Annotated in this window: 97 protein-coding genes (2 of these 97 only partly in view); 35 read left to right on the top strand and 62 right to left on the bottom strand. The window is 69.5% G+C overall.

Annotated features, from left to right (window positions below; translation table 11 throughout):
• The 3 genes from CYFUS_RS43205 to CYFUS_RS43195 all read right to left on the bottom strand — a co-directional run.
• A protein-coding gene (locus CYFUS_RS43205) for a DUF4215 domain-containing protein (protein WP_095990533.1) crosses the window boundary here: on the bottom strand, window positions 1-1,021 show its 5' portion. 647 nt of this gene lie to the left of the window's left edge; the window shows 1,021 of its 1,668 coding nt (coding positions 1-1,021); the start codon lies at window positions 1,019-1,021; its stop codon lies beyond the left edge, outside the window.
• A gap of 87 nt (window positions 1,022-1,108) precedes the next feature.
• Window positions 1,109-2,842: a serine/threonine-protein kinase gene (locus tag CYFUS_RS43200; protein ID WP_095992568.1), complete on the bottom strand. Its 1,734-nt coding sequence runs from the start codon at window positions 2,840-2,842 to the stop codon at window positions 1,109-1,111.
• Between the two features lie 60 nt (window positions 2,843-2,902).
• Window positions 2,903-4,342 (bottom strand): glycosyl hydrolase family 18 protein, encoded by a 1,440-nt coding sequence (locus CYFUS_RS43195; protein WP_095990532.1) that lies wholly within the window; start codon window positions 4,340-4,342, stop codon window positions 2,903-2,905.
• Between the two features lie 234 nt (window positions 4,343-4,576).
• Here CYFUS_RS43195 and CYFUS_RS43190 point away from each other — a divergent pair, with 234 nt between their 5' ends.
• The 3 genes from CYFUS_RS43190 to CYFUS_RS43180 all read left to right on the top strand — a co-directional run bounded on the left by CYFUS_RS43190 (window position 4,577) and on the right by CYFUS_RS43180 (window position 7,122).
• The gene (locus CYFUS_RS43190) at window positions 4,577-5,923 is read left to right on the top strand and encodes a porin (protein WP_095990531.1); all 1,347 of its coding nucleotides are present in this window, start codon (window positions 4,577-4,579) and stop codon (window positions 5,921-5,923) included.
• Between the two features lie 88 nt (window positions 5,924-6,011).
• Entirely contained in the window at window positions 6,012-6,515 is a 504-nt protein-coding gene (locus tag CYFUS_RS43185) for a YkgJ family cysteine cluster protein (protein ID WP_095990530.1), read from the top strand.
• A gap of 142 nt (window positions 6,516-6,657) precedes the next feature.
• Entirely contained in the window at window positions 6,658-7,122 is a 465-nt protein-coding gene (locus CYFUS_RS43180) for a hypothetical protein (RefSeq protein WP_157758983.1), read from the top strand.
• 34 nt (window positions 7,123-7,156) lie between these two features.
• Here the strand turns inward: CYFUS_RS43180 and CYFUS_RS43175 are convergent, their stop codons facing one another.
• Window positions 7,157-8,704, bottom strand: coding sequence for a carbohydrate-binding protein (locus CYFUS_RS43175; RefSeq protein ID WP_095990528.1), 1,548 nt, complete (start codon window positions 8,702-8,704; stop codon window positions 7,157-7,159).
• Window positions 8,705-9,092: 388 nt separating this feature from the next.
• Here CYFUS_RS43175 and CYFUS_RS51360 point away from each other — a divergent pair, with 388 nt between their 5' ends.
• Both CYFUS_RS51360 and CYFUS_RS43165 read left to right on the top strand, forming a co-directional pair.
• Window positions 9,093-11,078, top strand: a complete 1,986-nt coding sequence (locus CYFUS_RS51360; protein ID WP_157758982.1) for a hypothetical protein — start codon at window positions 9,093-9,095, stop codon at window positions 11,076-11,078.
• Between the two features lie 56 nt (window positions 11,079-11,134).
• Window positions 11,135-12,292, top strand: a complete 1,158-nt coding sequence (locus tag CYFUS_RS43165; protein WP_095990527.1) for an LOG family protein — start codon at window positions 11,135-11,137, stop codon at window positions 12,290-12,292.
• A 23-nt stretch (window positions 12,293-12,315) separates the two neighbouring features.
• Here CYFUS_RS43165 and CYFUS_RS43160 read toward each other — a convergent pair whose 3' ends face one another.
• The 3 genes from CYFUS_RS43160 to CYFUS_RS43150 all read right to left on the bottom strand — a co-directional run bounded on the left by CYFUS_RS43160 (window position 12,316) and on the right by CYFUS_RS43150 (window position 16,015).
• Window positions 12,316-13,632 (bottom strand): tetratricopeptide repeat protein, encoded by a 1,317-nt coding sequence (locus CYFUS_RS43160; protein WP_095990526.1) that lies wholly within the window; start codon window positions 13,630-13,632, stop codon window positions 12,316-12,318.
• A 32-nt stretch (window positions 13,633-13,664) separates the two neighbouring features.
• Window positions 13,665-15,416 carry a hypothetical protein gene (locus CYFUS_RS43155; protein WP_095990525.1) on the bottom strand — a complete coding sequence of 584 codons (1,752 nt, stop codon included), beginning with the start codon at window positions 15,414-15,416 and terminating at the stop codon, window positions 13,665-13,667.
• Between the two features lie 104 nt (window positions 15,417-15,520).
• Entirely contained in the window at window positions 15,521-16,015 is a 495-nt protein-coding gene (locus CYFUS_RS43150) for a PilZ domain-containing protein (protein ID WP_095990524.1), read from the bottom strand.
• 180 nt (window positions 16,016-16,195) lie between these two features.
• Between CYFUS_RS43150 and CYFUS_RS43145 the strand changes: the two genes are divergently transcribed.
• The 3 genes from CYFUS_RS43145 (at window position 16,196) to CYFUS_RS43135 (ending at window position 20,589) form a co-directional block, all read left to right on the top strand.
• Window positions 16,196-16,390: a ferredoxin gene (locus CYFUS_RS43145; RefSeq protein ID WP_095990523.1), complete on the top strand. Its 195-nt coding sequence runs from the start codon at window positions 16,196-16,198 to the stop codon at window positions 16,388-16,390.
• Window positions 16,391-16,446: 56 nt separating this feature from the next.
• Window positions 16,447-17,694: a cytochrome P450 gene (locus tag CYFUS_RS43140; protein WP_095990522.1), complete on the top strand. Its 1,248-nt coding sequence runs from the start codon at window positions 16,447-16,449 to the stop codon at window positions 17,692-17,694.
• 216 nt (window positions 17,695-17,910) lie between these two features.
• Window positions 17,911-20,589, top strand: a complete 2,679-nt coding sequence (locus CYFUS_RS43135; RefSeq protein ID WP_095990521.1) for a hypothetical protein — start codon at window positions 17,911-17,913, stop codon at window positions 20,587-20,589.
• A 14-nt stretch (window positions 20,590-20,603) separates the two neighbouring features.
• On the opposite strand, the gene CYFUS_RS43130 is transcribed toward CYFUS_RS43135, so the two are convergent.
• A complete protein-coding gene (locus CYFUS_RS43130) occupies window positions 20,604-22,304 on the bottom strand; it encodes a serine/threonine-protein kinase (protein WP_095992567.1) in 1,701 nt (566 codons plus the stop codon).
• A 561-nt stretch (window positions 22,305-22,865) separates the two neighbouring features.
• On the opposite strand from CYFUS_RS43130, the gene CYFUS_RS43125 reads away from it, so the two are divergent.
• The gene (locus CYFUS_RS43125) at window positions 22,866-24,638 is read left to right on the top strand and encodes a DUF4215 domain-containing protein (protein WP_095990520.1); all 1,773 of its coding nucleotides are present in this window, start codon (window positions 22,866-22,868) and stop codon (window positions 24,636-24,638) included.
• Window positions 24,639-24,729: 91 nt separating this feature from the next.
• Here CYFUS_RS43125 and CYFUS_RS43120 read toward each other — a convergent pair whose 3' ends face one another.
• Entirely contained in the window at window positions 24,730-27,039 is a 2,310-nt protein-coding gene (locus CYFUS_RS43120; protein WP_095990519.1) for a YfhO family protein, read from the bottom strand.
• A 24-nt stretch (window positions 27,040-27,063) separates the two neighbouring features.
• Window positions 27,064-27,888, bottom strand: a complete 825-nt coding sequence (locus CYFUS_RS43115) for a metallophosphoesterase family protein (RefSeq protein WP_095990518.1) — start codon at window positions 27,886-27,888, stop codon at window positions 27,064-27,066.
• A 234-nt stretch (window positions 27,889-28,122) separates the two neighbouring features.
• Here CYFUS_RS43115 and CYFUS_RS54185 point away from each other — a divergent pair, with 234 nt between their 5' ends.
• Both CYFUS_RS54185 and CYFUS_RS43105 read left to right on the top strand, forming a co-directional pair.
• Entirely contained in the window at window positions 28,123-31,299 is a 3,177-nt protein-coding gene (locus CYFUS_RS54185; protein WP_269770180.1) for an AAA domain-containing protein, read from the top strand.
• A gap of 33 nt (window positions 31,300-31,332) precedes the next feature.
• Window positions 31,333-31,554, top strand: a complete 222-nt coding sequence (locus CYFUS_RS43105) for an MbtH family protein (RefSeq protein ID WP_095990516.1) — start codon at window positions 31,333-31,335, stop codon at window positions 31,552-31,554.
• 6 nt (window positions 31,555-31,560) lie between these two features.
• Here CYFUS_RS43105 and CYFUS_RS43100 read toward each other — a convergent pair whose 3' ends face one another.
• Window positions 31,561-31,932, bottom strand: coding sequence for a response regulator (locus CYFUS_RS43100; protein ID WP_157758981.1), 372 nt, complete (start codon window positions 31,930-31,932; stop codon window positions 31,561-31,563).
• 125 nt (window positions 31,933-32,057) lie between these two features.
• On the opposite strand from CYFUS_RS43100, the gene CYFUS_RS43095 reads away from it, so the two are divergent.
• A complete protein-coding gene (locus CYFUS_RS43095; RefSeq protein ID WP_095990514.1) occupies window positions 32,058-32,429 on the top strand; it encodes a helix-turn-helix transcriptional regulator in 372 nt (123 codons plus the stop codon).
• A 14-nt stretch (window positions 32,430-32,443) separates the two neighbouring features.
• Here the strand turns inward: CYFUS_RS43095 and CYFUS_RS43090 are convergent, their stop codons facing one another.
• Both CYFUS_RS43090 and CYFUS_RS43085 read right to left on the bottom strand, forming a co-directional pair.
• Window positions 32,444-33,628: a DUF790 family protein gene (locus CYFUS_RS43090; RefSeq protein WP_095990513.1), complete on the bottom strand. Its 1,185-nt coding sequence runs from the start codon at window positions 33,626-33,628 to the stop codon at window positions 32,444-32,446.
• A complete protein-coding gene (locus CYFUS_RS43085) occupies window positions 33,622-35,007 on the bottom strand; it encodes a DEAD/DEAH box helicase (protein WP_095990512.1) in 1,386 nt (461 codons plus the stop codon). Before CYFUS_RS43085 ends, CYFUS_RS43090 begins: the two co-directional genes overlap by 7 nt.
• 268 nt (window positions 35,008-35,275) lie before the next feature.
• On the opposite strand from CYFUS_RS43085, the gene CYFUS_RS43080 reads away from it, so the two are divergent.
• On the top strand, window positions 35,276-35,683 hold the full coding sequence (locus tag CYFUS_RS43080; RefSeq protein WP_095990511.1) for a response regulator: 408 nt from the start codon (window positions 35,276-35,278) through the stop codon (window positions 35,681-35,683).
• 352 nt (window positions 35,684-36,035) lie between these two features.
• Here the strand turns inward: CYFUS_RS43080 and CYFUS_RS43075 are convergent, their stop codons facing one another.
• The 15 genes from CYFUS_RS43075 to CYFUS_RS43005 all read right to left on the bottom strand — a co-directional run bounded on the left by CYFUS_RS43075 (window position 36,036) and on the right by CYFUS_RS43005 (window position 50,987).
• On the bottom strand, window positions 36,036-37,004 hold the full coding sequence (locus CYFUS_RS43075; protein WP_095990510.1) for a YheT family hydrolase: 969 nt from the start codon (window positions 37,002-37,004) through the stop codon (window positions 36,036-36,038).
• A 13-nt stretch (window positions 37,005-37,017) separates the two neighbouring features.
• Window positions 37,018-37,308: a YkgJ family cysteine cluster protein gene (locus CYFUS_RS43070; protein WP_020917748.1), complete on the bottom strand. Its 291-nt coding sequence runs from the start codon at window positions 37,306-37,308 to the stop codon at window positions 37,018-37,020.
• 91 nt (window positions 37,309-37,399) lie between these two features.
• Complete coding sequence (locus CYFUS_RS43065) at window positions 37,400-37,834, bottom strand: cytochrome C oxidase subunit IV family protein (RefSeq protein WP_095990509.1); 435 nt, start codon at window positions 37,832-37,834, stop codon at window positions 37,400-37,402.
• 15 nt (window positions 37,835-37,849) lie between these two features.
• On the bottom strand, window positions 37,850-38,530 hold the full coding sequence (locus CYFUS_RS43060; protein WP_095990508.1) for a cytochrome c oxidase subunit 3 family protein: 681 nt from the start codon (window positions 38,528-38,530) through the stop codon (window positions 37,850-37,852).
• Entirely contained in the window at window positions 38,520-40,196 is a 1,677-nt protein-coding gene (locus CYFUS_RS43055) for a cbb3-type cytochrome c oxidase subunit I (protein ID WP_095990507.1), read from the bottom strand. Before CYFUS_RS43055 ends, CYFUS_RS43060 begins: the two co-directional genes overlap by 11 nt.
• On the bottom strand, window positions 40,177-41,229 hold the full coding sequence (gene coxB / locus CYFUS_RS43050) for a cytochrome c oxidase subunit II (RefSeq protein ID WP_095990506.1): 1,053 nt from the start codon (window positions 41,227-41,229) through the stop codon (window positions 40,177-40,179). The genes CYFUS_RS43055 and coxB overlap by 20 nt, the downstream gene beginning before the upstream one ends.
• Window positions 41,226-42,095 carry an SCO family protein gene (locus CYFUS_RS43045; protein WP_095990505.1) on the bottom strand — a complete coding sequence of 290 codons (870 nt, stop codon included), beginning with the start codon at window positions 42,093-42,095 and terminating at the stop codon, window positions 41,226-41,228. The genes coxB and CYFUS_RS43045 overlap by 4 nt, the downstream gene beginning before the upstream one ends.
• Before the next feature lie 27 nt (window positions 42,096-42,122).
• Entirely contained in the window at window positions 42,123-42,608 is a 486-nt protein-coding gene (locus CYFUS_RS43040; protein WP_095990504.1) for a hypothetical protein, read from the bottom strand.
• Entirely contained in the window at window positions 42,605-43,816 is a 1,212-nt protein-coding gene (locus CYFUS_RS43035; RefSeq protein WP_095990503.1) for a hypothetical protein, read from the bottom strand. Before CYFUS_RS43035 ends, CYFUS_RS43040 begins: the two co-directional genes overlap by 4 nt.
• The gene (locus CYFUS_RS43030) at window positions 43,813-44,376 is read right to left on the bottom strand and encodes a c-type cytochrome (RefSeq protein WP_095990502.1); all 564 of its coding nucleotides are present in this window, start codon (window positions 44,374-44,376) and stop codon (window positions 43,813-43,815) included. The genes CYFUS_RS43035 and CYFUS_RS43030 overlap by 4 nt, the downstream gene beginning before the upstream one ends.
• Window positions 44,373-44,924 (bottom strand): DUF3341 domain-containing protein, encoded by a 552-nt coding sequence (locus CYFUS_RS43025; RefSeq protein WP_095990501.1) that lies wholly within the window; start codon window positions 44,922-44,924, stop codon window positions 44,373-44,375. Before CYFUS_RS43025 ends, CYFUS_RS43030 begins: the two co-directional genes overlap by 4 nt.
• A gap of 2 nt (window positions 44,925-44,926) precedes the next feature.
• Window positions 44,927-46,372: an NrfD/PsrC family molybdoenzyme membrane anchor subunit gene (gene nrfD / locus CYFUS_RS43020; protein WP_095990500.1), complete on the bottom strand. Its 1,446-nt coding sequence runs from the start codon at window positions 46,370-46,372 to the stop codon at window positions 44,927-44,929.
• Between the two features lie 3 nt (window positions 46,373-46,375).
• On the bottom strand, window positions 46,376-49,546 hold the full coding sequence (locus CYFUS_RS43015) for a TAT-variant-translocated molybdopterin oxidoreductase (protein ID WP_095990499.1): 3,171 nt from the start codon (window positions 49,544-49,546) through the stop codon (window positions 46,376-46,378).
• A gap of 23 nt (window positions 49,547-49,569) precedes the next feature.
• Window positions 49,570-50,232, bottom strand: a complete 663-nt coding sequence (locus CYFUS_RS43010) for a cytochrome c3 family protein (protein ID WP_095990498.1) — start codon at window positions 50,230-50,232, stop codon at window positions 49,570-49,572.
• A gap of 398 nt (window positions 50,233-50,630) precedes the next feature.
• The gene (locus CYFUS_RS43005; RefSeq protein ID WP_095990497.1) at window positions 50,631-50,987 is read right to left on the bottom strand and encodes an HNH endonuclease; all 357 of its coding nucleotides are present in this window, start codon (window positions 50,985-50,987) and stop codon (window positions 50,631-50,633) included.
• 81 nt (window positions 50,988-51,068) lie between these two features.
• On the opposite strand from CYFUS_RS43005, the gene CYFUS_RS43000 reads away from it, so the two are divergent.
• Window positions 51,069-51,872: an SDR family oxidoreductase gene (locus CYFUS_RS43000; protein ID WP_095990496.1), complete on the top strand. Its 804-nt coding sequence runs from the start codon at window positions 51,069-51,071 to the stop codon at window positions 51,870-51,872.
• Window positions 51,873-51,890: 18 nt separating this feature from the next.
• Here the strand turns inward: CYFUS_RS43000 and CYFUS_RS42995 are convergent, their stop codons facing one another.
• Window positions 51,891-52,382 (bottom strand): NADAR family protein, encoded by a 492-nt coding sequence (locus tag CYFUS_RS42995; protein ID WP_232537132.1) that lies wholly within the window; start codon window positions 52,380-52,382, stop codon window positions 51,891-51,893.
• A gap of 80 nt (window positions 52,383-52,462) precedes the next feature.
• Window positions 52,463-52,975, bottom strand: a complete 513-nt coding sequence (locus CYFUS_RS42990; RefSeq protein WP_095990494.1) for a GreA/GreB family elongation factor — start codon at window positions 52,973-52,975, stop codon at window positions 52,463-52,465.
• A 256-nt stretch (window positions 52,976-53,231) separates the two neighbouring features.
• Between CYFUS_RS42990 and CYFUS_RS42985 the strand changes: the two genes are divergently transcribed.
• The 3 genes from CYFUS_RS42985 to CYFUS_RS42975 all read left to right on the top strand — a co-directional run bounded on the left by CYFUS_RS42985 (window position 53,232) and on the right by CYFUS_RS42975 (window position 56,059).
• Complete coding sequence (locus CYFUS_RS42985; RefSeq protein ID WP_095990493.1) at window positions 53,232-53,885, top strand: type 1 glutamine amidotransferase domain-containing protein; 654 nt, start codon at window positions 53,232-53,234, stop codon at window positions 53,883-53,885.
• A 123-nt stretch (window positions 53,886-54,008) separates the two neighbouring features.
• Complete coding sequence (locus CYFUS_RS42980) at window positions 54,009-55,499, top strand: anthranilate synthase component I family protein (protein ID WP_095990492.1); 1,491 nt, start codon at window positions 54,009-54,011, stop codon at window positions 55,497-55,499.
• Window positions 55,496-56,059 (top strand): anthranilate synthase component II, encoded by a 564-nt coding sequence (locus CYFUS_RS42975; protein WP_095990491.1) that lies wholly within the window; start codon window positions 55,496-55,498, stop codon window positions 56,057-56,059. Before CYFUS_RS42980 ends, CYFUS_RS42975 begins: the two co-directional genes overlap by 4 nt.
• 5 nt (window positions 56,060-56,064) lie before the next feature.
• Here CYFUS_RS42975 and CYFUS_RS42970 read toward each other — a convergent pair whose 3' ends face one another.
• The 11 genes from CYFUS_RS42970 to CYFUS_RS42925 form a co-directional block, all read right to left on the bottom strand.
• Window positions 56,065-58,248, bottom strand: coding sequence for a spermidine synthase (locus CYFUS_RS42970; protein ID WP_095990490.1), 2,184 nt, complete (start codon window positions 58,246-58,248; stop codon window positions 56,065-56,067).
• 82 nt (window positions 58,249-58,330) lie between these two features.
• Window positions 58,331-58,498, bottom strand: coding sequence for a hypothetical protein (locus CYFUS_RS51355; RefSeq protein WP_002622900.1), 168 nt, complete (start codon window positions 58,496-58,498; stop codon window positions 58,331-58,333).
• A gap of 46 nt (window positions 58,499-58,544) precedes the next feature.
• Window positions 58,545-59,312 (bottom strand): type 1 glutamine amidotransferase domain-containing protein, encoded by a 768-nt coding sequence (locus tag CYFUS_RS42965; protein ID WP_095990489.1) that lies wholly within the window; start codon window positions 59,310-59,312, stop codon window positions 58,545-58,547.
• 54 nt (window positions 59,313-59,366) lie between these two features.
• Window positions 59,367-60,677, bottom strand: coding sequence for an HTTM domain-containing protein (locus tag CYFUS_RS42960; protein WP_157758980.1), 1,311 nt, complete (start codon window positions 60,675-60,677; stop codon window positions 59,367-59,369).
• 13 nt (window positions 60,678-60,690) lie between these two features.
• Complete coding sequence (locus CYFUS_RS42955; RefSeq protein ID WP_095990487.1) at window positions 60,691-61,791, bottom strand: imelysin family protein; 1,101 nt, start codon at window positions 61,789-61,791, stop codon at window positions 60,691-60,693.
• Window positions 61,788-63,164 carry a di-heme oxidoredictase family protein gene (locus CYFUS_RS42950; RefSeq protein WP_095990486.1) on the bottom strand — a complete coding sequence of 459 codons (1,377 nt, stop codon included), beginning with the start codon at window positions 63,162-63,164 and terminating at the stop codon, window positions 61,788-61,790. The genes CYFUS_RS42955 and CYFUS_RS42950 overlap by 4 nt, the downstream gene beginning before the upstream one ends.
• 6 nt (window positions 63,165-63,170) lie before the next feature.
• Complete coding sequence (locus tag CYFUS_RS42945; RefSeq protein WP_095990485.1) at window positions 63,171-64,292, bottom strand: imelysin family protein; 1,122 nt, start codon at window positions 64,290-64,292, stop codon at window positions 63,171-63,173.
• A 99-nt stretch (window positions 64,293-64,391) separates the two neighbouring features.
• Complete coding sequence (locus CYFUS_RS42940) at window positions 64,392-65,810, bottom strand: di-heme oxidoredictase family protein (RefSeq protein WP_095990484.1); 1,419 nt, start codon at window positions 65,808-65,810, stop codon at window positions 64,392-64,394.
• Window positions 65,807-67,231, bottom strand: coding sequence for an RCC1 domain-containing protein (locus CYFUS_RS42935; protein ID WP_095990483.1), 1,425 nt, complete (start codon window positions 67,229-67,231; stop codon window positions 65,807-65,809). Before CYFUS_RS42935 ends, CYFUS_RS42940 begins: the two co-directional genes overlap by 4 nt.
• Complete coding sequence (locus CYFUS_RS42930; protein WP_157758979.1) at window positions 67,228-68,718, bottom strand: RCC1 domain-containing protein; 1,491 nt, start codon at window positions 68,716-68,718, stop codon at window positions 67,228-67,230. The genes CYFUS_RS42935 and CYFUS_RS42930 overlap by 4 nt, the downstream gene beginning before the upstream one ends.
• A 66-nt stretch (window positions 68,719-68,784) precedes the next feature.
• Window positions 68,785-69,384, bottom strand: a complete 600-nt coding sequence (locus CYFUS_RS42925) for a histidine phosphatase family protein (protein ID WP_095990481.1) — start codon at window positions 69,382-69,384, stop codon at window positions 68,785-68,787.
• Between the two features lie 177 nt (window positions 69,385-69,561).
• Here CYFUS_RS42925 and CYFUS_RS42920 point away from each other — a divergent pair, with 177 nt between their 5' ends.
• On the top strand, window positions 69,562-72,030 hold the full coding sequence (locus tag CYFUS_RS42920; protein WP_269770179.1) for an efflux RND transporter permease subunit: 2,469 nt from the start codon (window positions 69,562-69,564) through the stop codon (window positions 72,028-72,030).
• Between the two features lie 6 nt (window positions 72,031-72,036).
• Here the strand turns inward: CYFUS_RS42920 and trpA are convergent, their stop codons facing one another.
• The 6 genes from trpA to CYFUS_RS42890 are packed head-to-tail and all read right to left on the bottom strand — an operon-like array spanning window position 72,037 to window position 76,651.
• Window positions 72,037-72,828, bottom strand: coding sequence for a tryptophan synthase subunit alpha (gene trpA / locus CYFUS_RS42915; protein ID WP_095990480.1), 792 nt, complete (start codon window positions 72,826-72,828; stop codon window positions 72,037-72,039).
• Window positions 72,825-74,033, bottom strand: a complete 1,209-nt coding sequence (trpB, locus tag CYFUS_RS42910) for a tryptophan synthase subunit beta (protein WP_095990479.1) — start codon at window positions 74,031-74,033, stop codon at window positions 72,825-72,827. Before trpB ends, trpA begins: the two co-directional genes overlap by 4 nt.
• 11 nt (window positions 74,034-74,044) lie before the next feature.
• A complete protein-coding gene (locus CYFUS_RS42905) occupies window positions 74,045-74,680 on the bottom strand; it encodes a phosphoribosylanthranilate isomerase (RefSeq protein ID WP_095990478.1) in 636 nt (211 codons plus the stop codon).
• A complete protein-coding gene (locus tag CYFUS_RS42900) occupies window positions 74,677-75,474 on the bottom strand; it encodes an indole-3-glycerol phosphate synthase TrpC (protein WP_095990477.1) in 798 nt (265 codons plus the stop codon). Before CYFUS_RS42900 ends, CYFUS_RS42905 begins: the two co-directional genes overlap by 4 nt.
• A complete protein-coding gene (gene trpD, locus CYFUS_RS42895; RefSeq protein WP_095990476.1) occupies window positions 75,471-76,487 on the bottom strand; it encodes an anthranilate phosphoribosyltransferase in 1,017 nt (338 codons plus the stop codon). Before trpD ends, CYFUS_RS42900 begins: the two co-directional genes overlap by 4 nt.
• 2 nt (window positions 76,488-76,489) lie before the next feature.
• Window positions 76,490-76,651, bottom strand: coding sequence for a hypothetical protein (locus tag CYFUS_RS42890; protein WP_232537131.1), 162 nt, complete (start codon window positions 76,649-76,651; stop codon window positions 76,490-76,492).
• A 201-nt stretch (window positions 76,652-76,852) separates the two neighbouring features.
• Between CYFUS_RS42890 and CYFUS_RS42885 the strand changes: the two genes are divergently transcribed.
• The 6 genes from CYFUS_RS42885 (at window position 76,853) to CYFUS_RS42860 (ending at window position 83,850) form a co-directional block, all read left to right on the top strand.
• Window positions 76,853-78,109, top strand: a complete 1,257-nt coding sequence (locus CYFUS_RS42885; protein ID WP_095990475.1) for an NAD(P)/FAD-dependent oxidoreductase — start codon at window positions 76,853-76,855, stop codon at window positions 78,107-78,109.
• Entirely contained in the window at window positions 78,106-78,744 is a 639-nt protein-coding gene (locus CYFUS_RS42880; protein WP_095990474.1) for a CPBP family intramembrane glutamic endopeptidase, read from the top strand. The genes CYFUS_RS42885 and CYFUS_RS42880 overlap by 4 nt, the downstream gene beginning before the upstream one ends.
• A gap of 31 nt (window positions 78,745-78,775) precedes the next feature.
• Window positions 78,776-79,171 (top strand): VOC family protein, encoded by a 396-nt coding sequence (locus tag CYFUS_RS42875; protein ID WP_095990473.1) that lies wholly within the window; start codon window positions 78,776-78,778, stop codon window positions 79,169-79,171.
• Between the two features lie 65 nt (window positions 79,172-79,236).
• Window positions 79,237-80,955: a dipeptidyl-peptidase 3 family protein gene (locus CYFUS_RS42870; RefSeq protein WP_095990472.1), complete on the top strand. Its 1,719-nt coding sequence runs from the start codon at window positions 79,237-79,239 to the stop codon at window positions 80,953-80,955.
• 204 nt (window positions 80,956-81,159) lie between these two features.
• Complete coding sequence (locus tag CYFUS_RS42865) at window positions 81,160-82,596, top strand: AHH domain-containing protein (RefSeq protein WP_157758978.1); 1,437 nt, start codon at window positions 81,160-81,162, stop codon at window positions 82,594-82,596.
• Window positions 82,597-82,605: 9 nt separating this feature from the next.
• The gene (locus CYFUS_RS42860) at window positions 82,606-83,850 is read left to right on the top strand and encodes an imm11 family protein (RefSeq protein WP_095990470.1); all 1,245 of its coding nucleotides are present in this window, start codon (window positions 82,606-82,608) and stop codon (window positions 83,848-83,850) included.
• Window positions 83,851-83,867: 17 nt separating this feature from the next.
• On the opposite strand, the gene CYFUS_RS42855 is transcribed toward CYFUS_RS42860, so the two are convergent.
• The gene (locus CYFUS_RS42855) at window positions 83,868-84,350 is read right to left on the bottom strand and encodes a DUF6714 family protein (RefSeq protein WP_095990469.1); all 483 of its coding nucleotides are present in this window, start codon (window positions 84,348-84,350) and stop codon (window positions 83,868-83,870) included.
• A 334-nt stretch (window positions 84,351-84,684) separates the two neighbouring features.
• On the opposite strand from CYFUS_RS42855, the gene CYFUS_RS42850 reads away from it, so the two are divergent.
• Genes CYFUS_RS42850 through CYFUS_RS42840 form a run of 3 tightly spaced genes read left to right on the top strand, consistent with a single transcriptional unit; the run spans window position 84,685 to window position 87,102 of the window.
• Entirely contained in the window at window positions 84,685-85,434 is a 750-nt protein-coding gene (locus tag CYFUS_RS42850; RefSeq protein WP_095990468.1) for a fatty acid desaturase, read from the top strand.
• 34 nt (window positions 85,435-85,468) lie between these two features.
• Window positions 85,469-86,479, top strand: a complete 1,011-nt coding sequence (gene msrP, locus CYFUS_RS42845; RefSeq protein WP_095990467.1) for a protein-methionine-sulfoxide reductase catalytic subunit MsrP — start codon at window positions 85,469-85,471, stop codon at window positions 86,477-86,479.
• Between the two features lie 5 nt (window positions 86,480-86,484).
• Window positions 86,485-87,102, top strand: a complete 618-nt coding sequence (locus tag CYFUS_RS42840) for a sulfite oxidase heme-binding subunit YedZ (RefSeq protein ID WP_095990466.1) — start codon at window positions 86,485-86,487, stop codon at window positions 87,100-87,102.
• 10 nt (window positions 87,103-87,112) lie between these two features.
• On the opposite strand, the gene CYFUS_RS42835 is transcribed toward CYFUS_RS42840, so the two are convergent.
• The 4 genes from CYFUS_RS42835 to CYFUS_RS42820 form a co-directional block, all read right to left on the bottom strand.
• Window positions 87,113-87,733, bottom strand: coding sequence for a response regulator (locus tag CYFUS_RS42835; protein WP_232537130.1), 621 nt, complete (start codon window positions 87,731-87,733; stop codon window positions 87,113-87,115).
• A gap of 120 nt (window positions 87,734-87,853) precedes the next feature.
• Window positions 87,854-89,092, bottom strand: coding sequence for a hypothetical protein (locus tag CYFUS_RS42830; RefSeq protein WP_095990465.1), 1,239 nt, complete (start codon window positions 89,090-89,092; stop codon window positions 87,854-87,856).
• A complete protein-coding gene (locus CYFUS_RS42825) occupies window positions 89,089-91,629 on the bottom strand; it encodes a TonB-dependent receptor domain-containing protein (protein WP_095990464.1) in 2,541 nt (846 codons plus the stop codon). Before CYFUS_RS42825 ends, CYFUS_RS42830 begins: the two co-directional genes overlap by 4 nt.
• 2 nt (window positions 91,630-91,631) lie before the next feature.
• Window positions 91,632-93,239, bottom strand: a complete 1,608-nt coding sequence (locus CYFUS_RS42820) for a serine/threonine protein kinase (RefSeq protein ID WP_095990463.1) — start codon at window positions 93,237-93,239, stop codon at window positions 91,632-91,634.
• A 261-nt stretch (window positions 93,240-93,500) separates the two neighbouring features.
• On the opposite strand from CYFUS_RS42820, the gene CYFUS_RS42815 reads away from it, so the two are divergent.
• Window positions 93,501-94,769, top strand: a complete 1,269-nt coding sequence (locus CYFUS_RS42815; RefSeq protein WP_232537129.1) for an ammonium transporter — start codon at window positions 93,501-93,503, stop codon at window positions 94,767-94,769.
• 31 nt (window positions 94,770-94,800) lie between these two features.
• Window positions 94,801-95,673 (top strand): cobalamin-binding protein, encoded by an 873-nt coding sequence (locus CYFUS_RS42810; RefSeq protein ID WP_095990462.1) that lies wholly within the window; start codon window positions 94,801-94,803, stop codon window positions 95,671-95,673.
• Here the strand turns inward: CYFUS_RS42810 and CYFUS_RS42805 are convergent.
• A complete protein-coding gene (locus CYFUS_RS42805) occupies window positions 95,670-96,035 on the bottom strand; it encodes a response regulator (RefSeq protein ID WP_198316334.1) in 366 nt (121 codons plus the stop codon). The two genes, CYFUS_RS42810 and CYFUS_RS42805, sit on opposite strands and share 4 nt — an antisense overlap.
• Window positions 96,036-96,180: 145 nt before the next feature.
• Between CYFUS_RS42805 and CYFUS_RS42800 the strand changes: the two genes are divergently transcribed.
• Window positions 96,181-97,917 carry a BamA/TamA family outer membrane protein gene (locus CYFUS_RS42800; RefSeq protein WP_095990461.1) on the top strand — a complete coding sequence of 579 codons (1,737 nt, stop codon included), beginning with the start codon at window positions 96,181-96,183 and terminating at the stop codon, window positions 97,915-97,917.
• Here CYFUS_RS42800 and CYFUS_RS42795 read toward each other — a convergent pair.
• The 6 genes from CYFUS_RS42795 to CYFUS_RS42775 form a co-directional block, all read right to left on the bottom strand.
• Window positions 97,914-98,333, bottom strand: coding sequence for a hypothetical protein (locus CYFUS_RS42795; RefSeq protein WP_095990460.1), 420 nt, complete (start codon window positions 98,331-98,333; stop codon window positions 97,914-97,916). The two genes, CYFUS_RS42800 and CYFUS_RS42795, sit on opposite strands and share 4 nt — an antisense overlap.
• Window positions 98,330-98,887: a hypothetical protein gene (locus tag CYFUS_RS42790; protein WP_095990459.1), complete on the bottom strand. Its 558-nt coding sequence runs from the start codon at window positions 98,885-98,887 to the stop codon at window positions 98,330-98,332. The genes CYFUS_RS42795 and CYFUS_RS42790 overlap by 4 nt, the downstream gene beginning before the upstream one ends.
• Window positions 98,884-99,459: a DUF4166 domain-containing protein gene (locus CYFUS_RS42785; RefSeq protein ID WP_095990458.1), complete on the bottom strand. Its 576-nt coding sequence runs from the start codon at window positions 99,457-99,459 to the stop codon at window positions 98,884-98,886. The genes CYFUS_RS42790 and CYFUS_RS42785 overlap by 4 nt, the downstream gene beginning before the upstream one ends.
• Window positions 99,456-99,581 (bottom strand): hypothetical protein, encoded by a 126-nt coding sequence (locus tag CYFUS_RS54180; RefSeq protein WP_269770178.1) that lies wholly within the window; start codon window positions 99,579-99,581, stop codon window positions 99,456-99,458. Before CYFUS_RS54180 ends, CYFUS_RS42785 begins: the two co-directional genes overlap by 4 nt.
• A gap of 195 nt (window positions 99,582-99,776) precedes the next feature.
• Window positions 99,777-101,594: a methyl-accepting chemotaxis protein gene (locus CYFUS_RS42780; protein ID WP_095990457.1), complete on the bottom strand. Its 1,818-nt coding sequence runs from the start codon at window positions 101,592-101,594 to the stop codon at window positions 99,777-99,779.
• Window positions 101,595-101,785: 191 nt separating this feature from the next.
• On the bottom strand, window positions 101,786-102,553 hold the full coding sequence (locus tag CYFUS_RS42775; protein ID WP_095990456.1) for a UPF0489 family protein: 768 nt from the start codon (window positions 102,551-102,553) through the stop codon (window positions 101,786-101,788).
• A gap of 48 nt (window positions 102,554-102,601) precedes the next feature.
• Between CYFUS_RS42775 and CYFUS_RS42770 the strand changes: the two genes are divergently transcribed.
• On the top strand, window positions 102,602-104,845 hold the full coding sequence (locus CYFUS_RS42770; protein WP_420042664.1) for a DPP IV N-terminal domain-containing protein: 2,244 nt from the start codon (window positions 102,602-102,604) through the stop codon (window positions 104,843-104,845).
• A gap of 105 nt (window positions 104,846-104,950) precedes the next feature.
• On the opposite strand, the gene CYFUS_RS42765 is transcribed toward CYFUS_RS42770, so the two are convergent.
• The 3 genes from CYFUS_RS42765 to CYFUS_RS42755 all read right to left on the bottom strand — a co-directional run bounded on the left by CYFUS_RS42765 (window position 104,951) and on the right by CYFUS_RS42755 (window position 109,400).
• Window positions 104,951-105,157 carry a cold-shock protein gene (locus CYFUS_RS42765; protein ID WP_095990455.1) on the bottom strand — a complete coding sequence of 69 codons (207 nt, stop codon included), beginning with the start codon at window positions 105,155-105,157 and terminating at the stop codon, window positions 104,951-104,953.
• A gap of 150 nt (window positions 105,158-105,307) precedes the next feature.
• On the bottom strand, window positions 105,308-106,531 hold the full coding sequence (gene odhB, locus CYFUS_RS42760) for a 2-oxoglutarate dehydrogenase complex dihydrolipoyllysine-residue succinyltransferase (protein ID WP_095990454.1): 1,224 nt from the start codon (window positions 106,529-106,531) through the stop codon (window positions 105,308-105,310).
• On the bottom strand, window positions 106,521-109,400 hold the full coding sequence (locus tag CYFUS_RS42755) for a 2-oxoglutarate dehydrogenase E1 component (protein ID WP_095990453.1): 2,880 nt from the start codon (window positions 109,398-109,400) through the stop codon (window positions 106,521-106,523). The genes odhB and CYFUS_RS42755 overlap by 11 nt, the downstream gene beginning before the upstream one ends.
• Window positions 109,401-109,648: 248 nt before the next feature.
• Here CYFUS_RS42755 and fabI point away from each other — a divergent pair, with 248 nt between their 5' ends.
• The 4 genes from fabI to CYFUS_RS42735 form a co-directional block, all read left to right on the top strand.
• Window positions 109,649-110,467 carry an enoyl-ACP reductase FabI gene (gene fabI / locus CYFUS_RS42750; protein ID WP_095990452.1) on the top strand — a complete coding sequence of 273 codons (819 nt, stop codon included), beginning with the start codon at window positions 109,649-109,651 and terminating at the stop codon, window positions 110,465-110,467.
• Between the two features lie 167 nt (window positions 110,468-110,634).
• Complete coding sequence (locus CYFUS_RS42745) at window positions 110,635-111,012, top strand: response regulator (RefSeq protein WP_002622982.1); 378 nt, start codon at window positions 110,635-110,637, stop codon at window positions 111,010-111,012.
• Between the two features lie 10 nt (window positions 111,013-111,022).
• Entirely contained in the window at window positions 111,023-111,880 is an 858-nt protein-coding gene (locus CYFUS_RS42740; protein ID WP_095990451.1) for a response regulator, read from the top strand.
• Window positions 111,877-112,394 carry the 5' end (the start) of a CheR family methyltransferase gene (locus CYFUS_RS42735; protein WP_095990450.1) on the top strand. It continues 697 nt past the right edge of the window, so only the first 518 of its 1,215 coding nucleotides appear in the window; it begins with the start codon at window positions 111,877-111,879; the stop codon falls past the right edge of the window. Before CYFUS_RS42740 ends, CYFUS_RS42735 begins: the two co-directional genes overlap by 4 nt.

Here is a 112,394-nt window from a genome sequence, read left to right as displayed (position 1 = left end):
TCGTCAGGTTCACACCCTCGACGTCCCGGTACCATTGATCGAACGCCGCCCGGCCGTGGGTGGTGGTGCTGGCCACCCCCTCCTTCGCGTACACGGGCTTGCCGTCCGCGGACAGGGGCGAATAGAGCGGCCCACAGATGCCGAGCTCCGCGCCATTGGAGTTCTCGAAGTCGACGTGGCCCTTGGGGTTCGTCAGATCATTGCCGCGGAAGTCGCGGTAGACGACGGGAATGGACACCATCTCGGGCGTGGCCGAATCGACGGACTGGCAGCTGAAGCCCGGCTCGAGCGTGCACGTGGGCGAGCAGCCGTCGTTGGCGCGCGTGTTGCCGTCATCGCACTGCTCCTTCGGATCATTGGGCAACAGGACGCCATCCCCGCAGGTGCTCGCGCAGGTGCCGCCGGAGCAGCGGGGCTCGGTGGTGCACAGGGGCGAGCAGCCATCGCCCAGGTTGTTGTTGCCGTCGTCGCACTGCTCCGTGCCCTCGACGACGCGATCCCCGCAGACCGTGCGGACGCAGGGCTCGCCGGCCGCCGGGCACTTGTAGCCGGGCTCCAGCCGGCAGGTCGCGCCGCAGCCATCGCCGGGGAGGGCGTTGCCGTCCTCGCACTCCTCGTCCCCGGCGATGATGCGATCGCCACAGGTGGCGGCGAAGCAGCGATCCCCCTGCGCGGTGCAGCTCCAACCCTCTTCCACCAGGCAGCGGGTGTCACAGCCGTCACCCGCGGTGGTGTTGCCATCGTCACAGGTCTCGGTGTTGTCCCGGGTGCCATTGCCACAGGTCGTGCGGATACAGGCCTGGCCCGGCGTGTCGCACGCCCAGCCCTCCTCGACCGCGCGACAGCTCGCGGCGCAGCCGTCGCCGTCCACCGTGTTGCCATCGTCGCAGGACTCCGCCGACTGGCGTGTCCCGTCTCCACATTCGCCCCCTCCTCCACAGCCGGAGGCCAGCATCGACACGAGAACAGAGACGAGCACGAGGCCCGTGAATCGCACTCCACCAGGAAGGTCACTCCGCATGGAGACGGATGCTGGAAGTGGGGCAGTGGCGTGTCAACGCATCCGTACTTCCGGCGTGGAGGGTACGCCTTCGGAGCACATGAGAAGTCAGAGCTCGATGTCGTGTTGTTTGCAGTATTTCCGGACGAGGGCCTTCTGCGACTCGGGCACCCGGCTCCATTGGGCGCGGGCGTTGTTGAGGTCGCCTTGCTGGCAATGGGCGCGCGTGAGCAGGGAGAAGGACGCTCCCGTGACCTTCGTGCGCTGGCTGAGTCGGGCGAGCCGGATGGCCTCGGTGGACTGGTTCGCCTTCAACGCCTGTTCCGCCTGCTCCATCATCTCTCGCACACCGGCGGGCAGGACCTCGGGGGCCTGGGGCCGGGTCACGGGACGAGAGGTGGGCTGGGGGGCGGTGGCCGAGGCGGCGGGCTCGGTGGTTTCGGGGGGAGGCGTGTCCTGGGTGGGTGGAGTCTGCTGAGCGGGCGGAGTCTGCTGAGCGGGCTCAGGCGCGGGAGGCGGGGGGGCGGTGGTGGTGGCGACTGCCGGAGGAGGGGGCTGCGTCACGGGAGTGGAGGCGGGAGGTGTTCCACGCGACAGGAACGCCACGACGCCCCCGGCTCCCACGAGCAGCGCGAGGACGGCGCCGATGAGGGCGGTCCGCGAGGACTTCGCGGGCGCCGCGCTACCCGGGAGCGAGGGCGCGGGCCCCACCATCGAGGGGGGCGGTGCCTCCATCATCGAGGGGGGTGCCTCCATCGCCGAGGGAGGCGCCGCCTGCACCGCCCCGGGGCGAACGGTCGCGACCGCCTCCTGGGCGGAGGGCGCCTTGCGCCCGGCCACGGTCGCGGGCACGGCGGCGATGGAGGCCGCGGATGGTCCACCCCGGTCCCCTCCCGCGCTCACGGGCACCGGGGGCGTCTCCTGGCTGGCGGGCTGGGGCTCGGGCCGCGCCGAGGAGGCGCTGGGGGCCGCGCCGGTCAGCTCCTCGATGAAGGCCGCGATGCTGGGCTGACGGTCGGCGGGTTGCTTCGACAGGGCCTTGTCCACCGCGGCGCAGACGGACGCGGGCAGGTGCGGACAGATGGCGGCGAGGGGGTCCACCGGCTCGTTCACGATGCGGTAGAGGATGCCCACCACGGACTCGTCGGCGAAGGGCGACTTGCCGGAGAGCATCTCGTAGACGATGACGCCGAGCGCGAAGAGGTCCGAGCGCGCGTCCACCTTGGTGTTCTGGCCCCTGGCCTGCTCGGGGGACATGTACCGGGGGGTGCCCATGAGCACGTCGTCCTGCGTGCGCACGGTCTGGGCCGTGACGAGCTTGGAGATGCCGAAGTCGAGCAGCTTCACCTGGTAGCCGGCGACATCCCAGGACTCGGTGGGCACGAGGAACACGTTGCCGGGCTTCAGGTCGCGATGGATGACGCCCGCCTGGTGGGCCGCGTGGAGCGCCGAGCCCATCTGCCGCGCGACGAACAGGGCCTCGGGCAGCGGCAGGGGACCTCGCTTGAGCCGCCGGGACAGGGTCTCGCCGCTCAGGTACTCCAGCACCAGGAAGGGGGCCCCGCCCTCGCCCTCGGGCCCGTGGAAGTCGAGCACCCCGACGATGTTGGGGTGCCCGAGCCGCGAGGTGATCTCCGCTTCGCGGCGGAAGCGCGCGTACTGGTCGGCCGTCACCTCCTCGTCACTGAGGAGGACCTTCACCGCCACCTGTTTGCCGGGCAGCCGCAGGTGCCGGGCGAGGAAGACCTTGCCCATGCCTCCGGTGCCCAGCAGGGACACGATTTCGTAGGTGTCGCGAAGGATGCTGCCAATGCGGATGTCGTCCGGGGCGGAGGTGCTCATGATGTTCCGCGCGGACCATATCACCCGGAAGTCCTTCTTTCCGGGTGACTCATGCGCCGCTCAGCAGTTGCCGATCAGCTCCCAGACGCCCCAGTCGCTCTGGGTGGGGACCTCGTTCTGGGTCCACCACTTGGCGCGCCACAGCTTGCCGCCCGAGGTGGCCTGGTCCCCCTTCACGTAGACCTGGGTCGCGCTCCACGCGGCCACTCCGGCGCAGGAGCCGCCGTTGCCGCTGGTGACGGTGATGGAGACGGCCGCCGAGGTGGTGGTCGCGCCGCCATCGTCGGTGGCCACGGCCGTCAGCGTGTAGCTGCCCGCCGCCACGTTGAGCCAGGCGAGGCTGTAGGGCGCGGAGGTGAACGTGCCCAGCTTCTGGCTGCCCGCGTAGAACTCCACCTTCGTGACGCGGCCGTTGGAGTCCGAGGCATTGGCGCTCACGGTGATGGTGCTGCCGGGCGTGAAGGTCGTGCCGTTGGCGGGGGAGGTGAGGTTCACGGACGGCGCCGGGTTGGTGGTGCCGCCACCGACGACCTGGGAGATGGCGTTGAGCAGCGACGTCGTGCTCGAGGTGGTGTCCTGGGAGATCTCCCAGATCATGATGCCGCCGCCGCGCTGCAGCGCGAGCTGGGCCTTGCTCTTGATGGTGGGGATGCCGTTGTAATAGATGCCGTTGACCACGTCCTTGTTGGGGGCCTGGGGGTCCATGGCGACGAGCTGCGCGTAGGTGTAGGCCCCGTTGCCCGAGTCCTTGCCGTAGAAGGGCACGCCCAGCACCGCCTTGCTCGCGGGCAGACCGCGGCCGAGCCAGTAATTCATCGACTGGAGGGCGACGTCATACGACGAGTGGGGATAGCCCGCGTCGTAGGCCATGATGTTCAGGAAGTCCACGTCGGCGAAGGACGAGGTGGGGATGCCGTCGCCGCCCGTGGCGAGCACCGCGGCGGTGAGGATCTTGCCCCGCGCGTGCAGCGCCGTGCCCAACTGGTTCATCAGCGCGCCGAAGTTCTGGGACGAGGCGCCGGGGTCCGGCCACTCCCAGTCGATGTCCACGCCATCCAGTCCGGCCTGATCCACGAAGGTCAGCACGTTGTTGACGAAGGTGGTGCGCGCCGAGGCGTTGGCGGCCAGCTGCTCGAAGGGCGAGTCATTGCCATCCATCCAGCCGCCCACCGCCACCTGCACCTTGACGCCCTTGGCGTGTGCCGCCTGCACCAGCGAGCGCAGCCGCGCATCCCCGCTGCTCAGCCCCGTCAGCCCGCCCTGCGCCGTGGGCAACAGGAAGGAGTAGTTGATGTGGGTGAGCTTGTCGTACTGGATGGCGTTGACGTCCCCCTGCCATGTGGGGAAGTAGCCGACGACCCGGGTGGAGAGTGCTCTCGCCTCCTGGGTCCCCATGGGCTCGTCCAGCACCTCCGCGGGATCGGGCTGTCCCGTGCAGGCCACCAGGGTGGTGAGAAGGGCTCCGACCGCCAGACTTCTGAGTTCGAATGGTTTGTGCAAGACCGCTCCTTCGAGAACAGCCTGAAAGAGGGATAAACCTCGTATTTCGGGTCAAGGAATCGGAGGCGGGTGATCGTTTTCGTGACGTCTGGGTGACACTTGAGACACGCCGCCGTGACCCTGTGACACTTTCGCGACGGGCTCCGCCCTTTGTTGTCGGGGTGCATACGGATTGGGTACGGGGTGCGCCACACGCGAGCCCGGGGTCCTCCCGCCCGCGTGTCGAGCCCCGCCATGCACCTCACTGCTTCTTCCCGATCCGTCCTCCTCGCGCTGCTGCCTGGTGCCACGCTGTTCCTGTCTCCGCTGGCCCATGCCCAGCAGACGGGGAGCCCCGAGACTCCCGCGGCTTCCGGCGCGCCGGCCGCGAACACCGAGCCGCCCACGAACACCGAGCCGGCCGCTCCCAGCGCTCCGCCCGCCGCCGTGACGCCGCCTCCCGAGGCCCCCAAGAAGGAGACCCCCTGGTACGAGAAGATCCGCCTCCGGGGCTACACGCAGTTCCGCTACAACCGGCTGCCGAGCTTCCGCGTCAACGAGGATCTCATCAACGACCAGGGTGACCGGTTCCTGGGCAAGAACAACGGCTTTGGCATCCGGCGGGCGCGGCTCATCATCTACGGTGACGTGCACGAGCGGGTGTCCATCTACCTGCAGCCCGACTTCGCCTCGGTCATCTCGGATCAGTTCAACGTGGCCATCCTGCGCGACTGGTACGCCGACATCTTCCTGGACCCGGCCAAGGAGTTCCGGTTGCGCGTGGGCCAGTCGAAGGTGCCGTATGGCTTCGAGAACCTCCAGTCGAGCCAGAACCGTCTGGCCTTCGACCGCAACGACGCCATCAACAGCGCGGTCAAGGACGAGCGCGACCTGGGCATCTTCTTCTATTGGGCGCCGAGCGAGATCCGCAAGCGCTTCAAGGATCTGGTCGACAACAACCTGAAGGGCTCGGGCGACTACGGCGTGGTGGGCCTGGGTGTCTACAACGGGCAGACGGCCAACCGGCCCGAGCGCAATGACAACCTGCATGTCGTGGGCCGCGTGACCTGGCCCTTCCTCTTCGGCAAGCAGTTCGTCGAGGTCGGCGCGGGAGGCTATTACGGCCGCTTCAACGTCACCGTCTCGCCGAGCACGGGGGCGCCGTACGCGCTGGCCAACGGGGAGAACGACCTCGTGGACGCCCGCGCGAACGTGAGCCTGGTCATCTACCCGCAGCCGATTGGCTTCATGGCCGAGTACAACGTGGGCCGCGGGCCCTCCACGGGCGGTTTCGGGGACTTCACCATCGACAGCCGCCCGCTGCGCGGTGGCTACGCGCAGCTCATGTACAAGCTGGACAACGTGCTCGGCGTGTCGCTCATCCCCTACGTGCGTGGCACGCTCTACGAGGGTGGCAAGAAGTTCGAGACGAACGCCCCCCGCTACGACGTGCGCGAGCTGGAGATGGGCGTGGAGTGGCAGATCCTCAAGGCGCTCGAGGTGACGGCGGCGTATCTGGTCTCGGATCGCACCTCGTCCCGCGCGCCCTACGTCCAGCAGCGCGGCGACGTGACGCGCATCCAGCTCCAGGTCAACTACTGACCCGGGTGGTGGGCGTGCAGGGGCCCCGGAATCGTCGCAAGATGCGCTGCGCGCGCAGGCTCACCGCGGCGCGATGCCTGGAGGCCCCATGTCCTCGTCCGACCTGTGCCGTCGCTGTGGCTTGTGCTGCGACGGCAACCTCTTCAGCCACGTGCCCCTCGAACACGCCGAGGTGGACGCGGCCCGGCGCCACGGGCTCGAGGTGGTACGGCTCACCGGGGGCGCGCCCGCCCTTCGTCAATGCTGTCCGGCCCTCCACGCGCGCCAGTGCTCCGTCTACGGGGCCCGCCCGGAAGGCTGCCGCCGCTATGGCTGCCGGTTGCTCGGCGCGCTGACCCGCCAGACGGTTTCCCTCGAGGAGGCGCTCGCGGTGGTGGAGCGGGCACACGCCCTGCTCGCGGAGGTGGAGCGGGGGCTGGAGCCCGAACCGGACCGGTTCTCGTCGGTGCTGGAGCGCGCGCGCTTCGCCTCCTGGGGGGGCGCGGACGGGTCCTCGTCCAGCACGAACGCCGCGCGGGAGCGGGCCGAGGCCTTCCTGGATGAGCACTTCCACGGGGGCCCGAGGCGTTTCGAGTCTTTCGCCGGGGGGTGAGGCGCTCACACCACCCCGCGTCATGGTACGCTGCGTCATCATGATGCACTACCGCCCCCCCCCTGGTGCCATGGAACGGAGCGTCTCTGGCGTCGAGCAGCCGCCTCCGGGGACCATGGCTGGCGGGTACCATTTTCCCCGCATGGGTTCGCCAACCTCCATCCTCATGGACGATTCGCTCTGGCCCCTGCTGCGGGTGACGTTCCCGCGGGTGATCACGAACGCGCAGAACGAGGAGCTGTTCGCGCGCACCCTGTCCTATCTGCGGCGGGGAGAGCGGTTCGTCTCCCTGGTGGACATCCGCCAGCTCCAATCCCTCACCTTCGAGCAGCGCGAGCAGCAGTGGCTGTTCCTGCGTCAGCAGACCGTCCTGATGCGCCAGTGGTCGATGGGAATCGTGGCGCTCATCAACTCACCGACCCTGGCGCTGATGGCGAGGGTCATCGTCCACCGCATCAAGCCTTCCGTCGTGCCGTACTCCATCCAGGCCTCGTGGCCGTCAGCGGTGTCGTGGGCGGCGGATCGGCTGAACAACAACGGTCTGAGCGAGCACGCCCAGCGGGTACGGCTACGCCTCGGCTCGTCTCCGGAGGGGAACGCGAGGTGATTGCCCACCTGCGCCCTCCCCTTCGGAAAGGGGCTCAGGGCGTGCGGGTGATGCGCAGCCAGTTGAGGTTCCATCCCCCCGTCGGGGCATAGATTCCGACGTTGTAGGTTCCCGCGGTCACGTTGACCGTATGCGAGAGGGTGGTCCAGTTCTGCCAGCCGCCCGTCGACGGAATGTTCAGCGAGCCCAGGACGGTGGCGCCCGCGTTGAGGTCCAGGGAGAGGCTTCCTCCGCCGGACAGGCTGGAGACGCGGTACTCGACGGTGTACGTGCCGGAGACCGGGAACTGGATGTTGTTGTAGGCCAGCCAGTCCGCCGTGTCGATCGCGCCCACGTTCGAGCCCCCGCCCGAATCCGTGGTCGCCTCGGTGATGATCCCGAGCATGGCGCTGTAGGACTCCGCCTGGATGAGCTGGGAGCTCGCCGCGCCCGAGGCTTCCACGATGATGGACGTCGCCACGTCATTCCAGCCGTCATCCACGAGCGAGGCATCGTCCGCCGTCTTGGTGAGGCTGGCGCCGGTGAAGTTGTCATCGGCGTACAGGGTGACCTTGTAGCCGTTGGCGACCTTGAGCGAGGTGATGTCGTTGTCGCGCACGCCCCAGGCCTTCAAGGTGGCGAGGTTGTAGCGGCCCACGGGCAGCGCCGCCGCGTAGCCGCCATGGTTGATGTCCTGGTACAGGGTGGTGGCGTTGGGTCCCGGGGACGCGTAGGTGAAGGGGAAGCTGCGCTGCGCCTGGACGAACTGGGTCTCCCACTCGGTGGGCCAGCCGAAGGCGGAGGTGGCGAGGGTCTTCAGGTTCACGCCCGCCGCGCCGCTCCAGAAGTGGATGAACTCGCCCCAGTTCAGAGAGCGCGCGTAGTCGTTTCCGTTCTTCGGGTAGTACTGGGCCAGCAGGGAGAAGTAACGGTTGAGCACCGTGGCTCCGCCGTAGTTCTTGTAGATGGGATAGAACCAATCCCTGAACCAGTGGGTGTTGCTCCGGGGGAAGCCGTCCGTCGTGTTCAGCATCAGGTTGTACCAGCGATTGGCATCACTGGTCCGGCCCAGTCCCACGTAGACGTCATAGACGAAGATCTCCGCCCACTTGCTGTCCCCCCACAGGCCGAAGGCGGGGGAGTTGTGGACGCCCTTGGAGGCACCTTCCACGATGTGTGCGACCTCGTGGGTGACGATGTCCAGGTCATTGCCCGTCCCGCTCGTCCAGGCGGTGGAGGACGAGGAGCCCACGTCGATGACGTTACGGCTGTCATGGCTGGTGTCGAAGTACGTGGACGGATGGCCCCCGCTGTACTTCGCCGTGTGGAAGATGGCGTAGAGCTGCGCGTCCGTGCCGAACTGCCCGTAGGTCCTCCGGGTGTACCTCCACACGTCGCCGACGAAGCCGTTGGGCCAGGTGATCGATCGGTTCACGGCCGAGTCGAAATACACGGCCACGTCCTTGTCTTGATAGACCCGCGAGACCGTCTGGTTGTGCTCGAACCAGTGCTCCGTCCAGGTGGCGGGCGCGTTCTGCGCCCACGTCGGCGCGGAAGAGAGCAACGGCAGGGCGAAGGCGAGGGCGGGTCCGAGAGTTTTCATGGGTCGATCGCGGCTTGGGGGTTTGTCCTGGAAAACCTGATATTCTCCAACCTAATGGCTGTCAAGGCAGGAATCACGGGGAGGCTCTGGGTTTTCGCCGATTGTCAAGATGGCGCGCAAAGGAACAGCGTCACTGAATCCGGGGTGGGGGCGTTCACGATTCCCCTGAATGGAGTATCCTCACCGGGCCTGCCTTCGTACCCACGGTGAGGCCACTGGCCAGCTTGCTCTTCGAGAGATGCTTCGAGCGCCTCGTGTTTGAGTTTCCGTCTCGAATGGATGAAGACAAGCGCGCCTTCCCGCTCGTGGTCTCACGGGTCAGGCCTCGGCATCGAAACATGACACACCCTGTCAATTTCTCTCCGGCTGCCGAGAAATTTGGAGACAAATGATGCGCTGGACCCTGTTGTCAGCGTGGTTGACGTTGTGTCTGGTGGTTTCGCCGGGTTGCGGCATCCACGATGACGCAGTGCGAGAGGACGCGGGGGTCGTCGAGGACGCGGGCGTCGTCAGGGACGCGGGCGTTATCGAGGACGCGGGCGTCGTCGGGGACGCGGGCGTTGTCGAGGACGCGGGCGTCGTCAGGGACGCGGGCGTCGTCGCGGATTCCGGCTCCCAGGAGGACTTGGAACTCCTGGATGCGGGAGCCACCGAGGACGCCGGCACCGTGGTGGACGCCGGACGGCTCCCGCCGCCTCCGATGATCACGCGCCTCCTCGCCACTCCGTTGCAAATCGAGAGGGGGCAGAGCGTGGTGTTGGAGTGGGAGGTCACGGACGCGATGGAGGTGCGGATTGAACCGGGCCTCGGCGTCGTGACGGGCTCCTCGCTCTTGGTGTGGCCCGCCGCGACGACGACCTATCGGCTGACGGCCCTGGGTGAGGGGGGAAGCGCCACGGCGACGGTGACGGTGAGGGTGACCGAGCCGGCCTGGGCTTCCATGAGCTGGGGGCACGAGCTGCCGGACGGGTACGACTCGGACGTCTACCGGTGGTTGGATTCCAAGGGCGAGCAGCGGACGGCGGTGCTCACCCGCAACGACGCCAGGGATCCCGGTGGAACCCATGGCGGCATGCTGCGGCAGTTCCGCTACGGCTCGGGGGCGAAGGCGCGGGTCGCCACCGGCACGGGCGCCAGCAGCGGACCCGCGAAATACAATGGATGGGGTTACGTGGTGAGCCACTATGGGAGCGGCAACTCCCTGGTGGCCCGTTCCGCGGACGTCACGGGCCAGTACCGTCAGGTCTTCATGGGCCGGCATCACGCCCTCCACGAGTTCTCCTGGAACCTGCTCTTCAACGACGGCAGCGCGCAGAACCCCAAATGGGTTCCCATCAAGACCACGGTGCAGTGGTTCTTCGCCACGGGACACGACCATCCGGTCTATGCCATCACCTTCGACAGCAGCGCGGCGCTCCCGCAGGGGTTGAGCACCCAGCCGGATTCCCGTACCCCTTACGGGGACATCGCCTGGGATGGGGATGGCACCCTGGCCACGGTGGATGGCGTGAAGTGGGGAGACAAGTATCAGTTCTACTCCCGGGACGAGCCCTTCACGTCCGCGAGCAGGTGGGATTACAAGACGCCCAACGTGGTGCCCTATGCCTCGACGTATTCCCGAAGCGCCGACGCGGAGATGGGCATCGTGCAAACCCTTTCCTGGGTGCAACACAACACGGGCGGGACCTGGCTCAACAACAACTGGGGCAAGGACTCCGAGAACCAGATCGATGGTGATACGTCAGACAACTGGGTGATGCCGCCCAACTGGAACTGGCCCTACCAGCTCTGCCAATACGAGATGAAGCTCAACCAGACGACGACCAGCAAGCGTGTCGCCTGGGGGTTGATGTCCGGTTCCGTGGGACGCGCCACCTACTGGGGGTATGGCTATGAGAAGCAGTGGTCGAGCCTGCCCTACCACAGCTACTCCGTCTTCATGGTGCTCGGGCGGCCCAGTGAGGGGTCGGTCCAGGCGTGGATCTCCGAAGTGGAACGCGCGCTCAAGGCGCAGCCGTCCGCGAGCCGCGGTCAGGTGGTGGCGAATGGGCCGGGTGGAGTGGCCCGCTCCGACAGCGAGAAGTACGCCGTGGCCGGCTACAACGGCGTCTACGGCGTCCACGAGTTCAAGGCGGACACGGATGGAAGCTTCTCCGTGAGTCTGAACGCCGCGGGCGGTGCGCTGCACAACCCCATCTTCCTCATCCGCGACATGTACGCGCCGCTCTCGCGCCTCACGTTGGATGGCGTCGCCCTGAGGGCGGACGTGGACTACTTCGCGTCCTATGACGACGCCACGAAGCGGGTGTGGATCACCCTCAACCGGGAGTGGAGTGGAGGCCACACCCTGAGCAATCTCCCCAGCGGTCCGTGACGGGGTAGGGGACGCTCCGGCATGCTCCCCGGCGCTTGCGTCCCCTGGAGGTCCCGTTGGTCGAGATCGAGAGCGTCGTGGCATTCGAGCAGCACCTGACGGCTGGCAAGAGCCTCGCCAACGTCATCATCCAGGGGCTGGATCTGTCGGACCAGGGCCGCGCGTTGTTGAGCGCGGACCTGACCGGCACCGTCTTCCTGGGCTGTCTGCTCGACAAGGACACCCTGACGGCGGTGGGCTCGCGGGGTGCCATGATCTTCCCGCCCTTCTCGGGGCTGCCCTACTTCCCCTACCGGCCACAGCTCTACACTCCGGAGGAGCTGTACGCGGGCTTCGATCCGTCGCGCCCGGAGAGCTACGCGGACACGCCGGATGCGCGCATCTACGCCCACTGGCAATCGAGGGGCGGCGCCCATCCCCCGTCGATGCTGGATGCGCTGGCGCAGCGGCTCCATGATCAGGCCATCACCGACGCGTTGGAGGAGGCGCTCGTCCACGAGGGCAATCCCCGCCGGGTGGTGGCCATCATGGGCGGACACTCCATGCGCCGGGGACAGCCCGACTACCGCGCGGTGGCGGAGCTGGCGCGCGAGCTGGCGCGCCAGGGCTTCTTCCTGGTGAGCGGAGGCGGTCCGGGCGCCATGGAAGCCACGCACCTGGGCGCCTGGTTCTCCGGACGGAGCGACGCGGAGTTGGACGCCGCGCTCGAGGTGCTCGCTCGCGCGCCGGCCTACACCCACCGCGAGTGGCTCTCCCGAGCCTTCGAGGTGCGCGCCACCTGGCCGCTCCGGGAGGCGGATCTCCTCCGGGCCGACAGCCTGGGCATTCCCACCTGGCTCTATGGCCATGAGCCCCCCAACCCCTTCGCCACGCGCGTCGCCAAGTACTTCGCCAACAGCGTGCGGGAAGAGGGGCTGCTCACCATCGCGCGCGGGGGCGTCATCTACTCACCCGGCAGCGCGGGCACCATCCAGGAGATCTTCCAGGACGCCTGTCAGAACCACTACAACACCGTGGGTGTCATCAGCCCGATGATCTTCCTGGGCCGTGAGTTCTGGACGCGCACCCGGCCCGTCTACCCCCTGCTGGCGCAGCTCGCCGAGGGGCATGAGTACGCGCGCTACCTGATGCTCACCGACTCCCAGGAGGACATCGTCCGGGCGCTCCTGGACTTCGCGCGGGAGCTCGATGCCCGCTCCTCCACGCCAGGTTGAGGCTTCGCCCGTGGGGGCCGGGCTCAATTCCGGCGCGCCGCCGCTTCCTGGAGGTTGGACTCCAGCTTCCGGGCCTGCGCGACCATGGGGTCCGCCGGAGGGGCCTCGCGCTGGATGCGGCGCACCAGCTCGAGCGCGCGCTCCGGGTGGCCGAGCTTCGTGTGGGCGAGCGCCAGGTTGTAGTGGACGAGCCACTCTCCCGGCGGCACCAGCGTGAGCGCCTTCTCCAGCAGCGGGAGGGCCTCGGCGTTCTTGTCCCGTGCCTTCATCTGCAGGAGCAGCCCCGCGAGGTTGGCCAGGGGCTTCCACTGGCTCGGGGCGAGCGCGATGGCCTCGCGGTAGGCCTGCTCGGCGTCCTGCTCGAGCGGCACCGCGTCGAAGAGGTTGCCCAGGTGGAACCACGCCTGCCAGTTCTTCGGATCGCGCCGCAGCAGCTCGCGCGCCGCGGACTCGCTCTTCTCGAAGTCCTTCGCCTGGAGCGCCAGGTGGGCCAGGTTGAGCCAGCCCTGCGCGTGATCCGGCACGAGCCGCAGCTCGCGCTCCACGTAGGCGATGGCGCTCGGGGTGTCCGAGAGCATCATCGCCGTCGCGAGCGCCTTCTCCAGCAGCGCGGGATGGTCTCCACAGGCCGCGAGTGCCTGATCCAGCACCTCACGCGCGGGCTTGTACTCCCCGGCCGCGAAGCGCACGTCGGCGAGCGTGGCCCAGGCATCCAGCGAGCGCGGGGCCAGTGCCGTGGCCCGCTCGAGCGCCCGGACGGCGTTCGCGTACTGGCCCGCCTGTTTGTAGGCGATGCCCAGCGCGGAGAAGGCGTCGGGGTTGCGCGGCTCGAGCTCGGTGGCCTGGAGGAGCGGCGCGAGCGCCTCGGCGGGGCGGCCCGACACGGCGAGCACCCGCCCGTAGTTGTACTGGCACAGGAAGACCGAGGGTGACAGGGCCACGGCCTCGCGCAGATGGTCCAGCGCCATCTCCACGTCGCCTTGGGCCTCGTGCACCAGTCCCAGCAGGGCCCAGGCGAGGCCCAGGTTCGGCCCCAGACGCATGGCCGCGGTGGCGTGGACGCGCGCGCTGTCGAGCTGCCCGGTGAGCAGGCTGATGCGCGCGAGGCCCAGGTAGACATCGGCGAGGCACGGGTTGCGCTCCATCACCTGCTCGAAGCGCTCGGCCGCGTCCTTCAAGTCTCCCGCGGCCAGGCGCGCCTCCGCCTGCCGCAACTGGGTCCTCGTCCCGGCGGCGGTGCCCGCGAGCTCCTCGTGCTCGCGGAACAGCCGCTTCGCCTCCTCGTAGTTGCCCGCCCTCAGGTGCTCGTACCCGCGTTGCTGGAGGTCGCTTGGGGTCATGGGGCGGGATGTTCCCTCTGAATGAGGCTGGATCAGAAGCCGAAGAAGTCGGCGACCTTGTCCTTCGCGTCGTTCACGGCGTTCTTGGCGCCGTCCACGACGGTCTTCGCGTCATCCAGGCCGAGCTTGCCGTCGCCGTTGGCATCCGCCACCTTGACGGCCGTGTTCTTGGCCATGTTGCCGATCTGCTTGACGTCGACCTCCACGGTGCCGGAGGCGCCCGCGCCGAGGCCCACCGCCGCGCCCAGACCGCCGCCAATCTTGAGCTTGCCGTCCTCGTAGCCGATGACGCCGGTGGCCTTGGCCTCGGCGCCCGCGCTCGCGTACGCGTCCACCTTCACGGAGAAGGGGCCCGCGGAGGCCTTGATCTCGGCCTCGGCCTTGGCGACGGCGGAGGCGCCCGCGCTGCCCTCGGCGATGGCCGTGGGCGGGTTGCGCGTGACCTTGACCGTGCCCTGGGCCTCGGCGGACACCTCGGCGGAGGCGCGCACCTTGCCCTCGACGGCGGCGTTCACGTCCACGCCCGCCACCTTCACGCTCTTCGTCGCCGCCTTGCCGGTGGCGGACGCCTCGACCGAGGCGCTCGCGCCAACGCGCCCCGTGGCCTCCAGGCCATTGAGGTTGAGCTTGGCGTTGCCATCCACGCCCGCCTTGGCCTCCGCCTTGGCGCCGGCGGTGTAGGACGCCTCGCCGTACTTGCCCTTCGTCTCGCCCTTCGTCTCGGCGTAGACGCCCGCCTTGGCCTCGCGCTTGTAGGAGGCGTTCAGGCCATCGGTGCCGACGCTGAAGCTCTCGGAGCCCGAGGTGCCCACGCGCGAGCCCACGAAGGAGTTGGGATCCGTCGAGCTGTTGTTCTCGGTGACGTGGTTGAACTCGTTCTTCCACTCCTTCTTGGCGCCCGCCTGGGCCAGCAGATCACCCCCCTGCTGCACCTTGCTCAGCCGGTCATTCTGGGAGAAGCCGTCGTCCGCGGTGCTCGGGCGGATCTGCCGCTCGCGGGTGACGTTGCGCTCCGTGTTGAAGGGGGTGTTCTTCTGCTCCGTCGTCCGGCCCAGGGAGAACGTCCCGCCCGTGAACGAGTTGTTGTCCTGCACCGTGCGCTCGGTGCCACCGGTGCGCGTGGTGGAGCGCGTGGTGGTGGTGTTGCCGGACGTGGTGGCGGTCGAGGTGCCCTGGGTCCAGGCGCGGTTGCCGCGCGAGTCGGTGGTGAACGAGCTGGACGTCGTCTCGGAGCGCTCGCCCCGGGTCACCTGACGGCTCTCGGCGCGCGTGTCCCGCTGGTTGCCGCGGGAGTCGACGGTCGTCGTGCGCGACCGGGTCTGCTTCACGTCGCCGCGCTCGAAGGACGACTCGCGCTGGTGGGAGGACTGCGTGCGGCCGAACATGTCGGTGCGCGCCGAGTACGTGTTCTTGGTCTCCCGGCCGCCCGTGGTCGAGTTCGTGGTGAACTTGAGCCGCGTGTCGCCGAACCGGCTCTGGGAGGTGGTGAGCTCCTGGGTCCGGGTGGTCTGCCCGCGCGTGTTCGACTGCGAGCGCGTCACCGAGCCGTCCCGGTTGGTGGCGATCGTCGCCCTGGGCGAGCGGGCCAGGCGCCGCATGTCGTTGTGCGCGCCCGAGCTGAACCGGGAGGCGTTGCGCTCCTGCGACTCGAAGCTGTCCCGGGACTGCCGCGCCGTGGTCGGGTTCGGCCGCGGCTCGGTCCTGGGCGCCGGGGGCGCGGAGGGGGCCGTCGACGTGGAGCGGGAGGTCCGAGTGGTCCGGGTGTTTCCGTTGTCGATGCGCACCGCGGCACTCTCCTTTGAGAAGCGTTTTCTAAGTTATCGGGAACTCTCACGCGTTGTTGCGTGGGGGGTGCGCTTTTTCCCGAAACCTGGGAGAAGTGAGCCGCTCAGGCGCGGATGTAGCCGAGCGCCAGATCGAAGATCATCATCTCCAGCCGCTCGCGATCCTCCTCGCTCACGTCCTCGAAGGAGAAGGAGACGCGCCGGGGATCCTTCTCGCCGGGCGCCCGGGCGACGATCCGCGCGCGCCCCACCACCGGCGCCTCGTTCTCTCCTGGCAGCCACAGCACGAACCCCCCCCTGCCTCCCTCGTCCGGCGGCTGGGTGAGCGTGCAGGAGAAGCCCCCCGAGGACAGATCCAGGGTGCGGCTGCGCAGGGCCGCCTCGCGGAAGCACACGTCCACGGGCAGGCCCTTGGGGACCCGGAAGGTGCGCCGGGCGCTGATGCCCTTCACCGCCGTCTGTCCCTGCGCCTTGAGGAGCGTGCGCGCCAGTTGCTCCCGGTCTTCCAGGTAGCGCGTGTACTCCTCACTCGTGAGGAGCTTGCGGCGCGCGCGCTCGTGCAGGTTGCGGAAGTTCGCCAGCCAGGCGGAAAAGTCCATGAACCCATTGTACCCGGGTCTTCACGTCGCGCCTCTCCAGGTCCCGGTTTTCCCTTGAAAAGGCCCCTCACCGGGCGGGGAACAAGTGGCGTTTTCCCGGGTTTTATGGGTTGATAGGATAATCAATCAAAGCTTCCGGGGCTCCCCTGTCCTCGTCCCGGGGAGCACGAGGAGATGCGCATGAAGATCGTGGTGGATTGGGATCGCTGTGAGGCCAACGGGGTGTGCGTGCGCGCGGCGCCGACGTCCTTCTCATTGGATGAGAAGGATCAGCTGCACGTGCTGGCGGAGACGGTGACCCCCGAGCGGCGCGCCCAGGTGGAGCAGGCCGTGCGCGAGTGCCCGAAGCAGGCGCTGTCGCTCGTCGAGGACTGAGGCCCGGCGCTCCGTCCGCAACCCCATCCGTACCCAGGTGTTTCAGGAGGCAGTCCATGTCGCTCGAGGCAACGAAGCAGAGCTCCCCCGCCGTGTTGTTCAACCCCCAGGCCCCCGGCTACGACGCCAATCCCTACCCCATGCTCGACGAGCTGCGCACGAAGACGCCGCTCGTCTATTGGGAGCAGGGCCGCGGCTGGCTGCTGTCCCGGTATGAGGACGCCATCGAGGTGCTGCGCGACGCCAGGCGCTTCTCCCCCAACCGGGACGAGTGGGAGTTCGCCTCGGTGCTGGGCAGCGCGGCGATGATCCCCGAGCTGGTGGAGCTGAGCAAGACGGGGCTGTTCGCGCTCTCCGGCGCGGACCATGCCCGGGTACGCAAGCTCGTCAGTCCGGCGCTCACCCCGCGCGCCATCGAGCGGCTGCGGCCGGAGGTGCAGGCGCTCATCGACGAGGTGCTCGACGAGGCGGCGGTCAAGGGGACCATCAACGTGGTCAGCGACATCTCGGACCGCATCCCCGCCCGGGTGATTGGCTCCATGCTGAAGATTCCCAAGGGGCGCGAGACGTTGTTCCAGCGCTTCACGGAGGCGTCGATCAAGAACTTCCTGCCTGGCCTGCTGCGCCCGGAGGAGGTCGAGGCGCTGCGCGCCGACATCCGCGAGGGCATCGCCCTGGTGCGAGAGACGATCGAGGACCGGCGCAAGAATCCCCTGCCGGACGACATCCTCACCACGCTCATCCAGACGGAGGAGCAGGGGGATCGGCTGAGCACCAGTGAGCTGCTGTCGCTGGTGGCCGCGCTCATCGTGGGCGGCTTCGAGACGACGGTGCACCTCATCGGCTTCACGACGTACAACGTGCTGCAGCGGCCCGAGCTGCGCGCCCAGCTCAAGACCGAGCCGGACCTGCTCAAGAACGTCATCGAGGAGGTGCTGCGCTTCGACAACTTCGGGAAGATCGGCGTCGCGCGCTACGCGCTCGAGGACGTGGAGCTGAGCGGGCAGACCATCAAGAAGGGGCAGATGGTGCTCATCATGCTCAACAGCGCGCTGCGCGACGAGGCCGCCTTCCCCAAGGCCGATACCTTCGACGTGCGCCGCAACACGAACGCGAGCATCGCCTTCGGCCACGGCGTGCACTACTGCCTCGGCGCGAACCTGGCGCGGCTGGAGGTGCAGCTCGCCGTGGGCACGCTCCTGCGGCGCTACCCGGACATGCAGTTGGTGCGCCCTCCCACGTTCGCTCCCCATCCGGTCATCCGCAGGATGGAGACGCTCGAGGTCCAGCTGCGCGCGCAGTAACAGGGGCATCCCGCCCGTGCTCCCTGGTGTCTGTTGTCACCAGCAGGTGATGACTGCTGTCACCAGCAGGTGATGACTGTTGTCACCAGGGGGCATGTGCGCACGGGGTTCGCGCGCTCGGGTGATCGCGCGAGGTGGGGCGGGGGTCTTTGGCACGCCAGACGCAACAGGAGATACTCTGGAAGTCTCCATCTCCTGGTTGAAGAGGCCTGACCCATGTCCATGAACGTCCGAACGCCTCCCTCGCCCAACTACCCCACGACGCCCACCGCCTCGTCGTCCTCGACGGCGGCCCCCCCGTCCTCGGCCAGTGCCCAGCTGACCGCGCTGGCGGTGGCGATGGAGACGCTCAAGACGGCGCTGGGGGCCCTGCCTCCGGCCGGGGGACAAGGCCCGGCGGTGCCGCAGGGGCCGGCGGGAGAGGCCCAGGCCGGCGTGTCGAGCTTCGCGCCCACGTCCGCTCCGGGCAACGTGTCGGCCGCCTCGGGCGTGCGAGGGGCTTCGGCTCCGGGTGGAGCGGACGCTGGGCTCGCGGCGACTCCGATGGGCAAGGCCCAGGGGGCCCTCGCCCAGGAGCAGCAGCGGCTGCAGAGCGAGAAGTACAACTTCCCTCCCCACATCAAGGAGGGGGCCGTTGAACACAACCAGAAGCTGGACGAGAAGAACGCCAAGGTCCAGGAGAAGCTGACCAAGCTGGACGCGGACATCGCCGCGGAGCGCGCGGGCGGAGGGGACAGCAAGAAGCTCAAGAAGATGGAGGAGGAGCGCACGAAGGTCGCGGGCGAGCTCAAGCCCCCGTTCGACCCGGCGAAGATCACCTCCGAGATCGACGCGGTGATGAACGATCCCGAGATTCCCGAGAAGGATCGCAAGGGGAAGCTGGACGACATCCGCAAGAAGTACGACCTGCCGGAGCACGGCGGCTCGATGTCCATGGACACGATGACCCGCCATCTGTCCGAGAAGACCAAGGAGAGCAAGGACCGTGTGGGGAAGCTCCAGGACTCCCACATGAAGCAGCTCGATGGGCAGATCAAGCAGGCCAAGGAGACCTACGGAAAGGACAGTCCCCAGGTCAAGGCGCTGGAGGAGCAGAAGAAGGGCGCCGATGGCCTCTACGGCCAGCAGAAGGACATGTTGGGTGCCCAGAGCGACATGCTCTGGAACTCCTTCCGCAAGGTCGGCTTCTTCGAGAAGGTCGGCAACTTCTTCAAGGGCATCGGCAATGCGATCGCGGCGCCCTTCAAGGCCATCGGCAACGTGGTCAAGGGCGTCGCCGAGGGCGTCGGCAAGCTGTTCAAGGGCGACATCGGCGGGGCCTTCAGTTCCGCGTTCGGGGGCGTCAAGAAGGGCATCGGCAACCTGGTGGATGGGGCCAAGGCGACCGTGTCCAACCTCGGCAACCTGGTCTCCTTCGTGAGCCCCAAGCTGGGAGAGAAGATCAACGGGTTCACCACCGGTCTGGTCGATGGCGTGGGCAACCTGGCCAAGGGCGCCTTCGACACCGTGACGTCCATTCCCCAGGGGCTCGCCAACGGCGCCGGGAAGCTGCTCAAGGGCGACGTGGCCGGGGCCTTCGGCGAGGTGGGCAAGGGCGTGAAGAACGCCGCGGAGACGGGCTTCAAGACGGTCAATGACGGTCTGCCCCTCATCGCCACCGCGGCGGCCTTCGTGCCGGGCCTCCAGCCCATCGCCATCCCCCTCGCCGTCGCCTCCTCGGTGAAGGGCGCGGTGGAGGCGGGTCAGCGCGGGGATACCTTGGGCGTCGTGGCCTCGCTGGCGGGCGGTGTGGCGGGTGGCGCGGGCGCCATGGCGGCCCGAGGCGCCTCGGGCGCGGCCACGGCGGGAAGCGCGGCGGCTCGAAGCGCGCCGGCGGCGAGTGGTGGGGCGGCGGCGGCGGGAGGCGCGGCGGCCCGAAGCGCACCGGCGGCGGGTGGTGCGGCCGCGGCAAGCGGCTCGGCGGCGGCGGGAGGCGCGGCGGCCCGAAGCGCACCGGCGGCGGGCAGCACGGCAACGGCGGGCAGCACGGCGGCAACGGGTGGTGCCTCGGCCAACCGCTGGAACAACGTGGCGCTCGGCGCGGAGCTCGTGGAGGCGGGTGCCAACACGGCGAAGGGCATCCAGGAGGGCGACTATTTCGGAGCCGTCGGCTCGGCGGCGGGCGGCGTGTCCAAGGGCGCGACGGCCATGGGGGATCGGCGCAAGGCCCGGGCGGATGCGGCCCCACAGGGCAGCGCCGCGCAGAATCAGGCCAATGCCTCGGCCAACCGCTGGAACAACGTGGCGCTCGGCGCGGACATGGTGGGGGCCGGTGCCAACACGGCCAAGAGCCTCCAGGAGGGTGACTACTTCGGGGCGGCGGGCGCGGCGGCGGGCGGCGTGTCCAAGGGCGCGACGGCCATGGGGGATCGGCGCAAGGCCCGGGCGGACGCGGCTCCGCAGGGCAGCGCCGCCCAGAACCAGGCCAATGCCTCGGCCAACCGCTGGAACAACGTGGCGCTGGGCGCGGACCTCGCGGGGGCGGGTGCCAACACGGCCAAGAGCCTCCAGGAGGGGGACTACTTCGGGGCGGCGGGCGCGGCGGCGGGCGGCGTGTCCAAGGGCGCGACGGCCATGGGGGATCGGCGCAAGGCCCGGGCGGACGCGGCTCCGCAGGGCGGCGTCGCCCAGAACCAGGCCAATGCCTCGGCCAACCGCTGGAACAACGTGGCGCTGGGCGCGGACCTCGTGGGGGCGGGTGCCAACACGGCCAAGGGCCTCCAGGAGGGTGACTACTTCGGGGCGGCGAGCGCGGCGGCGGGCGGAGTGTCCAAGGGCGCGTCGGCCTTCAAGAAGACGGACGCCACCACGACTCCGGCCACGACCACGCCTCCGAACAATCCGACGAAGACGTAGCCCGCGGACTCCCGTCAGCGCTCGCCGGTGCGCCTGCCGGTGGGGTTCGTGAGCACCCCTCCCGGCATGTTGTCTCCCGACAGGACCGCCGTGGGCTCCTCGCTCTTCGCGAAGAGGGTGCCCTCCCTCTCGGTGCCCCGATCCGACGGCTCCCCCGGAAGCAGCTCGCGCTTGCGCGCCATGGCCTCCTGGACCAGCCGGGCCAGTGCCTCCTGTCCTTGCGGATAGGGGGCGAAGGGCCCGGTCAGCTCACACAGCTGCTCGCGCAACCTCAGCCCCCGGGGCGTGCGCCGCGCCACCTTCCAATCGAGCAGCCCCATGATGGCGGCGTCCAACGCGGGGGGGATGTCCGGGCGGTAGCCCGAGGGGGGCAGGAGGAAGACGGGCGGCTCGCTGCGCATCGTGTCGGAGGCATCCTCCCCCGCGAAGACGCGCCGGCCCGTGAGGGCCTCGTGCAGCGACAGGCCGAGCGCGAAGAGATCCGCGCGCCCATCGAAGGACTCCCCCCGGGCCTGCTCCGGGGCCAGGTAGCCCAGCTTGCCGCGGACGCGATCCGCCCGGGTGAGGCGCACATGGATGGCCGCGCGGGCCACGCCGAAGTCCCCCAGCTTCACCTCGCCGATGCGCGACAGCAGGATGTTGGGCGGATTCACGTCCCGGTGCACGAGGTTGAGCGGGGTGCCATCGCTCGCGGTGCGCCGGTGCACGTAGTCGAGCGCCTGGCCCATCTCCGCCCCGATGAGGGCCACCGCGGCGGGCGGCAGGGGGCCGCACAGCTTGAGCAGCTCGCGCAGGGACACCCCTTCGACGTACTCCATGGCCATGAAGTAGGTGTCCTCGAAGCGGCCCACGTCGAGCACCTGGACGATGTTGGGATGGTTGAGCAGCGACACCAGCTCCGCCTCGCGCCGGAACAACGTCACGAAGTCCTTGTCCTCGGCATAGGCCGGGAGGATGCGCTTGATGGCCACCACCTTCTCGAAGCCGCCTTCCGGGCTGTAGGTGGCGCGGAACACCTCCGCCATGCCGCCCACGCCCAGGCGCTCGTGCAGGAAGTACTTGCCCAGCAGATCCTTCGCGCGGATGGCGCGCAGGGCCTCCTCGGCCTTGCGCATGAGGTGGCTGGCCACGAGCGCCGCCATCCACCCGGTGATGAAGTAGTAGGCGGCGCGCTGCCCCATGAGCGCGGGCGTGAACATCAGCGGAATGGGCTCGCTCATCCGGGGCAGGGCGACGAAGAAGTAGAGCGACAGCATCTCCGCGGCCACCAGCCCGCCCGCGAAGAGCGCCAGCTTGAGGTTGGAGCGCAACGCCGCGAGCACGATGATGGCGCTCCACAGCACCGCCGACGGGTTGGACAGGGCCTGCTCGGCGTCCGCGAAGACGATGTCGAAGATGAAGAGGGCGCCGACGGCGGAGTTCTCCAGGCAGACGTTGAACCAGCAGATGGCCGGATGGAACCAGCCCCGCCTCAGCACCCGGTAGAGCAGCGCGTAGTAGCCGGAGTAGCCCGCGCACATGACCACGACGCACATGGCCCGCGGCCAGCCGAGCAGATTGCCGAGTCCCAGCCCCGAGAGCAGGAAGACCAGGCACACCATGCTGTTGAATTGCGCCACGGAGGTTTCCCGGGCGGCGGCATCCGTCCGGAAGTGCTCGGCCAGCAGCTTGCTGCCGAGTGGCGCGACGTGTCCTGAGCGGTTGGAGGAGAGCATGGACCGCCCCATTGTCTTGCAGCACGCGCGCCAAGGCGAATCCCCGGCCCCACTTCCGCGGTCATGGGCGGCTGCCTACCCTGGACGCGGAGGGCCGGAACGTAGCGCGCCCCCACGGAGAGGGCCTTCCGTGCGCCGTGGGACACGCTCCGAGTGAAGTGGGGGCCCGCCCTGTTCTGGTGCTCCAGGAGGTTTGCCCACTCGGATGGGGGGACCTCGGTGTCGGACAGCGCCGCCAGGAGTACGTACGGGTCGAACGTGATGCGCGGCTCGGCGGCACTCCATCGGCTTTCGCATGTTTTGATAAAATAAAGTGGTGAGAGTCTTCCCGAACAGCGAGGCGACAGCAGGGGGGAGGCCATGGCGGGCGCCACCATGAACGACAAACAGTTGGGAGTGACTCGCCTGCACGTCTGAACGACATTCACCGTGAGCGCAGGAAGCCTGCCGAATCCCAACGGTAGGGCTGTTTTCTTCCTTTGAGCATGGAAGGTCACCAGCCGTCAGCAAACAATGTACAATTGGCTTGTTGAACCTCCCTCTTCATGCTCGGTCTACCCCATGATGAATACTCCAATTCGATCGCGATTCGTGGGCCTCGCCCTCGCCTCGCTCGTGTTGTCTCTCACGGCTTGTCCCGGTGTTGTCGTGGATCCCTCGGATCCGGATGCTGGCACGCCGCCCACGAACTGTGACGGTGGCTCTTCTTGCCCCATCGACCCGGGCCCCGGTGGCCGGTGTGGAGATGGGCGGAAGACGGGCAACGAGGTTTGCGATGATGGCAATACGGCGAGCAACGACGGTTGTGCCTCCAACTGCGGAGCTGTCGAGCCGGGCTATGCATGCGAAAACCCGGGTACTGCCTGTGTTTGGGTGGGGCTCTGTGGCGATGGCAAGGTCGAGGAACTCGAGGTGTGTGATGATGGGAACAGCTCGGCAGGCGATGGCTGTAGCGCCGATTGCAGGACGGTGGAGGCGGGCTGGAACTGCCCGCTGAGTGGCGGGCGCTGCCAGGCCGCCAAATGCGGTGATCTCATCATCGCCGGTGACGAGGAGTGCGAGGACGGAAACACCACCGAAAAAGATGGGTGCAACAAGGTCTGCCGCCTGGAGGACGGGTACAAGTGTGACACCATCGGCAAGCCCTGCACGCCGACCGTCTGTGGCGACAAGATTCGCGAGGGCACCGAGCAGTGTGATGATGGCAACAACGACATGGGTGATGGGTGCTCGCCGCTGTGCGTGCGTGAGCCCGACTGCGATCGTGAGGGCGTCTGCAAGGCGGTATGTGGTGATGGTGTGATCCTCCCTGGTTCGGGCGAGGCGTGCGACGACGGCAACACCCGCTCCAACGATGGTTGCTCGGCGGAGTGCAAGCTCGAGCCGGGCTTCATCTGCACTGTCATCAAGAGCACCCCGCCAAACAAGGTGGAGATTCCCTTCGTCTTCCGTGACTTCCGTGGCTGGAATCATGCGGCCAATGCCTCGCTCGGGCTGCCGAAGGGCCATGAGGACTTCGAGAATGTAAATGGCGACGACAAGGGAATCGTGGGGCCCCTGTACAGCTTGCTGGGAAGCGATGGCAAACCCGTGTACGCGAGGTCAGGGCCCGTTGGTACCACCCATGGCAAGGAGGCGTTCGATCAGTGGTATCGGGACCAGCCCAAGGAAAAAAATATCAACAAGACGGTGGTCAAGGTCCTCTCCCTGCCCAGGCAGTCGGGTGGCACCTACGAACTCGACGACGGCGATTTCTTCGAACTCGATGGCCTGGGTTGGGTGGCGCTCGGTTCTAACTACGAGCGCACGACCAACAACCACAACTTCAGCTTCACGAGCGAGGCGCGCTACTGGTTCGAGTACAAGGAGACCGAGGTGCTCTCCTTCCGTGGTGACGACGATGTGTTCGTGTACATCAATGGTCGTCTGGCGCTCGACCTGGGCGGTGTGCATGGCCCGCAGTCTGGCTCCATCACCCTGAAGGACGTCGCGGGCGTGAACCAGCTCAACCTGAAGAAGGGCCGCATCTATGAGGCGGTGGTGTTCCAGGCCGAGCGCCACACCACGGGCTCCAATTACAAGCTCACGCTCTCCAACTTCGAGACGACGAGCACCAATTGCGAGGCCACCTGTGGCAACGGCGTCGTCGACAAGGGCGAGGAGTGCGATGACAAGATCTTCGCCGGTGGCTACAACCAGTGCGCCCGTGGGTGCGTCTGGGGTCCCCGCTGCGGCGACAAGATCGTCCAGAAGGACCAGGGCGAGTCGTGCGACGATGGCAACAAGACGAGCGGCGACGGCTGCAGCGCCACCTGCAAGATCGAGCTCAACTAGTCCACTGAGTCCGTGAGCGAGGCCGCTCGGGAGCGCTGACTCCCGGGCGGCTTCGTCGTTTCAGGGGGGCTCAAGGGCCGGGTGGCCCCGTCTATCCCGCCGCCTCGCTCGTGCGCCGGGAGAGGACCAGGAGGGCCGCGAGCACCAGGGCCGCCGCGACACTCGCCTGGATTCCCGAGGACAGGCCGGGGTCGGTGAACTCGAAGTCGACCTGGTGGGTCCCCTCGGGCACCTCGATGCCCATGAGCGCGCCATCGACGGTCAGCACGGGCGCCTCGTCCCCATCCACCGTGGCGGTCCACCCCGGATAGCTCGTGGTCGCGAAGACGAGGAAGGTGCCTCCCGCGCCCGCCACCACCCGTGCCCGCGCGTTCCGGGGGCCGAGCTCCACCGCGTCCACCTGGGCGGGCGCGTAGGTCCTCGACGTCCCTCCCTCCACGGCGACGTTCTCGAGCCCGTCGACGCTTCCCGTGCTCAGCGCCCTGAGGGCCTCGCTCTGGTCCGGCACGGCGGTGGTGCGCGAGGCCGTACGCAGGCGGGGAGGACACCCGCTCAGCCGCTTCACGTCGAGCCGGTCCGGCCCCTGGAGGACGCTCACCAGACCCTCGCCGGGATTGGACTGGGGCGCGGACGAGGTCATCCACAAGCACGCCCCATACAGCCGCCCCACCAGCTCGGGGCGGGCGGCGAGCACGTCCATGAAGGCCCGGTAGCGCCACAGCTCCACCGCGCCGTAGCTCGTCACCTCCTCCAGGCCGAAGACACCGGCCAGGTTGCTCTTGAGCGTCGCCAGCTCGTAGTGGCGCAGGTTGATGAGTCCCTCGAGCGAGCGGCTCGGCGGGGCGTTGGCCTTGAGCGGCTTGTCCTGGCGGAACAGCCGTGTGGGCGGCGAGCCCACTTCCTCGCGCAGCCGTCCGATGAGCTCCGGCTCGCGGTAGAGCGAGGTGGGGCCCACGAACACCGTCACCCGCGCCGTCCAGAGCAGATCCCCCGCCACCAGCAGGAGCAGGGTCGCGGGCAGCGCGCGGTGGGTGGGGTGGCGCGACGCCAGCGCCGCGAGCGCGAGCATGCCGAGCATGAAGCACAGCGAGGTGCCCATGGCGCGGGCCGCGAGCCCGGCGATGACCTCATGGTGCGAGCCGTCCCCGGTGGCCAGCCCCAGCAGGCCGGTGGCCCAGGTCACGGCGGTGGAGGGCAGGGCCCAGGTGAACCCGAGCATGGCCACGAGCAGCAGGGCCCCCACGCCGAGTCCGGCCAGCCGGCGCCGCGAGACTCCGGCGAGCACGGCCCGCGCCCCGGACGCGGCGAGCCCCGCGCACCCGAGCGCCACCAGGACGACGTACTTCTCCGGGTAGCGGAAGAAGCTCAGTGGGGGCGAGGCGAGCAGGAAGGACAGCGGGGACTTCTGGCCCAGGGCGAGCAGCACGCCCACCGCGCACAGGGTGAGCGCGAAGCCGGAGAAGCGCTCGCGCCGCGTGCCCAGCACGGCGAGCACGAGCACGGTGATGCCCAGGTAGACGCTCAGCGCGAAGGGCACGGTGCTGGGCCCGCGGATCATTCCCCAGGCCCAGAACTGGGGCTGCCCCAGGTACTCCCCGAAAGGGTAGGGGAAGGCGAACTCGAGCAGTCGCGGCGGAGGCAGGTTCCAGCTCGCCAGGTAGGTGGGGGCGTCGGTGCCCCGCGTCGACTCCGTCAGCAGCCAGAGCGTGGGGAACACCTGGACTCCGGCGAGCAGCAGGCCGAGCGCGCCGGCTCCCGAGAGCGCCACCAGTTGAGGCCGGCGCTCGGTGAACCAGGCGACGTGCGCCGCGGACGCGAGGGCCGAGTAGAGCGCGGACTGGGGATCTCCCGAGAGGAGCTGGAGGGCGATGAGCACCGCGAGCACCGCGAGCTTGCGCAGGGGCACGAGTCCGGACTGGAGCGCGACGAGCACCCAGGGCATCCAGGCCAGTCCGAGCAGCAGCGGGCCGGCGTTGCACAGGCCGGCGACGTAGCCGGACAGGCCGAAGGCGAGCGCGCCGGTGAGGGCGGCGGGGCGCTCGAAGCCCTTGCCCCGGAGGAAGGTGTACAGCCCGAGCTGACCCACGAAGTGGTGGAGCACGAGCAGCAGCGCGTAGGCGGTGGGGAAGGAGAGGACGGCGAAGAGGAGGTTGGGCGGGTAGAGCACGCCCGAGTGGATGTCCGCGAGGAAGGGCAATCCGCCCTGGTGGAAGGGGTTCCACTGAGGCACCACCCCGAGCCGCCAGTGCGTGGCCTGCATGGGCCAGTAGTAGTGCAGCACGTCGCGGAAGAAGAACGCCCGGCCTGGCAGCAACCCCTCGCCGAAGAGGGCCAGGGACGCGAGCAGCAACACGCCGGGAGCGGAGAAGCGGGCCAGGGCCCGGGGCGGAAGGAAGGCCATCGCCAGCCGGGTATAGCACCCCCGTCAGGGCGGAGTGCCGGGGAGGATCTCCCGGAGGCAGCGCGAGATGTCGCCGCGCCACGTCCACTGCTGCGGATAGCCGAGCGATACCTCCTCGAAGCGCACGCCATCGCGCCACAGGGTGGCGGGCATGTGCAGGTGGCCGGTGACGACCACCTCGGCGCGAAAGCGCGTGTGCCAGTCCTCCGTCTTCTTCGTGCCGCACCACAGGGAGAAGCGGGGGATGCGCGGCAGGCGCACGTGCTCGTAGCGCAGCGGGAAGTGGTTGATGAGCACCGTGGCGCAGTCGCCCGGCAGCGCCTCCAGGCGGGCGCGGGTGTGCTCCACGCGCGCGGCGCACCAGGCGGCGCGTGAGGGGTAGGGGTCCGGGTGGAGCAGGGCCTCGTCGGTGCACAGCACGTTGGAGTCCATGGCCCACTGCACGGCGCCTTCCTCGGAGACATAGTCCGGCCGGAACGAGTAGTCGTAGAGCAGGAAGAGCGGCGCCAGGATGCGGGGCGGCCCCTCTCCCGGCCAGCGCGGGTAGGGATCCTCCGGGGTGAGCACGCCGTGGGCGCGGCACAGCGCCACCAGTTGCTGGTAGCGCGCCTCGCCTCGGGGGGCGGAAGGCTCGCGCGACACCGTCCACAGCTCGTGGTTGCCGGGCACCCACACCACCTGGCGGAAGCGCGCCGTCAGCGTGCGCCAGGCGAAGTCGAGCTCCTCCAACCGCTCTCCCACGTCGCCCGCGACGATGAGCCAGTCCTCGGGATGGGGGGCGAGCGACTCGAGCGCCCGGCGGTTGTGCTCGTGGCGGAGATGGAGATCACTGAGGGCGTAGAGCTTCATGGGGGGCCGTACCCTCCACTGTAACGGACGCTCCGGCCCGAGGTCCGTTTCTCGTGGGGGGGTGGAAGCAACCAGCCATGCGCCGGGAAGGACGGGCGAGGTGGCTTTTCCTTCGTGCTTCCTCCAGGCAGCATGAGGTCCCTTCTCGTCCGGCCCGCAATGATGGGGAAAGAGTCCGCACAGACATCGTCGGCCCGCGCTCCGGCGGCCGCTGCCGAATCCGGCGATCTCGTCGTGCGCTCGGTGTTGCCGGAGGAGCTGCTGTCCGCCCTGGAGAGCGAGCGCGCGCAGTACCGGTGGGTGATGCTCAAGGGCGCCGTGGACGTGCGGCTGGAGGACGAGTCGATGCTCGGCCTGACGCCCCTGCCCGCGGCGGACCCGAGCTGGAGCGGCGGTCAGCTCATCGGCTTCCTCCCGGACGAGCGCCGCTTCGTGGGGGAGATCGTCCACCTGGATCCGACCACGGGGCGCGTCTTCCTCTCCACGCGCTCGCTGGGCCACATCAAGCCCGAGGTGCTCTCCGCGGAGCGTTGGGCCTTCCAGCCCTATGACTTCTCCGAGGCGCTGCTGGCCGCCTCGAAGGCCTACGACGCGCGGGGCCCCCGGGTGCGCGAGGCCCTGGACCGGGTGCGTGGCCTCATTCCGGACGATGGCACCGGCCCCAGCCAGGGCCCCGAGCACCTGTGGGACAAGCCCTGGGCCCTGCTCTGGGGCCCCCCAGGGACGGGCAAGACGGAGACGATGGCGCGGCTGCTCGCCCGGGCCGTCCAGGACAACCCCGGCGAGCGCATCCTCGCGGTGGCGCCCACCAACCGCGCCGCCGATACGCTCGCGCTGCGCGTGGCGCGCATGCTGTCCAAGGCCGGGGCCCTGCACGCGCCGGACACCACCTGCCGCGTCTTCCGCGGGGGCCTGGGCGTGGGCCAGGAGCTGACCCGGGCCTTTCCCGCCGTGCTCCATGACTCGAGCTACCAGAAGCACGCGGCGCGCATCGCGCACATGGAGGAGCGCGTGCGCGAGGAGTACCTCCAGGGGGCCTCGTCCTCGCGCCTGGCGGTGGTGAAGGCGGAGCTGCGCAAGGTGCGCGACGGGCTCACCGACGAGACGCTCTTCGTCGCGCGCGAGGGCTATGCCACCCTCATGGTGCTCACCGTGCACCGGGCGCTGCGGCTCGTCTCCGAGCTGGAGGGCGCCGAGCGCTTCGATCGGCTGGTGGTGGACGAGGCGGGCATGGTGTCGCGCGCGGCGGTGGGGCTGCTCGCGCCGCTGGCGCGCAAGGTGCTGCTGGGGGGAGACCCGAAGCAGATTGGCCCGGTGAGCCGGGCGCTGGAGGGGGTGGAGCGGCCGGTGCAGACGTGGATGCGCAGCTCGCCCCTGTCGCACCTGGAGGACGCGCGCGCGGCGGCGGAGCTGCCCCACGTGCTGCTGTTGCGCACGCAGCACCGCATGCACCCACAGATTGGCGCGGTGGTGAGCCACTTCAGCTACGCGGGGATGCTGGAGGATGGCGAGGGGCCGCGCACCCGGGAGCCCAAGAAGGTGGAGAGCTTTCCGGCGGCGCGCGCGTGCTGGGTGGTGCTGGACGAGGCCACGCGGGATGTGCGCCGGGTGTGCCACGAGCGCGGGGACTCGGGGCATGGCTACCGGCGGCCCTTCTCGGCGGAGCTGGTGATGACGCTGGCCGCGCCGGCGCTCAAGGCGGGCCTCAAGGTGCTGGCGGTGACGCCCTACCGGGCGCAGGCGGCGCTCTTGCGCGCGATGGCCGAGGAGAAGGGCTGGCACGAGTCGCGCTTCCAGGCGTCCACCATCCACCGGCAGCAGGGTACCGAGTACGACGTGGTGGTGGTGGACACGGTGGCGGCCGGGCGCCCCTTCGCCCCGAGCGAGCTCACGCCCATGCTCAACGTGGCGGCGAGCCGCGCGCGCGAGTACCTCTTCGTCCTGTCCTCGCGCGCCGAGTCCGAGGCGGCCATTCCCGCGCAGCTCCTGGAGCTGCTCACCCCGGTGGCGCCGCGCCTGGAGCCGCGCTTCGCGCTGCAGCCCCTGCTGGTGATGCCGGGCGTGCGTGCGCGCGAGGCGCGGAGGCCCGAGGCGCTGGGCCAGGAGATCGACTCGCTCAAGGAGATGGGGCCCCTGTTCACCCAGGAGCAGGTGTCGCTCTTCGAGCGGCGCTTCGACGAGGGGCACCACCTGGTGCGGGGCGTGGCGGGCAGCGGCAAGACGTACGTGCTGGCGCACTGGGTGGCGCGCTACCTCGCCGAGCACCCCGAGGCGCGCGTGCTGGTGTCCTTCTTCAACAAGGCGCTCACCCCGCTGCTCACGCGGCTGGTGGACGCGGCGCTGCGGCGGCGGCTCGGGCGGCGCGCCTCGTTCATGCTCCACCGCGTGACGCTCATGCACATGACGGGCACGGGCGGCTATGCCCCGGAGAGCTTCGACGCCGTGTTCGTGGACGAGGCGCAGGACCTGAGCGCCAGGGAACTCGCCCACCTCTACGGGCTCGCCCGTCCCTTCTCCCGCGAGGGCGGGCCTCCGCTCAAGGCCTTCCTGCTCTTCGCGGACGACTCGCAGAACGTCTACGGCCACAGCCCCGTGGAGGCCCTGCGCCAGGAGTTGCCGGACGGGCTCGACTTCACCGGTCGGGTGCGCGTGCTGCGCGAGACGTTCCGCTCCACGCGCCAGGTGTCCGAGCTGGCCTTCAACGTGGTGTTGGATCCGCTCGGGCTGCACCGGGTGGGCAACCCCGGCATGCGCGAGTTCATGCGCGCCAGCGAGCTGCGCGAGCAGGGCCTGCTGGAGGAGCCGGTGGCGGGGGTGGACGGCCTGTACCGGCTGCAGAGCAGCGAGCGCGAGGGGCTGGTGCCGGTGGTGCGTGCCTTCGACTCGCCCCAGGCGGAGGAGGCGTGGCTGGTGCGCGAGGTGAAGCGGCTGCAGGCCCACGAGGGCGTGCGGCCCGCGGACGTGCTGGTGGTGGCGCCGGTGCGGCCCGCGCGGCTGGCCGAGGCGCTCGAGCGCGAGGGCCTCAAGGCGGTGGCCTTCGGAGGCCGGGGCGGCGAGGACGTGGCGGGCTTCAGCGTGGGGAAGGTGGACTACCTCCGGGTGACGACGGCCTTCTCCTGCAAGGGGCACGAGAGCCCCGTGGTGTTCTTCTGTGGCGTGGACGCGCTGGACGACATGGCGTGGATGGAGGGGCGGCCGGGACGTCAGGAGCGGGAGCTGGAGCGCACGCGCCGTGCCCTCTTCTACGTGGGGGCCACCCGTGCCATGGTCCGCCAGTACGTGACGGGCCTTGGCGGCGCGCGCTTCACCCGCGTGGCCCTGGCGTATGCGCGGGCCCTTTCCCGTGAGTCCCGTCTTCCGACTCCAGAGGTTGTGCCCACCTCTTCACGGCGGGGCCCACGTGGCCATTGACCCCCGCTGGTCCGGCGGGGTGGAATGGGCCGCATGAGCGACGCCGAAGACACCACCGTTTACAAGGTCGTGGTCAACCACGAGGAGCAGTACTCCATCTGGCCCGCGGACCGCGAGCTTCCCCTGGGCTGGAAGGATGCCGGCAAGCAGGGGCAGAAGGCCGAGTGCCTCGAGTACATCAAGGAGGTGTGGACGGACATGCGCCCCTTGAGCCTGCGCCAGAAGATGGAAGAGGCGGCCAAGAACAAGTCCTGAGACGGCTCACTTCGGCGCGCCGCCCGAGCCCGACAGCAGGAAGGCCCGCAGGCGCTCCGGAGGACAGGGCTTGAGCAGGATGGTGATGCCGGGCGGGATGATGTCGCGTCCCGGCAACTGCGTGGTGTGCAGACCGCAGAGCACTCCAGGCGTGCGGCTCCTCAGGGCCGCGATCAATGACAACCCATCCATACCGGGCAGGATGTACGCGGCGATGACGACCGAGGGCGGCTCCTCCTCCGCCATGCGCAGCGCCTCCTCCGCGCTCGTCGCCGAGCGCTTGGTGCCGGGCACGTCCCGCAGGAGCCGGCGCAGCGCGGAGAGCTGGAGCGGATCCTCGTCGACGAAGAGATAGGAGGGCGTGGCGTCCGCGGTCATCCAGGACCTCCCGGGCTGGGTATGTAACGTGATGGGTCCTCGGACGGACATACTACCCCAGTCGTCCTGGGAAACCAACCTCCCGAGTCATATTGCCACCGGTGAACCACTCGGGTCCCGGGACAATGGCAAAAAAGCTGGCAACCAGGCTGGGAGAGTGCGCGCGCGCAGCCCGGCAGCGCCTCAACCTCACACAGGAAGACGTGGCGGAGCGAGTCGGCATCGCCACGGAGGTGTACGGGCGCCTGGAGCGGGGAAACATGCTTCCGAGCGTCCCCACCTTCCGCAAGCTGTGTGCCGTGCTGTCGCTGTCCGCCGACGAGGCCCTGGGGTTGTCCACCGAGGGTCCCACCTCCTGGACGCCTCCCGCGCCGCCCCCCGAGGCCAATGAGCCTGCGGAGCTGCGCCGCCTGATGCGGCGTGCCCGCCAGTTGGATCGCAACTCGCTGCGCGTGCTGAGCCTGGTGGCCGCGCACCTGGGGCAGAAGAACGGGTAGGCAGCAGCGTCGTCTCACGGGGAGAGCCTCGCGCGCAGTCTCTTCGCCGATGGAAAACCATGGAAGAGCACCACCTGTGGGTGTGCCTCCAGTGTCTCGCGCTCCTGGGTGCCCTTGGCGAGCGCTCGGTCTACTCCCAGCAACAATCCCTCATCTGGCCGTGAGCGCAACTCCTCCAACCTCCGTGCCAGCGGGCCCGCGTGCCAGGCATGGAAGAGCTCCAGCGCCACCTCGCGCCGCGTCTGGCGGTGGCGGAAGGTGACATCCGGTACACACAGTCCCGTGGCTCCCACGTTGCGGGGCAGGGGCAGCAGATCCAGCTCCCACTCCGCGTCCTCGAAGCCCTCGGCGAGCGATGCCACCTCCGGGGGAATATGTCCGAGCGCGGACCCATGAGGTGACACGAGGGGATCCTTCTCGTCGAGCACGAGCGTCACCCGGCGCCGGGGCGTTTCGAGGGCGGCGGTGAGCTGCCAGCGGGCGAGCACCGGCACCACCGACAGGAAGTTCGCCAGCTGCAGTCCGTACTTCTTCTGCAGCGACAGCATGGCGCCCGGGCCCTCCACCTCCAGCACCCAGTCCTCGCCCTCGCGCCGCACCTCGGCCACGAGCCGGCAGAACTTGAGCCAGCGCAGCACCTTGCGCACCCGGAGCAGCTCCGGTGCCCGCGCTCGCAGCGTCAGCCGCCGCGCGTCGAACAGCGGGCCCTGGGCGAGCGCGAGGTTGTAGCGATCCAACAGCTCCGCGGGGTCGAGCGCCTCCCAGTCCAGGAGGGCGCGGTGACCTGGGAGGTCGGCATAGAGGGCCTCGCGCAGCTCGGAGAGGGGCTGGGGCAGCAGCGCGGCGAGCCGCTCCTCGTAGTGCTCCACGGAGGCGCCAGCGGGCAGGGCGAGCCGCACCCGGGCCGCTTCCCGGAAGGTCACGGCGCGTGCCTCCATGGCCCCCTCGGCGGGCTCGTCGAAGCGCATCCGGTCCACCAGCAGCTTCACGAGCCCCCGCGCCACCTTGGGGCGCGCATGGGCGCCGGCCCGCAGCGCCAGGGTCTCCTCCACCTCGTCGCGCGACTGGCTTCGTCCCGCCTCCACGCTGGCGATGAGCTCGCCCGCGAGCGCGAGCAGCGCCGGGTCGTCGCGCCGGACGAAGGTGGGCCGCAGCTTCGCGTCGCGCGTGCGGAAGAGGAGCAGCTCGCGCGTCAGCATGCCTCGCCCCCTTCCTCCTGGTAGGCGCGGTGCTGGCGCCGCCGCTCGCTGATGGAGGACTCGGCCGTCTGCGCCGAGCAGACTTCGTAGAGGAGGGCGCGCTTGCCGGGGCGCTGGCGCAGGATGCGGCCCAGGCGCTGCACGTGCTCGCGCACGCTGCCACTGCCGCTGAGCACCACGCCCACGCGCGCCTCCGGGACGTCCACGCCCTCGTTGAGCACGCGCGAGGTGAGCAGCACGGGCAGCTCCCCGCTGGCGAACGCGGCGAGCAACGCCTTGCGCTCGGGCACGGGCGTGTGGTGCGTGAGCGCGGGGAGCAGGAGCCGCCGCGCCAGCGTGTACACGGTCTCGTTGTCGTCGGTGAAGACGAGCGTGCGATCCTCGCGGTGCTCGAGCAGCACGCGCCAGAGCACGTCCAGCTTCGCGCTGGAGGTGAGCGCGATGCGGCGCTGCTCGCGGTAGGCCCGGTAGGCGGCGCGGCCCTCCTCGGTGCGCTGGCTCTCCGCGAGGAAGCGCGCCCAGCCCTCGGGCACGTCGAAGCGGATGCCGCGCTGGCGGATGAAGCCGAGGTAGAGCTTGCGCGCCTCGTCATGCCGCGTCTGCTCCTCGGGCGTGAGGGGCACTTCGATGCGGCGCACCTCGTAGGGGGCGAGGAAGCGCCCCTGCAGCTCGCGGATGTCGGTGCGGTGTACCAGTGGCCCGAGCAGCTCCTCGCACACGCGCTCGCCCCCGTCGGTGCGCTCCAGGGTGGCGGTGAGGCCCAGCCGGTAGGGCGCGAGCGAGCCCTCGGCGATGAAGCGGTAGCTTGGCGCGGGCAGGTGGTGGCACTCGTCGCACACGAGCAGCCCGAAGCGGTTGCCGTGGAACTCCGTCTGCATCGCCGCGGAGTCGTACGTCGTCACCGTGAGGGGTTGCCGATCACTCACCCCTCCGCCCAGCATGCCCACCGCCTGGCCCAGGTGCCGCGACAGCACCCCCTGCCACTGCGTCATCAAATCCAACGTGGGGACGACCACCAGCGTGGGCCGCTTCACCTGGACGATGGCGAGCACCGCCAGCAGCGTCTTGCCCGCCCCGGTGGGCAGCTCCACCAGTCCGCGCCCTCCGGCCTTCAGCCACGCCTCCAGCGCGGCCTTCTGGTGGGGAAACGGCTCTACCGGGGCCGTCAGGTCCACCTCCAGCGGCTCGAAGCGCCGGGCCCGGTCCTCGTACGCCTCGCCCAGCTCGCGCAGCCGCAGCACCACCTGCCGGTAGTGCCGCGCCTCGCTCCGGTACACGCCCGTGCGCGCATCCCGTTGGAAGAGGGCGCGCAGGGCGCCATCGTCGGGCAGGGTGGGCGCCACCAGGGTGCCGCAGTCGAAGTGGAGTTCGGTCGCCATCGGCAGAGGGGGGGAGTTCGGAGTAACCCGATTCACGAACCCACGCCAGCATAGGACCTTCCAAGTCGCCCCGATCCGCGGGTGCTGGCAGCTCGGAAAGCGCGGCCGCTCGCTCCCCTGGCGGACTGGTGTAGGGTGGAGTGGCCTCGAAGCCCACGTGGGCCCGTTCGCCGGGCGAGGAGGGGAGTGTACAGCGGTGGTCCACGGGAGAACGAAGGCGTCGAGAGTCTCCTCTTCATGCCCGGAAGCCTCTAGCCTGCACGCCTTCATGCGCCGCCTCGTCATCCTCAGCCCCCATCGGCCCTCCCGGGAGTTGCTGTCTCGCCTCCTGGCGGAGCCTGACCTGCGGGTGATTGCCCTGTCGGACGCGGACGAGGTGCTGGACACCCTCGCCGAGGAGGAGCCGGCCCTGGTGGTGGTGGACGCGCGCCGGCCGGACGAGGACCATCCGCTGATGCTGGGCCTGCTCAAGCGGCGCTACCCGCGTCAGCCCCTCATCACCCTGGTGCCCGGGCGCCTGCGGGTCTTCGACGGCAGCGAGGAGCGCGTGCGCGACGTGCGGGACGGCTCGGCCGAGGGACTCCATGTCCTGCTCGGGGAGTTACAACGCGCCACGCGCGACCTGCTCGCCCAGCACCTGCTGCGGGTCCTCCGTCCTCCCACCGGCGAGGCCTGAGCCCGCCGCCCGGGACGAGACGGGGAGAAGGCCGTGCTCCGAAGAGGGAAGAAGTCTTCCCACCCGAGGGCCAACGCGTTCCCTCGTCCCCGAGGCCGTGGCGCCAACCCCCTGGAAAGTCGAGGGCGTGCCCGCCGCGTGGGGCTCGGCACGGCGGCTGCTAAGGCTTCCTGTCGCGAGCGGGGGGACGGTGCCGCGCGGGCAGGGGGAGGCGGCACCGGGAGGGGGAGCTCGTGACGGGAGGGCCAGGAAGGGGGGAACGGGCCGTCTCGGGGGGGAAGAAGGGGGGCGGGAGGGGGGCGGGAGGGGGGCCCGAGGGGGAGCCCGACCGGTGGGGGCCGGTCGGGCTGCTTCATTTTCGCGCGGACAGGAAGGCCAGCACCTGGGCTTCACCCCAGAAGCGGGGGGTGAGGGCGCCGCCGGCGACGAAGCCGACGTGGCCGCCCTGGGCGGTCACCACGCGGTGCAGGTGGGGGTTGCCGGACACGTCCCTGGGAATCGTCGAGGCGGGGATGATGGGGTCATCCTCGGCGCTCAAGAGCAGGGTGGGGCGGCGGATGGCGTGGAGCAGGGGGCCGGAGGAGGACACCTCGTAGTAGTGGGCCGCGTCGCGGAAGCCATGCAGCGGCGCGGTGACGGCGTCGTCGAAGGCGCGCAGGGTGCGGGCGCGCTCCAGGGCCTCGCCGTCGAAGGCGCCGGGGAACAGGCGCAGCTTCTCGCGGGCCTTCTGCTTGAGGGTGCGCAGGAAGCGGTCGCGGTAGAGCTTCTGGAAGGGCCCGGGCCCGTCGATCGCCTTCGAGCAGATGCTCAAGTCATAGGGCGCGCTCACGGCGGCGGCGGCATCCACGGGCGCTTCGTCCCCGGTGTCCTCGAGCAGTCGCAGCAGCACGTTGGCGCCGAGCGAGAAGCCCACCGCGTAGAGCGGGCCGGTGTGGCGCTGGCGCAGGTGCCGCATCACCGACAGCGCGTCCTCGATGTCACCCGAGTGGTAGGATCGCGCGAGCCGGTTGGTCTCCCCGCCGCAGGAGCGGAAGTTGAGGGCGGTGGCGCCCCAGCCGAGCGCCTGGGCGCCGGTGAGGGTGACGTTCATGTAGCCCGAGCGCGAGGAGCCCTCGAGCCCATGCAGGGCCACGAGGTGGGGGGCGCCCGGGGGCCCGTCGAAGGAGTCGAGGTTGACGAAGTCCCCGTCGGGCAGCTCCCAGCGCTCGCGCTTGAGGGGCGGGGCGTGCGTGGGGCGCACGAGCGAGGCGTAGATGGTCTGCGCGTGGGGGGACGCGAGGAAGCGCGCGGGAGCGAAGGGCTCGGTGGGTTGGAAGGACACGGACGGGCAGATATCACCCGCGGCGGGCGTGACGCATCGAGTAACAACCGCGCTGTCGCACGTCGTCGGCCTCGGCCGTCAGCTCGAAGAGGGCGAGGTATTTGTGCACGCGCTCCTCGAGCGTGGGGGCCTCGATGAGGCGGCACACCGCGTCGGGCTGGTAGTCGCGGCACACCTGGGGGCGCCGCTCGTAGACGGTGCACAGGTTGTCGGCGCCGAGGTGCGGGCAGCGCAGGCCCAGGGGCTTGTCGAGCGCGGCGATGTCGGGCGCCACGCAGCAGGCGCCACAGCGGGTGCAGTCCATGAAGGGGAGAGGATAACCCCGGACGAAGAAAAACGCGGCGCCGGGGACGGGGTCCACGGCGCCGCGTTCGATGAAGACGGTGGGCGGGCGGCTAGTGCGAGCGCCGCTCGGGGGCCTCGTTCGTGCCCGTGGTGTTGTAGGGCATGGACTGGCCCGTCTCCACCGGCCAGGCGATCGGCGTGCCGCTGGCGGCCAGCGTGGGCCGGAAGCGCGTGCCGATGTCGAACAGGGTGAAGAGCAGCATCAGCACCACGAACACCATGGACGTGATGAACACGATCCGGTTGGCGCCCTGGTGATCCGCCAGGTGCATGAAGTACAGCGCCACGAGCGCGCCCTTCACCGAGGCGATGACGAGCGCGAGCGCCAGGCCCCAGTTCGGCAGGTGCATGCGGCCGGTGAGCACGGTGACGACGGTGAGCACCATCAGAGCCGCCCAGATGATGGCGTACTTCGTCGCGCCACCGTGGTGCTCCTCCTGCATGTTCTGCGCTTCCTTGGATGATTCATTGGCCATCGCGGACATGAGCTGAGGCCTCCCTTAGATGAGGTACAGCATGGGGAAGAGGAAGATCCACACCAGGTCGACGAGGTGCCAGTACATGCTGCCCAGCTCGACGGCGGTGTAGTTCCGGGCGCTGAACTCGTTGCGGTTCGCCTTGAGCCCCACCCACGTCAGCACGATCATTCCGATGATGACGTGGAAGCCGTGCAGGCCCGTCGAGAGGAAGTAGATGGTGAAGTACATCGGCACGCCGGGCACCTGCAGTGACGGCTCCGTGTCCGTGAAGTACGGCCCGGGCAGCTGCCCCACGTGGATCTTGTGCGAGTACTCGAAGTACTTGATGACGAGGAAGCCGAGCGCCATGAGGATGGTGAGGATGAACATCACCACCACCTGCCGGTTCTTCGCCTCCTTGGCGTAGTGCACCGCCATGGCGGCGGTGAACGACGAGGTGATGAGCACCAGCGTGTTGACGGTGCCCAGCACGAGGTTCAGGTGACGGCTGGCCGCCGCGAACCCCTCGGGGAACATGAAGCGGTAGTTCGCGTAGCACACGAACAGACCGGCGAAGAGCAGGATTTCCGTGGCGAGGAACAGCCACATGCCCAGCCGCGCCGCGTGCTGCTGCACGTCGAGCGAGGCGAAGTGGGCGGCGACGGTCGGCACGGGGGGCACCCCGGGCGCGTGGTGCGCCGGGGCGGCGGAACTAGACTGCATCGGGCACCTCGGCCTTCTCGCGGTCCACGTAGAAGTGGGGCTCGTCCGTGTAGACGGGCTGCGGACCGATGAAGTTGTGGGTGGGGGGAGGGGACTCGGTCAGCCACTCGTAGCCGCGGCTGTTCCACGGGTTGGAGGAGGCCTTCTCACCGTACACCAGCGAGTAGGTGAGGTAGATGGCCGTGATGAGGAAGCCGAACGCCAGCAGCGTCGCGCCCGTGGTGGAGGCCACGTTGAGCGTCTGGAAGCGCTCCGGGTACTCGTAGTAGCGCCGCGGCATGCCCGCGTTCCCCAGGAGGAACTGGGGGATGAACGTGGCGTTGAAGCCCAGGATGATGAGCGCCGCGGACACCAGGCCCCACCCCTCGTGGTACGTCTTCCCGAACATCTTCGGGAACCAGTAGTGGAGCGCCGCCATGAAGGCCATGATGGTCGCGCCCACCATGATGAAGTGGAAGTGCGCCACCACGAAGTAGGTGTCGTGCCAGGGCACGTCCAGCGACGCCGTGGCGAACGCCACGCCCGTCATGCCGCCGAACACGGTGAAGTAGAGGAAGCCGCAGAAGTAGGCGAAGGGCGTCTTGAAGTCGACCGCGCCCTTGTAGACGGTGCCCACCCAGTTGAAGACCTTGATGGCGGTGAACACGCCCACCAGCATCGTCAGCACCGCGAACACGCCCGCGTTGAACGTGGACTGGCCCGACACGAACATGTGGTGGCCCCAGGCGAAGAAGCCCACGAAGGCGATGCCCAGCGACGAGAATGCCACCGCGCGGTAGCCGAAGATGTTCTTGCGGCTGAACGCGGCGACCACCTCGCTCATCACGCCGAAGGCCGGCAGCACCATGATGTACACGGCCGGGTGCGAGTAGAACCAGAACAGGTGCTGGAAGAGCACCGGGTCTCCGCCGCGCGCCGGATCGAAGATGCCGAACTGGAAGAGCTGCTCACCCACCACCAGGAGCAGCACGAGGCCGAGCACCGGCGTCGCCAGCACCTGGATGCACGCGGTGGCGTACATGGCCCACACGAACAGCGGCATGCGGAACCAGGTGATGCCCGGGGCGCGCATGGTGTGCGTGGTGACGATGAAGTTGAGGCCCGTGGCGATGGAGCTGAAGCCGATGATGAACGCGCCGAACAGGATGGGCGCCACCGTCGTCGTCGTGTGCGTGCTGTAGGGCGTGTAGAACGTCCAGCCCGTGTCCATGCCGCCGTTGAGCATGCCCCAGATGGCGATGGCCGCGCCGGACAGCAGCAGGTAGAGCGACAGCAGGTTGAGCCGCGGGAAGGCCACGTCCTTGGCGCCCAGCATCAAGGGCAGCATGAAGTTGCCGAAGGCGCCGGGGATGGCCGGAATCATGAACAGGAAGATCATCACCACGCCGTGCATGGTGAAGGCGCGGTTGTACGTCATCGCGTCGACGATGGTCGGCCCCGGCGTCAACAGCTCCAGGCGGACCACCAGGGCGTAGATGCCGCCCACGAGGAAGAAGAGCAGGACCCAGATGAGGTACATCACCCCGATGCGCTTGTGGTCGAGCGTCAGCAGCCACGACTTCACCGTGGTGCCATCGACGAGGTAGCTCGGGTGGTGATCGTGATGCTCACCCGGCGCGGGCACGGCGCCCGGCTCGGCTGCGATGCTACTGCTGGATGGGCTCATAGACAGGTCCTTGAGAAGCGCCGGTGGTGCGGATGTCCGGAGTGCGCAAAGTCTTGATGTATTCGACGATCGCCGCGGTCTGCGGCCCCGTCAGCTTGCCCTGGAAGGTGGGCATGGCGTTGGCGTAGCCCGTCACCAGGTGGGCTCCCGGGTCCATCATGGACTGGGTGATGTACGCCTCGTCCGCGCGGATGGCGCTGCCGTCCTGCAGCGTCTCCTGCCGCCCGTACAGCCCCAGGAACGTCGGTCCGATGTGCGGCTCGCCATTGACGGTGTGGCACTTGAAGCACCCCACCTCGGCGGCCACCTTCTGGCCCTGCTCGGCCATGCGCGCCGGCTGCGGCGCCAGGCTCAGGTCCGCCAGCGCGTCCTGGCGGTTGGCCAGGTCGCCGCGGCGCTGCTCCTTCAGCCACGCGTCCCACTCCTCGGGCGAGAGAACCACGACCTCGCCGAGCATCTTCGAGTGCGACAGGCCGCAGTACTCCGTGCAGAGGATCTGGTACGTGCCGGGCTTGGTGGCCTCGAACCAGGTCTGCGTGTAGCGCCCCGGCACCGCGTCCATCTTGATGCGGAAGGCCGGCACGAAGAAGGAGTGGAGGACGTCACGCGAGGTGATGAGCAGACGCACCGGACGGTTGGCCGGCACGTGCAGCACGTTCACCCCGTTGGGGCCCTCCGGGTAGGCGAACTTCCACATCCACTGCTTGCCCATGACGTAGACGTCCATCGCGTCCTTGGGCGGCGTGGTGACGAAGACGAAGTCCCGGAAGCCGATGACGAACCAGGTGAGGAAGAAGATGAGCGGCAGCGAGACGAAGAGGAACTCCGTCTTCACCGACGGGATGACGTACTCCGTCAGCTGCTCCGGCGTGCGGCGCCGGTAGCGGAAGAAGAAGTAGAGCGCCGCCGTGCCCACCGCGAGCGAACTGAGCATCGTCACGGTGACGACGAAGATGTGGAGATTGTCCACACGCTCCGCGAAGGTCGAGGCCTGCTCCGGCAGGAACAGGATGTTGTTCAGCAACTCGTTCATGCTGCTGTGCCTTTCTTCAGCTCACGCCTCCAGTAGTAGGCGAGCATGCTCGCGAGCGCGCCGAACACCATGAGCGCGCCTATCCGGAGGAATCCAAAGATGTAGAAGCCGTACCGCCGGGTGGCGGTGTCATACTTGAAGCAGGTCAGGACGATGCGATCAAAACTGGTGCCGACCCGGCCTCCCGCGGCCTCGAGCAGGGCGAGCTTCATGTCCTTGGGCTGGAAGGACGTGCCGTAGAGGTAGCGCGAGATGGCGCCCTCGGGGGTGAGCACCATCACCACGGCCGGGTGCACATACTGCCGCGTCGACGCGTCATAGGTGTACTTGTATCCCACCGCGTCCGCGAGCTGCTGGATGTTCTCCTGGGTACCCGTGAGGAAGTGCCACGGGGCCGTCTCCGGCAGACCCATGGACTGCAGGTGGCGCCGGCGCCGCTCGAGGCTCTGCGCGGGCGTGTCCTGCGGATCGATGCTCACCGTCACCGCCTCGTAGTCCTTGCCCAGCACCAGGCCCAGCTCGCGCATGGTGCGGATCTGCTCGTTGATGATGAGGTTACAGAGCAGCGGGCAGTTGTAATACACGAGCGTGAGCAGCACCGGGCGCGTGCGCGGCAACACGTCGCGCAGTTGCACCGGCTTGCCCGACGAGTCGGTGAACGCCGTCTCCAGCGCCGCCAGCTCGCCCAGGTGCTCCTGCACGTCCACGCCTTTGAGTTGCGGCGGAGCGTCGGACTGCGCATCAATGATGCTCTGGGGCGTGCGGCCACCGCCCGGCAGCGCGGACACGGGGGCCGCGACGCCGAGCGCCAGGACGAGCGCCGCCATGGCGGCGCTCAGGGGCATGGACGAAGAGGGGGTGTACATCGTGCTTCTTCCTCTACTGCCGCGACACTACGGCTGGGGAGCCGGCGTGGGCTGCGGCTCGGGGGTGGGCGCGGGCGCCGCGGGCTGCTGGCGCGCGGCCGCCTGCTGGGCGATGACCTGGTCCATCGCCTGGTTCAACGGGGTGCGGGACACCACGTTACGATCTTCCGCGTAGCCCTTGTCCAGCGCCTCCTGCTGGGAGCGGATCTTCTCCTCGGCGTGCGTGTCCTGCTGGAACAGGCGCTGGTTGACGATGCCGATCTCGTACGCCGTGCGGTGATCCTTGTCCGGGGTGATGAGCGCCGGGATGGGCGCGGCACCCTCGGGGGCGAACTCGTTCGTGGTCGCCACCTGCAGGCGCCAGGCCCAGATTCCGCCCACGATGAAGATGATGATGGAACCGATTCCCACCTGGAGCACCTTGCCGGTGAGGATGTGATCCTCCTCGGACGACACGCCATGCGCACCGTGGATGACGCGCGACTCGACCTCCACCTGGCTCTTGTTGCTCATGGCTGCACGTACCTCAGCGACTCGGAGATGTAGGGGTCCTTCACCGGCACCGTATACCGGCCGCGGGTCTGCCACAGGGCTCCCGCCACCGCGATTCCACCCACGCCGACGAAGGCGGTGATGAGCGTCCAGTGGAACGAGGGGCCCTGGGGCGAGAGGGCCGGCCAGATGAGCCAGTACATGTCCACGGCGTGCATGACCAGGATGTAGACGGCGACGACGGACAGGCGGCGGGGCTGGAGCTTCAGCTTGCGCGATAGCAGCGTGAAGAAGGGCAGCAGGAACTGGCCGAAGAGCAGCGAGAGCGACACGGGCAGCCACGGCCCCGTGATGCGCAGCCGGTACCAGCCCGCCTCTTCCGGCAGGTTGGCGGCCCAGATGAGGAAGAACTGGGAGAAGGCGATGTAGGCCCAGAACGCCGTGAAGGCGAACATGAGCTTGCCCAGGTTGTGGTAGTGCGCCGTCGTCACCAGCGACCCGTATCCGTCCTTGCCCTGCGCGTTCACCGTGGCGATCGTCACCACGCAGAACGCGCTCAGGAAGCTGCCGCAGAAGTAATAGACGCCGAAGATGGTGGACTGCCAGAGCGGCGTGAGCGTCATCAGCCAGTCGAAAGCAGCGAAAGTAATCGTCAGCGCAAGGAAGGGGAGCGAGCCCGGGGCGAACCGGCGCTGCTTGGCCGTCAACTCGAGCTCACCCGACGTGTCCTGCTGCACGCTCCAGCCACGCAGCCGCGAGGACACGAAGATCCACGTGAAGAAGTAGATGGCCTGGCGGATGTAGAAGAAGGTGAGGTTGAGGTAGGGGTGCTTGTGGTGCAGGTGGTGCAGCTCCACCTCGGTGAACTTCACGCCCTCGGTGCCGGGAAACACCCAGTTGGGCGCGTCCACCCAGGGGAAGAGGTACTTGACCCCGGCGAGGATGGGCAGCACGAGCACGGCGAAGAAGATCACGCTCGAGCCCATGGTCTCCATCGTGCGGCGCAGCACGGTGATCCACTTGACCTTGGCGGTGTGGAAGATGGCCACCATGATGATGGAGGCCACCGCGATGCCCAGCCAGTAGCTGAAGCCGAACAGGTAGCTGAACATCGCCTTCTGGGGGTCGAGCACGAAGCCGACGATGGTCAGCACGAGGCCGAGCACGCCCAGCGCTCCGGCCACCGTCATCGCCTTCGAGCCGCCCGTGAAACGATCCACGGCAATCATCGGTTCTCCTGCGGAAGGGGCTGCTGGCCGCCGGCCTTGGGGGCGCGAGCCGTCTGCAGCGCGCGAACGTAGGCCACCACGGCCCAACGCTCCTGGATGTTGAGTTCGCCCGAGAAGGACGGCATCACGCCGTAGCCCTCGGTGATGGCGGCGTAGAAATGGCCGTCCGGCTTGTTGGCGATCTCCTGGAGGGACGGGGGCAGGCGCAGCGCCATGTTCTCGGCGACCACGCTGTTGCCGTCGCCGAGCCGGCCGTGGCACTGGGCGCAGACGATGTTGTACTTCTTGTGGCCCTCTTCCAGCACGGCCCGGTCGAGCTTGAGCGGGTTGGCGCTGACGAACTCGCCATTGACCCGGCCCGTGGTCAGGCCGGGGTCACCCACCAGGCGCTCGCGCGGAATGGTGCCCTCGGGAGGCGTGCGCATGGCCTTGCCATCCGCCCAGAACTCGTTCGTCTCGTAGTACTCGTACTTGGCCTGTGCCTCCATGCGCTGGAGGAACTCGGAGGGCACGTTACAGGCGGCCAGGGCGAGCCCGGCCAGGGGGATGAGCCGCCTCATTCCTTCTCTCCCGTCACCACGGTCACCTGGGTGGCGCCCAGGGACTTGAGCTGATCCATGATCGCATCCGCCTGGAGCGTCGCGAACTGCGGCACGCTCAGCCAGTAGCCGTGCGTGGTGGCGCTGCGGAACGCCTCGTGCTCGTAAGCCGGGTGATACGGCTGCGGCAGCCGGGCGAGCCCCAGGACTCCGAAGAAGATGCCGAAGGCCGCCAGGAGCACCGTCAACTCGAAGGTGATGGGCACGTAGGCGGGCAGGCTGAAGAGGGGACGACCACCCACGTTGAGCGGGTAGTCGTAGCCGTTCATGTACGCCATGAAGGCGATGGCGGTGGCGGTGCCGGTGAGGCCCGCGCACAGCGCGATGAAGGGCACGCGCGAGGGGGGCAGACCCAGCGCCTCGGAGCCGCCATGCAGCGGGTAGGGCGAGTAGGTGTCCATCCCCTCATAGCCCTTCTCCCGCATCTGCCGGGTGGCATCCACCAGGGCCTCGGGAGTGGCGAACTCGGCGAGGACCAGGGTTTCCAGGACCTTGGTTTCGGCGGACATGGTCAGTGCGCTCCGTGGGTGAGGGTCCCGGCGGCGCCCGTCTCGGCGCCATGCGCGGCGTGGTGGGCGGCGTGCTTGAGCTCGAGCTGGAGCTCCTTCACCTCGCTGATGGCCACCGCGGGGACGAACTTGAGGAAGAGCAGGAAGAGCGTGCTGAACAGACCCAGCGTGCCGATGTAGAGGCACCAGTCCACCCACGTCGGGCTGTACAGGTCCCACGACGAGGGCAGGAAGTCCTGCGTCAGCGACGTCACGATGATGATGAAGCGCTCGCACCACATGCCGATGTTCACGACGATGGAGGCCACCCACATGATGGGGATGCTCGTGCGGCACTTCTTGAACCAGAAGATGTTCGGCGTGATGACGTTGCAGGCGATCATCAGCCAGTACACCCCGGCGTAGGGACCCCGCGCGCGGTTCACGTAGAAGGTCCAGATCTCGTACTCGTTGCCGGAGTACCAGGCGATGAAGTGCTCCATCATGTACCCGTAGGACACGATGAGGCCCGTCGCGAGGATGACCTTGTTCATGTTCTCCAGGTGGCGATCGGTGATCACGTCCCGGAGCTTGAGGTACTTGCGGGCCGGAACGATGAGGGTGATCACCATCGCGAAGCCGCTGAACACGGCGCCGGCGACGAAGTAGGGCGGGAAGATGGTGGCGTGCCAGCCGGGGATGAGGCCCGTGGCGAAGTCGAAGGACACGATCGTGTGCACGCTGAGCACGAGCGGGGTGGAGAGACCCGCCAGCAGCAGGTAGCCGATCTTGTAGTTGTGCCAGTGACGCCCGGAGCCGCGCCAGCCGAGGGAGAACAGGCCGTAGAGGATGCGCTGCAGCTTGCCCTTGGACGAGTCACGCAGCGCCGCCAGGTCCGGAATCAGACCGATGTACCAGAACAGCAGCGACACGGTGAAGTACGTGGAGATGGCGAACACGTCCCAGTCCAGCGGGGAGCGGAACTGGGGCCAGGCGCCCAGCGTGCTGGGGTAGGGCAGCAGCCAGAAGGCGAACCAGGGACGGCCCGTGTGCAGCAGCGGGAACTGGCCCGCGCAGATGACCGCGAAGATGGTCATCGCCTCGGCGAAGCGGTTGATGCTCGTGCGCCACTTCTGCTGGAAGAGCAGGAGGATGGCGGAGATGAGGGTACCGGCGTGGCCGATACCGACCCACCACACGAAGTTGACGATGTCGAACGCCCAGCCGTTGGGCTGGTTGTTACCCCACACGCCGATGCCGCGCGCGAGCGTCAGCGTCACGGCGACCAGGAACATGCCCAGGCCAACCAGGGCGATTCCGAACAGCAGGAACCAGCCCTTGCCCGGCTTGGCCCAGACGTGGTCGAGCAGGGTCTCGTTGAGCGAGGCGTCGTCGTGGTGCGGCGGGACGAGCATCCGCGGCTCGAGCGGATCGACGCCAGGTGGGTGATGGATTGCGGTCTCGGCCATGACTCAGTGGCCTCCTTCGTGCTTCGCAGCGGCGGGCTTGGCGGACGCGAGGGCGGGATTGGGGTTGCGCAGGCGGATGAGGTGGGCGGTACGCGGCGAGGTGCCCAGTTCCTTGAGCAGCTTGTACGCGCGCTCGTCCTGGTGGTGCTTGGTCACCTGGGCATTCGGATCGTTCAGCGTCCCGAACACGATGGCCTCGGTGGGGCACGTCTGCTGGCAGGCGGTCTGCAGCTCCTTCTCGAAGATGGGCCGCTTCTCCACGCGCGCCTTGATGCGCACGCGCTCGATGCGCTGCACGCAGTAGGTGCACTTCTCCATGACGCCGCGGTTGCGCACCGTGACGTCCGGGTTCATCAGCATCTTCTGCGTGGGCGTCTTGTCCGCGGTGTAGTGCAGGTAGTTGAAGCGGCGGACCTTGTAGGGGCAGTTGTTCGAGCAGTAACGCGTGCCGACGCAGCGGTTGTACACCATGTCGTTGAGGCCCTCGTCCGAGTGGACGGTGGCGTTCACCGGGCACACGTACTCGCACGGCGCCTTCTCGCAGTGCACGCACGCGATGGGCTGCATCACCATCTCCGGGTCGTGCAGGTCATCGCCCGTGAAGTACCGGTCGATGCGCAGCCACTGCATCTCGCGGCTGCGGGCCACCTGCTCCTTGCCCACGACGGGGATGTTGTTCTCCGACTGGCAGGCCACCACGCACGCGGAGCAACCCGTGCAGCGCGCCAGGTCGATGGCCATCGCCCACTTGTAGTCCTTGTACTCGTACTCCCCGAGCATGCTGGCCTGCTCGCCACGGACGCGGGCGAACACGGAGCTCTTCTGGTGCTTCTCGTCCTCCTGCTCCTTGCGGAACTGCTCGACGGACATGTCGAGCGCGAGCGGGCGGCCCTCCATGCTCCAGTGCTGCTGGGTGAGGGAGAACTTGTGCGTCCGGGGCGTCTTGTCCAGTCTGGCGCCGCCATCGAACCAGGGCGCGTTCACGCTGCGCACCCGGTTGGCGTTGAAGCCCACTTCCTTGGCCACCGTCTCGAACAGACCCGTGCGGCCGTAGCCCAGGGGCAGCACCACCACGCCGTCCGCGATGCCCGGGAGGATCCACACCGGCACGTCCAGCGTCTTGCCACCGTAGGTGAGCGTGGCCACGTCGCCCGGCTGGAGATTGTTCTGATTCTTGGCCGTCTCGGGGCTGATGTAGGCCGCGTTGTCCCACGTCATCTTCGAGATGGGATCCGGCAGCTCCTGCAGCCAGGAGATGTTGGCGAACTGGCCGTCGTAGACCTTGTAGTCCGCGACGAAGTTCACCTCGAGGCCCTCCGCGGAGGGCGGCTGCCAGGCGTCCACGAGCGCGCGGGCCGCGCCCGCGTTGGGGGCCGCCGTCAGGGCCGCCGTGGCGGTGCCGGGCACGATGCCCACGGACACCCACGTCTCCCACGCCGTCTCGAAGTCCGCGCCCGCCAGGTTGCTGCGGCTCCAGAAGTCCCGGAGGATCTGGTAGCTGCCGCGGTACGGCTCACCGAGGAACAGCGCGAGCAGCTCCGAGGTGGGCACGCCGTTGAAGAGCGGCTGGATGAGCGGCTGCACGATGGAGACCGTTCCATCGGCCGAGCGCCCATCACCCCACGCCTCGAGCTCGTGCGCGGCCGGGATGAACCAGTCGCTGAACGCGCTCGTCTCGTCCTCGAAGAGCGAGGTGTAGATGACGGTGAGCTTGGAGCGGTTGGGGTTCTTGGCCGGATCCAGCACCTCCTGGAGGCCCAGGTCCGCCGCCGCGCGGTAGACGGGGTTCCAGGCGGTGATGACCAGCACGTCCACCGCGCCGTTCTTCAGCTCCTCCACGAGCGGACGCAGGCCGGCGTCGCTGGTGGTCTCGTTCACCGCGGAGGCCACGTAGCGCACCGTCTGGCCCACGTTGCCCAGCGCCGCGTTGATGGCGGCGGCCAGGGCGTGCACCGCGGCGGGCTGACGCTCACCGGCCACCACCAGCGAACGGCCCTTGTGGGCGTTCAGGTCGGCGGCGACGGCGTCCACCCACGTCTGGTGCTTGGCGTCGAGCTGCGCCTTCTGGCTGCCGCCGGCACCCAGCCCAGCCGCGTCACCGCCCACGCGCATGGCGAGCGCGGCGGCGATGCCGAAGATGTCGCGCGACTTCACGCGCAGGCGGTGGTCCGCCATGCCACCGGTGATGGTGTAGCGCGGCTCGGCGACATAGAGGCGGTTGAGCTCGCCCTCGGCCAGGTCGCGCCGACGCGCGAAGGCGCGGGCATAGGCCAGATTGGAGGGACGGCTCTCCAGGAAGTCCGCGTCCAGGGACAGGACCACGTCCGCGCGGGAGAAGTCATACAGCGGGTGGGCCGCCTGGCCGAACACCGCGCTGGTGCCCTCGGCGGCCGGATCCTGCGAGAGCGCGGTGTAGCTCTGGAAGCGGGCCTTGGGCAGGCGCTCCTGGATGCGCGAGCGCAGGTGGCCGAGCACCGGCGAGGTGTTCGGCTCGGTGAGGAAGCGCACGCGCGCGCCGCCATCGGCCTGGATGGAGCGGGTGAGCGTGTTGCTGATCTCCTCGCCGAAGGTGCGCAGCGAGCGCGGCTCCTTGCGGTAGCGCAGCACGCGGGCGCGCTGCGGGTCATACAAGGACATCAGGAAGGCCTGCTCGAAGACACCGGCGGCGCCCAGGTTCACCGGGTGCTGCGGGTTGCCCTCGATCTTCACCGGACGGCCCTCGCGCGCGGTGACGAGGATGCCGGAGGTGTGGCCCCCGAACGTCATGCCCGAGGCGTAGTGCAGCGGGTTGCCCGGAACCATCTCGGGCGGCGTGCGGGTATAGGGCACCATGCGCTCGTCCACCGGACGGGTGGAGCAGGCGGTGGCGCCGGCCATCGCGAGCGACGCGCCGAGCAGCTGCATGAACTGGCGGCGGGCGACGCCCGTGGGCGGCAGGTCCGCGCCCTCGGGGAACTCGGGGCGGACGGACTCGAGGTACTCGGGCTGGCCGAGCTTCTCCTCGAGGCTGCGCCAGTAGGTCTTGCCGTAGGCGCCCTCGGCGGTCTTGGTGTGGGCGCTCTGCGCGGCGGCGTGCTCGAGGGCCTCGCCGACGGCGTCATGGTCATGCTCATGCGCCGGGGCGGCCGCGTCCGAGACGACCGGCAGGGCGAAGGAGGCGGGGGTGTCCTTCATAGAATCTCCGTCGAGCTTGGGCTTCAGCGATGGCATGTCGAGCAGCTCGTGCGACCGTGAACGTCGTTCTCTTCCATCAGCGTTTCCGCGAGCTTCTCCGCCTCGGCGTGATCCGCGGGCGGCTTCCAGGTCATGCTGGTGATGAACTCCTGCGGACGCAGGTTGGGCCCGGGATCGCGGTGGCAGTCGAGGCACCACTCCATGGTGAGCGGAGCCACCTGCTCGATGGCGCCCATCTCGTCCACCCGCCCGTGGCAGGTCACGCAGCCCACGCCCTTGGCGACGTGGATGGAGTGGTTGAAGTAGACGAAGTCCGGCAGGTTGTGGACGCGGATCCAGGGGATCGGCTGGTCCGTGAAGTACGCCTGACGCACGAGCGCCAGGTACGGACTCTGGTTCCACACCTGCGCGTGGCAGGACATGCAGACCGTGGTGGAGGGGATACCGGCCGACGGCGACTTCTCCACGGAGAAGTGGCAGTAGCGGCAGTCGATCTGCTCGTCACCGGCGTGGTGCCGGTGGTCGAACTCAATCGGCTGCTCGATCGGACGGTGCTGATTGGTGACGAACGGAGACCGTACGTACGCCATCAGTCCACCGAGCGCGAGCGCGGGGAATGCGAGGAGCGCCGCGACCGAAGCGCGCGACACCGTGTTCGTCCAACGTGGGAAGAGAGGACCGCTCATACCAGGACCGAGGGGCTGATCAGTGGATGGCTCCGGAGGTCGCGACCGGGAGCACAGTGCGACCGGACCGGAGACGGGTATGGGGAGATTGGGACAAGAAGCGCATTCACGGCGTTGCTATGGCTACGGCGGCTCCTGCCCAGACAGGAGACTCGCGAACAAACCCGACCCCGACCGAATGATGAGATGCCGTGGACAGGGTCGCTCCTCCTCGTCCCAGTCCAACGCGGCGCGTGACCATCGGGCATCATTATCAGACTGTCAACCTTTCTCGTTCCGCATCGGGAATAGGGCTGGCGCGCGGGATAGCACGACTCCGGCGCCGTGGCGCGATCAGAAAGCGCGGGCGATGATGATCTCTTCTGGAAGTTGGTAGGGGGGTTGAAACCGTGCGAGGTTCAGGCATCGTCCGGGTCGCGCCAGCGCTCCCGGCGGCGCGCCAGCAGCCGATCCACGATGTCACGCACCCGGGCGTCCCGGCGGAAGTGGCGGTCGTGGCGGCTGCCTTTTCCCTGATTGCAGCGCGCACACGCCAGGCCCAGGTTGCCCAGGTCATCCGTTCCCCCGTGGACCTGGGGGACGATGTGCTCGATGGTGGCGCGGCTGATGGGCTCGCCGTCCAGGCCGATGACGAGGTAGGCATTGCAGTGCAGGCACTTGCCCAGCCACACCTCCTGGCCCCGGTGCTCGGTCCGCTCGAAGGTGGCGTCGGTGGCCACGATGTCGAGGATGCGGCGGCGCCTGGCGAAGCTCACCCTCATTTCTATAGAGGTATGTAGCGCTACGTGCCAACGGGCCCGGGGCGCCGGGGAGTCGCTCGGTTAGAATGGCGGCCCATGAAGGACAAAACGGTGGTCGTCACGGGAGCCTCCTCGGGCATTGGCGAGGAATTGGCAGTACTCCTGGCGGAAAAAGGAGCACGGGTGGTGCTCGCGGCGCGCGACGAGGTGGCGCTCGCCCGGGTGAAGCAGCGCTGTGAAAAGGCCGGGGGCCAGGCGCTCATCGTGCCCACCGACGTGAGCGACCCCGAGTCCTGCCGCCGCCTCATGGCGCGCGCCGTGGAGGCCTTCGGCGGAATCGACGTCCTGGTCAACAACGCCGGGCTCACCATGCGCGGGCGCTTCGAGGAGGTGACGGACCTGTCCGTCTTCGAGCGGCTCCTGCGGGTGAACTACCTGGGCGCCGTCTACTGCACCCATCACGCGCTCGCCTCCCTCAAGGCGCGCCGGGGCCTCGTCGTCGCCGTGTCCTCCCTGACGGGCAAGAGCGGCGTGCCCGGCCGCACCGGCTATGCCGGGAGCAAGCACGCCATGCAGGGCTTCTTCGACTCCCTGCGCATCGAATTGCTCGGCACCGGCGTGGACGTGCTCGTCGCTTCCCCCGGCTTCGTCGCCACCCCCATCCGTGCCCGGGCGCTCGGCCCGGATGGCAAGACGGGGCACCCGGACGTCGCGGAGGAGAAGGGCGCGCGGATCATGGACGCCCGCACGTGCGCGCGCTTCATCCTCCGCGCCATGGAGCGTCGGGATCGCGAGTGGGTGATGATGCCCGCGCCGAGGGTCATGCTGGCCCTCAAGGCGCTCGCGCCGGGATTGATCGACCGGTTGGCCGCGTGGAAGATCAAGAACGCCCCGCCCTGAGCCCCGGCCGCGTCCCCGTCAGGCCGCGGCGAGCAGATCCTCCCGGAGGCGCGTGAGGACCTTGCCCAGCAGGTTCAGGCCCCGCCACTTCGCCGGATCCTGGATGCGGGGATCCTCCGCCGACAGCCCCACGCCCCAGATGCGATCCAACGGACTGGCCTCCACCAGCAGCGTTCCCCGGGTGGCCAGCAGCGCCGAGCGCAACCCGGCGTTCTGGGTGAACTTGGCGTGGTTGCCCTCGTACACGATGCGCTCGCGCTCCCGCTCCCACAGCGCGCCCTCGAAGCCTCGCACCTCGCGTCCGAGCGCCTTGTGCTCCTTGGGCGTGCGCGCCACGAGGATCCGGGCCGCCGTCTCCCCATCTCCGAAGAGCCGCGCCTTGCCGTACATCATGTACTGCTCGGCGCAGATGAACCGCTCTCCCTCCACCACGAACTCCGAGGCATGCCACTGCGAGAACGGTGACTCCGTCCGCCAGAAGAACGTGAACCCACCGCGCACGGTATCCATTGGCTGCACTCCCAGGTTGGTGTTCATTGAACACCAAGAGGGACGCCGCTGACAACAACACCTGACGGCGCTCGTCGCGCTCAGGAGGTGGGCGGCCGGTACGACACCTGCGTCACGGTGTATTCGATGGCGCCGCGGGGGCGCTCCACCCGCACGGACTCTCCCTCCTCCTTATCGAGCAGGGCCCGCGCCAGGGGCGACTCGACGCTGAGCCGTCCCGCCTTCACGTCTGCTTCGTCGGGACCCACGATGCGGTACGTCGTCTCCTCGCCTTCCTCGTCCTCGAGCGTCACCCAGGCTCCGAAGAAGATCCGTGCCTCGTCGGGCACCTCGGTCACCACCCGCACCTCTTCCAGGATGGCGGCGAGCTGCCGCGCCCGGCGAGCCCGCTCCCGCGCCTGTCCCTCTCCCGCGAGCGCCAGGGCTTCCTTCTCCTCCTGGGCCAGGGGCACGGAGAGCGCCGCCAGTTCCTCCTGCATCGCTCGGTAGCCCTCGGCGGTGATGTAGCGTTGCTCTCCGGATGCCGGGCGGGGGCGGGGTGGCAGGACGATGTCTTCTCCGCCCGCGTCCTCCTTGGTGAAAGCCTTCGACATGTGCTCCCTCCGTGGTTGGCCGCCTGTCCGGCTCGCCGCTCCGGCTTCCAGGCCGCGGGTGTTCTCCTCCTTACGATAACGACTCGCTTCACCCGAGGTCCGGAGTTCCCACCAGGAAGCAGCCAGCCCGGCAGGCCCTTCCTTCCGAAGGGAGGGCGTGCTCCCCCGTCTCCCCCACGTTCCGGGAAGCATGGGGTGGCGGAGCGGGGAAGGGCGCCGATCTTCCCCAGAGGGAAAAAGACCCGGGAGATACGACATGGCAAGGAAGGTACTGAAGGGCATCCGCGTGGGGGTGCTGGCGACCGATGGCTTCGAGCAGGTGGAGCTCACGCTTCCCGTGAAGGCCCTGCGCAAGCGCGGCGCCCAGGTGGACATCGTCTCCCTCCGCAAGGGGAAGATTCGCGGCATCAACCTGATGTGGCCGGGCAAGAAGGTCCCCGTGGACCAGACGGTGGACAACGTGCGGCCCAGGGACTTCGACGCCCTGCTCATTCCCGGAGGCTTCCAGAATCCGGACTCGCTCCGCCAGAGCGAGGAGGTGCTGGACTTCGTCCGGGAGATCGATCGGCTCGGTCGGCCCATCGCCACGCTGTGTCATGGGCCCTGGGTGCTCGTGTCGGCGGGCCTGGCCAACGGGCGCCGGCTGTCGTCCTGGCCGGGCATCAAGGATGACATCCGCAACGCGGGCGCCGAGTGGCGCGATGAGTCCGGAGTCCTCGACGGGCGGTGGTTCACCAGCCGTGGTCCTCAAGACATGCGCCACTTCATCAAGGGCATGGTGTCGCTCTTCGCCGAGCACGCACCCCGCAACCACCTGGCGCCGGAGCGCTCGCACTGGGGCCGCTGGGCCATCGCCGCCTTGTTGGGTCTCATCGCCATTCGTCCCGTTCGCGAGGCGCTCGCGCGCTGAGGGGCAGGCTCCCTTCCGGGGAGGGCGACCAACTGCTCGCCCCCCTTTCGCGGATTTCCAGGACGGGAGATAAACTGGGCGGACCTCCGTCATGAGCGGGGGCTCCCAACCCAGAGGCATGTGATGAACGCTCAGGAGCGCAAGGCGGCCTACCGCCAGCGCGCGGAGAAGGGCGAGGCGGTCCCCGTCTCCGTCGTGCTCCCCGCCGACCTCGACACGCCGCTCTCCGCCTACCTCAAGCTCGGTGGCGCACGCGGTTTCATCCTCGAGTCCTGCCACGGTGGCGAGCGCTTCGGCCGCTACAGCCACGTCGCCACCGCGCCCAGCGGTCGGTTGAGGCTCGACTCCCGCGGCGGCACCCTCTGGCGCGGCGAGCAGTCGCAGCGTCTCGAAGGCAAGCCGCTCGACGTCCTGCGCTCCGTGTGGCGCGAGCACGCCGTGGCCACGCTCCCCGGTGAGCCTCCCTTCGTCGGCGGCCTGGTGGGCTACCTCGGCTACAACTGCATGTCCTGGTTCGAGCGCCATGTGCCCGATCGCCACCCCTCGGACGTCTCCTTCCCCGACTCCGAGTGGCTCGTGTGCGATGACTTCATCACCCTCGACTCGCGCTCCCAGACGCTCCAGGCCACCGCCATCGCCCGGCCCTCGCGCCATGGCAGCGTCTCCCAGGCCCTCCAGGACGCCGAGTCCCGCGCCGAGGCGATCGCCCAGCGCCTGCTGCGGCCCATCTCCGCGGACGCCTACGCCCCCTCTCCGCCCATGCGCGGCGAGCTGGACGTGAAGGTCGGCTGGGATCGCGCCGGCTACGAGGCCGCCGTGGAGCGCGTGAAGGAATACATCCGCGCCGGTGACTGCATGCAGGTGGTGCTCGCCCGCCGCTTCGAGGCGCGCGGTGCCCCGCCGCCCCTCTCCCTCTACCGCGCCCTGCGTCGCATCAACCCCTCGCCCTACCTCTTCCACATCGAGATGGGTGAGGCGCGGGCCCTCGTGGGCGCCTCGCCGGAGCTGCTCGTGCAGGTGCGCGACGGGGACGTGGTGGTTCGCCCCATCGCCGGCACCCGCCGCCGCGGCGCCACCGAGGCCGAGGACCTGGCACTCGAGAAGGAATTGCTCGCCGACGAGAAGGAGCGCGCCGAGCACATGATGCTCGTGGACCTGGGCCGCAATGACGTGGGCCGCGTGGCCGCTCCGGGCTCGGTGCGTGTCGAGGACCTCATGGTCATCGAGCGCTACAGCCACGTCATGCACATCGTCTCGCAGGTGCGTGGCCGGCTCGACGCGAAGTACGACGCGCTCGACGCGCTCGCGTGGACGTTCCCCGCGGGCACCGTGTCCGGCGCGCCGAAGATCCGCGCCATGCAGATCATCGACGAGCTGGAGCCCATGCGCCGCGGCCCCTACGCGGGCGCCGTGGGCTACCTGTCCTTCTGCGGCGCGCTGGACCTGGCCATCGCCCTGCGCACCTTCTACATCGATGGAGATCGCACCATGTGGCAGGCCGGCGCGGGGCTCGTGGCTGACTCGGTGCCCTCGAAGGAAGCGGATGAGACCGAGGCCAAGGCGCGCGTGCTCGCCACGGCCCTGAAGCAGGCCCGTGAGGGAGGTGTGCGGTGATCCTCGTCATCGACAACTACGACTCGTTCACCTTCAACCTCGTGCAGCTGCTCTACACCCTGGGCGCCGAGGTGAAGGTGGCTCGCAATGACGAAATCGACGCCGAGGGCGTGGCGGCCTCGGGCGCGTCGCACCTGGTGGTGTCGCCGGGGCCGTGCACGCCCAACGAGGCCGGGGTGAGCATGGCGGCCATCCGCGACGCCAAGGTGCCCGTGCTCGGCGTCTGTCTGGGACACCAGTCCATCGGCGCCGTCTTCGGCGGCCAGGTGGTGCGCGCCCCCGAGCCCGTGCACGGCAAGACGGTGGCCGTGCGCCACTCGGGCCAGAGCATCTTCACGGGCATGCCCATCGGCTTCCAGGCGGCGCGCTACCACTCGCTGGTGGTGGATGCGCCGAGCCTGCCCGCGGAGCTGGAGGCCACGGCGTGGTCTCCCGAGGGCCTCATCATGGGCCTGCGCCACCGCGAGCGCCCCGTGGTGGGCGTGCAGTTCCACCCCGAGAGCGTGCTCACGCCCGAGGGGCCCAGGCTCGTGCGCAACTTCCTCGACGGCCGCTTCTAACGGGCTCAGGGGCTCGCGGGGGCCGCCACCGGAGCGGGTGGCACCGCGGGCACCTGGAAGATGCCTTCCTCGCTCCCGCCGAGCACCCGGAGCACGGGCAGCACACTGCTCCGCTCGTCCGTCCACCGCGTGGGCGGCGGTCCGTCATAGGCGAGCCGTTCCACCCGCTTGCCCTCGCGCAGAAAGGTGTCTCCCGAGGAAAAGTGGGCGTCCGCGCTCAGGAGCATCCAACTGCTGTTGCGCGCCTCCCCCTTCGTCTCGGTGCTCACCAGGGTGGCGTGCAGGCCGCTGACCCAGGCGTGCGCCACGGCGATGGGCAACAGGTTCAGGTGCAGGTTGCTGATGTGCATCGCCAGCACGCCTCCCGGTGCCAGATGCCGCTGGTAGACGGCCACCGCCTCCTCGGTGAGCAGGTGGACCGGGATGGAGTCCGAGCTGAACACGTCCAGCGCGAGCACGTCGAAGCCCTGCGCCTCCCCCCGCGCCAGCTCCTGCTCCAGCATGATGCGCGCGTCGCCCTCCACCACCTCCACCCGGGCCGGTGAGTCGCCCAGGTACGAGAAGTAGCCGCCCAGGCCCCGCGCGAGGGCGATGACCTGGGGATCGATTTCATAGAAGCGCAGCGTGTCCCCGGCCCGTCCCAGGGCCGCCGTCGTTCCCACGCCCAATCCCAGCACTCCCACTCGCAGCGAGGTGGGCTTGCCCGCGGCCTCCCGCAGCCGCCGCTGCTCGGCGAGCGCCAGTCCCAGCCCGCTGTCGGCGGTGTAATACGCCGTGGGGCTCCCGCGCCGCTCGGGCCGGGTGTACTGGAAGCCATGGAGGATGCCGCCATGGTGCAGCATGAAGGCATGGTCCACGTCGTCGCGGCTCCTCGCCTCCGACACCTGCACCACCCCGAAGAAGCCCCGCCAGTACTGGAGCGCCTGACGCTCGTCGAGGAACGACTGGATGACGACGAACGACATGAGCAGCAGCAGCAGGGCCGGGACGTAGCGGGGGGCGGCCCGCGCGACCGTCTCCTCGGGAGCGCGGCGCAGCAGCAGCATCGCCGCGAGCAGGCAGCACACGCTCAGGGTGAGCGGGTACTCCAGGTAGAAGTGGAAGATGCGGGGCGCCACCAGGTGGACGAAGACCGCGCCGAGCACGCCGCCCGCGGAGACCCAGAGGTAGAAGGCGCCCAGGTGGCGCGGACCCGGCCTCAGTCGGTAGAGCTCGCCGTGGCACAGCAGGGCACCGGCCAGGAGCGCGAGGCCGCGGAAGAACAGCAGCGAGGACAGGGAGGCGAGCGAGCCTTGATAGGTGACGTAGCTCACCCCCACCGCGGCGACCAGGAGCGCGATCGCGGTGAGGGGGCGTGAGTAGAGCGTCTCGCGCTCGAAGGCGATGATGAAGGTCAGCAGGTAGAGCGCCAGCGGCAGCACCCAGACGAAGGGGCCGGCCGACACGTCGTGCGACAACTGGTTCGTGGTGGCCAGCAACAACACCGAGGCGCACGCGCTCAACCCCAGCCACGCCAGGGTGCGCGCCACGCCCGGAGCGGCCTCGGGGGCACTCTCCTCACGCGGCTGGGCGGGGACGTCCTCAAGGCGCAGCACGCTCCAGGCACACGCCGCGCCGCCCACGCAGAACACCAGGAAGCCTCCGGCCCAGACCCAGGCCTGGACTCCCCGGCCCAGCCAGGGCTCGACGAGCACGGGATAGGTGAGCAGGGCCAGCAGCGAGCCGGTGTTGGACAGGGCGTAGAGCCGGTAGGGCGAGGCCCCTGGACGCGCGCGGCTGAACCAGCTCTGCATGAGAGGCGCGGACGTGGACAGGGTGAAGAAGGGCAGGCCCAGCGTGGAGGCGAGCATGGCCAGCAGCCGCGCGCTGGAGATGCCCTCCGCCGTGGGGCGCCACTCGGGCCCGGGAGCCACCGGCGAGCCCCACACCACGGCTCGCACACCCAGCACCGCCACCGTCACGCCCAGCAGCGCCAGGTGCACCTGCGCCTGCCGCCGCGACGAGAGCCAGCGCGCGCTCGCGTGGGAATAGGCATAGCCGCCGAGCAGCATGACCTGGAAGAACAGCATGCAGGTCGTCCACGCCGCCGGAGTGCCACCGAACCAGGGCAGGGAGTACTTGCCCGCCAGCGGTTGCACGCCGAACAGGAGGAACGAGCTGAGGAAGAGGGTCGCGGCGTAACGGAGCATAGGCGGGGGGAGTGAGGCCCTCGCCGGAGCATACCGTCAGTCGGGGTGGGCCAACGAATCCAGGGCCCGCTCGTCCGCCCGCTCAGCGCTTCGTGTCGCGCCGCTTCTGCTGACGGGCCTGCTCCGCCCGGAGCGCCCCGCCGATGCGACGTCCCGCCACCAGCGTCATCTTCGAGACGGGGTTGCCCTGCTTCTTGGGCTTGGCGGGTTGCCAGCCAGCCAGGGAACTCGAACCGTATTTGTTCTTCATTCGTTGCCCTCCTCGTTCGTGAGGCTGCTACCAGCGCCCGCGGACTTCAACCCCGGGCCGCACGGGCCTCGAGCTTCGCCAGGAAGCGCTCGGTGAAGAGGTAGGCATCCCCGGGCCAGCGCGCGGAGACGTAGTCGCCATCCTCCACCACGAAGGCCGGCCCATGGTCCGTGGCCGTGCCTCGCCGGGAGTACTCGCGCGGCCCTCGCTCGAACTGCCCCGAGGGCGCCAGGGCCTCGCGGACCTCCTCCTCCACGTAGGCGGGATACGTGCGGTAGTAGCGCCCCAGCTTCCACGCGGTGAGGAAGTACGCCGCGCGCTCCATGTACTTGGGCAGGCACGTGGTGCGCCGGCCTCCCAGCAGGCTCTTGCCGGTGGACGGGTCCTTCGCCCGCGCGAGCACCAGTACCCCGTGGCAGATGGCCCCCACCGGCCGCCCGAGCTTCCAGAACGCCGCCACCTTCGCCTGGAGCGCCTCGCTGCCCAGGTACTGCCTCATGCCGGGCGCGTGTCCCCCGGGCAGCACCATCCCGTCATACGCCTCGGGGTCGATCGCCTCCCAGGTGATGGGCTTCTGGAAGGCGGGGCTCTGGATCATCTGCTCGTAGAAGCGCTTGGGCTCGGGCTCCGCGCCGAGCTTCCCGAAGATCACTCCCGTGAGCAGCAGCGGATCCGCGGCGGGTGTGGTTCCCCGCTCCGTGGCGAACACCACCTCGTGGCCCGCGTCCACCAGCAGGCGCCAGGGCACGGCCACCTCGGTCACATCGAAGTCTCGGTCTGGCAGGGGAATGATGACGCGGCGCGTAGAAGTCATGCCCGGCCCCTTCGCATGACCACCCCCGAGCCGGCAATACCCTTGGTGACGCGGTCAGGGCGGCTCCACGTCCTGGAAGGGCAGCACCCACGCGCTCACGCTGTCCCAGGGGCCGACCCGGGCCAGGTCCACCGTGGGGTCCACGAGCCGCTGCCGGGGCCTGCCATTGAGGCTCGCGAAGGCATTGACGCGCACCTCCACGCCCGGGTGTCCCCGCTCGGCGAAGTCGCGCGCCAGGTAGTGCGCGAACGTCAGCAGCATGTCCGGCTGCGTGGCCATCATCTTCACCTGGTAGGGCGCGAGGTACCTGCTCGGGGACACCACCCACCATTGGCCCGTGGTGGGCTCGCTGACGCGGAACTCCGCCATGCCGTCCTTCTCCATCAGCATCACGTTCCACGAGAAGCGGAAGCCCTCCTCCGTCCACATCACGTCGCCCGGGTAGAGCAGGTGGCGCAGGGGCAGCAGCACCTGCACGCCGAGGAACGCCGCGGCCAGCACGGGGCCCGTCCACGACGCGCGGAAGGTGGGGAACGTCGCCGGGGACGAGAGCGACGCGGGGAGCCGCCGCAGCCAGGCCCCGAGCCGCCGGGGCCAGTCCGGAGGGAAGAAGAGCAGCGCGCCGGAGATCATCACCCACGGGAACATGCCGATGGGGAAGAGCAGCCGGGTGATGACATGGAAGGTCACCACCGCCGCGAAGGCCAGCCCGCGCGTGCGCCGCCACAGCAGCGCGGGCACCACGCCCAGGTCGAACACCGCGCCGACGATGCTGAAGGCATGCGGGGCCCAGGGCAGCTCGAAGAACCGCCCGAGCACCGGCAGATCCGTGCTCGCCGCGAGCCAGATCTTCAACGGCTGGGCATGCACGAGCCAGTCCCGCTTGAGCTTGGCCACCCCGCCAAAGACATACACGAGGCCCACCTGCGCCCGCAGCAACCCCAGCCACCACGCGGGCACGGGGCCCTGACGGTCCAGGGGCAGCATCACCATCACCAGCCCCACCAGCGAGATGAAGTAGTAGTGGTTGAGGTAGTACGTCCGATCGATGAGGTGCGCGTACGTGAAGGTGAGCACGAACGTGAGCGCGCTCAGCCGGTACGCGACGCCGAAGGCAATCCCCAGCGCTCCCAGGCCCATCAACACGAAGTGGACATACATGCCCACGCCCGGCCAGGGGCGGATCCACTCCAGCCCCGCGAAGGGGAACAGCACCCGGGGCGCGAGGTAGTGCTCCTCGATCCACCCGTACGCGAAGAAGCGCGCGACGGCGAGGGTCATCAACAGCCCGAAGAGGACACGCCACGCCACGAGCGAGGCGCGATCCACGGGCGCGAAGAGCGCCGCGCCGAGCCGCTCGCGCATGCCAGGCGCGGCCTCAATCCCCATCGTTGTCGTTGAACTTGAGCGTCACACCCAGGTTGGCCACCACCTCCGAGGCGAGCGTGGCGCGCAGGTTGGAGAGCGCGGCGCGGGCGGCCTCCACCGACTCGCGGTTCTGGAGCAGGGCCGTGCGCAGCGGGGGCGGAATGGACTCGATCGCCGAGCGCACCGCCGCGAGTTCCCCCCGCACCGTCGTGTCCAGGGTCTTGTTGGTGGCGGCCACCACGCGCGACAGCCCTCCGTTGCCCTCCGGCCCCGTCCACAGCCGCTCCATGCCCACCAGCGCGTGCGTCAGGTCCGCGAGCGAGTTGTCGCTGCGCCGTGCCTCCTCCTCCTCGGGCCGCACGGTGCCACCGGTCTCGAATCCGAGCGGCTTGGACAGCTTGAGCTCCGCCACCTCCACCGAGCCGATGAGGCGATTGACGATCTCGTCCACCGCCTCCTTCTGGGTGGCGTACTTGCTGCCGCTGGTGCCCGCGCTCGCGAGCTGCGCGACGTAGTTGCCCTGATCCGGCTCCCACGCGTCGTGGACCTCCACCGCGTTGGTGTGCAGCACGGCCCCGAGCGCCTTCAGATAGGCCCGGCGGCGCGCTCCGGCGTCACCCTCGGTGAGCCGCGTGAGCACCGCCGCGTTGCCCGCCTGCGAGTCGAAGAGCACGTACTCCATGGCCATCATGCCCTTGCGGTTGGCGCCCAGCTCCCCGACGCTCTGCTCGGTCAGCGGCGTCGTGCCCGCGAGCAGGCTGTCGATGCCGCTCGTCGACGGCACCTGATCCACCGCGGCGCCCGTGTGCAGCTCCTCCGAGGGGCCGATGTGCAGCGCCTCCTGGATGCCCCAGGGCTCGCGCACGGAGCGCCACGCGGACTGGGCCGTGGCGAGCGTGGCCTCGGTGGGCGTGCGCTCCAGCTCCGTGAGCGCGGTGGCGAGCGTGCCCGTGCGCGTGTCGAAGTCCCGGTAGGTGGGCAGGATGGTCTTCTCGCCCAGCTCCCCGAGGAAGGTCGAGCGCAAGGTCGTGCCCTGCGAGTCTCCACACCCCGTGAGGGCGAGCGAGAGGAGGAGCGGGACGGACAACAGACGGCGCGAGAGGCGGTTCACAGGGACTCCAGGAAGCGCAGCAGTTGGGCGCGCTCGGTGGCGGAGAGGGTGCGGAAGCGCTCCCGGGCTTTTTCACCCTCGCCTCCGTGCCAGAGGATGGCCTCCTCCAGCGAGCGGGCGCGGCCATCGTGCAGGAAGCGCGTGTGGCGGTTGACCGTTTCCACGAGCCCGATGCCCCACAGCGGCGGCGTGCGCCACTCGTTGCCCGTGGCCTCGAAGTCCGGACGGTGGTCGGAGAGCGCCTCGCCCATGTCGTGCAACAGCAGGTCCGTGTACGGGAAGATGATCTGCCCGGACAGCTCGGGAGCGTCCTCCACCGTGCCTGTTTCGTGGCGAGGCACGTGGCAGGTCGCGCAGCCCACTTCGCGGAAGAGGCTCCGGCCGCGCAACACGTCCGGCGCGTCCGCGTCCCGGCGCGCGGGCACCGCCAGCATCCGCGAGTAGAACGTCACCTGGTTCAGCTTCTGCTCGTCCACCTCGGGCGTGCCCCCCTTGGGGGCCTGCTGGCAGGCCGTCTGCACCGGGGGACAATCCTCGTCGGGGAACAGCGCCGAGGTGATGCCGATGTCGCCCCGGAAGGCGCTCGTGTTCTGCTGGCTCAAGCTGGGCTGGTTGGCCTTCCAGCCGAAGCGTCCCACGCGCACCGCCCCGGCCTGCACATCCCAGACATGGTTGACCCGGCCCGAGATGCCATCTCCATCCCGGTCCTCGGGATCCGCGAGCTTCTCCAGCGCCGCGTCCGGAATGGCCTCGAGCAGGCCCAGGCCGATCATCACCGGCGCCACGCGCGGGCTCACCCTCAGCTCGGCGTGGGGCGCGCCGAAGGCCAGGTTCTCCAGCGTGTAGTGGGGCTCCTCCAGCGACCACGGCGTGCCGTCCGCGTACTGGCCCTCGTGGGTGTTGTACGAGAGCGCCATCTGCCCCTCGGCGGGGACGCCGAGGATGGAGAGCGGCTGGAGCTGACCTCCATAGACGGGATCCGCAAGGGGTCCCCCATGCTCGTCCACGCCGGGGATGCTCAGCCGGAAGAGCAGCGACAGGGGCTTCTCTCCCGGCTCGGTCGGGGGCTTGCCCCGGCCATCCTTGAAATGACATGCGGCGCACGACGAGGCGTTGAACGTCGGCCCCAGCCCGTCCAGGCCCTCGGCGGAGGCGGGCGCCGTCACCCAGTTGCGGTTGAACAGGGCGTTGCCCACGAAGAAGGCGTCGCGCCGCTCGCCCTGGAGGTTTCGGGCCGCCAGGGCGAAGGCGTTGCGTGTGGTGTCGTGGACCGTCGTCTCTCCGCCCGGCAACGCCTCCTCCGGCGTGGGAGCGTCGTCGTCACCACAGCCGCTGGCGAGCAGGCACAGGAGGGGGATGAGTGCGCGCCGCATGTCGGGTTACTCCAGGTTGAGTTGGATGCCGAGCGCGGTGGCCACGTCGACGAGCGTTTCCGTCTGCGCCCGCAGCGCGTCGATGGCAGCCTTCACCTTCTGCCGCCCCGGGCTGCTGTCATTGCCCATGATAGCCTGATCGAACGGGGCGGGAATCGCCTGGATGGCGTCGAGGCTGGCTTGCAGCCGCTGCTTCATCTTCTCGTCCAGCTTCGGATCCACCGCGGCCACCAGCTCGTCCAGGCCCGCGCCGTCCGTGCCGCCATAGCGCCCGAGGTACACGTTCTGGATGCCCAGCGCGTTGCCGTACAGGTCCGCGAGCGTGTTGTCGCTGAAGCAGGAGTGCTCGTCCTCCTGGTCCTTGTTGTCGTAGGCCACCGTCATGCGCTCGCCCGCCAGCTCCGCGCCGCTCAGGCTGCCCAGGCCAGTGAGTATCTTCAGCACGGCCTCCTTGGGGGCCTCGGCCACGAACGTCTTGCGGTAGTTGTCCTGGTTGGGCGTCCACGTCGCGCGCACGGACTCCAGGTCCTCCACCAACTGCTTCGTCACGAGGCTCAGGTACTGCCGGCGCCGCTCGGCGTTGGACGGCGTGATCCCGTCGACGAAGTCCGTATAGGGCCGGTTGCCCGGGCCCGTGGTGCTCTCGTCCTTGCCCCACAGCAGGAACTCGATGGCGTGGTAGCCCGAGGAGATGTTCGTCTCTCCATCGCGCTCGTTCATCGAGGTGATCAGCTCCTGGCTCAGCGGCTCCCGGCCGTCGATGATGCCGTCGATGTACGCCTCGTCCAGCGGCCAGGCGTTGATCTGCCCCTCGGGGCCGGTGTCCTCGTCGTCGATGGGGCCGCCGTAGAAGCGGAAGGCCTCGCTCTGGCCATAGGAGGTGCGCGCGTCGAGCCACGCCTGGCGCGCCCCCACCAGCTTCGCCTCGGTCGGATCAGCCACGAAGACCTCCACCGCCGCGCGCAGTGCCTCGGCCTGCTTCACCACGTCCGTGTAGTTCTCGTACGTCAGCGCCGCGTAGCGCTCCACCACCGGCCGCGCGCGCGACTCCTCCAGCGCATTCGTGCCACAGCCCGCGGTGAACAGCGTGCCCGCCGCCATCAATGCCAGCCAACCCTGCTTCGTCATGACCAACCCCCTCGTCGAGAGTGCTTTCGTAATGAATTTGCTAATCATTGTCAAAACGTGGGTCCCCAAGGATTCCGGGACGCGCGGTGCCAGAGCCGTTCACAGCGAGTCGAGGAAGGCGAGGAGGGCGTCACGCTCGGCGCGGGACAGGCGGAGCACCGCGTCGCGGGCGGATTGGGCCTCGCCGCCGTGCCAGAGGATGGCCTCGAGCACCGTGCGGGCCCGGCCATCGTGGAGCAGGCGCGTGTGGCCGCTGACGGTGCGCGTCAGGCCGAGGCCCCACAGCGGGGGCGTGCGCCACTCATTGCCGGTGGCGAGGAAGTCGTCATAGCCGTCGGCGAGCGCATCTCCCAGGTCATGCAGGAGCAGGTCCGAGTAGGGCCACAATCGCTGGTGGGAGAGCTCCGGGCGGCCTTCCACCTCTCCCGTCTCGAGCGAGGGCCGGTGGCAGCGGGCGCAGCCCACGCGGTGGAAGACGTCCTTGCCCTGGAGCACCTGGGGCTGGTCGTGTCCGCGGCGGGCGGGGACGGCGAGCGCGGCGGTGTAGGCGGTGAGGGCGGCCAGCTTGCCCTCGTCCAGCTCGGGGGAGCCGCCGGAGGAGGCCGAGAGGCAGGTGGCTTGCGCGGAGGTGCAGGACTCGGTGGGGAAGAGCGGCGAGGTGATGCCGAGGTCTCCCTTCATGGCCGCGGCGTTCTGCTGCTCCAGGTCGGGCTGGTTGGCCTTCCAGCCGAAGCGGCCTGGCTCCCACCGCCCCCGGCGCACGCTCCACACCCGGTTGGGCCGCCCGGAGATGCCGTCTCCATCCGCGTCCTCGGGATCCGCCCATTCGAGGAGGCGCTCCTCGGGCACGGCCGCCAGCAGCCCCGGCCCCACCAGCGGCTGCGCCACTCGCGGAGACAGGCGCACGTTCGGGGACAGCGGCCCGTGGGCGAGCTGTGAGAGGACGTACACGGGCGCGCGCAGCGTCCAGGGCTCTCCATCCGCGAAGGTGCCCGAGCGCTCCTCCCAGGTGATCGTGGCGCGTCCCTCGGCGGGCACTCCGGAAATGGCCCGCGTCTGGAGCTGATCTCCATAGGTGGGCTCGGGCCGGGGCCCTCCATGCTCGCCCTCGCCGGGCACGCTCAGGCGCAGGAGCAGCGAGACCGTGGGCTGATCGGCGCCCTGGGGTGGTGCACCGCGTCCGTTCTGGAAGTGGCACGCCTCGCAGGACACGGAGTTGAAGAGCGGTCCGAGGCCATCGCGATCTTCTCGTGAGTCGGGCGCCGCGAACCAGTCCGCCTCGAACAGGGCTTCCCCCGCGCCGAACGCGGACAGCCGCGACAGGGGGAGCGAGGGCGCGGGACGCGAGAAGGCCTGCGCGCTCGTGTCCTGGACCGTGGCTTCGCCTCCGGGCTTCTCCTCCCCGGCCTCCACCACCGCATGGCCCTGGTGGGGGTCGTCATCCGGTGCCCGCGAGGTCGGGCCACATGCCGCGAGCAGGCCCCAGCCGACGGTGACGAGCGCGTGCGCGGGCTTCATGGGAACACCACCGGGAGGGGAGTCGGAGAGCGGGGAGAGCCCTCGGAGGGCGTGCTCGCGCCGAGCTGCCCGTCGTGGTTGGCGCCCCAGGCGAGGCAGTCCCCTTCCCGGGTGAAGGCGAGCGTGTGCAGGGAACCCGCCGCCACGGCGCGCGCGGGCCCGAGCCCCTGGACCTGGATGGGCCTCGGCCGCTCCGCGAGGCTGCCATCCCCGAGCTGCGCGTTGGAGTTCTGCCCCCACGCCCAGAGCGTCCCCGAGGCCGAGAGCGCGAAGCCGACGTTGTTGAGGGCGGACACGGCCACTGCGTCCGTCACCTCCAGCACGTCCACGGGTTGGGCCCGGCTTCCGAGCATCCCACTCTTGCCATGGCCGAGCTGTCCCGACATGCCCAGGCCCCACGCCCGCACGCGGCCGTCCGCGCCGAGCGCCAGCACATGGCCTCGTCCCGTCGCGATGTCCACCACCCGGCCGAGGTGCGCCACCTCCAGGGGCTCGGGGTGGGGCGTGGCATCCAGCTCTCCGTTGCCGAGCTGTCCATCGCCGTTGTCGCCCCAGGTGAAGACGGTGCCATCGCGGCGCAGCGCCACGGAGTGCGCGGTGCCCACGGCCACGCGGACGATGTCCGACAGGCCGGGCACGGGCGTGGGGGCCTTCACGGGCGCGGTCGAGCCGAGCCCCAGTTGTCCCTTCGTGTTGCTTCCCACCGCGAGCACCGTGCCGTCGGCGAGCAGCAGCAGGGCATGGCTCGTGCCGAGCGCCGCGTCCACCACGGGGCCGGGAGTCTCCACCCGGGTGGGTGTGGAGGGCGACTGTCGTGCCGGGACGAGTCCCGAGGGCAGCGTGCCCCAGGCCCATGCGCTGCCGTCCTCCACGAGGGCGAGGGTCGAGGAGGGACCGGCCACCACCGCGCGCACCGGCGCGAGCCCTGGGACGGGGAGGGGCGTGTTCCCGGCGTCCGGGCGTCCCAGTTGCCCCGCGTCGTTGCCGCCCCAGGTGAAGAGCTGGCCATCGCGCAGGGCCGCCGAGTGCGACAGCCCCGCGGCGAGCGAGGTGCCCCACGAGAAGCGCACCTCGGCCACGCCCGTGTTGCCCGCCGCGTCCACGGCCTCCACGCGCAGGTGGTTGGTGCCCGGGAGGGGGCGGCCCTCGAGGGTGAAGGACTCCGAGGGCGTGAAGTCCACGGGCGGCGCGCCATTGAGGGACCAGGTGGCGCGCACCACGCCCTGCTCATCCTCGAGCGCTCCCCGGACATGCACCTGGAAGGCGGCGACGTCCTGCCCCTCGGCGGGGGAGAGGAGGCGCACGTGGGGCGCCTGGGTGTCGGGCGCGGGCGGAGCCGGGCGCGTGGGCTCCTGGCCACAGGCGAGGGCGCACAGCGCGAGCAGCGGGCTTCCGGCGCGGAGGGCGGCTCTCGGGCTCATGGCAACACCACCTGCTGGGGCAGGGGATAGGCCCACTGCTCCAACTGGTCCGAGCCGCCGCCCAGCGAGCCCCCCACGCTCCAGCCCCAGGCGAACAGCGGTCCGTCCCGATGGTGGGCGATGACATGGGTGGCGCCGGGGCTCACGTCGTCCAGTCCGGTGAGGGGCTCCCGGGGCTCCACGCGCAGCAGCACGGGGGTGGTGGGCACGGAGGCCCGGGTGGTGTCTCCCGTGCCGAGCTGTCCATTGGCGTTCTCACCCCAGCCCCACAGCGTGCCGTCGCGTCGGAGGGCGAAGCTCATGGTGCCCTGGGCGAAGACGGCGGTGGCGTCCGTGAGACCCTGGATCTGGACGGGGCTGTCGCGCTGGTCCTCCGCGCCCACCTGCCCATCGCCGAGCTGGCCGCTGGCGTTGAGGCCCCAGGCGGACACCGTGCCGTCCTCGTGCAGGGCGAGCAGGTGGTCGCGCCCGTTGGCGAGGTCCACCACGCCAGTGAGGCCGGGCACGCGCGTGGGCGTGGGGTGGGGCTCGTCGTCCTGGGTGCCGAGGCCGAGGTTGCCGTAGCCATTGTTGCCCCACACCCAGACGGTGCCATCGCGGCGCACCGCGGCCGAGTGCTGCGAGCCGCCGATGACCCGGACGACATCGGTGAGCCCGGAGACGGGTACGGGGAAGTGCCTATCGGTGGTGGTGCCGTCGCCGAGCTGGCCGTTGTTGTTCTGGCCGAAGGCGGACACGTGCCCGTCCCGGTGCAGCACCAGCATGTGCCGGTAGCCCACCGCGGCGGCCACCGCGTCGGAGATGCCCGGCACGCGCGTGGGCACCAGGCGCACCGTCGTGTCGGAGGCGCCGGGGGCCGCCTGGCCGAGCTGGCCGCTCGCGTTGTCTCCCCACGTCCACACCGAGCCGTCCCGATGAATCGCCAGGGAGTTGTTCTGGGCGAAGGCGATGGCGGCCACGTCCGTGAGCCCCTCCACCTTCACCGGGCTCTTGCTGTTCGTGGTGCTCCCGAGCCCGAGCTGCCCCCGGTTGTTGCGTCCCCAGGTATAGAGGACGCCGTCGCGCACCGCCCCCCCGTGCAGCGCTCCCGCACCCGTCTGGTTGCCGAGGGTGAAGCTCACCGAGGTCTTCGCCTCGTTGCCCCGCGTGTCGCGCGCGTGCACCACCAGGAGGTTGCGGCCCGGACGTGGCTGGAGTTCGAAGCCCAGCTCCTGGCGCGTCCCGCCCTCCGCGCCGAGCGCCACCGGCTCCCCTTCGTTGAGCCGCCAGCTCAGCTCCGCGAGCCCCGAGTCATCCTCCACCGTGCCCGCCACCTGGAAGCGCGCGAGCGCCACGCGCGACGCGTCCAGCGGCGTGGTGAGCGTGATGCGAGGCGCTTCCGTGTCTGTCTCCGGCGGGTCCACCTCCCTCTCTCCACACGCCCCCAGCAGCGCCAGCAGCAGAAGGGGGGTAGACCGGGAGTTGAAATTGACTCGCAATATCGACATGCAGGCGCGCTTGTAACAGGGCGCGTCTTCGGGGCGCAAGGGGACGGGGGGGGCCGCCCCGGAAGGTTACTTGTTCAAGTGGTGCGTGTCGTTCCAGCGCTGGATGACGGGCTGGTTGGCGTCATCCTGGTGGACGGTGAGCACGCTGATGGAGCCGGTGTTGAGCACGAAGAGGCGCCCGTCGGTGGGCGCCAGGCCCAGCCAGCGCGCGGTGAGCACGCGCAGCAGGTGGCCGTGGGAGAAGAGGAGCACGGGGCCCTTGGCCTTGTAGATGCCGGCGATGACGCGGTCGGCGCGCAGGCCCACGTCCTTGAGCTTCTCTCCGCCTGGCACGCCCTTCTTCCAGATGCTCCAGTCCGGCTCCAGGGCGCGGATCTCCGCCTTGGTCTTGCCCTCGAAGGTGCCGTAGTCCCACTCCGTCAGGTCCGCGCGCTGCTCGGCGCCGTGGCCCTGGTTGGCCAGCTCGCACGTGTCGATCGCCCGGCGCAGGGGGCTGGTCCATATGGCGGCGAAGTCCCACTGGCGCAGGGGCTCGCGCAGCTTCAGCGCCATCTGCCGCCCTTCTTCCAGCAGGGGCAGGTCCGTGCGGCCCGTGTGGTGGCCGGTGCGGCTCCACGCGGTTTCTCCGTGGCGGACGAGAACGACGAGCGGCAGGGTCTGATTCATCGAGGACCTCGAGGGGGATGCTCCGGGGGGGAGGAGCAAGCAGGCGAGCTTGGGGTTTTAAGAAGTATTAACGGAAGACCTGGAGCCTTGGGGGGCGGAGTCATTCATGACACAACGCGGTAGCGACCGTGTGCCGGACGCGGCGTCCATCAATCATCTGTGAGGAGTCGTGCGCTAATGGATGTCGGCAAGGGGATGGAGCACTTCGCCCGGTTGTCCTACCGGCACCCCGGGCGGGTGCTCGCGGGAGTCCTGGCCGTGGCGCTGATGGCGGGGCTGTTGGCCTCGCGCCTGGGCTTCCATGGCTCGTTCGTGGAGCTGCTCCCGGCGAATACCGTGGAGGTGCGCGACCTGGAGGCCGTGTCCCGGAAGGCCGGAGGCGATGGGTACCTCGTCCTGCGCGCCATGGGGGCCACCCCCGAGGAGCTGCGCCGCTTCGCCCAGGCACTGGCGCCCCGGCTCGAGGCGCTGGAGGAGGTGCGCTACGTCGAGTACCGCTATGACACGCGCTTCTTCACGGACCGGGCCCTCCTGTTGCTCTCCGCGCCCAGGCTCAAGGCGCTGCGCGAGGACCTCCAGGAGGCGGTGCGACAGCACAAGCGCGCCGCCAACCCGCTCTACGTGGACCTGGGGGCGGAGAGCAAGCCGCCCCTGTCGTTCGAGGAGATCGCCCGCCGGCACTCGCCGACGCTGGGGGTGAGCGAGTACCTGAGCTCTCCGGATGGGCGGGAGCTGTACCTGTTCGTGAAGCCGTCGGGGCTGGCGGGAGACCTGGTCTTCGCCCGGCGGCTGGTGACGCGCGTGCGGGAGACGAGCGCCGAGGTGGCGCGGGGCTTCCCCGGGGTGAAGACGGACGCGACGGGCGCGCACGTGCTGCGGCTGGAGGAGGACCGGCGGATGCGCGAGGATCTCACGCGCGCCTCGCTCTTGTCGGGCATCATCGCGGCGCTCATCGTGGCCGTGTCGTGCCGGCGCCTCACGGCGCTGCTGGTGGTGGGCGCGCCCGTGGGCGTGGGCCTGCTCGTCACGTTCGCGATGGTGCAACTCACTATCGGCTACCTCAACATCATCACCGGCTTCCTCGTGGCCATCCTCATCGGCCTGGGCATCGAGTACGGCCTGCACCTGGCGATGCGCTACGCCGAGGAGCGCCGGGGTCTGCCCGCCGAGGCGGCCCTGCGCGAGGCGGTGCTGGGCACATGGGCGGGCGCGCTGACGTCGGCCTGCACCAACGCCGCCGCCTTCGCCGCGCTCACGCTCGCCGAGTTCCAGGCCTTCGCCCAGTTCGGGTGGATCGCCGCCGCGGGCGTGCTGTCCACGGTGCTGGCCACGTATCTGGTGGGCCCCTCGCTCATCGCCCTGGCCGAGCGGCTGCGGCCCCTGCGCGCCGCGCAGCCCCTGCCGGCCCGGCCTCCGCGTCCGCCGCGGGGGCCCGTGCCCCGCTCCCTGCTGGTGGCCGTGGTGGTGGGCGTGTGCGCGCTCGTCGCGTACTCGGCGTCGGTGGCGGGCTCTATCGGCTTCGAGCCGGACATGCGCAAGCTGCGCGGGGAGTTCGCCGCCACCCGGCTGGACGACCACATCATCTCCCAGCTCGGGCGGCGCCACGCGCCCACGGTGTTCCTCACGCCGGACGTGGCGCAGGCGGAGCGGCTCGCGAGCGCGCTGCGTGAGCTGGAGGCCCGCCACGGCGAGGACCGCATCTTCTCGGAGGTGGCCTCGCTCAGTGACTTCCTGCCGCGCACGGGCGCGGACGTGGAGGCCGAGCGCGCCGCCCTGCGCACCTTCGTGGAGGGCCTGCCCGAGGTCGCCCGGGAGTCGGAGAAGGTGCGCCCCGCGCTCGAGCGGCTGGAGGCGCTGCTCGCGGCCAGGCCCTACGGGGTGGAGGCGTTGCCCGCGGAGGTGCGCCGCCGCTTCACCGCGCTGGATGGCGAGGGCAGCTTCGTGATGGCCTTCAAGAACGAGTCCCTCTCCGACACGGACGCGCTGCACCGCTTCGGCGCGCAGATGGAGGAGCTGCGCGAGGTGGCGCGGGAGAGGGGCCTGGAGGTCCAGGTGCTCGACTCGAACCTCATCGCCTACCGCATCTTCGATCTGGTGGAGAAGGACGGCCCCTGGCTGCTGCTCGCGGCGAGCCTGGCGGTGTTCGCGATGATCACCCTGAGCCTGCGCAGCCTGCGCCGGGCGGGGCTGGTGGCGGGGCCGTTGTACCTGGGGCTCGCGTGCCTGCCGGCGGCGATGCACCTGTACGGGCTCAAGCTCAACTTCATCAACGCCGTGGTGCTGCCCAACCTGCTGGCCATCGCCGTGGACAACGCGGTGCACCTCTACCACCGCTACCGCGAGGAGGGGCCGGGCTCGCTGTCCCACGTGGTGCGCACCACGGGCGTGGCGGCGGTGGTGGCCACGCTCTCCAACGCGGCGGGCTACGGCGCGCTGCTCACGGCGCGCCACCCGGGGCTGCACTCCATCGGAGAGCTGGCGCTCTTGGGCGTGGGCTGCTCGTTCCTGGGGACGACGGTGCTCTTCCCCTCGCTGCTCGCGCTGCTGGAGCGCCGCCCGCCGGACATGGCGGACGGCGAGAGCGTGCTGGCGTCCCTGCCGCTGCCCGAGGTGGAGCCGGAGGAAGACGTCCGGCCCAGCACCTGAGCGCGCTCAGCGCTTGAGGCCGCGCTTGATGTCGGCGCACACCTGACGGGCCGCGGAGGGCCCATCCGCCTGGGCGGCGCGCACGATGGCGCTGCCCACCACGACGCCATCCGCGTGGGCGCCCACCACCCGGGCCTGCTCGGCCGAGGAGATGCCGAAGCCCGCCACCACCGGCACCGGGGAGACGCGGCGCACCAGCTCCAGGCGCTCGGACAGGTCCGCCGGGAGCTGCGAGCGCATGCCCGTCACGCCCGCCACCGACACGCAGTAGACGAAGCCCCGCGCGTCCTTGGCGATGCTCTCCGCCCGCTTGGGCGACGTGGTGGGCGCGCACAGGGGGATGAGCTCCAACCCCTCGCGGTCGAACGCCTGGCGGATGTCGATGCTCTCCTCGGGCGGCAGGTCCGGCAGGATGGTGCCCGACACGCCGCGCTCCCGGGCGAGCTTCGCGTAGCGCTCCTCACCCAGGGCCATGATGACGTTGACGTAGGTCATCACCACCAGGGGCGTCTGGGGGCAGCGCTCGCGCACGGCGGGCACCACCTCGTCCAGCACGCGCCGCAGCGTGGAGCCGGCCTTGAGCGCCCGCTCGGACGCGCCCTGGATGACGGGGCCGTCGGCGATGGGATCGCTGAACGCCACGCCAATCTCCAGGATGTCCGCGCCGCCCTCCACGCACGCGGCGAACACGTCCACCGAGCGGGGAAGATCCGGATCTCCCGCCATGGCGTACGCCACCAGCGCGCCCTCTCCACGGGCCCTGGCCCGGGCGAATGCGTCCGCGATTGCCCCGCTCATGCTCCCTCCAGACGGATGGCGGGAGGCACGCCCCGCGCCGCGATGGTGGCCACGTCCTTGTCGCCGCGGCCCGAACAATTGATGACCAGGTACTTGCCCTTGCCCAGCTCGCGCGCCAGCTCCCCCGCGCGCGCGAAGGCGTGCGAGGACTCGAGCGCGGGGAGGATGCCCTCGTTGCGGCACACCTCGTAGAAGGCCTTGAGCGCCTCGTCGTCCGTGGCGGTGCGCACCTCCACCCGCCCCGTCTTCGCCAGGTACGCCAGCTCCGGCCCCACGCCCGGGTAGTCCAGGCCCGCGGAGATGGAGTGCGCCTCCATGATCTGCCCGTGCTCGTCCTGGAGCACCAGCGAGCGCGAGCCATGCAGCACGCCCTCGGTGCCCAGCGTCAGGGACGCGCCATGCTGGCCCGAGTCGAGCCCGTGGCCACCGGCCTCCACGCCGACGAGCCGCACGTTCTTGTCGCCGATGAAGGGGTGGAGGATGCCGATGGCGTTCGAGCCGCCGCCGATGCACGCGATGATGGCGTCGGGAAGCTGGCCGAAGGCCACGAGCGACTGGGTGCGCACTTCCTTGCCGATGACGGATTGGAAGTCGCGGACGATGGTGGGGTAGGGGTGGGGCCCGGCCGCGCTGCCGATGACGTAGTGGGTGTCATGAATCTGCGCCACCCACACGCGCATGGCCTCGTTCATCGCGTCCTTGAGGGTGCGCGAGCCCGACTCCACCGCGTGCACCGTGGCGCCCAGGGCCTTCATGCGGAAGACGTTGAGCGACTGGCGCTCCACGTCCAGCGCGCCCATGTACACCTCGCAGGGCAGGCCGAACAGCGCGCACGCGGTGGCGGTGGCGACTCCGTGCTGGCCCGCGCCCGTCTCCGCGATGATGCGCTTCTTGCCCATGCGCTTGGCCAGCAGCACCTGGCCGATGGTGTTGTTGATCTTGTGCGCGCCCGTGTGCGCCAGGTCCTCGCGCTTGAGCCACACCTCGGCGCCACCCCACAGCGTGGTGAGCCGGCGCGCGGGCGTCAGCGGCGTCTCGCGCCCGACGAACTCGCGCAGCACCTGCGCCACCTGCTCGCCGAAGGACGGATCCTTCTGGGCCTCGGCGTAGGCGAGCTCCAACTCCTGATGCGCCGGCACCAACGTCTCCGGCACGTAACGGCCGCCGTAACGGCCGAAGCGGCCCGGGGCGGTTTTCGTGTCCATGGTCGTCTTCCTCACTCCGAAAAGGTGCTCTTCACGGCGCGCACGAAGGCGCGCACCGCGTCCGCGTCCTTGATACCGGGGCTCGTCTCCACTCCGCTCGCCACATCCACTCCGTAGGCCCGTGTGGCACGCACCGCCTCGCGCACGTTGCCCGGATTCAGCCCACCGGCCACCAGCACCGGCACGCCCACGTCCGTCAGCCGCGCCACCAGCGACCAGTCGAAGCCCACGCCGCCTCCGCCGTAGCCCGGCGCCGCTCCGTCCAAGAGCAGCGTCGCCACGTCGCCCACGCCCACGTAGGCGCGCGCCCGCTCCACGTCCTCGGGGCCCCGGATGCGCAGGGCCTTGATGACGGGCACGCCATAGCCCGAGCACGCCTCGGGCGGCTCGTCTCCGTGCAGTTGCACCGACGTGAGCCCGCAGTCGCGTACCCGGGCCCGGATGACGTCGGGGGACTCGTTGACGAAGACGCCCACCACCGCGCCCAACGCGGGCCGGGTGCGCGCCAGGGCCGCCGCCACCTCGGGCGTCACGTACCGGGGCGAGCGCGCGTAGAAGTTGAGCCCCAGCGCGTCCGCGCCCGCGGCCCACGCCATGCGCGCGTCCTCCAAGCGGGTGAGCCCGCAGATCTTCACCCGCGTGCTCATGTCGTGTTCCCAGGCGCGAGCAGCCGCGCCAGTGCCTGGCCCGGATGGGGCGCGCGCAGGAGGGACTCCCCCACGAGCACCGCGTCCGCGCCCGCCGACCGGGCCGCCACGAAGTCCTCGTGCGTCTTGAGGCCACTCTCGGCCACGAACGCCTGGGCCCGGCCGCGCAGCCGCGGGATGACCTGCAGGGCGGTGGTGATGTCCGTGCGCAGCGTGGCGAGGTTGCGGTTGTTGATCCCCACCAGCTCCGCGCCCGCCTGGAGCGCCCGCTCGGCATGCTCCTGGGTGTGGGCCTCGACGAGCGCCGCCACCCGGCACGCCTTGGCCGTGGCCACCATCTCCGCGAGCTGTCCATCCTCCAGCGCGTCCGCGATGAGCAGCACCGCGTCCGCGCCAAGGGCCGCGCTCTCCTCGATCTCCTGGGACGCCACGAGGAAGTCCTTGCGGAGCACGGGCACGGACACGGCCGCGCGCACCTGGAGCAGATCCTCGAGGCTGCCGCCGAAGTCCACGTCGTCGGTGAGCACGCTGATGGCGCATGCCCCCGCGGCCTCGTAGCCCCGCGCCACGGCGACCAGGTCCGTGTGCGGGAAGTCACCGCCCGAGGGGCTGCGGCGCTTCACCTCGGCGATGACGTTGATGGGCAGACCCGGACGGTGCCGGGTGAGGGCGGCGGCGAAGTCCCGCCCGGGGGGACGGGGATGCTCGGCCACGCGGGGCCCGCGCGCGGCGAGTTCCCGGCGCTTGCGCGCGAAGATGGCCGCGAGCTTGTCGCCTTGTTGAGACGCGCTCATGCCGCACCGCCCTTGACGAGCGCCGCCAGCTTGGAGGCCGCGGCGCCGGAGTCGAGCGACTCCACCGCCCGCATCGCGCCTTCCTTCAGGTTGGCCGCCTTGCCCACCACCACGAGCGCCGCCGCGGTGTTGAGCACCACGGCGGTGCGCACCCCGGAGCGCTCGCCCGAGAGCAGTGCCCGGAAGCGCCGGGCGTTGTCCTCCACGTCCCCGCCGATGATGGACTCGGGCGACACGCGCTCGAGCCCCGCGTCCTCGGGGTGGAGGGTGAACAGGCGCACCGAGCCGTCCTCGCGCAGCTCCGCCACGTCCGAGGCCGTGCACGGCGACAGCTCGTCCAGCCCATCGCGTCCGTGCACCACCCAGGCGCGCTTGCTGCCCAGCCGCGAGAGCACTCGCGCCGTCTGCTCCAGCCGCTCCCCGGCGAAGGTGCCGAGCAGCTGGTAGCGCGCGCCCGCGGGGTTGGTCAGTGGGCCCAGCAGGTTGAAGAGGGTGTGCAGGCCGAGCTCACGCCGGCTCGGTGCCACGTGGCGCAGGGCGCTGTGGTGCGAGGGCGCGAAGAGGAAGCCCACCCCGTGCGCGTCGATGTCATGCGTCACCTGCTCGTGCGAGCGGTCCATGGGGACGCCCAGGGCCGCGAGCACGTCCGAGCTGCCACAGCGCGAGGACACCGCTCGGTTGCCGTGCTTGGCTACCGTCACCCCCGCTCCCGCGGCCACGAGGGCCACGGCGGTGGAGATGTTGAAGGTGTTCGCCCCATCGCCACCGGTGCCGCAGGTGTCGAGCACCACTTCGGAGCGCGGATGGATGCGCGTGGCGCACGCGCGCATGGCCTCGGCCGCTCCGAGCAGCTCGTCTTCCGTCTCACCCTTCATGCGCAACGCGACCGCGAGGCCACCCACCTGGGCGGGCGTCGCCTCGCCCGCGAGCATCTGGCCCATCACCGAGATCATCTCCTCGCGGGTCAGGTCCCGCCGGCTCACCGCTCGGCTCAGCGCTTCCTTGAGCGTCATGGCTACTCCGATCGCGCCACGTCACGGCCCGGGGCGCCCGGGTTGCCGATGGCCATGCGGGTCTCGCCGGGGATCGCGTGCGGTTGCCAGCCACGACGGCGGATCTCGTCGTTCACACGCTCGATGTCCTGGGCCGTCGCGTCTGGTTGCATCACGATCAACATGGCTGAGGGTTCTCCGATAGGTGCCGTCGCCTGGGGAAAGAGGTGACGGTTGTTGAGGGGTCCTGCTGTAACCGGAAGGGAGTCAGGGCACTGCGATTGTAGGAAACGCGTCCGCCTCTCCCGGATTCCCGGAGTCTGACTGGGACGAATCAGGGAATCAATGTAGGACGGGAAATAGGGACTTCGAGGGAGGGTCGAGCCGTGGGCAAGCCGGACGTCATCGTGGTGGGGGCGGGGCTGGCGGGGTTGACGTGCGCGAGGCTTCTTCACCAGGCACGCGTGAAGGTGCGCGTGCTGGAGGCGGGCGACGGGGTGGGGGGCAGGGTGCGTACGGACGCGGTGGACGGCTTCCTGCTGGATCGAGGCTTCCAGGTGTTCCTCACCGCCTACCCGGAGCCCGCCCGGTGGTTGGACTACCGGGCGCTCGACCTGCGGCGCTTCTTTCCCGGGGCGCGGGTGTGGCGCGAGGGACGGATGCACCTGGTGGCGGATCCCTTCCGCCGGCCGCTGCATGCCGCGCTGCATGCCTTCAACCCCGTGGGTTCGTTCATCGACAAGTTGCACGTTCTGGACTTGTGGAAGCAGGCACAGGCCGGCCCGGTGGAGGAGGTGTTCCTGCGTCCGCAGAAGACGTCGCGGGAGTATCTGCGCGACGTGGGCTTCTCCGATGCGATGCTGGAGGGTTTCCTCCAGCCCTTCTTCGGCGGCATCTTCCTGGAGAAGGGGCTGAGCACCTCCAGTCGGATGCTGGAGTTCGTCTTCCGGATGTTCGCCACCGGGGCCACGGTGGTTCCCGCGCGGGGCATGGGGGCGATCTCCGCGCAGCTCGCCGCGAAGCTGCCCGAGGGAGCGCTGAAGCTGAACACGCCGGTGGAGGAGGTCTTCGGGCACCGGGTGCGGCTGGCGTCGGGGGCTCGCGAGGACTGTGACGCGGTGGTGGTGGCCACGGACGCGCTCGCGGCGGCGGAGCTGCTGCCCGGCATGCCGTCGCGGCGGATGAACGCGGTGACGTGCCTGTACTTCGCCGCCCCCGAGCCGCCCGTGCGCGGACCCTATCTGGTGCTCAACGGAGACGGGCGGGGGCCGGTGAACAACCTCGCGGTGATGAGCGAGCTCTCTCCCGAGTATGCCCCTGCCGGTCAGGCCCTCGTCTCGGTGTCGGTGCTGGAGCCGGTGGAGGACACGGAGTCACTGGAGGCGCGCGTGCGCGAGCAGCTCACGGAGTGGTTCGGCGGAGGGGTGAAGGGGTGGCGGCACCTGCGCACGTACGAGCTTCCCCGGGCCCTGCCGGAGCAGTCGCCCGAGGCCTGGGAGTCGTCTCCTCGGCGGGTGAGGTTGTTGCCCGGGTTGTATGCCTGTGGGGACTACCGGGAGCATGGCTCCATCGATGGGGCGATGACGTCGGGGCGGCGCGCGGCCGAGGCCCTGCTGCGAGACTGGGAGCTGCCACTGCCATGACGAGGAATGAATCGACGCGGGGCGCGCATCCCGCCTGGCTCGTGGCCTCGTCCGTGGGCGTGGTGGCGTGGACCGCCCTGGTGCGCTGGAACCCTCCCCACTTCTTCGCGTGGGCCGCGCTCTACTGCGCGCTCTGGATGGCCGTCTCGGTGTTGGCGCTCGGAAGGGAAGGGCGGGCGCGGCTGGTGCCCCGGGGCGAGGACGTGCTGTGGGGCGTGACGTTCGCGGGGGTGCTGTACGTGGGCTCACGCGGCGTGTTGTGGGCGCTGTGCGGAGGCTTCTCTCGGGTGCTCTGCGAGCCCTTGCTGGATGTCTATGCGGGCTTTGGCCGGGGCGGGTGGCTCTCCGCGGTGGCGCTGGCGCTGCTCATCGCCCCCGCCGAGGAGGTGTTCTGGCGCGGGGTGGTGCAGGGGGCCCTGCGGCCGAGGGTGGGCAGCCGGGGCTGTGTCGTGGTGGCCGCCGCCCTGTCGAGCCTCCTGCTGCTCTTCTTCGAGGAGCCCCTGCTGGCGCTCGCGGCGTTTCCCACCTCGCTCGCCTGGGGCCTGCTCGCCGAGTGGCGTCGCGGTCTCGTGGCCCCGTGGGTGAGCCACGCGCTCTGGGATGTGCTCATCATCGTCCTGTTGCCAGTCGTCTGACGCAAGCCCGCGTCCTCGAGAGGGAATCGCCATGAGCCAGCCCACCGCCAGCGCCGCCGCCCCGACCTTCTACCCCATGCTGCGCTACAAGAACGCGCCCGCGGCCATCAAGTGGCTGGCCGCCGCTTTCGGCTTCGAGGAGCACCTGGTGGTTCCGGGGCCCAACGACACCGTGGCCCACGCCGAGCTGCGCTTCGGCACGGGCATCTTCATGTTGGGCAGCCAGAAGGACGACATCTACGGCAACGCCGGCATGGCCCCGTACGTCTACGTGCGCGACATCGACGCCCACTGTGCCCGGGCTCGGGCCGCGGGGGCCGTCATCGTGAAGGAGCCCTTCGACACCGACTACGGCTCGCGGGATTACGCGGCACGTGACTGCGAGGGCCATGTCTGGAGCTTCGGCACCTACCGTCCTGCACCGTGAAGTCGCCGCGCGACGGCGGGAGCTTCGCTGTCCACCCCGGCGCGCGGGAGGGTAAAAGGGCGGCCATGAAACGTACCCTCCGCACCCTCGCCACCACTGCGCTGCTCTTGTCGGGCGTCGCCGGTGCCGCCGAGCCCGCCCCGGCTCCTGCCCGCCTGCCCTCTGCCGCCGAGCTCAAGCGCATGACGGCGCGCTTCGCTCCCGTGGACATCCAGGTGGATGTCTCCAAGCTCCCGGAGAGCGAGCGGCGCGCCCTCGCGAAGATCCTCCAGGCCGCCCGCATCATGGATCCGCTCTTCATGCGCCAGGCCTGGGCGGGCAACGAGACGCTGCTGCTGTCGCTGCTCCAGGACACCTCTCCGCTGGGCAAGGAGCGGCTGCACGCTTTCCTGCTCAACAAGGGCCCCTGGTCGAGGCTCGACCACAACGCGCCCTTCGCGCCCGGGGTGCCCGCCAAGCCGCTCGAGGGCAACTTCTACCCGGCCGGCGCCAGCCAGGCGGAGGTCGAGGCGTGGGTGAAGTCCCTGCCCGAGGCCCAGCAGCGGCAGGCCACGGGCTTCTTCACCACCGTGCGTCGGGGCCCGGACGGCAACTTCGTCTCCGTGCCCTACAGCGTCGAGTACCAGGGGGAACTCTCCCAGGCCGCGCGCCTGCTGCTCGAGGCCGCCGAGCTCACCACCCAGCCCACGCTGCGCGCGTTCCTCACCCAGCGCGCCGCCAGCTTCCTGAGCAACGACTACTACCCGAGCGAAGTGGCGTGGATGGAGCTGGACGCGAGCATCGAGCCGACCATCGGGCCCTACGAGGTCTACGAGGACGAGTGGTTCAACTACAAGGCCGCCTTCGAGGCCTTCATCGCCGTGCGCGATGACGCCGAGACGCAGAAGCTCGCGAAGTTCAGCGGCGAGCTGCAGGGGCTGGAGAACACGCTCCCCATCGAGCCGTCCATGCGCAATCCGAAGCTCGGGGCGCTCGCGCCCATCCGGGTCGTCAACAGCCTGTTCTCCTCGGGGGATGGCAACCGGGGCGTGCAGACGGCGGCCTACAACCTGCCCAACGACGAGCGCGTGGCGGCGGAGAAGGGCACCAAGCGCGTGATGCTCAAGAACATCCAGGAGGCGAAGTTCCAGCGTGTGCTGCTGCCCATCGCCCAGGTGGCGCTCGCGCCGAAGGATCGCAAGGACGTCTCCTTCGACGCCTTCTTCACCCACATCCTCATGCACGAGTTGATGCACGGCCTGGGTCCCCACAACATCACCGTGGAAGGCAAGCAGACCACGGTGCGTCAGGCGCTCCAGGTGGCGTCCAGCGCGCTCGAGGAGGCCAAGGCGGACATCTCCGGCCTGTGGGCGTTGCAATCGCTCGTGGACAAGGGCGTCATCGGCAAGGAGATGGAGCGCACCATGTACACGACGTTCCTGGCGTCGGCGTTCCGCTCCATCCGCTTCGGCATCAACGAGGCGCACGGCAAGGGCATTGCGTTGCAGCTCAATCACTTCCTCGACACGGGCGCGGTGGTGGTGGCCAAGGATGGCACCTTCTCCGTGGTGCCGGGCAAGGTGCGCGAGTCCGTCACCGCGCTGACGAAGCAGCTCATGGAGTTGCAGGCCCACGGGGACCGCGCTGGCGCCGAGGCGCTGCTCGCGAAGATGGGCGTGGTGCGTCCCGAGGTGAAGCGCGTGCTGGACAAGCTGGAGAACGTGCCGGTGGACATCGAGCCGCGCTACGTCACCGCGGACAAGCTCACCGCCGAGTTCGGCAACGCCCCCGTGGTGGGCCGGTAGTCGTGCTTATGTGACACCCCTGGGGACATTCTGGAACCGACTCAGAATCGTCCCCAGTACAAGGCAAGCGCCAGGGTGGGGCCTCCTTCTGGGAACTCCCGCGCTTTGTGTGATTGCCACTCCCGGTGGTTTGACGGGCGCACCCGTATCTCCGTGTAGTTCTGGAGCGAAGACTTTTAGTCGCGTTGCTTCTGGAGGTGCGCCGTGTCCACCCGTCTTGTTGGCCCGTGCCTGCCTGGCGCTCGGCTGAGCCTCCTGCTGCGCGGCTGGTTGCTCATCGTCCTCTTCCTCAATGCAGCATGCGCCACGGGTGTGCCTCGGGGCGGCCTGTACACGCCACTGACACCCCATTTCCATGAGGCCGCCGAGTCTCCCACGGCTGAAGCGGAGGCCGAAGAGGTGGAGGCGGATGAGGTCGCGGACGAGCTGGTTCGCCTCTCCCTGCCCACCCGATTCGGGGCCGTGCAGGTGAGCGATTTCGAACTCAACGAAGCCCTCACCACCCTGGTGCTGAATATGCCGCTGCGGGTGGCCGGCTCCCACGTCCCGCTCTACCTCCACCGGAAGCTGGCGCTGGCCACCTCCGTCCCGCTCACGGGAGAGGAGTGGCGTACCCCATTGGCGCGGTCCTACGGGGGGTTCTGCGAGCGGCGAGGCACGTCGGGCGACTGCCTGGAGTTGTTCAAGGACGGGCCGGGCCTGGACGGTGAGGACAAGCGCGACCTCGCCCTGGCACTTTCCTTGGATGCGGCGCTGGAGGCCCGGGACGCGCAGCTGCGCGGCATGTTCTCCACGACGCAGCTCTGGACGACGCTGAGCCTCACTCTCATTGGATACATGGCCCTGGTCGCGGCACCCGAGCCCGTTTCCAAAGGCGTCGCCGCTGCACTCGCCTTGCTCATGTGGGGCTACCTGGGCTGGGAGCTCTTCGACCTGGTTCGAGCTTACTTCCTGCTCTGGGAGGAGGCGGCGGAGGCCAGCACGTTCGCGGAGCTGCGCGAGGCGGGGGACCGCTTCGGCAAGGTCATCGGGCCCAACAGCGTGCGGATTCTGCTCCTGCTGGGCACGGCGGCGGTAGGGGAGTCGGCGGCGCTCGTGTCCAAGGCCCCAACGCTACCGGGCTTCGCGAAAGCCGCCGGTACGCTCAAGTCCCATGCCGGCATCCGAGACGTGCTCACGGCCGTGCAGGAAGCGGACAAGGTGAAGGTCGCCGTGGCTGAGGGCACCTTCAGTGTCGTCCTGCCCGCAAATGCCGTGAGCATGGCCGCGAGGGGCTCTCCGGCACGCGTGGACCCGCCGAAGAAGAAGCCGGACGTGCATCACATCGCCACCATCGAGAACACGATTGCCACCGTCCGTGGCGGGCCTTGGACGCAGAAGCTCAAGCCATTCTTCGACAAGGCGGGCATGTCGATGAAGGATCCGGCGAATACGGTTCCACTGTTCGGGCACAAGGGACCTCATCCCAAGGAGTACCATCAAGCCGTCCTTGACCACTTGAAGAGGGCGACGGCACGGTGTCCCAATCAGCAGGAGTGCGCCGTGGCATTGCGGCAAGCGCTCCGTGAGTTGGCCGCGGAAATCACCACGAAGGGCAGCAGGCTCAACAAGCTGCTGACGACCAAGAGGTCACCGCCCTAGGAGTTCTTCATGGCGAAGCGGTATTTCAGACTGGTCGATGACGTCTACACCCCGGGCCGGTGGGAACTGGGAAGTCCTCTGGATGAGCGGGAGCAGGAGATTCGTACCTGGTTGTTCGAGCAGGGCGAGCCCGCTCTCGTCGAGGGGCGAATCCGGATTCCTATCTATGCCCCTGGCAAGGCGCTCGACTTCTCCTTGCTGGCGGGTTCGTCGATTCCCGTGGTCGATGCCAGGGTGGCCGCCGTGTTCGCTAGGCTGGCCCCCAGCGATGTGCAGCTCATTCCGGCAGAGGTGGAGGGACAGAGCGAGCCATACTTCCTTCTCAACATCACGCGTGTCGTGAAGTGTATCGACGACGAGGCTTCCGACGAGGTGCGCTACGTGACACCGGAGCATGGACTGCCAGACCAGCTCGGAGAGTACCGGTCCGTGATCGGCATGCGCATCGACCCCGCGAAGGTGGGCGATGCCCAGGTGTTCCGTACCTGGGGCTGGGTCGCCATCGTCGTCTCCGAGGCCATCAAGGAGGCCCTTGAGGAACTGGGCGCGACGGGGACGAAGTTCCAGGAGGTGACCGGCCCCAGCACCATCAGTGCGGAGGAGCGCGCGCGGGACCGGAAGAGCCGCGAACTACTGGAGACGGCGGCCTCCGCTCGTGAGGCGGCCTGGCGCACCCTGGGCTCGCTGGACAAGGAAGTCTTCATGCCCATCGCCATGAGCGGCTCGTGGCCGGGCCAGAGGCAGCTCTGGAGCGTCATCCGTCGCGAGGCAGGGCGTACGCTGCTGGTCACGCACGGACTCTCGGACCCCTTCATCGAGCGCCTGGAGCCCTCCGTGGGCTTCGGTCTGGAACTCGCCCTGGAGGTGGACGCGGCCGTGAAGGACATCTCGAAGGGGTGGCCCCTGCTGCTGCTGGACCGTGTGGCGGATGAAGTCGCCGAGCACGAGCACGTGCGCGAGGGGGTAAAGGCGGGCCTCTTCTCCATGGAGGTGTCCGGCAAGGGCATGCCCAGGTCCCTCGTCACTGAGGAGGGCAGGGTGGCTGTGCTGCTGGGCGTGGCGTCACGCACGCTGCCGAGTCACTTCTCCACACCCTATGGGGCGGTGAAGCTCGTCACCGTCAAGGCGTTGCTGCCCTCGGAACTGGGGTACGTGCTGGAGCACGGCGCGGAGGGACAGGCCGAACTGGTGCGGTGCTTCGTGGAGAGTGGCGAGGAGCACCTGTCCCGTCTCAAAAGGAAGCCCGTGGCGTAGCACGGAGCAGCGGTATCTCAGAATCGTCCCCAGTACCTCGCGAGGGCGAGGGAGGGCGCCTGGCCCTGGGTGAAGTAGGAAGACGCCTCGTCCCTGGCGTATTCCAAGAAGCATCGGACTGCGTGCTTTTGAGCCGATGAGAGGCCATCGAAGCGTTCGAGCTGCCAGTGACGAAGTTTCTCGTCCTGGGAGGATGTGCCCTCTGGCAGGGTGAGGCCGTACACGGTGTGTGGCATCAGGTTGCCGTAGTCCGCCAATGCGCCCATCAGGTAGGCGGGAAGGTAGTAACGGAATCCTTCCGAACTCGTGAACGAGATGCTGTGGTATTGCAGCTCGGCCAGGGACAAGTCCTTCCAGTGCCGTCCCTTGAAGGCTTGGGACAGCTCGGCACTCTCCCAGTCGTCGGGATTGTAGCCAATGCGATCCTCCGCCGGAGGGTGCGCATGGTCGAACGCAGATTCGATCTGGCTCCGAAGAGCGTCAAGCCTGACGGTTTCCATATTGGCTCACCTGTCTTACCTGGAACAGCGCTTCAACAGATGCGTACATGCCGTGCGGAGGCGGCGAGCGATGGATCCCATGGGCATACGTCCTCCAAGCGTAGCGCGCATGGCCGAGCTGGGGTTTTACCCTCCATTGCCCGCGCGCAAGCCATGGTTGGTTTCTCCACCGCGATGTTCCGTGGTCAACGGGCCGCGCCCCCTCCGCCGGGGAGTTGCTCACCGCCGAATCCAGAAGCACCCCTCGGGTTGGCCGCTCGTCGTGTTGGCCGCGTGGGCCTCGTGCGCGTTTTCCCGTGCACGAGGGGTGGAGCCATGATGAGACATGTGTCCCATGCGCAGCCACGTTCCTCGCGGTCCCTGGGGTGTCCTCATCGCGCTCACTGTCATCGGCGCGTGGCTGGGCCACCTCGTCTGGTTGCTCGTGGGCACGCGGCTGTCGCTTGCCTCGCCGCTCGCCTGGCTGCACATCGCGCTGCAGGCCTACCTGTGCACGGGCCTGTTCATCACCGGCCATGACGCCATGCACGGCACGGTGAGTCGCCACCGGTGGGTCAATGAGACCGTGGGCACGCTCGCCTGTTTCCTCTTCGCGGGCCTGTCGTACCGGCGCCTGGTGGTCAACCACCGCGCCCACCACGCCGACCCCACCGGTCCGGACGATCCGGACTTCTCCACCCGCACCCAGTCCTTCTGGCCCTGGTTCACCACCTTCATGGTTCGCTACATGACGTGGCCCCAGTTCCTCGTCATGGCGGCCAAGTTCAACGTGCTGCTGTGGCTGGGCGTGGCGCCGTGGCGCATCTGGGCCTTCTGGGTGGCGCCCGCCGTCATGGGCACGGTGCAGCTCTTCTACTTCGGCACCTACCTGCCGCACCGGCGCCCCGACACCCCGGAGATGCGGCCCCACCATGCGCGCTCCCTGCCGCGCAACCACCTGTGGGCCATGCTCTCCTGCTACTTCTTCGGCTACCACTGGGAGCACCACGAATCCCCCTCCACCCCCTGGTGGGCGTTGTGGAGGATGCGGGATGCCCGGGCTCGTGCCGCCGCGGCGCCCCCCGAGCGGGCCGTGGGCTTGTAACCGGATGGGGGGTTGAGGCGTTATGGAAGGAACCATGCGCCACCTGCCTCCCGAGCCCCCTGGTTCCGAGATCACCTCCGAGTCGCTGTATCTGCGCCGTCGCGAGTTCATCAAGGGCGCCGCGCTCTTCACGGGGACGGCCGCCGCCGTGGGCACGGGTCTCCAGTTGCTCAGCCGCCGGCCTTCCGGGGGTGGTGGTGGAGGGGGCGGGGGCGGACTCGAGGGCTCGACTCCCACGGTCGCGGGCGAGGTGCCCAAGCCGAAACGGCCCCGCGGTCCCTACGACACCGACGAGACGCCCACGTCCTACGAGGACGCCACCACCTACAACAACTTCTACGAGTTCGGCCTCGACAAGGGCGACCCGGCCGAGAACGCGCACACGCTCAAGCCGCGCCCGTGGACGGTCGTCATCGACGGCGAGGTGGCCAAGCCGCAGCGGGTGGACCTGGACACGATGCAGTCCTGGTTCCCCCTGGAGGATCGCGTCTACCGGATGCGCTGTGTGGAGGCCTGGTCCATGGTGATTCCGTGGCTGGGCTTTCCGCTGGCGGGGCTCCTGCGGCGCGTGGAGCCCACGAGCAAGGCGAAGTACGTGGCCTTCACCACCTTGAAGGATCCCGCGCAGATGCCCGGCCAGCGCGCGAACACGCTCGACTGGCCCTACGTCGAGGGGCTGCGTCTGGACGAGGCCCTGCACCCGCTCGCGATGCTGGCGGTGGGCATGTACGGCAAGGTGCTGCCCAACCAGAACGGCGCGCCGTTGCGGCTCGTGGTGCCGTGGAAGTATGGCTTCAAGGGCATCAAATCCATCGTCCGCATCTCGCTCACGGAGAAGGAGCCGCCCACCACGTGGAACCTGGCCAACGGGCGCGAGTATGGCTTCTACGCGAACGTGAATCCCCAGGTGGCGCATCCCCGCTGGAGCCAGGCCACCGAGCGCCGCATCGGCGAGCTGCGCCGCCGTCCCACGCTGCCCTTCAATGGTTACGCCGAGCAGGTGGCGAGCCTCTACACGGGCATGGACTTGCGAAAGTCTTACTGACGCCCATGGCCTCGCCCCCGCTTCCCTGGCTCAAGCCGGCCTTCCTCGTGGGAGGCCTGTCTCCGCTGGCGCTGATGCTGCTCGACTTCGCGCACGGCACCCTGGGCGCCAATCCCATCGAGCGCGTGCTCAACCAGACGGGGATGCTCGCCCTCATCGTCCTGGTGGCCTCGCTCGCGTGTACGCCGCTCAAGCTCGTCACCGGGTGGACGTGGCCCCCGCGCGTGCGCAAGCTGCTGGGCCTGCTCGGCTTTGGCTACGCGCTGCTGCACTTCCTCGTCTACGTGGCGGTGGATCAGGGCCTGCGCCTGGGCGCCCTCGTCGAGGACATCGCGAAGCGGCCCTTCATCACCGTGGGCTTCCTGGCGCTGGTGCTGCTCGTGCCCCTGGCCGTCACCAGCACCCAGCGCATGGTGCGCCGCCTGGGCTTTCCCCGCTGGCAGCGGTTGCACCGGCTCGTCTACGTGTCGGTGTCCCTGGGGGTGGTGCACTTCGTGTGGCGGGTGAAGCAGGACGTGACCGAGCCGCTCGTCTATGGCGGGGTGCTCGCGCTGCTCTTCGCCATTCGCCTGGCCGAGGCCGTCCGCAAGCGCAGGGCTCGCGCGGCTCTGTCGGCCCCCTGAGGCGCTGGGGCTATTCCTTCTTCGGCGCCGGGAGGATGGTGTCCACCAGCGTCATGAGCTGGGCGCAGCTCACCGGCTTGCGCACGAAGGCGTTGATGCCCGCCTTCTGGCCCTTGTTGCGCACCTCGGCCGCGTTCGCGTCGCCCGTCATCATCAGGATGGGCGTGCGCGTCACCCTCGGGTCCTTGTGCGCGCGCACCGCGGCGGCGAGGTCCGCCCCGTTCATCCCGTCCATGTGGAAGTCGGTGAGGATGAGGTCCACCGGCTGCTTCTCCAACTCCGCCAGCGCCGCCTCGGCCGACTCCGCCTCGATGTACTCGAAGGCGCGCGCCATCAGGTAGATCTTGAGCAGCGTGCGGATGGAGCGGCTGTCGTCCACCAGCAGCACGCGCTGGGGCTTCACGCCCGGCTCGGGACGGGCGAAGGGGCGGGTCTCGTGGGCCGCCACGGCGAAGGCGCGCGCCGTCTCGGCGTTGAGCGTGCCAAAGGGCCGCGGCGTCTCGGGCAGCATGCCGGGACGGGTCACCGCGCCCCCGGACGCACCCGTGGGACGCGCCGACTCGGGAGAGATCGACGTGGAACGTGACGTGGACGTCGCCATCACTTCAGGCACAACGGTGGCCGACTTCATTGAGCATCTCCATGCAATATCCCCCCCCCCCACACACCACCAGACCAGGTGGTGATGTTCGCCCACGGTCACCCCGAAGTCAAAGTCCTGTGAGGTGCGAGGGGCGGGGAATCCGTGTTCTCAGGGAACTTCGAGCACGAAGGATTGACTCTTCACCTCGGGCAGGCCACTGGCGGTGGCCACGGACGGGGACAGCTCGTTGGGCACGCGCCACGTCTGGCCGGTGAAGTGGATGAGGGTGAGGGCGTAGCGTCCGGAGGGCACGGCGCGCAGGGGCTGGGGCTGCTGGGGGTTGCGCGCGTCGAACGCCCGGGCCTGGACGACGACGCGCAGGGACTCCACGAACACGGGGCCCATGTTCCAGGAGCCGTCGGGCTTGCGCATGGCGTTGAGCACGGTGGTGTCCAGTCCCGCGGCGAGCACCACCAGGTCCGGCAGTCCATCTCCCAGTCCCTCCAACCGCGGGTACTCCGCGCCCTCGGCATCGAGGACGCCGTTGCGGTCCAGGTCGTTCTCGTCGGCGAGCCGCTGCGCCTCGGTGAGCGACTCGCCCTCGGCGAGCTTGCGCACCACGACGCGGGGCCAGAGGTCGGGCACGCCGTCGCCGTTGGCGTCGTCGGGCTGGCCATTCTGGTCCTCGTCCACGAAGCGCACGAGCATGGCGGCGGGCCGCTGGTCCACCGCGCCCTGGTGGATGGGCAGCGGCTTGAGATCCAGCAGCTTGATGCTCGCGGAGCGCTCGAAGCGCGGAGAGCTGTCCACCCAGAAGACGGGGCGATCCACGGGCACGGTGCTCGTCTCGCCGAAGAGCACGTTGACGCCGGTGAGGGCGGGGAGCGTGTCGTCCGCGTTCTTGGCGAGCTCCAGCACGCGGGGCACGCGCGTGACGGGGTCCACCGCGGCGCCGCCCATGTCCCCGGCGTTGGGCTCGCCGGTGACGGTGTACCAGGGGATGAAGTCCGGGGTGTGGCAGGGCTGGGGGTTGGTGCGGCACGTGTCCGCGTCGATGAAGCCGCGCACGAGGTAGCGCCCCGGGGCCACGAGGCTGAAGGTGTAGGGCGCGGTGAAGGGGCCCGCGGAGGTGTCGTCCGCCGGGCCGAAGAGCCGCTCCTGGGGGATGACGGTGAAGCTCAGCGGGCGGCCCGTGCCCTGGGGCGGCGGTGGCCGGGCGGCGTCGTAGAGCAGGACGATGGCGTTGCCGCGCACGCGGCCCTGCACCACCACCTGGCCCTCGATGCGCGACAGGTTCTGGCGCTGGCGGTAATCCGCGGTGGCCTCGACGGGCGGGGGATCGCAGTGGAGGGACAGCAGGCCCGCGAGGACGAGCCCCCAGCGGAGGGTCGGGCGAAGGGCGCTCATGGAGTCACCGTCAGGAGGGCGAGCACGCGGCGCTGGATGCGGTTGCCGAAGGGGTGCTCGGAATGGGGCGGGCCCAGGTTGGTGCCCACGAGGGCCACCGAGACCTTGTCCTTCACCGGCATGTAGCCCACGCGGGCGCTGATGACGGCGTAGGAGGGCAGGGCGTTGGCGATGGCGTCGATGCGGGTGGGCTCGTCCGCCGCGGGCTCGCGCTCCACCCACTGGGTGGCGGAGGACCAGGCCACGTCCAGGCCCAGCTCCAGGTTCTGCCGCGTGCGGTAGGTGACGCCGCCGTAGAGCTTCACCTGGGGCGCCTGGGTGCAGGGGCCGCACAGGCCGTCCTCGCCCTCGGCCGTCAGGTTCTGGAAGGCGGCGGTGACCTTGATGCCCAGGCCGTCCACCGGGGCGAGCGTCACGCCGGCCTCGGCGCCGCGCGCGGTGTAGACGGCCGCCTCGTTCTGGAAGTACGAGCGGCCCAGCAGGTAGGTGCCCGTGGTCGTGTCCCACGAGTCGTTCGCCGTCGCTGACTGCACCGCGGACAGCTGGATGAGGTCGTACACGGTGTTCTGGTAGAGGGCCACGTCCCAGTCGATGCCGAGCCGGGGCGCCTCGCCGCGGTAGCCCAGCTCGAAGGCCAGCAGCCGCTCGGGCTTGAGCGTGCGGCTGCCCTGGGTGAGCAGGTTGGCGCCGTTGACGCCGGGCACCGGGAAGGCGAGCGCGGCGTAGCTCTCCAGGAAGGTGGGCTCGCGGAAGGCGGAGGCGGCGCTGGCGCGGAAGGCATGGCCCTCGAGGGGCATGTAGAGCGCGGAGACGCGGGGCGAGTGCGCCAGGCCCGGCTGGCCATTGTCCAGCAGCGGGTGCCGGTCCGCGCGGTAGGAGGCCATGATGCGGAAGGGCTCGGCGATCCGCCACTCGTCCTGGATGAAGGCGGCGGCGTGCAGCTCCTCGCGCAGCGTCACGAGGTAGTCCCAGTTCACGCGCTTGAGCCGTCCCTCCACGCCCACGTTCACCTGGTGCTCGCCCAGCAGCGAGAAGTTGTGGCTGTAGAGCAGCTCGGCGTTGAAGATGTTGGAGTCGATGCGCGTGGCGAGCGGGCGCTGGCCGTGGGCCTGGTACTGCGGCCCCGCGTCGGCCGACAGCGTGTTCCAGAAGGCCTTCACCTTCAGGGGGCCCAGGTTCGCGTCCGCCTTGACGAAGCCGGTCACCCCGTCCACGTAGAAGTTGCGCAGGGCGCCCGGCGGGTAGGCCTCCGTGTAGAGCTGGTTGACGCCGCCGGACAGGCCCAGCTCGGTGCCCGGCTTGAACTGGTAGACGGTGGCCAGGGTGGCGCGCGCGCTGCGCACGCCCAGGTTCTTCTCCGGGTCCTGGATGACGATGTCGGGACGATCCTCGGCGAAGTCCCGGCTCCACTTGTCCGCCTGCGAATAGCCCGCGGAGGCGCGGTAGTGCAGCGGGCCCGCGCCGCCATGGGTGACGAAGTGGCCTCCGGCCATGTTGCCGGTGCCGATGTGGCCCTGGAAGCGCGCGCGGGGGCCGGTGCCCGGAGCGCGGGTGATGATGTTGACCACGCCGAGCATGGCGTTGGCGCCGTACAGCGCGCTGCCCGGGCCGCGGATGACCTCGATGCGCTCGATGTCGTCCAGCTCCACCGGGAGCGAGGACCAGAGCGTCATGCCGAGGAAGTCCTGGTACTCGGTGCGCCCGTCCACCAGCACGAGCACCTTGTTGGCCAGGCGCTGGTTGAAGCCGCGCAGCGACACGTTGGCGCTGCCCGCCCCCATCGTCATCACCTCGGCCCCTGGCACGCGGCGCAGCAGATCCTGCACGGTGGTGGCGCCCGACAGGCGGATGTCATCGGCGGTGATGACGGTGGTGGCGTTGGGCGCCTCGAGCGAGGACTGGGCGCGGCGGCTGGCCGTCACCACGCGCTCCTCGTAGGGCACCGCGCCCTCGTCCTCGGTGGAGGCCCTGGTCGCGTCACCCGCGGAGGGCGTCTCCGACGAGGGCCGCGCGGAAGGGGCGGCCGCGGAGGACTCCGGCAGGGCCTCGGCGCGGGCGATGGCCTTCTCCAGGCGCTCCACCAGCGCGGCGAGCGACCGGGCCGCCTCGGGGCCGGGGGCGATGGGCATGGGCGGCAGCCCGGGCTTCCCCGTGGGAGGGGCCGCCGCGCCGGCCTGCGCGCTGGCCTCGGGGTTCTCCTGGAGCGACTGCTCGAGCTTCGCGAGCGTGGTGCGCACGCGGGCGGCGTCCGGGGGCGAGGCGTCGAGATAGCGCCGGTAGTACTCCACGGCCTCGGGCACCCGACCCGCGTCCTGGTAGGCGCGGGCGATGTTGTAGAGGACGTTGGCGTGGGGCTTGATGGCGTAGGCTTCCAGCAGCTCGGCGATGCCCGGGTCGTACTTGCCCTGGGAGATGAGGCTCATTCCGTTGCGGAAGTGGCGGCGGGCCTCCAGGCGGGGGTCGCCGAGGGCCGTGCCCGCGCACAACAACAGCGCCAGCGTGCCGGCTCGCTTCAGGGCGGTCGGGTTCTTCACCATTTTCAGTAGGGGTCGTCCTTGTACCCGGAGGAGTCCTTGCCCGCCGACGAACGGGGGCCGCTCCTCTTCTTCTGCTGTTGCTTCTGCAGCTTCTGGTTGAAACGGACCACCGGCCCTTCACCGCCAACGACGGCGGTGGCGCGCTGGTAGCCCTCGAGCGAGAACGTGACGTTGGCACTCGCGTGGCCCCGCGCATCGGGCGGCACGGACAGCTCCAGCGGCGTGCGTCCCACCACCTCGCCCTCGTAGGTCACCGTCGCGCCCTCCGGCACGCTGCCGAGCAGCAACTGGATGCGAGCGGGGGCGGGGGTGGCACTCGTGGGCACGAGCGGCGCGAGCTCATCCTCTTCCACGGCCTCTTCCGGGGCGGCGGGCGCGGGCTCGGGCGCGCGGGCCACGGCGGCGGGGGCCTGGCTCGGCTCGGGCGAGCGCAGACTCACCGCCGCCACCACGCCCAGGCCCAGCAGCAGCGAGATGGCGAAGAGGGCCAGGGGAAGGGTGCGCCGGGGGCCCGCCGTGGTCGCGGGCGCGGAGTCGCCCAGCGACAGGGTGTTGGCGCCCGAGGTGCTCGGCACGGGCAGGGGCCCGGTGCGCGGTCCGCTGAAGGGACCACTGCCCGTGTTGGGCACGGCGCTCATGCCGTTGCCGGTGAGCAGGGACGGCGAGGAGGAGGAGAAGGCGCCGCTGAAGCCCGCGGCCGAGGCGGCGCGGCGGATGCCCTCGAGCACCTCGTCCATGGACTGGAAGCGCTCGTCGGGGCGCTTGTTGAGGCAGCGCATCACCAGGGCCTCCACCTCCGGCGGCACGTCGTGCATGGGCCAGACGGAGGAGAAGGTGGGCGGGGCCTCGTTGATGTGCTTGAAGATGATGTCGATGCTCTGCGGGGAGTGGAAGGGGGGCCGCCCGACGAGCAGTTGGAACAGCACCACGCCCAGCGAGTACACGTCGCTGCGCGGATCCGACACGTTGCGCGCCTGCTCGGGCGCCATGTACAGCGGCGAGCCGAGGATGACGCCCGCCTGGGTGATCTCCGCGTTGGGCGGGCGCTCGCGCTCGGGCAGGAAGGACTTCACCAGGCCGAAGTCGAGCACCTTCACCACGTCATGGTCGTCCTCCTGGTTGAGGACCATGATGTTGGCGGGCTTGAGGTCGCGGTGGATGAGGCCGACGCGATGGGCCTCGCGCAGCGAGCGCGCCACCTGCTGGGCGATGTTGAGCACGCGCATCCACGGCAGTGCGCCCACCTGGGCGGACAGGTGCGCGAGCGTCTGTCCCTCCAGGTACTCCATGGCGATGTACAGCACCCCATCGTCCGTCTTGCCGTAGTCGATGATGGTGACGGTGTTGGGGTGGCGCAGCTTGGAGGTGACGGCCGCCTCCATGAAGAAGCGCTTCTGGAAGCCGGGATCCTTGCCCTCGCTGTACTGGGGGTTGAGCACCTTGAGCGCGACCAGGCGCTCGAGCGGTGACTGCATGGCCTTGTACACCCGGCCCATGCCCCCCGAGCCGAGTACTTCCAGGATGCGGAACTTGTCGTTGAGCACCCGCCCAAGCAGGGGGTCTCCGGGGTCGGACGGTGCGCTCTGCGCCTGGGTGCCACTGTGAATCATGCGCGATGCCCTCCGCCGGTGGGGGGTACGGGGCGGGTGTAAATCAGAAAACGTGTGTTGTACCGGATGCTAGCACTAGAAGCGAACCGCTCGAAAACCCGGCGCTTCGGGAGATTATCGGTTCCACCCCCACGCCTGTTGCGGCGCGTCATGGGTTGCTCTTCGCGGATTCATGCACGGGAGATTGGACTTGCGCGTTGCGTCACGGCACGCTGTCCCTCCATGGCGAATGCTTCAGGAATGAGAGGAATCCGGCCGCTCGTGCCGGTGGTCGGTGTGCTGGCGTCCGGGCTGGCGCATGCCCAGGCGGCCGAGCCCGTGGCCAACTCGGGAGACACGGCGTGGATGCTGGTGGCCTCGGCGCTGGTGTTGCTCATGACGCCCGGGCTGGCGCTCTTCTACGGCGGCATGGTGCGGCGCAAGAACGTGCTGGCCACGTTCATGTACTCGTTCTTCGCGCTGGCGCTGGTGACGGTGCAGTGGGTGCTGTTCGGCTACTCGCTGGCCTTCGGCAAGTCGCACGGGGGCTTCATCGGCGGCTTCGACTACCTGCTGCTCAACAACGTGTCGCTGGAGCCCAAGGGCAGCATTCCGCACCTGGTCTTCATGGCCTTCCAGCTCAAGTTCGCCATCATCACCCCGGCGCTCATCTCCGGCGCGTTCGTGGAGCGCATGCGCTTCAGCGCCTACGTGCTCTTCACGCTGTTGTGGACCACGCTCGTGTACGACCCGGTGGCGCACTGGACGTGGGCCGAGGGCGGCTGGCTCTTCAAGCTGGGCGTACTCGACTTCGCGGGCGGCACGGTGGTGCACTGGACGGCGGGCCTGAGCGCGCTCATCTGTGCCCTCTACGTGGGCAAGCGCCTGGGCTACGGGCGCGAGCGCTTCATCCCGCATGACCTGCCCATGACCGTCATGGGGGCGGGGCTCCTGTGGTTCGGCTGGTTCGGCTTCAACGCGGGCAGCTCGCTGTCGGCGGGGCCGCTGGCGGCGCTGGCCTTCGTCACCACGCACGTGGCGGCGGGCGCGGCGGCGCTCTCGTGGACGGCGGCCGAGTGGTTCTTCCGCAAGCGCCCCACGCTGCTGGGCTTCGTGTCCGGCCTGGTGGCGGGCCTGGTGGCCATCACCCCGGCGGCGGGTTTCGTGTCGCCGGGCGGCTCGCTCGCCATCGGCATCATCGCGGGGGTGGTGTGCTACGGCGCGGTGCTCCTCAAGGAGAAGCTGCACTACGACGACTCGCTGGATGCGTGGGGCGTGCACGGCGTGGGCGGTCTGCTCGGCGCGCTCCTAGTGGGTGTGTTCTCCCAGCAGGCGCTCAACCCCGCGGGCGCCGACGGACTGCTCCAGGGCAACCCCGTGCTGCTCGGCAAGCAGGCGCTGGCGGTGCTGGCAGTGGGCGCCTACACGGCGGTGGTGACGCTCGTGGTGCTCAAGCTCGTGGACAAGCTGGTGGGCCTGCGCGTCTCCGAGGAGGAGGAGCGCATGGGCCTGGACTCCACGCAGCACGGCGAGGCCGCATACACCTCGTGAGCCCTGGGGGGCCGGGCTAGACTCGGCCCCCATGACGGATCGGCTCAAGGCCCTGCTCTCCTCCGCGCCGCGCTACCCCGAGCGCATCGTGTGCATGACGGAGGAGACCGTGGAGACGCTCTACCGCATCGGCGCGGGAGACCGGGTGGTGGGCGTCTCCGGCTTCACCGTGCGTCCCCCCGAGGCGCGCAAGAAGCCGCGCGTCAGCTCCTTCCTGGACGCCAACTTCGAGCGCATCCTCGAGCTGAAGCCGGATCTGGTGTTGGGCTTCTCGGACCTGCAGGCGGACATCGGCCGCGAGCTGTGCAAGCGCGGGGTGCCGGTGGTGCTCTTCAACCAGCGCTCCCTCGCGGAGATCCTCCAGACGGTGCGGGTGGTGGGCGCGCTCGTGGGACTGGCCGAGCGGGCCGAGCGGCTGGCGGAGGAGCTCGAGGCCAACCTCGCGCGCCACGCCGAGGCCGCCGAGCGGCTGCCGCGCCGGCCCCGCGTCTTCTTCGAGGAGTGGCACGAGCCGCTCATCTCCGGCATCCGCTGGTGCTCGGAGCTGGTGGAGCTGGTGGGCGGAGAGGACGTGTGCCGCGAGTCGCGCCAGCGCCAGGACGCCCAGGGCCGCATCTTCGAGCCCGCCGAGGTGGCCCGGAGGGATCCGGAGGGCGTCATCGCGAGCTGGTGTGGCCGCAAGGCGAAGCGCGAGAAGATCGTCTCCCGGCCCGGCTGGGAGCGCGTGACGGCGGTGGTGGAGGACCAGCTCTACGAGGTGAAGAGCCCGATCATCCTCCAGCCGGGACCGGCGGCCCTGACGGATGGAGTGGACGAGCTGGCGCGCATCGTGGAGGCGATTGCCCGGGGCGAGCCGCTTCCGGCTCCCGGCCCGGGCGAGCTGCGCCGGGTGCCGCCGCGCTAGGCGCCGACGGCGCGCGGAGGCGGACGCACGGCGTGGTCCACCAGCCGCAGGAAGTCATCGATGTCCAGGGGCTTGTGCACCAGACGCACGCCCGGGGGCGGTTTGACGCGCGGGTGGGCGGTGATCATCACCGCGGGCGTGTCACGCAGCCGCTGCTCGCGCTCGGCCTGTTCCAGCATCCACCCACCGTTCTCGCCGGGCAGCATGTAGTCGGTGATGACGAGGTGGAAGACCTCGGTGCGAAGGCGCTCCAAGCCGTCTTCCGCCGAAGCGGTGCCGATGACGGAGTAGCCCTCGCTCTCCAGCAGGTCGGTCAATCCCTCGCGGATGTCCTCGTTGTCCTCTACCAGGAGAATCTTCACTTTGCGTCCGGACCTTGCGGAGACCCACTCTCGGCGCGCCCACTGTCTCCATTCTGGACCCCTGGGGGAATCCCCCCTGACCCCCCGGGGCCTGGAGCTGTTCACTACCGTATTCGGTGAGGAGGGAGCGTGACAGGATGAGAACATGCCGTCCGTCTGGCCCGCCCTGATCGCCGCGTCCCTGCTGATGGCGGATCCCCCCGTGGGAGCAGAGGGCTACGAGGACGCGCTCGTGCGCTGGGGGTTGGAGCAGCACGGGTGGACCCTGGAGCCGGCGCCCGAGGGCAAGCGCCTGGAGTCCGTGGAGGTGGCGAGCGAGGACGTCGTCGCCGCGAGCGATCCGTACCCGTCCCTGCTCAACGTGTTCCACGTGCGCACGCGCGAGCAGGTCATCCGGCGCGAGGTGCTCCTCACGCCGGGTGAGCCGTACTCGCCCACGCTCGCCCTGGAGACGGCGCGCAACCTGCGACGCCTGGGCATCTTCGCGGTGGTGCGGGTGGTGGCCGTGCGGGGCCGCGAGCCCGACGGCGTGTCCCTGCTCGTCATCACCAAGGACTTGTGGTCGCTGCGGCTCAACCAGGACTTCCAGTTGGTGGGCGCGCTCGTGCAGTCACTGCGCCTGCAGGCCACGGAGCAGAACTTCCTCGGGCTCAACAAGAAGGTCGCGCTGGACTTCCAGCTGCGCCGCGACTCGCTGAGCCTCGGGCAGACGTACGTGGACCCGCGCCTGGGGGGCAGTCGCTGGTCGCTCACCGAGAGTGCCGCCCTCATCCTCGCGCGCTCGGGCCGGCCCGAGGGCTCCCGAGGCAGCGTGCTCCTGTCCCGGCCCCTGTACTCGTTGAGCACGCCGTGGAGCTTCCAGGCACAGGTGGTGTGGCGCGTGCAGCCGGTGCGCGTCTTCCGGGGCGCGGAGGTGTGGCAGTTGCCCTATCCCGAGGGCGGTACGGTGCCCTACGTCTACGACGCTCGCGAGGTGAGTGGCAGCACGCTGTACCTGCGCTCCTGGGGCTCGCGCTTCAAGCTGGACGCGGGCGGAGGGCTGGGCGTGTATCACCGGCGCTATGGGGCTCCGGCGGACGCGGATCTGGACGAGGCGCGGCGGGCGTGGCTGCGCGACACCCTGCTGCCGCGCAGCGAGGACGCGACGTACGTGCTCGCCTACGCGCGCTTCTGGGAGACGCGCTACGAGGTGATGCGCGACGTGGACACCTACGCCCTCTCCGAGGACTTCCAGGTGGGCCCCTACGTCACGGCCACGGCGCGCTACGCGCCCGCGCTCCTCGCCTCCTCCAGCAGCTTCGCCGAGGTGGGCGTCACCGCGCGCTACCGCGTGCGCCTGGGGGATGCGCTCACCAGCGTGGTCACCGCGGCCTCCATCCGCCGCTGGCTCGGTGGGGCGGCCGGGGGCGAGTGGGCCAACCGCCGCTGGGCCACGGAGGTGCAGCAGGTGTCTCCCAAGGTACTCGGGGGCCGCTTCGTGGCGCGGGCCCTCTTGGACGTGAACCGCGATGACCTGAACGAGCGCGTGCTGCTGCTCGGGGGTGGCAACGGCCTGCGCGGAGCGTCCCCCGAGGCGTACTCGGGCAAGCGCATGGCGCTGCTCAACCTGGAGTACCGCACGCGGCCGCTCGTGCTCTACACGGTGCACCTGGGCGGCGTGCTCTTCTACGACGCGGGCACGGCGTTCGACGAGGCGCCGAGCGTCGTGCACACGGTGGGGCTGGGCGTGCGGTTGCTCTTCCCCCAGTTCAACACCTTCCCGTTCCGCCTCGACTTCGGCTACGTCCTCAATGGCGAGCGCCCTCCCGTCGGTGGGCGCTTCTCCTTCAGCGGTGGCCAGGTGACGGAGTTCCGGCCCTCGTTCCTGGACTCGCCCCTCTAACCTTCGCGTGCCTCGGGAGCGAAGGTGCGGCGGTAGCCGGGCCACGCGTCCCAGAGGTAGAGCGAGAAGGGCACCCACCAGATGAAGTCATTGGTGAGGCAGAGCACGAGCGTCGCCGGGGGCCACTCTCCGCGCAGGATGAGCCCCGCGAGTCCGATGGGCCCGAGCACCTTGCCCAGCAGGCCCACCGCCGCGAGCGCGAAGCCGTGCTCCGGCCGCCGGGCCACCTCGGCGTAGAGCAGGCCGTACACGCCGATGACCATGCCCAGGCAGGCGAAGAGGGCGGGCTGGTTGAGCGGCGGCATGTCCGCGAAGCGGAAGAGCCACTGAGGGTCCACCGCCGCGAGCAGTCCCCAGAGGAGGTTGTAGACGGCCGCGAGGAGGAACACGGCGCGATGGAAGGCACGCCGCTTCACGGTCGGACCTCGGGCTGGGCGGGCCAGGGCCAGTGGCTTCCCGGCACTCCGAGCGCGGCGGCGAGATCGCGCATGCCCGAGCCGAACACGCCCACCGCCATGAGTCCGAGCAGGGCGCGCAGGGGCTCGGGGAGGGGGACGGGGGCGAGGGCGAGCTGGGTGGGCAGGTGCCAGGCGTCGAGCAGCGCGGGCAGGAGGTGGGCGAGCACCGCGCCGTAGAGGATGCCCATCACCGCGTGGGTGCAGCGCTCGCCGGGAAGGATTCCTCCGAGTGGCCGGCGCACCCGGTCCTCCACCACGAAGTCCGCGAGCGTGATGAGGATCTCCGCGGCGATGATGAGCGCGAGCACGGCGGCCCAGAGGCCCCGCCACGCGAGCCAGGGCAGGGTGCCGAAGAGGAGCGCGTAGAAGAAGTCGCGTGCGGCGTGCAGGAGCAGCTCGGGGCGGGTGCCGGGGACGTGCGCGGGCAGCCGGGCCTTCCACTCGTGGTAGTAGAGCGTGTCGAACGCGCCCAGCACGCCCTGGACGGCGAGCAGCCACAGCGCCGTGCTCATGGAGTCTCCTCGGGGCATACCCAACCTTCGTAGGACAGCAGCGGGCCCAACAGCGGCGCTCCGATGCGCACGTGCACGCGCATTCCCTCCGGGGCGTCGAGGGCCTCGGCCTCGATGCGGGGCGAGAGCAGACGCGGCAGCCGCAGGCTCCAGGCACCGAGGCACACCCAGGCGCCCACCTGCTCGTAGCGCAGACCCCGGCTCTCGACGCGCAGGCGGAAGACACACGCCACGGCGCCGAGCCGCTCCGCGAGCAGTCCCCCGGGCCAGGCGTGCTGGCTCGTGACGAGCGCATGGCCGCCGAAGGCGCGTTCCCAGAATTGAGTGGCGCCCTCGCGCCGGACCACGAGCCGGGTGGGCACGTCCTCGCCCGCGGGGGGCAGCCGCGAGAGCCATCCCATCAGGGCGGCGAGGAGCCCCGGGGCCCGGCGCACGTGGAAGCGCCCGCGGGCGAGGCCCTCGGAGTGGAGCTGGCGCACCCGGGGCGGCAGCCGCTGCCAGTCCGGGCCCAGCAGTCGAGCGTAGAGCGAGGGCGGTTCAAGTGCCTCTGCGACGGCGGGTGCGGCGATCATGGAACCTCCCCCCTCGGAAGGCCCGCGCGGGTGCCCGCGTGGTCGAGTTCCTGCTCGAAGCCGTTGTCGGTGGCCGCCTTCTCGAGGTGCGAGACGATGATGGGCGACAGAGCCGTCGTCACTTCTTGTTCCCCTTGCGTTTGGGTGTCGCGCTGCGCGCCTCCAATTGTCTCCCCACCGCGGAGACAATCTGGGCCCCGTACTCCGCGCGGCGCTCTTCGAGTACCTCCGTGTGGACGCGCTGGCCGATCTGCCACCGTCCTGGGCATCTTGCTCGGGCGCTTCGTCATGGGTCCCGCCCCATGAGTTGGGAGGGCTTAGCGGTGGAGTTGGTAGCGGCGGGCGATCTCCGTCACTTCCCGGGTGACGGCCTGGAGCGTCTCGGTGGCCTGCAGCGTCGTGTCCAGACGCTTCATCGTCTCGTCCATGCCGGAGGACAGGTGGGCGATGGCGTTGAAGATGTGGGTGATGCCCGCGTTCTGCTGGTTCACCGCGGCGGCGATCTGCCGCACGGCCGCGGCGTTCTCCTGGATGATGAGCGACATCTCGCGCAGGTTGTTGCCCGAGGTCCTCACGCGCTCGAGGCCGCCCTCGACCTGGAGGGCGCCCTGCTCGCTCATGGAGACCACGTCCCGGATGGCGGTGCCGATGTCCAGGAGGCTCTTGCGGATGAGGGCGTTCTCCCGGATGGTCTGATCGGCCAGCTTGCGGATCTCACTGGCGACCACGGCGAAGCCCGCGCCCTGGTCCCCCGCGCGTGCCGCCTCGATGGAGGCGTTGAGCGCGAGCAGGTGCGACTGGTCGGCCAGGTCCTTCACGGTGACGGCGATGTGGGCGATCTGCGTGGCGCTCTCCTGCAGGCGCAGCACCTTGCCGCGGATGCCATCCACGAAGTCGCCGATGGTGCTCAACCCCATCAGGGTGCGCTCGAGGGCCTGTTCCCCGTACTGGCCGAGCTGCTCGGCGTGGCCGGCGACACTGATCACGCTCTCGGCCTTGTGGGAGGCGAGCTCGGAGGTGGTGCGGATCTCCTCGGAGGTGAGCTGGGCCTGCTGGAGCACGGCGGCCTGCTCCGACAGGCGTTGGCGCTGCTGGTTGCTCGCGGAGCCGAGCCCGGTGCTCGCGGCGAGCAGCAGACTGGCCGAGGCCTGCAAGCGGGTGGGGATCTCCTGGAGCTTGTCCAGGGCGAGGGCCATCTCGGTGGCGACATCGCCCAGCTCATCGGTGGAGGCCCAGGCGGGCGCCACCGGAGCCCCATTGGCCAGTCCCTGGATGGCCGCCCGGAGCGCGGTGGTGGCCTGGGACTGGCGCCTGGCCAGCATCCAGGTGGTGAACATGGACATGATCAGGGCGAACAGTCCCAGGGCGATCAGGGGAGGCCCCAACAGGGACGCCTGACTGTCGACGAAGCCGCCCAGGTGTTGGGCGATCCGCTCGGCCTGGGCCGCGGAGAGGGTCGGGTCGTCCAGCAGCGCCTTCATCTGGGCATCGCGCAGCGCGACGGTCTGCGTGACGAGCAGCAGGCCCATGATGAGCAGGGCGCTCACCACGACGGAGCCGATCGTGAAGGGCAGATGCCAGCTCTGGCGCATCCAGGAGGGGCCCTTGCTCTGGGTGCGCAGGCGCAGCCGATCCCTCTCCTCGAGCAGCGCGGGCATCAACAGCGCCTCGATCTGCAGGGCGGCGGGCAGGGCCATCGCGTACCCCAGGGTGACGGCGATGAGGCACTCGGCCCCGAGCAGGAGCGGATCCTTGTGGAAGCGCACCAGGAGGATCAGGCTGAAGAGCAGACCTCCGAGCAGCTGACTGCCCTGGCCGCACAGCAACGACAGCTTCCAGGGCAGCTTGTACAGGCGCACGAGGTAGTGGTGGGGCTCCTCCCCGGGGCGCGCGCCCAGGTTGTGCTGGAGCTGCGGAAACGCGATGAGCCAGGGCACGCCCACGGAGCCCAGCAGGATGAAGAGGGGCAGCAGGTAGCGCAGGCTCCAGGACATCTCCTCGGCCGACAACCCGAGCGCCAGCGCGAACAGGTAGGCGGTGACGGGCGAGAAGAGGACGCTCCACGTCGCCATGACGAGGAACACCCGGTGAGGAAGCTGCGGAGGGATGACCGTCTGCGGGTGTGAGCCGTTCATGAGACCGGGTCATTCTCCCAGAGAGAGGGGCGGGGAAGACAGGGACGCGCCCGGGGCCTCCCATGGCTGCTTGAATACTCCGCTGCCAGGCGGATGTTAACCAGGAAGTCCCGACTTGGTCGCCAGCTGGGTCGGGGGCTCCAAAAAGGAGGGCTTCTGGAGGCGGGCCCGAACAGGGCTCGGAGAGGGTGTCAGGGGGGCTGGGTGCGCAGCAACTCGCGGAAGAGCACCTCGGCCACGTCCTGGAAGAGCCTGCCGGAGGCGAGCAGTCCCCCACAGTGATGGGGCTCCCGGGCCAGGGTCAGCGCGACGCAGCGGCTCAGGACGGCCTCCCAGAAACACTCCGAGTCCGGTGGGAGCAGGTACTCCCGGATGATCTCCCGGGGCCAGGGCAGCACGGTGGTGGGGTCCGCGTCGCTCAGGCTCGTGAAGCAGTCCAGGTCCACGTCCAGCAGCACCCGCTCGGCGGCCTCGAGTACCTCGCGCACGCGGTCTCCCGGCGCGGGCGAGGCCCAGGCCTCCGCCGCCCGGTCCACCGTGGGCACCACCACCAGGCGGTGCGAGCGCCCCCGCGTGTCGACGTAGTGCTCCGCCGTGGACGCGCCGCGAGGAGTTGCCCGCGCGAGCACCAGGGCATCGCCCACGAGTCCCGCCTCCATGGCCGCCAGGATGTGATCGTAGTTGCGCACGTCGAGGTGCCAGCGCGCGTGTTCATCGAGCGCGCGCAGTCCCGCGGAGCGATCCGGCACCGCCGCGGGCGTCGCCGGCACCACCAGATCCAGGTGCCGGTCCAACGTCACCAGCAGCGCCGGAGGCCCGTCCTCGCCCAGGGCACAGGCCCAGGCGGGGAGCGCGAGGCGGTGTGGATCGAACACGTAGGCGTCTCTCGGCCCCCGCCCGCCACCGAGCGCCAGCCGGATGATGCCCGCCAGACGCAGGTGTCGCTGGGAATCGTCCATGAGCCGACGGGAGTGTAGGCTGCGCGCGCCTTTCCTCCCAAAGGAAGAATGGCCCTGCTTCCCATGCGCCTTGCTCCCATGCGACTCCTGCTCGCCGCCGCGTTGCTCGTCTCCTGCGCTCCCGCACTGAAACAGCACCCCCCGACCAAGCCCATGCCCTCCGCCACCGATTCCTTCCTGCGTGATTACGCCGAGACGCGCCGCTTCATGAGTGGCCGTCCCCTGGCGGCCCGCATCACCCCCGACGAGAAGACCGTGCTCTTCCTGCGCGGTCAGCCCCGCGCGCCCATCCAGACGCTGTTCGCCTTCGACGTGGCGAGCGGCGAGGCCCGGGAGGTGCTCACCCCCGAGTCCATCCTCAAGGGCGCCGAGGAGACCCTGTCTCCCGAGGAGAAGGCCCGCCGCGAGCGCATGCGCGTGAGCGCCCGGGGCTTCACCTCGTACCAGTTGTCCGAGGACGGCTCGAACATCCTCGTGCCGCTGTCGGGCAAGCTCTACCTGGTGGAGCGCGCGAGCGGAAAGTCCCTGGAGCTCAAGACGGGCGAGGGCATCGTGGATCCGCGCTTCTCCCCGGACGGCAAGCACGTGGCGTACGTGCGCGACAACGACGTCTACCGCCTGGAGCTGGCCTCCAACACCGAGCGCCAGGTCACCAAGGGGGGCTCGCCCCTGCTCACCCATGGCCTGGCCGAGTTCGTCGCCCAGGAGGAGATGCGCCGCTACTCCGGCTGGTGGTGGAGCCCGGACGCGCGCTTCATCGCCTATACGGAGTCGGACACCTCGGGCGTGGAGAAGCTCTCGCTCATCGACGTGATGCACCCCGAGCGGGGCGCGGACACCCCCGCCTATCCCCGCCCGGGCAAGGAGAACGCCAGGGTGCGCCTGGGCGTCATCCCCGTGTCGGGAGGCAACACGGTCTGGGTGAAGTGGGACGCGCAGGCCTACCCGTACCTCGCCACGGTGGTGTGGCCGAAGAAGGGGCCGCTCACGCTGCTCGTGCAGAACCGCACCCAGACGGAGCAGAAGCTGCTCGCGGTGGACCCGGCCAGCGGCACCACGCGCGAGCTGCTCACGGAGAAGGATGACGCCTGGCTCGAGCTGGATCAGTCGTTCCCGCACTGGCTCGAGGATGGCTCGGGCTTCCTCTGGTACACGGAGCGCAACGGCGGTCCCGAGGTGGAGCTGCGTGGCGCGGATGGCTCCCTCACGCGCTCGCTCGTGAAGCCGGAGGCGGGCCTGCGCGAGTTCGTGCGCTACCTGGAGAAGGAGGGCGTGCTCTACTTCAACGGCGGACCCAACCCCTCCGAGAGCTACCTGTGGCGCGTGAAGGACGGCGGGGCTCCGGAGCAGGTGCGTCCGGGCACCGCGGGCGAGGCCGTCGAGACCGGGACGGTGTCCAAGTCGGGCGCGCTGCTGCTCTTCACCCACTCGAGCCTCACGTCGATGCCGCGCACCTACGTGGCGCGCGCGGACGGCTCGCGGGTGGGGGAGCTGCCCTCGGTGGCCGTGGAGCCGCCCTTCACGCCGCGCGTGGAGTTCCGCGAGCTGGGCCCGTTGATGTTCCAGTCCTCGTTGGTGCGCCCGCGTGACGCGAAGCCGGGGGAGAAGCTGCCCGTCATCGTCGAGGTGTACGCGGGCCCCACCGTCACCGTCGTCCACAAGAGCATGGCGCCGCACCTGTTGTCGCAGTGGATGGCGGACCAGGGCTACCTCATCGCCCGCTTCGATGGCCGGGGCACTCCGCTGCGGGGCGCGCAGTGGCAGCGCGCGGTGCACCTGGACTTCTCCGGCGTGACGCTGGAGGACCAGGCCAACGCCGTCCACGCGCTCGCCGCCGCGGTGCCCGAGGTGGATGAGTCGCGCGTGGGCATCGAGGGCTGGAGCTTTGGTGGCTACATGGCCGCGCTCGCCGCGCTCAAGCGTCCGGACGTCTTCAAGGCGGCCGTGTCCGGGGCGCCCGTGGTGGACTGGCTCGACTACGACACCCACTACACCGAGCGCTACCTGGGGCTGCCCCAGCAGCACCCCGAGGCCTACGAGAAGAGCTCCCTGCTCACCTACGCGCGCGACGCGGACAAGCCCATCTCTCCGCTGCTCCTCATCCACGGCACCGCGGATGACAACGTGTACTTCTTCCACACGCTCAAGCTGTCCGACGCGCTCTTCCGTGCGGGCAAGTACCACGAGTTCTTGCCGCTCAGCGGGCTGACGCACATGGTACCGGATCCGCTCGTCACCCAGCGCCAGTACGAGTGGGTGATGGGCCACTTCAAGCGCCACCTCCAGAAGTAGGCGACCTCTTCCGCGTGCGCGCGAAAGCAGAAGGCCCGGCTCCTCTGTCGAGGGGCCGGGCCTTCTGTCTTCAGTCCATCTGCCGTGAGCAGTGGCTGGGGGCTTTCAGGTGGTGGCGCGCACGTTCTGGGCCTGCAGGCCCTTGGGGCCGCGCGACACCTCGAACTCCACCTTCTGCCCCTCGGCGAGGGTGCGGAAGCCATCCATGTTGATCGCGGTGTGGTGGCAGAACACGTCCTCACCACCCGAGTCCTGCACGATGAATCCGAAACCCTTCGCGTCGTTGAACCACTTCACGGTGCCAGTTGCCATTGATGCTTCCTCGTCAGGAACCGGTCTCGGTGAGACCGGTTCGTTGCCCGTCCCCCGTCCGTCGGGTGACTCTGGATATTTTTGGCGGGCAGCCGATCGGCTGTCCAGTCGGTTGCCCTGTTTTCCAGACTAGTGGCGTCTGACGTTGTTTCAAATTTCCAGCAGGAGCCGAGTGGGATCCTCGATGCAGTCCTTGATGCGCACGAGGAACTGCACCGCCTCGCGGCCATCGATGAGGCGATGGTCGTAGGAGAGGGCGAGGTACATGATGGGCCGGATGACGACCTGGCCGTTGCGGGCCACGGGGCGCTCCACGATGTTGTGCATCCCCAGGATGCCCGTCTGGGGCGGGTTGAGGATGGGGGTGGAGAGCATGGAGCCGAAGGTGCCCCCGTTGGAGATGGTGAAGGTGCCGCCCTGCAGATCGTTCAGGGTGAGCTTGTCGTTCTTGGCGCGGACGCCGAAGTCACCGATCTTCTTCTCCATGTCCGCGAGCGACAGGGTGTCGGCGTCGCGCAGCACGGGCACCACGAGTCCGCGCGAGCCGCTCACCGCCACGCCGATGTCGTAGTAGCGCTTGAAGACGACGTCCTCGCCTTCGATCTCCGCGTTGACCTGGGGGAAGGTCTTGAGCGCCTCGATGGCGGCGCGCACGAAGAAGCTCATGAAGCCGAGCTTCACGCCGTGCTTGGCCTGGAACTTCTCGTTGTACTGCTTGCGCAGGTCCATCACCTCGCCCATGTCCACCTCGTTGAAGGTGGTGAGGATGGCGGCGTTGGACTGGGCCTGGAGCAGGCGCTCGGCGACGCGGCGGCGCAGGGGCGTCATCTTCACGCGCTCCTCGCGGTCCGCGCGGGGGCGGGGGCCGGAGGGAGCGGCGGGAGCCGGAGCGCGCGCGGGAGCGGTGGCCTCAGGGGCCGGACGGCTGAGCTGACCGAGCGCGTCCTCCTTGGTGATGCGGCCGCCGGCGCCGGTGCCCTTGAGCTGGGAGACGTCGAGGTTGTTCTCCTCGACGATCTTCCGGGCGGTGGGCGTGATGCGCGTGTCGGCGGTGGCGCTCGGAGCGGGCGCGGCGGCGGGAGCGGGAGCGGGAGCGGCGGCCTGCTGCGGCGCGGGAGCCGAGGCGCTGGCGCCGCTACCGGCCTCGATGGTGCCGAGCACATCACCCACGCGCACCTTGTCGCCCTCCTTGAAGGCGATGGTGGCGATGGCGCCGGCGGCGGGGGCGGGCACGTCGATGGTGACCTTGTCGGTCTCCAGGACGACGAGGGGCTCGTCCACGGAGACGGACTCACCCTTCTTCTTGTTCCACTTGCCGACGACGGCTTCGGTGATGGACTCGCCCAGGGGCGGGACTTTCAATTCAACGGCCATTCTTGGTTCCTCGGAGGATGGCTTCCTCCACGATGAGCTGCTGCTCCAGTTTGTGCGTCTGGGTGAAGCCGGTGGCGGGGCTGGCGGCCTCCGCGCGGCCGATGTAGCCCAACTTCACCGGGTTCTGTCCCCGGGTGGCGACGAGGTCGTGCAGGCGGGGGAAGATGAAGTGCCAGGCTCCCGAGTTGCGCGGCTCTTCCTGGACCCAGAACAGCTCGGTGAGCTTGGGCATCTTCGCCAGCAGGCCCGACAGTTCGTCGAAGGGGAAGGGGTAGAGCTGCTCCACGCGCACGATGGCGATGGAGGTGTCCTTGCGCGCGTCGCGCTCCTTGACGAGGTCGTAGTAGACCTTGCCCGAGCACAACAGCAGCCGAGTCACGCCCGCGGGGTCCACCTTGTCCGCGATGACCTCCTGGAAGGAGCCCGTGGCGAGCTCGTCCAGCTTGCTGGTGGCCTCGGGCAGACGCAGCATGCTCTTGGGCGACATGACCACGAGCGGCTTGCGCAGGGGGCGCAGCACCTGGCGGCGCAGCAGGTGGAAGATCTGCGCGGGCGTGGTGGGGTAGACGACCTGGATGTTGTCCTCGGCCGCCAGGTTCAGGAAGCGCTCGAGCCGGGCGCTGGAGTGCTCGGGGCCCTGGCCCTCGTAGCCGTGGGGCAGGAACAGCGTGATGCCGCTGAGCCGCCGCCACTTGCTCTCACCCGCGGCGATGAACTGATCGATGATGATCTGCGCGCCGTTGGCGAAGTCGCCGAACTGGGCCTCCCAGATGGTGAGGCCGTCCGGCACGTCCAGGCTGTAGCCGTACTCGAAGCCCAGCACGCCCATCTCCGACAGCGGGCTGTTGTGGATGTCGAAGTGGGCCCTGCCCGTGGGGAACTGGCGCAGCGGCACGTACTCCTTGCCCGTCTGCACGTCGTGGAGCACGGCGTGGCGGTGGCTGAAGGTGCCGCGCTCCACGTCCTGACCACTCACCCGCACGGTGTAGCCCTCGGAGAGCAGGGTGGCGTAGGCGAGCGACTCGCCCTCGCTCCACTGCAGCTCCTCGGTCTGGACCATGGACTGGCGCTTCTTGATGACCGTGCGCTCCACGTCGCGGTGGACGTTGAAGCCCTCGGGCACCTGGGCCAGCCTGGCGAGCGTGCCGCGCAGGCTCTCCTTGTCCACCGCGGTGCGCACCTCGGGCACGCCCGCCTCGGGTCCACCCTTGTAGGGCTTCCACAGGCCGTCGAGCGCGTTGGGCTCCTTGAACTGGCTCTCCGCGCGGGCGCGGGTGAGCGCCGCGTCGAACTCCTGCATGCAGCGCTGCTTGAGGGCCTCGGCCTCCTCGGCGGACACCCGGCCCTGGCTGGCGAGCTGCTGCGCGTAGAGCGTGCGCACCGTCGGGTGCTTGCGGATGATCTCGTACATCTCCGGCTGGGTGAACGACGGCTCATCGCCCTCGTTGTGCCCGTAGCGCCGGTAGCACACGAGGTCGACGACCACGTCGCTCTTGAACGTCTGCCGGTACTCGGCCGTCAGCCGCCCGATGTGGACGCACGCCTCGGGATCGTCCCCGTTCACGTGGAAGACGGGCACGTCGAGCATCTGCGCGAGCGCGGTGGAGTAGATGGAGCTGCGCGACTCCTCGGGGTCCGTCGTGAAGCCCACCTGGTTGTTGATGACCAGGTGCACGGTGCCGCCCGTCTCGTAGCCCGGCAGCCGCGAGAGGTTGAGCGTCTCGGCCACCACGCCCTGGCCGATGAAGGCCGCGTCGCCGTGGATGAGCACCGGCATCACCCGGGTGCGCGAGCCATCCCCGCTGCGATCCTGCTTGGCGCGCACGCGTCCCTCCACCACCGGGTTGACCGCCTCGAGGTGGCTGGGGTTGAAGGCCAGCGACAGGTGGATGCCCTGGCCGCCGCGCGTGGTGTGGTCCGAGCTGAAGCCCATGTGGTACTTCACGTCGCCCCGGCCCATGTGCTTCTTGGGATCCTGCGGACCGTCGAACTCGCTGAAGATCTGATCCGGCTTCTTGCCCAGGATGTTCGTCAGCACGTTGAGCCGGCCGCGGTGGGCCATGCCGATGACGACTTCCTTGAGGCCCATGCCGCCGCCCACCTCGAGCAGCGCGTCCATCATGGGCACGAGCGCCTCGCCGCCATCGAGCGCGAAGCGCTTGGCGCCGATGTACTTGGTGTGCAGGAAGTTCTCGAAGCCCTCGGCGTAGGAGAGCTTCTCGAGGATGTGGCGCTGCTCCGCCGCCGGGAACTCGGTGCGGTTCTCGGTGTACTCCATGCGCTTCATCAGCCAGCGGCGCCGCTCGCTGTCGAGCATCTGCATGAACTCCACGCCGATGGAGCCCGTGTACGTGCGGCGCAGCCGTCCGAGCAGCTCCTTGAGCTTGACGCGCGCCTCGGGGAAGACGTTGGAGCTCTCCACCATCTGCTCGAGCTCGGTGGCGGAGAAGTGCTTGTCGTCCGCCATGCCCACGTCGGCCACGTGCTCCATGGGCGGGCGCGGACGGCGGAGCGGATCCAGGTTGGCGCGCAGGTGGCCGCGCAGGCGGAAGGCGGAGATGGCCTGATCCACCCGGGCCTGCAGCTTCATGTCCTGCTCGAAGGCCACCGTGGGCCGGGTCTGCGGGGCGAGCGCCTGGGCGGCGGCGGGGGCTGCCTTGCCGGCCTTGGCGTCCTTGCCCGGCACCACGGGGGCGGGGGGCTCGATGGGAGTGGGGTTGAAGATGGGGCGGCCGGCGCCGTTGGTGCGCTCGAACACCTCGCGCCAGCTCGAGTCCACACTGGATGCGTCCTCGAGGTAGCGCGCGTAGAGCCCCTCGATGAAGTCGATGTTTCCGCCAGAAAGATACGAGTCCTGGAAATTCGCCATGGCGTGCTGCCTTTTACTGGAAGGCCGCCCCGTTGGGGGGTTTTCGGCAAGATTTATTGGGAGTGCCCTCGCTCGCCCCTACGATTGAGTTCCCCGGGAACAGCAGGTTTCATGCGCGGCGTGAGCACAACTTCACCTCGGGAGGGCCCGGGGGTCGCCGGATTCGGACGTCTTCCTGGCTTACCCGGGGCTCGGGGAGTGGTAAACCCCCTGGCACTCTCACTTTCTTTCGTCAGAAAGGCCTTCGCATGTTGCTGCAGGGCAAGAAGCTCCTCATCACCGGAGTTCTCACTCCCCAGTCCATCGCCTACGGGGTCGCCGAGCACGCGCTGGAGCAGGGCGCGGAGATCATCCTCACCGGCTTCGGCCGGGCGCGCTCGCTCACCGAGCGCAGCGCCAAACGCCTCAAGGAGGGCACCGAGGTGCTGGAGTTGGACGTGTCCAATCCCGAGCACTTCCCGGCCCTCACCGAGGCGCTGCGCCAGCGCTGGGGCCGGGTGGACGGCGTGCTGCACGCCATCGCCTTCGCGCCCGAGAACGCCCTGGGCGGAAACTTCCTCAACACCCCCTGGGAGAGCGTCCAGACGGCGTTCCGCATCTCGACCTTCTCCCTCAAGGAGCTGGCCGTGGCGGTGCTGCCCCTGATGCCCAAGGGCGGCTCCATCGTGGCGCTGGACTTCGACAACCGCGTGGCCTGGCCCATCTACGACTGGATGGGCGTGTGCAAGGCGGGCCTGGAGTCCGCGGTGCGCTACCTGGCCCGGGATCTGGGGCCCAAGGGTATCCGGGTCAACGCTCTGGCGGCCGGGCCGCTGGCCACGGTGGCGGCCAAGGGCATTCCCGGGTTCAAATCCCTCCAGCAGGGGTGGGGTCGCCAGGCTCCTCTGGGGTGGGATGCGCGCAACAGCCATGACGCGGTGACGCGGACCGCGTGTGCGCTCCTGTCCGATTGGATGCCCTCCACCACGGGGGAGATGATTCATGTGGACGGCGGCTATCATGCGATTGGTGCTCCGCCGGTGGACCCTCATGAAGACGAAAAGGAGGAGAGCGGCCAGCCGGGCTGAACACCTTCGGCTGGTCGATTGCTGTGCGGCGGGAGAAGCTCGCTCCTCCCCCCGTTTTCCATGTTTCGACCCCCCCCGGCTTTTGCTGGACGGCGAGGTCACGGTACAGTCTCCAACGTTTCCTTCAACCGGGTCCCGAACTTCGTGGCCCGGGCGGAGCCCTGGGTTTGAGCGCCAACATCCTCCTCGTGGATGACAGCCCGACCGTTCGCAACATCCTCAAGATCTACCTCATGAATTTGAAGATGGGGTTCGTCGAAGCGGAAGACGCGACACGGGCGTTGCAGCTCCTCCGGCTGGTGCCGGTCAAGCTCGTCATCGCCGATATCAATATGCCTGGTATGGACGGCATCACTTTCGTGAAGCAGGTCCGAGCGAGCCCGTTGTCTCAGGTTCGCGATGTGCCCGTCATCCTGCTCACGGGCGAGCGCGGCGGCGACCTGCGTCAGCGCGGGGTCGAGGCCGGAGCCAATGCCTTCATCAACAAGCCGGTTTCCCATCACGACCTGACGGAAACCGTGCGTAAATTCCTCACCCAGAATTGAGCGTCGAGCCGTGAGCCTTCCGTCCCTGCTCCTTGTCGATGACAGTGATGCCATCCTCGCGCTCGAGCGCGCCATCCTCTCCGGCCATTACGCGCTGAACACGGCGAGCAATGGCCGGGAGGCCCTGGAGAAGGTGGTCCGGGTCCAGCCGGCCGCCATCCTGTTGGACTTGTCCATGCCGGAGATGGACGGGGACGAGGTGCTCAAGCGGGTGAAGGCGGAGCCCACCACCGCCGACATCCCCGTCATCATCATCTCCTCGGAGACGAGCCGGGCGGAGGCGTGTCTGGCGCTGGGCGCGGAGCTGTTCCTGTCCAAGCCCTTCCGGGCCGACGAGCTCTTGAGCGCGGTGGAGAACGCGCTGGAGAACGCGCGGCGCCGGGCACGCGCGGGGTCGCTGGCCCTGTTGCGGCTGTCGGTGGGCGGCCTGGAGTTCGCCATCCCCCTGGAGAGCGTGCGTCAGGTCATCCTCCAGCCCACCACGCGCCCCCTGCCACTGGGGCCGGGCTACATCTCCGAGTTCTTCGAGCTGCGGGGCCAGCCGGTGTGCGTGCTGGACCTGGCGCGCCGGCTCGAGGTCGAGCACCGCGAGCCCGTCGAGGAGCGCAAGCTGGTCATCCTGGAGATCGGCGGGGTGCAGCTGGCGCTGAGCGTGGACGCGGTGCAGGACCCCGAGGAGTACCCGTCCTCGGACATCGAGGCGCGTGAGCGCGTGGGCGGAGTCGGCCACGGAGAGCTGCGCGATGCCCTCATGGGCATGCTGCGCAGCGGAGAGCGCTCGGTTCCCATCTTCGAGCCCAAGGCGTTCGCCACGCAGGAACTCTTGCGCGAGGCGGTGGACGTGCTCCGTCCGGCGCGTAGCGCATGAGTGGAGGTGTGGGGGTGGATTCTCAGCTGGTGTTCGAGCGGGCGCGGGAGTTCGTCGCGTCGTGCACGGGCTTCCGGGACACGGCGATCTCACCCGCGGCGGTGGATCGCGTCGTGCGCATGGAGCTGTCTCGGGGCCGCTCGCCCTCGGAGCTGATGGCGGAGATGCACCGTCCGGGCTCCGCGTTGGAGCGGGCGCTGCTGGACGCGGTGCTGGTGGGCGAGACGTATTTCTTCCGCCACCCGGAGCAGTTCCGCTTCCTGGCGACCGAGGTGGTGTCCGCGGCGATGCGCCGGGGCACCATGACGATGCGGGCCTGGAGTGCCGGGTGCGCCTCGGGCGAGGAATCGTATTCGATCGCCGCGTGTCTCCTGAACATGGTGACGCCGGGCGTGCAGGTCGAGGTGCTTGGCACGGATCTGCATGAGGGCCGTCTGGGGTTCGCCCGCCGGGGCGTGTACGGCAACTGGTCGCGCCGCGAGTCGGGTCCGCTGCTGTATCCCGTCTATCAGGA

Source organism: Cystobacter fuscus (genome assembly GCF_002305875.1).
Taxonomy (GTDB): domain Bacteria; phylum Myxococcota; class Myxococcia; order Myxococcales; family Myxococcaceae; genus Cystobacter; species Cystobacter fuscus_A.
Note: the sequence above shows the minus strand (reverse complement) of the source record. Positions and strands in the feature narration are given on the sequence as shown.

Excerpts from the sequence above, each read along its gene's own strand:
- CYFUS_RS43030 (WP_095990502.1), bottom strand. The coding sequence starts at position 44,376 with ATGAGGCGGCTCATCCCCCTGGCCGGGCTCGCCCTGGCCGCCTGTAAC.
- msrP (WP_095990467.1), top strand. The coding sequence starts at position 85,469 with ATGCGCCACCTGCCTCCCGAGCCCCCTGGTTCCGAGATCACCTCCGAG.
- CYFUS_RS43140 (WP_095990522.1), top strand. The coding sequence starts at position 16,447 with ATGTCGCTCGAGGCAACGAAGCAGAGCTCCCCCGCCGTGTTGTTCAAC.
- CYFUS_RS43135 (WP_095990521.1), top strand. The coding sequence starts at position 17,911 with ATGTCCATGAACGTCCGAACGCCTCCCTCGCCCAACTACCCCACGACG.
- CYFUS_RS42820 (WP_095990463.1), bottom strand. The coding sequence starts at position 93,239 with ATGATTCACAGTGGCACCCAGGCGCAGAGCGCACCGTCCGACCCCGGA.
- CYFUS_RS42950 (WP_095990486.1), bottom strand. The coding sequence starts at position 63,164 with ATGCGGCGCGCACTCATCCCCCTCCTGTGCCTGCTCGCCAGCGGCTGT.
- CYFUS_RS42840 (WP_095990466.1), top strand. The coding sequence starts at position 86,485 with ATGGCCTCGCCCCCGCTTCCCTGGCTCAAGCCGGCCTTCCTCGTGGGA.
- CYFUS_RS43095 (WP_095990514.1), top strand. The coding sequence starts at position 32,058 with ATGGCAAAAAAGCTGGCAACCAGGCTGGGAGAGTGCGCGCGCGCAGCC.
- CYFUS_RS42905 (WP_095990478.1), bottom strand. The coding sequence starts at position 74,680 with ATGAGCACGCGGGTGAAGATCTGCGGGCTCACCCGCTTGGAGGACGCG.
- CYFUS_RS42860 (WP_095990470.1), top strand. The coding sequence starts at position 82,606 with ATGGCGAAGCGGTATTTCAGACTGGTCGATGACGTCTACACCCCGGGC.
- CYFUS_RS43200 (WP_095992568.1), bottom strand. The coding sequence starts at position 2,842 with ATGAGCACCTCCGCCCCGGACGACATCCGCATTGGCAGCATCCTTCGC.
- CYFUS_RS42780 (WP_095990457.1), bottom strand. The coding sequence starts at position 101,594 with ATGAACGGCTCACACCCGCAGACGGTCATCCCTCCGCAGCTTCCTCAC.
- CYFUS_RS42985 (WP_095990493.1), top strand. The coding sequence starts at position 53,232 with ATGGCAAGGAAGGTACTGAAGGGCATCCGCGTGGGGGTGCTGGCGACC.
- CYFUS_RS43100 (WP_157758981.1), bottom strand. The coding sequence starts at position 31,932 with ATGACCGCGGACGCCACGCCCTCCTATCTCTTCGTCGACGAGGATCCG.
- CYFUS_RS42775 (WP_095990456.1), bottom strand. The coding sequence starts at position 102,553 with ATGGACGATTCCCAGCGACACCTGCGTCTGGCGGGCATCATCCGGCTG.
- CYFUS_RS43175 (WP_095990528.1), bottom strand. The coding sequence starts at position 8,704 with ATGAAAACTCTCGGACCCGCCCTCGCCTTCGCCCTGCCGTTGCTCTCT.
- CYFUS_RS42930 (WP_157758979.1), bottom strand. The coding sequence starts at position 68,718 with ATGTCGATATTGCGAGTCAATTTCAACTCCCGGTCTACCCCCCTTCTG.
- CYFUS_RS43080 (WP_095990511.1), top strand. The coding sequence starts at position 35,276 with ATGCGCCGCCTCGTCATCCTCAGCCCCCATCGGCCCTCCCGGGAGTTG.
- CYFUS_RS43085 (WP_095990512.1), bottom strand. The coding sequence starts at position 35,007 with ATGGCGACCGAACTCCACTTCGACTGCGGCACCCTGGTGGCGCCCACC.
- CYFUS_RS42945 (WP_095990485.1), bottom strand. The coding sequence starts at position 64,292 with ATGACGAAGCAGGGTTGGCTGGCATTGATGGCGGCGGGCACGCTGTTC.
- CYFUS_RS42765 (WP_095990455.1), bottom strand. The coding sequence starts at position 105,157 with ATGGCAACTGGCACCGTGAAGTGGTTCAACGACGCGAAGGGTTTCGGA.
- CYFUS_RS43190 (WP_095990531.1), top strand. The coding sequence starts at position 4,577 with ATGCACCTCACTGCTTCTTCCCGATCCGTCCTCCTCGCGCTGCTGCCT.
- CYFUS_RS43180 (WP_157758983.1), top strand. The coding sequence starts at position 6,658 with ATGGGTTCGCCAACCTCCATCCTCATGGACGATTCGCTCTGGCCCCTG.
- CYFUS_RS42920 (WP_269770179.1), top strand. The coding sequence starts at position 69,562 with ATGGATGTCGGCAAGGGGATGGAGCACTTCGCCCGGTTGTCCTACCGG.
- CYFUS_RS42800 (WP_095990461.1), top strand. The coding sequence starts at position 96,181 with ATGCCGTCCGTCTGGCCCGCCCTGATCGCCGCGTCCCTGCTGATGGCG.
- CYFUS_RS42935 (WP_095990483.1), bottom strand. The coding sequence starts at position 67,231 with ATGAGCCCGAGAGCCGCCCTCCGCGCCGGAAGCCCGCTGCTCGCGCTG.
- CYFUS_RS42880 (WP_095990474.1), top strand. The coding sequence starts at position 78,106 with ATGACGAGGAATGAATCGACGCGGGGCGCGCATCCCGCCTGGCTCGTG.
- CYFUS_RS42770 (WP_420042664.1), top strand. The coding sequence starts at position 102,602 with ATGGCCCTGCTTCCCATGCGCCTTGCTCCCATGCGACTCCTGCTCGCC.
- trpD (WP_095990476.1), bottom strand. The coding sequence starts at position 76,487 with ATGACGCTCAAGGAAGCGCTGAGCCGAGCGGTGAGCCGGCGGGACCTG.
- CYFUS_RS43015 (WP_095990499.1), bottom strand. The coding sequence starts at position 49,546 with ATGAAGGACACCCCCGCCTCCTTCGCCCTGCCGGTCGTCTCGGACGCG.
- CYFUS_RS43150 (WP_095990524.1), bottom strand. The coding sequence starts at position 16,015 with ATGGACTTTTCCGCCTGGCTGGCGAACTTCCGCAACCTGCACGAGCGC.
- CYFUS_RS42875 (WP_095990473.1), top strand. The coding sequence starts at position 78,776 with ATGAGCCAGCCCACCGCCAGCGCCGCCGCCCCGACCTTCTACCCCATG.
- CYFUS_RS42890 (WP_232537131.1), bottom strand. The coding sequence starts at position 76,651 with ATGTTGATCGTGATGCAACCAGACGCGACGGCCCAGGACATCGAGCGT.
- CYFUS_RS43185 (WP_095990530.1), top strand. The coding sequence starts at position 6,012 with ATGTCCTCGTCCGACCTGTGCCGTCGCTGTGGCTTGTGCTGCGACGGC.
- CYFUS_RS43070 (WP_020917748.1), bottom strand. The coding sequence starts at position 37,308 with ATGGACTGCACCCGCTGTGGCGCCTGCTGCGTGGCGCCCGACATCGCC.
- CYFUS_RS42965 (WP_095990489.1), bottom strand. The coding sequence starts at position 59,312 with ATGACTTCTACGCGCCGCGTCATCATTCCCCTGCCAGACCGAGACTTC.
- CYFUS_RS42970 (WP_095990490.1), bottom strand. The coding sequence starts at position 58,248 with ATGCTCCGTTACGCCGCGACCCTCTTCCTCAGCTCGTTCCTCCTGTTC.
- CYFUS_RS43010 (WP_095990498.1), bottom strand. The coding sequence starts at position 50,232 with ATGAGCGGTCCTCTCTTCCCACGTTGGACGAACACGGTGTCGCGCGCT.
- CYFUS_RS43090 (WP_095990513.1), bottom strand. The coding sequence starts at position 33,628 with ATGCTGACGCGCGAGCTGCTCCTCTTCCGCACGCGCGACGCGAAGCTG.
- CYFUS_RS42940 (WP_095990484.1), bottom strand. The coding sequence starts at position 65,810 with ATGAAGCCCGCGCACGCGCTCGTCACCGTCGGCTGGGGCCTGCTCGCG.
- trpA (WP_095990480.1), bottom strand. The coding sequence starts at position 72,828 with ATGAGCGGGGCAATCGCGGACGCATTCGCCCGGGCCAGGGCCCGTGGA.
- CYFUS_RS43125 (WP_095990520.1), top strand. The coding sequence starts at position 22,866 with ATGATGAATACTCCAATTCGATCGCGATTCGTGGGCCTCGCCCTCGCC.
- CYFUS_RS42810 (WP_095990462.1), top strand. The coding sequence starts at position 94,801 with ATGACGGATCGGCTCAAGGCCCTGCTCTCCTCCGCGCCGCGCTACCCC.
- CYFUS_RS43055 (WP_095990507.1), bottom strand. The coding sequence starts at position 40,196 with ATGAGCCCATCCAGCAGTAGCATCGCAGCCGAGCCGGGCGCCGTGCCC.
- nrfD (WP_095990500.1), bottom strand. The coding sequence starts at position 46,372 with ATGGCCGAGACCGCAATCCATCACCCACCTGGCGTCGATCCGCTCGAG.
- CYFUS_RS42960 (WP_157758980.1), bottom strand. The coding sequence starts at position 60,677 with ATGCGCGAGCGGCTCGGCGCGGCGCTCTTCGCGCCCGTGGATCGCGCC.
- CYFUS_RS42830 (WP_095990465.1), bottom strand. The coding sequence starts at position 89,092 with ATGAGCGCCCTTCGCCCGACCCTCCGCTGGGGGCTCGTCCTCGCGGGC.
- CYFUS_RS42790 (WP_095990459.1), bottom strand. The coding sequence starts at position 98,887 with ATGAGCACGGCGCTGTGGCTGCTCGCCGTCCAGGGCGTGCTGGGCGCG.
- CYFUS_RS43065 (WP_095990509.1), bottom strand. The coding sequence starts at position 37,834 with ATGTCCGCGATGGCCAATGAATCATCCAAGGAAGCGCAGAACATGCAG.
- CYFUS_RS43000 (WP_095990496.1), top strand. The coding sequence starts at position 51,069 with ATGAAGGACAAAACGGTGGTCGTCACGGGAGCCTCCTCGGGCATTGGC.
- trpB (WP_095990479.1), bottom strand. The coding sequence starts at position 74,033 with ATGGACACGAAAACCGCCCCGGGCCGCTTCGGCCGTTACGGCGGCCGT.
- CYFUS_RS51355 (WP_002622900.1), bottom strand. The coding sequence starts at position 58,498 with ATGAAGAACAAATACGGTTCGAGTTCCCTGGCTGGCTGGCAACCCGCC.
- CYFUS_RS43040 (WP_095990504.1), bottom strand. The coding sequence starts at position 42,608 with ATGAGCAACAAGAGCCAGGTGGAGGTCGAGTCGCGCGTCATCCACGGT.
- CYFUS_RS42925 (WP_095990481.1), bottom strand. The coding sequence starts at position 69,384 with ATGAATCAGACCCTGCCGCTCGTCGTTCTCGTCCGCCACGGAGAAACC.
- CYFUS_RS43130 (WP_095992567.1), bottom strand. The coding sequence starts at position 22,304 with ATGCTCTCCTCCAACCGCTCAGGACACGTCGCGCCACTCGGCAGCAAG.
- CYFUS_RS51360 (WP_157758982.1), top strand. The coding sequence starts at position 9,093 with ATGATGCGCTGGACCCTGTTGTCAGCGTGGTTGACGTTGTGTCTGGTG.
- CYFUS_RS43105 (WP_095990516.1), top strand. The coding sequence starts at position 31,333 with ATGAGCGACGCCGAAGACACCACCGTTTACAAGGTCGTGGTCAACCAC.
- CYFUS_RS43160 (WP_095990526.1), bottom strand. The coding sequence starts at position 13,632 with ATGACCCCAAGCGACCTCCAGCAACGCGGGTACGAGCACCTGAGGGCG.
- CYFUS_RS43045 (WP_095990505.1), bottom strand. The coding sequence starts at position 42,095 with ATGTACACCCCCTCTTCGTCCATGCCCCTGAGCGCCGCCATGGCGGCG.
- coxB (WP_095990506.1), bottom strand. The coding sequence starts at position 41,229 with ATGAACGAGTTGCTGAACAACATCCTGTTCCTGCCGGAGCAGGCCTCG.
- CYFUS_RS43115 (WP_095990518.1), bottom strand. The coding sequence starts at position 27,888 with ATGAAGCTCTACGCCCTCAGTGATCTCCATCTCCGCCACGAGCACAAC.
- CYFUS_RS42980 (WP_095990492.1), top strand. The coding sequence starts at position 54,009 with ATGAACGCTCAGGAGCGCAAGGCGGCCTACCGCCAGCGCGCGGAGAAG.
- CYFUS_RS43120 (WP_095990519.1), bottom strand. The coding sequence starts at position 27,039 with ATGGCCTTCCTTCCGCCCCGGGCCCTGGCCCGCTTCTCCGCTCCCGGC.
- CYFUS_RS42835 (WP_232537130.1), bottom strand. The coding sequence starts at position 87,733 with ATGAAGTCGGCCACCGTTGTGCCTGAAGTGATGGCGACGTCCACGTCA.
- odhB (WP_095990454.1), bottom strand. The coding sequence starts at position 106,531 with ATGGCCGTTGAATTGAAAGTCCCGCCCCTGGGCGAGTCCATCACCGAA.
- fabI (WP_095990452.1), top strand. The coding sequence starts at position 109,649 with ATGTTGCTGCAGGGCAAGAAGCTCCTCATCACCGGAGTTCTCACTCCC.
- CYFUS_RS42755 (WP_095990453.1), bottom strand. The coding sequence starts at position 109,400 with ATGGCGAATTTCCAGGACTCGTATCTTTCTGGCGGAAACATCGACTTC.
- CYFUS_RS42850 (WP_095990468.1), top strand. The coding sequence starts at position 84,685 with ATGCGCAGCCACGTTCCTCGCGGTCCCTGGGGTGTCCTCATCGCGCTC.
- CYFUS_RS43145 (WP_095990523.1), top strand. The coding sequence starts at position 16,196 with ATGAAGATCGTGGTGGATTGGGATCGCTGTGAGGCCAACGGGGTGTGC.
- CYFUS_RS42785 (WP_095990458.1), bottom strand. The coding sequence starts at position 99,459 with ATGATCGCCGCACCCGCCGTCGCAGAGGCACTTGAACCGCCCTCGCTC.
- CYFUS_RS42855 (WP_095990469.1), bottom strand. The coding sequence starts at position 84,350 with ATGGAAACCGTCAGGCTTGACGCTCTTCGGAGCCAGATCGAATCTGCG.
- CYFUS_RS43060 (WP_095990508.1), bottom strand. The coding sequence starts at position 38,530 with ATGCAGTCTAGTTCCGCCGCCCCGGCGCACCACGCGCCCGGGGTGCCC.
- CYFUS_RS42825 (WP_095990464.1), bottom strand. The coding sequence starts at position 91,629 with ATGGTGAAGAACCCGACCGCCCTGAAGCGAGCCGGCACGCTGGCGCTG.
- CYFUS_RS42990 (WP_095990494.1), bottom strand. The coding sequence starts at position 52,975 with ATGTCGAAGGCTTTCACCAAGGAGGACGCGGGCGGAGAAGACATCGTC.
- CYFUS_RS42870 (WP_095990472.1), top strand. The coding sequence starts at position 79,237 with ATGAAACGTACCCTCCGCACCCTCGCCACCACTGCGCTGCTCTTGTCG.
- CYFUS_RS42900 (WP_095990477.1), bottom strand. The coding sequence starts at position 75,474 with ATGAGCGCGTCTCAACAAGGCGACAAGCTCGCGGCCATCTTCGCGCGC.
- CYFUS_RS42995 (WP_232537132.1), bottom strand. The coding sequence starts at position 52,382 with ATGGATACCGTGCGCGGTGGGTTCACGTTCTTCTGGCGGACGGAGTCA.
- CYFUS_RS43035 (WP_095990503.1), bottom strand. The coding sequence starts at position 43,816 with ATGATTGCCGTGGATCGTTTCACGGGCGGCTCGAAGGCGATGACGGTG.
- CYFUS_RS43025 (WP_095990501.1), bottom strand. The coding sequence starts at position 44,924 with ATGTCCGCCGAAACCAAGGTCCTGGAAACCCTGGTCCTCGCCGAGTTC.